This is a genomic window from Corallococcus sp. EGB (genome assembly GCF_019968905.1).
Taxonomy (GTDB): domain Bacteria; phylum Myxococcota; class Myxococcia; order Myxococcales; family Myxococcaceae; genus Corallococcus.
In genome coordinates this window covers 8,518,136-8,631,995 of sequence record NZ_CP079946.1, presented here as the reverse complement: position 1 = coordinate 8,631,995, position 113,860 = coordinate 8,518,136, and the positions used below count along the sequence as shown (strand labels likewise).

The window sequence follows — 113,860 nt, the reverse complement described above, 5'->3', positions numbered from 1 at the left end:
TCTCCAAGTACAAGAGCGAGTTCCTGGCCAACATGAGCCACGAGCTGCGCACGCCGCTCAACTCGCTGCTCATCCTCGCGAAGCTCCTGTCGGACAACAAGGACGGCAACCTCTCCTCCAAGCAGGTGGAGTACGCCAACACCATCTACGCGTCCGGCGGAGACCTGCTCAGCCTCATCAACGAGATCCTCGACCTGTCCAAGGTGGAGGCGGGCAAGATGCAGGTGGAGCCCCGGGACATCGTCCTCACGGAGCTCAACCAGTTCATCGATCGCAGCTTCCGCCCGGTGGCGGACCAGAAGGGCCTCACCTTCCAGGTGGAGGTGCTCCCGGGCACGCCGCGCCACGTGCGCACGGATCCGCAGCGGCTGCAGCAGGTGCTCAAGAACCTGCTCTCCAACGCCTTCAAGTTCACCGACGAGGGCGGCGTGAAGCTCACCGTACGCCTGGCGGACAAGGGCATCCGCTTCGACCACGAGGCGCTGCGCCGCTCGCGCCACGTGCTGGCCTTCGCGGTGAAGGACACCGGCATCGGCATCGCCAAGGACAAGCAGCGCATCATCTTCGAGGCGTTCCAGCAGGCGGACGGCTCCACCGCCCGCAAGTACGGCGGCACCGGCCTGGGCCTGTCCATCAGCCGGGAGATCGCCAAGCTGCTGGGCGGAGAGATCCGCCTGGAGAGCGAGCCGGGCAAGGGCAGCACCTTCACCCTCTACCTGCCGCCGGAGTATCAGGGCGCGGACGAGGACGTGTCGCAGGGGGGGGACACCGCCAGCCGCGCGCTGGGGGCCCTGCCGGAGACGCTCGCTCCCCTGTCCACCGCCAGCACCTCCACGCCGCCGCCCATCGCGCCGCCGCCTCCAGCCCCAGTGTCGGAGCCGCAGGCCCACGTGCTGGACGCCGCGCTGCCTCCCCAGGTGGAGGGGGCGCACACGCCCGTCGTGGTGGAGGACGACCGCGACCTCATCCGCGAGGGTGACCGCACCTTGCTCATCATCGAGGATGACCTGAAGTTCGCCCGCATCATGGTGCAGATGGCGCGCGAGAAGGGCTTCAAGGCCCTGGTCGCCACGCGCGGTGACAGCGGCCTGTCCATGGCGCACGAGTACCAGCCGGACGCCATCACCCTGGACATCCAGCTGCCCGTGGTGGACGGCTGGAGTGTGTTGGATCGCCTCAAGCGCAACCCGCGCACGCGCCACATCCCCGTCCACATCATCAGCGTGATGGACAAGCACCTGGGCAACACCCAGGGCGCGTTCGGCTACCTGACCAAGCCCGTGAGCAAGGAGGGCCTGGAGCGCGTCTTCGGTCAGCTGTCGCGCTTCCTGGAGCGCCGCGAGCGCCGCCTGCTCGTCATCGAGGACGACGACGTGCAGCGCAGCAGCCTCACCCAGCTGCTCAGCGACGGCGGCGACGTCATCGTCACCGCGGTGGCGTCCGGCCAGGAGGCCCTCGGGAAGCTGGAGGAGAACGAGTACGACTGCCTCGTCATCGACCTCCTGCTGCCCGACATGGACGGCATCAAGCTGGTAGAGGAGGTGAAGACGCAGCAGCGCTTCCGCGACCTGCCCATCGTCGTCTACACCGGCCGTGAATTGACGCCCAAGGACGAGGCCCGTCTGCGGCGCTACACCGGCAGCGTCATCCTGAAGAGCGGCGCGAAGAGCCCCGACCAGCTGCTCAGCGACACCGCGCTCTTCCTGCACCGCCTGGATGAGAATCTTCCGGCGCGGGCGCGCGCGGCCCTGGCGCAGCGCAACGACCAGGACGCGCCGCTGGCCGGCAAGAAGGTGCTCCTGGTGGATGACGACATGCGAAACATCTTCGCGCTCACCAGCGTGCTGGAAAATCACAGCATGCAGGTCGTCTTCGCGGAGAACGGGCGGGCCGCCATCGAGCTGCTCGGCCAGAACCCCGACGTGGACGTCGTGTTGATGGACGTGATGATGCCGGAGATGGACGGCTATGAAACCATGCGTGCCATCCGCAAGGACCCCAAGTACGCCAGCCTCCCCATCATCGCCGTCACCGCGAAGGCGCTGAAGGATGACCGTGAGAAGTGCATGGCTGCCGGTGCGAGTGACTACCTGCCCAAGCCCGTGGATACAGACAAGCTCTTGGATCTCGTGCGGCTGTGGGTGAGTGCTTGAAACTCAACGTCGGCGATCCACCTTCGTACCCCCTTGGCACTTCCGTCTGGAAGGGGGCAGCCCTAGCCTTGTTCGCCGTGTCTCGGGTCTCCTGACCTACGCGCTCCCCCACCGCGCACATGAACTCCACAGAGCACACTCCGGAACGTCCCCAGGAAGCCGCGCCGGTCCCGCGCGCGGCCATCCTGATGGTGGACGACCATCCGGCCAACCTGCTGGCGCTGGAAGCCATCCTCGAGCCGCTCGGCCAGGACCTGGTGAAGGCCACGAGCGGTGAGGAAGCGCTCAAGCAACTGCTGCAGCGCGACTTCGCGGTCATCCTGATGGATGTGCAGATGCCGGGCCTGGACGGCTTCCAGACGGCGGCGCTCATCAAGCAGCGCGAGCGCACGCGCACCATCCCCATCATCTTCCTCACCGCGCTCAGCCGTGACGCGGCGCATGTCTTCAAGGGTTACGCGCACGGCGCGGTCGACTACCTGCTCAAGCCCTTCGACCCGGAAATCCTCCGCTCGAAGGTCAGCGTCTTCGTGGACCTGTTCCTCAAGGAGCAGCAGCTCCAGCGCCAGGCCGCCCTCCTGCGCCAGCGCGACCGCGAGGCCCTGGAGCGGCAGAGCGCGCTGCGCTACCGCCGGCTCACGGAGTCCCTGCCGGAGCCCATGTGGGCCGCGCGGGCGGACGGGGCGCTGACGTACGCGAACCGGGCCTGGCGGGATTACACCGGCCACCAGGAGGGGCATGAGCTGTCGCTCGCGTCCTTCCTCGAGGACGTGCACCCGGCGGACCGCGAGCGGATGCGCAGGGTGTGGGGCGAGTCGCTGGATCAAGTGCGCAACAGCTCGGAGGAGTTCCGGCTGCGGCGCAAGGACGGCGTCTACCGCTGGCACCTGGCGCGCGCGGTGCCCGAGCACGACGAGCACGGGCAGTTGGTGGGGTGGCTGGCCATCGCCACGGACATCGACGACAAGCGGCGCGCGGAGGAGGCGCTGGGCCGCTTCAAGACGACGCTGGACGCGACGCTGGACTGCGTCCTGATGTTCACCCCGGACACGCTCACGCTGGCGTACGCGAACGCGGGCGCGGCCAAGCAGCTGGCCGCTTCGGTGGAAGAGCTGGTGGGGCTGTCGGTGCTGGAGGTGGAGAGCGCCTTCGACGAGAAGGGCTTCCGCAAGCTGCTGGCGCCGCTGATGTCCGGCACGCTGCCGTCGCAGACGTACTCCACCAACCACCGCCGCCGCGACGGCACGGAGGTGCCGGTGGAGGTGGTGCTCCAGTACGTGGCGGAGGGCGAGGGCCCCGGCCGCTTCATCTCCGTGGCGCGCGACATCACCGAGCGGCAGCGCGCGGAGACGGCGCTGCGGCTGGCGAGCGAGGCGAAGGACGCGTTCCTCGCCGCCGCGAGCCATGAGCTGCGTACGCCGCTGGCCGCGGCGAAGGGCCACGCGCACCTGGCGCTGCTGAAGCTGGGGGGACAGACGGAGGCCGGCCCCGGCAAGTCGTTGCAGATCATCAACCGGCAGATCGACCGCATGGCGAAGCTGGTGGAGGACCTGCTGGACATCAGCCGGCTGCAGGCGGGGCGGTTGTCATTGGAGCTGGAGCCGTTCGACTTCTCGCAGCTGGTGCTGGAGACGCGGGACCGCATGGCGGTGCTGTCGCAGACGCACGAGCTGAAGGTGGAGGTCCCCGAGCGCCTGGAGGGCACGTGGGACCGGGGGCGGTTGGACCAGGTGCTGACGAACCTGTTGTCCAACGCCATCCGCTATTCGCCGGAGGGAGGCCAGGTGCTGGTGCGCCTGGTGGCGGAGGGCGACACGGGCGTGCACCTGTCCGTGAAGGACGAGGGCGTGGGCATCCCCAGCGAGAAGCAGCGCCTCATCTTCGAGCGCTTCGGGCGCGCGCACGGCAGCAAGTACGGGGGCCTGGGGTTGGGGCTCACCATCAGCCAGGGCATCGTGGAGCAGCACGGCGGGCGCATCTGGGCGGAGTCCTCGGGGAAGGCGGGCCAGGGCTCCACCTTCAACGTCTGGCTGCCCCGGCGCACGGAGGCCCAGGCCGCGACGCCGACGGAGTCCTCGCGCACGCCGAGCTGATCCTCCGCGCGTCGGGTGGGGACGCGGCCTGCGTCCCATCCGGACGCGGCACAAAGGGCCCGTGTCTCTGGACGGGCCCCTGGTATGGCGCGTGCTGGGGGGCGGGGCATGTCCTCGTCCTCGCGACCCAACATCCTCATCCTGACGGTTGATCAGCTGCAGTTCCCCCGCTTCGCCTACGGGCCGGAGGGCGGCTTCCTGCCGTCGCTCAAGGACATCCTGGGCTTCGTGGACGAGGGCGCGGAGGACAACCCGTTCCGGAAGTTCTTCCCCGGCTTCGCGGCGCTGCGGAGGAACGCGGCGGTGTTCCGCAACCACACCATCGCGGCGTCGGCGTGCACTCCCAGCCGCGCGGTCATCTACACGGGGCAGTACGGCACGCGCACGGGCGTCACGCAGACGGATGGCCTGTTCAAGAGCGGTGACGCGGCGGCCTTCCCGTGGCTGTCGGCGGAGGGGATTCCGACGCTGGGGCACTGGTTCCAGAAGGCGGGCTACCACACGCACTACTTCGGCAAGTGGCACGTGAGCAATCCGCCGGAGCACTCGTTGAAGCGGTACGGCTTTGACGACTGGGAGCTGTCGTATCCGGAGCCGCACGGGGCCTCCCTCAACAACCTGGGGGCGTTCCGTGACGAGGGCTTCGCGGACCTGACGTGCGGCTTCCTGCGGCGGATGGCGCTGGGGGAGCCGTACAACCGGGCGCTGTCGGAGCAGTCGTACGCGGCGCCCAGGGCCGCCGCGCCGAGTGGTGAGGCCCAGCCGTGGCTGGCGGTGGCGTCGTTCACCAACCCGCACGACATCGCGACGTATCCCATCCTGCCGAGGCAGTTGGATCCCGGGGCGCCCAAGCTGGGGCCGCTGACGGTGCCGGCGGAGGGGGCGCGGTCGGTGACGCCCACGGCGGGGACGTTCACGGTGCCGCTGAACCCGTTGGGGTTCCCGCAGGAGAGCGCGAAGGTGCCGACGAACCTGCGCGACACGCTGAAGAACAAGCCGGACTGCCAGCGGGACTACGCGTACAAGATGGGGCTCGCGCTGTCGTCGAAGACGGGGCTGACGTTGCACCAGGCGAACGAGAACATCGACCCGGTGACGGTGACGTTGAACGCGGGCATCCCGTTCCAGCTGACGCACGACCCGGAGAAGGCGGCGGAGCGCTTCCAGCAGTACTACGCGTGGCTCATCCACCTGGTGGACGGGCACATCGAGCGGGTGTTGCGGACGCTGGACGAGACGGGGCTCCGGGAGAACACGGTGGTGGTGTTCCTCTCCGACCACGGAGAGTACGGCGCGGCGCACGGCTACCTGATGGAGAAGTGGCACGCGTCCTACCAGGAGGCGCTGCACGTGCCGCTGGTGGTGCAGTTCCCCAAGGCACAGCCGACGCGACACATCGACGCGCTGACGAGCCACGTGGACATCGTGCCCACGGTGCTGGGGCTGGCGGGGATTTCCCGGGAGGAGCAGGGGGAGATCCGCACGGACCTGCGGCTGCACCGTCCGGTGCCGCCGTTCGTGGGCGCGGACCTGAGCCCGCTGGCGAGGGGCGAGACGACCACGGTGCTGGAGCCCAACGGCACGCCGCGAGAGGGCGTCCTCTTCATCACGGACGACGAAATCACGGAGCCGCTGCCGCGCACGGGCGACCCGCACCAGCTGCACGACGACGCGCTGTTCTCCGTGTACACGCGAGCGGTGGAGCGGCTGCGGGAGCAGGGCAAGGTGCCCGGGTTGAGGCCCGGAGCGGTGTGCCAGCCCAACCACGTCCGCTGCGTGCGCACGCCCCGCTGGAAGCTGGCGAGGACGTGGGACCCGTCCGGGGAGCACGCGGACCAGTGGGAGCTGTACGACCTGGAGACGGACCCGCTGGAGCTGGAGAACCTGCTCGTCTACGACCAGCCGTTCCCGACGCTGGTGGCGTCACTGCCGCGAGGCTTGTCCCGCGTGGAGGTGGAGGAGGCGGCGCGCACGACGCATGCGCTGCTGGCGCGGTACGAGGCGGAGAAGCTGTCTGCGTGGCCGCAGGGTTAGAGGAACCGGCGGATCCACCGGTTCATGTCCTGCTGGTAGGGGAGGAGCGCTTCGCCTTCGTATTGGAAGAGGAAGGGCTCCATCCGCTGGGCCAGTGCGCGGTACTGCGGGGGGATGGGCTTCGTCCGTGTATCGATGGGGTCAGGCCATTCGTCCAGGGTGACGAGCACGCGGTCGCCATCCATGGGGAGCAGCGAGACCTCCGGGAAGGGGAGCGCGTCCCGGAGCGCGTCGATGCCGCCGAGTTGTCCCAGCAGGGGTTGGCCCAGGAAGGTGAGCCAGGCGGGGGCGAGGGCTCGGGTTCCCAGGTCGGAACTCAATCTCATGGCCCGAGGAGCATCCAGACCCGCGTACCGCGCGAGGAGTGCTTCGGTGATGTCCCAATCCGCTGAAGCCCAGGAGCCCTGTGTCGAGACAAGAGCAAAGCTGGCGTAACCGAAGTTGAGGGGCAGCTCACGAGCCAGCTCAAGTGCCAGGGAGCGAAGGCGGACCGCACCGTGCTCCACGAGGTACTCCGTGGGGAACGTGAACGACAGGGTGGTGGCAGGAGCATCATGGAAGGGGCTGTCGAGCCTTCGTCCGTAGTATTCGACCTGGTAGCTCCCTGCTTCGCTGGGGCTCTCCCTCAGCTCCACGGTCCGGCTCCCTCCACCGATACGCTCGATCACAACATGGCGATTGTGTTCCCAGCCTTCGTCATCCAGCGGGACCATGTCCCCATCCGCCGACGTGTACCAATTGAGTGAGCCGGGCGGGATGGCACGGAGGTAGGCCTGGATTGAGCGCCAGATCGCGGGCCCTACCTCCGAGTGATCACGATGGATGAAGAAGGCCATCACGATGCCATCTCGCCCAGCGAGCCAGTTGCCTTTGTCGCGAAGTCGAATGGCTGGAAAGATGGGTTTCATCACTTGGACTCCACGCCTGATTTGGGCGACACGAGCAGGGCCTGTCCACCCAGTGCCTTCTCGTAGATTTCCCCTTGGGACTCATAGGCATAGGGGCTGTTGCTTCCATACTCGGCCCACCGAGGTGGATTGCTGTCCGGACACGGGAACTTGAAGTCCAGGGTGAGCACGGACTTCAGCAGCAGGTTGCGGTTCTCGTGAAGCACGATGTCCGGCTTGATGGTCCCCCGGAGTTCGTCGGTGCAGCCATCGGCGATGAGGCGCGCTTCCTTCTCCTTGCTGATGCTCTCCACCATCCGGGCATTCGGGTAGTAGCGGTAGCGCTGTTCGATGCTGAAGGGAGCGGGCCACAGCTTCTTCAACACCTGCTCGGCGCACTGGAGCGCGAGCACGTGCTTCTGCTTTCCCAACTGCATGGCCCGGGTCACGGGATTGCCGCAGCGGTCCTTCTCGACGACCTCGGCGCACTCCTGCCGCGTCGGAGGCCGCCCCTCGAAGTAGCGCGTGTTCCCCAACTGCTCGGCTTGCAGCGCGCATGCGGCGAGCTGCCTCTCGAGCTCATCCGCATCGTGGTCCTGCTGCATCATCAGCGCGAGCATGGCTGGCGGAATGGCTCGAATCAGCGGGGAGGCGATGGCCTGGGTCGCGGCCCGCGCGGACGCCTGCTCCGCCAGATACGCCGCATACCGCGCCTTCGCGGCGGTGTCCGAATCCACGAACCCCAGCTCCCCATGCCGGGAATGATGCTGCCCTCCCGCACAGGCCGTGAGCACCGCGCAAAACATCCACAGACCCGTCACGGGACGCACGCACCCGACTCTATTGCCTCCTCCGACTTCGATGATGTCCATGATGGGGGGAGTCACTTGGATTCCAAGGACTCTGGGCCGCGTGCGGCCTGTCTTCAGCGGCTCGCGTGCGCTGGGCCCCCCTGGGTGTAGTAGACCCTTCACGGGACCCGCACCGATACATGGGGAGCACGAAAATTGGATGCTCGGCACCGTTGGATTTCCCCCGTGCTCCTGGAGCAGGCCTGCGCTCGGGGCTGGGCACTCCCAAGAGAGGTGCGTGTCCGGTTCGAGCGCGCCTTCGGAGCCGAGCTGAGCGCCGTACGCCTGCACGAGCATCCCCTCGTCGCGAGGCTGGGGGCCCAGGCCCTTTGCTGGGGCGAGCGGATCCTCTTCGCTCCGGGTGCACTCGAACTCGACGCTGCTCGCGGAGGCCGGATCCTCGCGCATGAGCTGGTGCATGTGCTGCAACAGCGCGCGGGGCGTGTCCCTCACGGGCGCGGCGGGACCCGGCTGCTCGTGGATGGGGCCCTGGAAGCAGAGGCCGAGGCCCTGGCGGCACAGGCCCTCTCGGGTGCGCCTGCGCACCTCGCGGCTTCCTGGCCGGGCGCGGGCCGGTGGACCTCGCCCACACCCGCGCTCCAGGCGTACCACGTCATCCAGAACGCCCAGCTCGGCGCCCAGGATGTCGATCTCCACAACGCCACCTTCGAGACGCAGCGGGACGGAGTGCGGCTCCACCCCTACCCGAAGACGAACGGGGACAGCTTCCTCGTCGACGCCGGGACGGTGAACGTCGTGGTGCGGCCGCACAACCAGGTCGCGCTCCGGTTCTCGGATGACAACGAGCTCGCCATCGAGGACACCGACCCTCGTCACGAGCAGGCCAAGCACTTCTTCGCCACGGACAGCGCCATCACCCGGTGCAACCGCGCGCTGAGGTCCGCGGGCTCCAGCTACCGGATCGCCAAGGTCCCCGGGCCGCGCTACCTCGAAATCGGCCCCGCCGCGCAGCCGGGCTGTCTGCCTTTCCTGCGCGGCCCGGGACCCAAGCGGCTGTTCCAGGTGGCGATGTCCGAGGATGGGCACCTCGAGCCGGCCGTGTCGCAGAACTGCAATGAGATCTCCGGCAAGGTCATGGGAGAGCAGCAGGACGCACAGCGCACCGTGAAGCTCTCGCAGTCCGGCAATCAGCTCTTCCTCAACCTGCCTCGCTGGCAGCTCGGGGGATGGGCCCCGGCCTTCCCGGCCCATGGAGACATCGCCTTCCGGCTGGCGGTCCTCATCACCACGTTCCTCTTCCATGGACAGGGAGAGGGCCCCAACGCCGCCGCGGCCCGGCAACGCGCGGTCAACGATTACCAGGTGGGCTTGCAGAACGCGCTGGCGGGCGCCAATACCCCCATTGCCCAGATGGCGGCCCTCGCGGGCTACTACGGCCCCATCGGCCGCAACTATGGCCGCCTGGTGAACCGGGTCCGTGCCCATGCCCCCATGACGCTCAACGGCGTCAACCTCAACGGGGCCACGCTCCGCACACGTTACGAGCAGCTCCTCTTCCGCCTGGGCCTCAATGCCTACGCGGATCCGCGCGTGGGCGATGCGTTCCAGACCTACTCCGTGGGCGCCATGGAGCGCTATCAGGACGCCCAGCACCGCAACTGGATGCGGATGCGGGACGAGGTGGCTCCCCGCCCGGCGGTGCCCGTTCCTCCGCCCGTCTACAGCGAGCCGGTGTGGGAGTACCACTGGGGCGGGGTCGTCGCGGAGAGCGGCGCGGACCGCATCACCTTCGAGAACTACGCCCGCAACTACGAGGATCGCCAGGGGCCCCAACTCCAGGGCGGCGAGTTCCGCGCGTTCTTCCAGATGACCCGCGTGCCCACCCAGGTCAATGATCCGCTCATCGCCCAGTCCTGGCACGAGAGCTGTTACGCCCACGGCTTCGCCAATGCCCTGACGATGTGCGTCTCCAAGCGCAGCCGCTGCGGACGCTAGCGGCTCCCGCTCACCGCTTCCCGCGGGCCAGCAGCATCACCGCGACCAGGATGGCGCTCATGGCCACCCAGGTCATGGCCCCCAGCGCCTCTCCCGCGAACACCACGCCCAGCAGCACCGCCACCGCCGGGTTCACGTACGCGTAGCTCGTCGCGAGCGACGGCCTCGCATGCCGCAGCAGATACCCATACGCGCTGAACGCCACCAGCGAACCGAACACCACCAGATACACGAACGACATCAGCGCGCGCGGTGGCACCCCGTCCGCCATCCGCTCCCCCAACGCGAAGCTCACCCCCAGCATCACCACGCCCGCGCTCAACATCTGCGTCGCCGGCGTCATCAACCCCGCGGGCATCGGCAACCGCCGGCTCCACACCGACCCGAAGGCCCACGCCATGGGCGCCACCACCACCGCCAGCGCCGCCACGCCGCCGCCCATGTCCCCGCCCAGGTTGAGCAGCGCCACCCCCGCGAACCCCAGCACCAGGCCCGCCAGTTCCGCGCGGCCCGGCCGCTGCCCGAAGGCTGCTCCGAAGATGGCCGCCCACAACGGCATGCTCCCCACCACCAGCGCCGCCACCCCGGAGGGCACCCCCAGGTTCTGCGCCAACGCGATGCCGCCGTTGCCCATCACCAGCAGCAGCACCCCCGTGACCGTGCTCGCCCCCCACTGACGCAAGCCCGGCCCCGGCTGCCCCTTCAACCGCAAACCGGCGAACAACACCCCGCCCGCGAGGAGGAAGCGCAGCCCCGCCATCCGGAACGGCGGAAAGCCCTCCAGCGCGAACCGCATCGCCAGGTAGGTCGACCCCCAGATGACGTACAGCGCGAAGAGGCTGAACAGCAGGCGGCCCCGGTGGGGCACCGGGTCTGCGGCTTCGGTGGGCGCGGTCGCGGTCGTCACGGCGGCGGCCTTGTAGTCCCCACCACCCTCCAGGGCGATGTGCGCTTTGCCGTACCCGTCCCCTCGGGCAGGAAGACCCATGCCCGCCTGCCTGCCCTCCCTCACGGCCCTCCCAATTGAATGCCCCGGGCGTCCCTTTTAGAATTCTACAGGAGGCACGGAGGTCCGGAGGACGGGCCCAGGGCCTTCCGGAGCGTGAGCGGGAATGCCCGACGAGTTGGGTGAGCGTGAGAAGGAAGTCCTCCGGGCCGTGGTGCAGGAGTACATCACCACGGGCGGCCCGGTCGGCAGTCAGCAGCTGACGCGGCGCGGAGAGTTCGACGTGTCCTCCGCGACCATGCGCAACGTGCTCGCCGACCTGGAGGCCCTGGGCTTCCTGGAGAAGCCCCACACCTCCGCCGGCCGCGTGCCCACCGACCGCGGCTACCGCTTCTACGTGGACACCCTGGTGAAGCTGCGCGACCCCGCTCCGCGCGACCGCGAGCTCATCCACGCCGGCCTCATCCATGAGTCCAGCCTGGACGAGGTGCTGTCGGAGGCCAGCCGCGTGCTGCACTCGCTCACGCGCCACGCGGGCGTCGTCCTCACGCCCCGCCCCGACGCCGCCGTGTTCCAGCGCATCGAGTTCCTGCGCCTGCGCGAGAACCGCGTGCTGGCCATCCTCGTGGGCCAGAACGGCCAGGTGCACAACAAGGCCCTCACCGTGGACTTCCCGGTGACGTCCGACGAGCTCCTCAAGGCGAGCAACTACCTCTCCGAGCTGCTCCACCAGGTGCCCCTGGAGGAGGCGCGCGAGCGCATCCGCGCGGAGATGGACCAGGAGCAGGCCCTCTACAACGCGCTGACCGCCAAGGCCCTGCGCCTGGGCGCCGCCGCCACCGACCTGCAGACGCCCGAGCGCGTGCTCATCGAAGGCACCGGCTCCTTCCTGGAGCAGCCGGAGTTCGCGGACGTGGAGCGCATCCGCGCGCTCTTCCGCGCCCTGGATGAGAAGCACAAGCTCCTGCACCTGCTGGACCGCGTGCAGCGCACCAAGGAGATGCACGTCTTCATCGGCGCGGAGAGCGAGTTCTCCGCCGCCGGTGACGTCACCGTCATCGCCAGCCCCTACGGCACGGCGGAGGCGGTCCTGGGCACCGTGGGCGTCATCGGGCCCACGCGCATGGACTACCGGCGCGTGATTCCCCTGGTGAACTTCACCGCCCAGGTGCTCTCCAGCGTGCTGGAGAAGGTGTAGCGCGGCTCCTACTGAGGCGCGGGCGCGTAGACGCGCAGCGCGGAGGGGGACAGCTCGAAGCGCATGGGCGTCATGCCCACGTTCTCCCCGTCCGCGTTCACCTCCATGGGCGGCTCTGTCTCCACCACGAGCCGGGAGGTGTGCAGGTGCACGACGGACTCGTGCTCCAGGTGCCCGCCGCTCCTCATGCCCAGCGCCACGCGCGCGAGCGTGGCCACGTCCTGCAGGTGGCCCAGCCCCGTGCGCTCGCCGCCGTCCGCCGCGGAGGGCGCGGTGATGGCGTAGACGTGGAAGCGGCGGTCGTCCAGCGTCGCGTCCGGCGCCACCATGTTGCCCGCCCCATGGTAGCGGCCGTTGCCCACCACCAGCTGGAGCGCATCCACCTCCAGCGTCTGCCCGTCCGCCTGGAGCCGGACGTGGAAGGGCTGCAGCGTGCGCATCTCCGCGGCGGCGGCCATGGGGTAGGCCAGCTTGCCGGCGCGCTGCTTCAATTCCTGCGTGAGCCGCTTCGCGATGGCGGTGGTGAGCCCCAGGCTGGCGGCGTTGAGGAAGGGCCGCCCGTTGGCGAGCCCCACGTCCACGCGCGCCGTGTAGCCCCCGGCGATGACGTCGCACGCGGCCTCCAGCGTGTCCGGGATGCCCAGGGAGCGCGCGAAGTCGTTGCCGGTGCCCAGCGGCACCACGCCCAGCGTCACGTCGTGCCCCATCAGCGCCTGCGCCGCGCAGCTGAGGGTGCCGTCGCCTCCTCCCACGAGGACGCGGCGGGCCCCCTGGGCGAGCGCCTCCTCCACGACCTTGCGCAGGCGCTTGGGCCGCGTCAGCGCATGCGCGGCCATGAGCGGGATGCCGTGGGCGGCGAGCCGCTCGCGGGCGTGCTCGAAGGCGTCGCGCCCCGAGCGCGAGCGCGTATTCACCACCAGGACCGCGGGCCCCTCGTCCAGGTGGCGAAGGCGCGGAGGCGCGTTGAGTGCGGGTTCCAGGGGAGACCTCTCTGCTTTCTGTGCGGCGCCCTCAAGCTGCGCACGAAGCCGCTCGGGCACCAGCGGGACCCGGGCGCGGAGGGCTGGGCACTGTCCATTCCCCATCCCCCGCGCGCGAAGAGGTTCCACGGGTGGACAGGGGTAGGGGGCTGACGGGTTCCCTCCCTGGGCAGGCGTGTTCACCTTCCAGGCAACGCGGACTCCATGCTCCGGACCCGCGCCGGGACATTCTCCAGGAGGGCACTGCATGGCACGTGGAAGCAAGAGCAAGTACTCGGCGAAACAGAAGCGCATGGCCGAGCACATCGAGAAGGGCTACGAGGACAAGGGCGTCAGCGAGAAGACCGCCGCGGCCCGCGCGTACGCCACCGTGAACAAGCTCACCGGGGGCGGGATGAAGGGCGGCTCCGGCAGCAAGGCGAAGGCGGCCCGCCGGCGTCCCGCGGCCCGCAAGAACGCGCGCAAGGCGGGGCGCGTGGGCGGGAAGCGCCGCGCCGCCACGGCGAAGCGGAGCTCCTCCTCCAGCCGCCGGAAGGCCGCGCCCACCCGGGCCCGGCGCACCACCCAGGGCCGCAAGTCCACCGCGCGCACCGGCACCGCCGGCAAGCGCTCCACGGCCCGCAAGAGCACCCCGGCGCGCCGCGGGACCGCTCGCAAGAGCACGGCCTCCCGTTCACGCACGAAGCGGGGCGGGGCGCGCAAGTAGCACCTGGAGGGCGATCGCCGGTGGCCACGTCTTCGTGGCCGCCGGGGCGCCTTCAGGCCGCCTTCAGCCCTTCATGGACTTCAGCGCGACTCCTCGTCCTTGGAGGTGCCCCGCGACGCCGCGTCCCACGGCCAGGCCTCCGGGTCTTCATTCAGGCGCTGCAGCAGCTCCGCGGGGTCCTTCACCAGCGTGCGGCAGCCGGCCGTGCGCAGGTCCTCCGCGCGGAAGCCGCCGCACAGCACGCCCACGGACGCCAGGTGCAGCTTGCCCGCGGCCAGCGCGTCGAAGGGCGTGTCGCCCACCACCACCACGGTGGCGGGGTCCGGCTTGTCCAGCTTCAGGAGCGCGGCCTCGAAGATGTCCGGGTGCGGCTTGCTCTTGTCGACCTCGTCCTTGTTCGTCTTCGTCTCGAACAGGCCGTCGATGCCGCACAGCTCCACGTAGCGCTTGAGCTCGTCGTCCTTGGCGCTGGAGGCCAGCGCCACCCTCCGCCCGCGCTTGCGCAGCTGCTGGAACAGCTCCTTCACGCGCGGGAAGGCGCGCACCTTGGGCAGGAACTCGCGCTTGAAGAGCGCGGCGCGGTACTCCTCCAGGTCCTTGCCGAAGCGCTCCAGCTCCTCGTCGTTGAAGAACACGGGCAGCAGCTGGTCCGCGCCCTTGCCAATCTGGCTGCGCACGTGGGCGAACGGGATGTCCCGCCCGAACTCGATGAACGACCTGCGCCAGGCCTCCGCGTGCTCGTCCACGGAGTCGATGAGCGTCCCATCCACATCGAAGATGACGTTTTCGACCATGCGCGGCAAACCTCCGCCGCCCAAGGTGGCGACGCGAGGCGGGCCGGTCAACCGCCGGAGGGAGGCTTCGGTCCACTCTCCTGCGCTTCGCTGTCCACGAGTGTCCGGGTCTGCACGCTGTATCCCTCCGGCGCGGCAGGGGTGAAGGCGTCGTTGGGCAGCGAGGTCTTCAAATCCACCTTCGACAGCACCGTCTCCCCCTGCTTCGCGTCACCCAGCCAGCGCGTGAGCCTCCTGGGCACGCACAGGCCCAGGGCCGGGTCGCAGTGCTCCTCCTCCATCCGCACCTCCCCCGACGTGCCGTCCGGCGCGCGCGTCCTCTTGGCCAGGAAGTCCAGCGAGGGCCAGCGCAGCACATAGGTCACCTCCAGACCGCCGGCCGCCTCGCCCTCCAGGGGCATGGACAGCTCCACGGCCTCCTTCGCCTGGGAAAGGCCGGTGACGCGCTTCGCCTTGGTGCTGCGCAGCAGCAGCGGCGCGCGGAAGCCCTCCGGCACGAAGGGCGTGAAGATTTCGGTGAGGAACGCGGACAGCTTCTCCGCGGAGACCTGGGACGTGAAGGTGGTGAACTGCTTCGTCGCCTCCACCTGCTCGTACAGGTGCTTGCCGTCCCACCACACCTGCCGGGCCTGGGGCGCGGACACGGTGCCGCGCATCTTCTGGGGCGCGCGGTACGCGAAGGTGAAGCCCGCGGTCACGGCGTCCCCTTCCGTCTGGGTGCCCTCCAGCTGGTAGGCCTGGAGCTTCGCGTCGCGCGCGGCCAGCTTCTCCCGCACCTGGGCCATCAGCTCCGCGTCGTTCGCGCCTCCGGACGAGGACGAACGGCAGGCGAGGACACACACGAGGGGCACGAGGAGGAGGGCGCGCATGGGAAATCCGGGGGCTGGAAATGGAAAAGGCCCCGCTGTTTCCAGGGGGCCTTCGGACTGCCTCGGTGAGGAGGCAGCTTGGGACTACTTCACCGCCACGCCGGTCGCGGAGGAGCTGGTGATGCCGATGATGGTGCCGAACAGGGCGTAGATGCCGTGACGGGGCGTGGTGCTCGCCGACTTCAGGTCCACCTTGGAGGCGCCCATGGCCTTCGCCTCGGTGATGAGGAGCTTGTTGACCACCGTGTCCAGGTCGCTCTGGACGATGTCGATGATGTGGAAGATCGCGGTCAGGCCCAGCGAGCTGCCCTGGATGACGGCCACGGCCTCACCGTTGGCGGCGATCTCGGAGCCGGAGACCACGGCGGACTCAACGCTGGTGCAGCCCACGAGGGAGGCGGCGGCGACGGCGGACAGGATGAACTTCTTCATGGTTATCTCCCCAACTGACGGTGGCTTGGACGGTGGCGGGGCGACCCCGAAGGGCGCTCCGCCGTTCGTTATGACCTCAAGCGGCGCGGTTCGTAGCAGAAGACATTTTCAAGTCAAGGACCCGGGTCGGGGTATTCCGAGTTGTGTTGGACAACTTATCCGCCGGGAGACGCGGAACAGGTCGCCCCTCTTGCGGACATGAGGCATCTTCGCGCATGCACCCGGTTTCCGTTCCGCGTCCCACCCCACCCCGCGTCTGGCTGCACCTGCTGCTGTTCGTGGTGACGCTGGGGACGACGTTCCTCGCGTACCTGCTGCTCTTCGGCCGCTCGTTCCCGTTCAGCGAAGGGGGGCTGCTGGACGAGGACCGGACGCAGGCGCTGTTCTTCAGCGCGTCGCTGCTGGCCATCCTGGGGTCGCACGAGATGGGGCACTACGTGCTCGCGCGGTGGCACCGGGTGGACACGTCCCTGCCGTACTTCATCCCGCTGCCGGTGCCGGGGAGCCTGGGCACGCTGGGCGCGGTCATCCGGCTGCGCGGGCGCATCCCCACGCGCGACGCGCTGGTGGACATTGGCGCCGCGGGGCCGCTGGCGGGCCTGGTGGTGGCGCTGCCGCTGCTCTACTGGGGGCTGCTCCACTCCACGGTGGTGGACTCGCCGCCGGTGCCGTCCTCGTTCCCTGGTGACTCGTCGCTGTGGGTGCTGGGGCAGAACCTGCTGCATTGGGTGATGGAGAAGGTGACGCAGGCGCCGCCCGCGATGGAGCCCGTCTACACGAGCCACCAGACGCTCTTCGGTGACAACCTCATCATGAAGGCGCTGACGTGGCTGGCGCTGGGGCCGGTGCCCGAGGGCAGGGACGTGGTGGTGCACCCGGTGGTGATGGCGGCGTGGTTCGGCCTGCTGGTGACGCTGCTCAACCTGCTGCCGGTGGGGCAATTGGACGGCGGGCACCTGACGTTCGCGGTGCTGGGACCCAGGGCCCGCTGGGTGGGCAAGGGCGTGGCGGGGGTGCTGCTCTTCCTCACCGTGTTCGTCACCGCGTCCTGGGGCCTGTGGCTGGTGGTGGCGAGCAAGGTCGTGGGTTTCGGCCACCCGGAGGTGGTGCGGCCGGAGGAGCCCCTGAGCCGCTCGCGCAAGGTCATCTGCGCGCTGTGCCTGCTGGCGCTGGTAGGGTGCGCGATGCCCATCCCCCTGCGCGAGGTGTGGTCATGAAGTACCAGTGCGAAAGCTGCGACCGGCTGGTGAAGGTGGAGACCTACGTCATCGAGGACGGCGTGCTGGCCGTGGTGTGCCCGGCGTGTGGGGACTGGACGCGGGCGGCGCCTTCGCTCTCCAGGCCGGCTCCCTCGGGGTCCGCTCCCGCGCGCGCGGAGGAGCCGGCTTCGCGTGGAGGCGACACCGCCGCGGTGGCGGTGCCCGCGGTGGGGCCCGCCGTGGTCCCTCCGCAGGCCGCGCGGCCCGGCGTCACCGCGCTGCGTGTGATCCGCTCCGATGCGCCCCTGGCGGCCCCGCCCGCGCTGGACGGCGACCCCTTCCAGGCGCCCGCGGGCCACTGCCCCAAGTGCGTGGCGCTCATGCGCGAAGACGCGGTGTCCTGTTCGGCGTGCGGGCTGGTCTTCGCCAACTTCATCCCGGAGGAGCATCAGCCCTCCGAGGCGCTGGCCCGGGAGTGGCATGCGCTGCTGGAGGCGTGGCACGACTGGGACGTGCACGACCGCCTGCTGTCGCAGGCGATGCTGCGGGGAGAGCTGGCCATGGTGGGCCGGCTGTACCGCATGCGGCTGGCCCGGGCCCCGAGCGACGCCCAGGCGCTGCGCGGGCGGGAGGAGGTGGTGCGCCGGGTGACGACCGCGTCGCCGCTCACCTCCGACGGGCCGTCGCCGACGACGGCGCGCAAGGTGAAGAACGTGGTGATGGGCTCGGTGCTGGTGGTGGCCCTGCTGCTCCTGCTGGTGCTCGTCCAGGTGCTGCGCGGCGCCCTCTAGGCGGGGGCTGGCTGGCCCGCTTCCCGGGCGGGCGGGGGACAGGGCCTTTCGCCTGCATCAGGGAACGCGCGGGGGACGCCGCGCGCTGTTATCCTGCGGGGCCGCCTTTTCCGTCCTCCTGCCCCCGAACCGAAGCATGTCCGCGCCCGCGCCCCGTCCTCCCTCTGTCGACAGCCTGCTGGGGCCTGGTGGCGCGCTCGAAGAGGCGCTGCCCGCGTACGAGCACCGCCCGGAGCAGCTCCAGATGGCGCGCGCCGTGGAGCGCGCCTTCTCCGAGGGCAGCTACCTGCTGGCGGAGGCCGGCACCGGCACGGGCAAGACGTTGGCCTACCTGGTGCCCGCGCTGCTGGCGGGGCGCAAGGTGGTGGTCTCCACGGCCACGAAGACGCTGCAGGACCAGGTGTTCTTCAAGGACCTGCCGCTGCTCAGCGAGAAGCTGGGGCTGCGCTTCGAGGCGGCCTACCTCAAGGGCCGCGGCAACTACCTGTGCCTGCACCGCTACGAGTCCTTCGAGAAGGACCCGCAGTTCGTCTCCAAGGAGGAGGCGAAGCAGTGGCCGCTGCTCAAGAAGTGGGTGACGCAGACGGAGACGGGGGACCGCGCGGAGCTGGACCTGCCGGAGTCGTTCGCGGCGTGGTCGCGGCTGTCCACCACGTCGGAGACGTGCCTGGGCTCGCGCTGCTCGCAGTATGAGACGTGCTTCGTCACGCGCATGCGCAAGCGCGCGGAGGCCGCGGACCTGCTGGTGGTGAACCACCACCTGTTCTTCGCGGACCTGGCGCTGCGCAGCTCCGGCAAGCGCACGGAAGGCGTGCTGCCCTTCTACGACGCGGTCATCTTCGACGAGGCGCACGCCCTGGAGGACGCGGCCAGCAGCCACTTCGGGTGCAGCGTGTCCAACTACCGGCTGGAGGAGCTGTCGCGCGACGCGGTGGCGGCCCTGCCGGCGAAGGACGAGCGGCACGCGACGCTCTCCGCGCTGGCCCAGCGGGTGCGCTCGCACTCGGACGCGCTGTTCCTCCAGGCGCCGCGCGCGCTGGGGCTGTCCAGCCAGGAGTCCACCGTGGCGCTGCGCCCGGAGACCATGGGCAAGCTGTCCGGCGCGCTGGAGCAGGTGCGCGAGGGCCTGGCCGCGCTGGCGTCCTTCGCGGGCAGCGAGCGCGAGCCGGAGCTGGCCGCCATCCACCGCCGCGCGGAGGAGATGGCGGAGCAGCTCACGTTCCTGGAGAAGTCCGAGTCCGCGGACCACGTCTACTGGGCGGAGGCGCGCGGCAAGGGGCTCTTCCTTCGCGCGAACCCCATCGACGTGGCGAAGGAGCTGCGCGACCGGCTCTACGGCGCGCTGGACACGGTGGTGTTCACCTCCGCGACGCTCGCGGCGGACGGCCGCTTCGACTTCTTCGCCAGGCGCATGGGCATGTACGACGACGAGGGCCAGCCGGTGACGCGCGTGCGCACGCTGGCGGTGCCCAGCCCGTTCGACTTCCCGCGCCAGTCCGCGCTGTACCTGCCCACGCACCTGCCGGACCCCAGCGCCCCGGGCTTCATCGAGGCGGCGGCGGAGGAGATCATCCAGCTGTGTGAGGTGACGGGCGGGCGCGCGTTCGTGCTCTTCACGTCCCTGCGCAACATGGTGCGCGCGTACGAGCTGACGGCGACGCGGCTGCCCTACCAGGCGCTCCTCCAGGGCGAGCGGCCCAAGCAGCAGCTGCTGGACGCCTTCCGCCAGACGCCCAGCGTGCTCTTCGCCGCGCACAGCTTCTGGGAGGGCGTGGACGTGCCCGGGGACGCGCTGAGCCTGGTCATCATCGACCGGCTCCCGTTCGCGTCGCCGGGCGACCCGCTGGTGGCCGCGCGCATCCGGCAGATTCAAGCGCGCGGGGAGGAGCCATTCGACCAGTACCAGCTGCCGCAGGCGGCGCTGGCGCTGCGCCAGGGCTTCGGGCGGCTCATCCGCACGCAGGCGGACCGGGGCATCGTCGCGATGCTGGACCGCCGCATCGTGACCAAGGGCTACGGCCGCGTGTTCCTCTCCAGCCTGCCGGCCGCGAAGCGGATGGAGGACACGACGGAGCTGAGCCGCTGGTTCAACGGCCCGGTGCGCCCGGTGCCGCCCGTGCGCTCGATTCGCTGAACACGTCGCGCAGGCGCAGGCCCACGCGCGCCTGGAAGGGCGGGGCCAGCGTGTCCACGCCCGCGCGGCCCGCGAGGTACCGGCGGTCGAAGAGGTTCTCCACGGCGCCGAAGGCGTCCACCTTCCAGAAGAGGTGGCGGCCCACGAACAGGTCCACCACCGCCGCGCCGCCCATGCCGCGCGTGTTGAGGTCGTCCTCGTACTGCGGGCCGAACACGCGCAGCTGCGCGGTGACGGAGACGACGGACGGGTCGTCGAAAGTCACCGCGAGCGAGCCGCGATGCCTGGGGTCCTGCGGCAGCTGGCGACCCACGAGGTCGGGCTGGCCGTGGGCGCGCGTGACGACGGGGTCCACGAAGGTGTACGCGGCGAGCGCGGTCCACCGCCGTGCCACGCGCCAGTCCGCGCCCAGCTCCACGCCGCGCACGCGGGCGCGGCCCAGGTTCTGGCGCTGGCGGGTGGAGCCGTCCGGCAGGGGCGTGGCGAGGGTGACGTTGGTGACGGGCGCGTCCAGCACGTTCCAGAAGCCGGTGACGCGGCCGGTGAGCCCGAGCGGGCCGGTGGCCTCCACTCCGGCCTCGGTGCCCCAGAGGCGTTCGGCGCCCAGGGCCGGGTTCGCGGCGGTGAGGACGGTGCCCACCTGGAAGGGGCGGTAGAGCTCGTTGAGGGTGGGGGCGCGGAAGGCGCGGTAGGCAGCGGCGCGCAGGGTGAGCCAGTCCAGCGGGCGCACGCGCGCGGCCAGGCGCGGGCTGAGCTGGCGGGCGGTGCGGGGCTCGAAGTCGGCGGCGGTGGAGGTGGCGTTCGCGAAGCTCTCCAACTGGTGGCCGTCGAAGTTGCGCCACGTGTCCCAGCGCAGCGTACCGGCGAGCTCCAGCGCGGGGGAGACGGTGTAGAGGTCCTGCACGAAGGCGCCGCCGGACACCTGCGTGCCCCGCGTGTTGCGCGCATAGACCGTCGTGTCGGTGTAGCTGAAGGGGAAGAGCAGCTCGTCGGCCTTGCCGTGCGAGCGGCGCACGTCCACGCCCGCGGCGAGCACGTGGGTCCCGCCCAGCGTCATTTCCGGGCTGGTCCACACGAGCGAGCCGCCCTGGTCGTTGGCGGGCACGTCCTGGAAGGCGGAGCGGACCTCGAAGTTCCGGTCCGGAGTGACGCGGGCGCGGTTCTGGGCGAAGTGCTGCGTGCGGCCGAAGAGGCCCAGCTCGAAGGCGCCGGCGGCGTCCGTGCGGAGGCGGGCGTTCGCGGCGAACCACGCGAGGTCCACGCTGGTGACGGTGTACCGGGTGCCACCGTTCTGCACCTCGCGGAACACGCCCGCGCGGGCGGAGAGGGAGAGGTGGTCGGTGGCGTCCGCCTCGACGCGGGCCTGGGCGCTGAAGTGGTTGGAGGGCGTGTCGCTGTCAACGCGGCCACGCTGGCTCTCCGGGACGATGCGATAGCCGTTGCTGGTGAGGCCCTCGACCTCCAGCGACGCGCCCACGCGGCCCCAGCGGTCCGCGATGCGAGCGGCGGCGAAGCCGGTGCCCAGGTTGCCCGCGGACAGGTCGACGTCGAGCACCGGGCCGGTGATGGGACGGGAGAAGAGCTGCACCACGCCGCCCAGCGCGGCGCTGCCATAGAGCGCGGAGCCGCCGGTGGGGACGACCTCGACGTGGTCCAGGCCCAGGCGGGGCAGGGCGCGCCAGAAGACCCAGCCGCCGTAGGGGTCGTTGAAGGGGAGTCCGTCCAACAGCACCAGCCCGCGAGCCACGCCCGAGGGCGCGAGCCCGCGCAGGTTGAGCCCCTGCGCGGTGGGGTCCGCGACGAGCGACGGCGTGCGGCGGAAGGTGGCCGCGGACGGCAGCGTCCGGATGAGCGCGTCCTGCGTGAGCGTGGGGCTGCGTTCGATCTCCGCGCGAGGAATCACCACCGTGGTGGCGGGCACGTCGCGCAGGGGACGCGGCAGGCGCGTCGCGGTGACGACCGTGCTCTTTCCGGTGTCGGGAGGCGCGTCGGAGCCGGGCGATTCCGCGGTGGCCCGGGCCGGTGTCTCATCCGGGGGCGCCGTCTGCGCGGTGGACACGCCGGGCAGCAGCAACGCCAATCCAAGACGGCAGGGGAACGACAGACGGAAAGCGGCGCGCGGTCCAGGCATCGCGCTCCGCTCTACTGGATGTCGGGCTTCCACGCGAGCACGGTGAACGGCGACTGTGCTGTCATCGCAGTGAATACAGATACGCCGCGATGTCCCGCGCGTCCCCGTCTTGGATGCCATGCACCGCGTGCACCGCTTCGTTCTCCAGTGCAGCCTCGAACCTCGCGGGCACGAGCCACACCCAGGGCGCCACGCCGCACGCGCCGCCGGCTCTACCCGAGCCACCGTGCCCCTGAAACACGAACGGCGGTGAAGCGCCCGGAAGGCCACTCCACCGCCGCCGTTCACGGCCCCCAAAGCCGTGCGGGACTACGCCGTGGCAGCGCTACCGCCAGCGGCGGACGGGCCCTGGTATTGCGCGTCACCGAAGGCCAGCATCGGACCAAAGATGATGCCGAGGAAGAAGAGCCCGATGCCGTAGGCCGTGTCCTTGCCGAAGGACTTGGCCAGGTCGATGCACAGGATGATGGTCGCGATGATGGCCGCGGGCGGACACAGCAGCAGCAGCGCCATCCACCAGATGGGCCGGCCCACGATGTTGAGCAGGATGTAGAGGTTGTAGAAGGGAACGATGGACGCCCAGCCGGGCTGGCCCGCCTTGACGAAGATCTTCCACATGCTGGCGATGCCGACGGCGAGGACGGCGAGATAGACCACCGACATCACCGCGAGGAACGCCCCGGAGGGCTGTGCCGACTGCTGCTCCTGCATCTGCCGAATCATCTCCAGCTGCTGCTCATCCATGACTTCCCCCTCGGAAGTGTGGGACCCACCCCACCGGGTGGGTCCAGGTTCACTTCCGAACAAAGGCGAAGTCGGGGGGAGAAAGCAAACCCCTTCCGGCCCCCGTGCGAGCCGCTCAGGCCTTCAGCGTCTCCGGCACGGCCCAGTCCGGCTTCAGCCGCTGGATGACCTTCACGAAATTCTCCTTGTCCTGGGCCTTCTCCAGGGCGGCGTCGGGGAGGATGACGTCGTCCTTCACCAGGCGCTCCAGGTGCATGTCCAGGGTCTGCATGCCCACGCCCTGACCGGCCTGCATCTTGGAGGCAATCTGGAACACCTTGCCCTCGCGGATCATCGCGGCGATGGCGGGGCTGCCCACCAGGATCTCGAGCGCGGCGACGCGGCCCTTGCCGTCCGCGGTCTTGATGAGCTGCTGGGCGACGATGCCCGCCAGCGACTCCGCGAGCATGCCGCGCACCTGGCCCTGCTCGTCCGCGGGGAAGGAGTTGATGATGCGGTCGATGGTGGCGGGGGCGCTGTTGGTGTGCACCGTGGCGAAGACGAGCACGCCGAAGCTGGCCAGCTGGAGCGCCAGCTTCATGGTCTCGTTGGTGCGCAGCTCACCGATGAGGATGACGTTCGGGTCCTCGCGGCCGGCGGAGCGGATGGCGGTGGCGAAGCTGGAGGCGTGCGGGCCCACCTCGCGGTGGGTGACCTGGGCCTTGAGCGATTCGTGCACGAACTCCACCGGGTCCTCGACGGTGAGCACGTGCGCCGCGCGCGTCTTGTTGATGTGGTTGATCATCCCCGCGAGCGTGGTGGACTTGCCCGAGCCCGTGGGGCCCGTCACCAGCACCAGCCCGCTGCGGCGGTCCGCCATCTTGCGCACCACCTCCGGCGTCTTCAGGTCCTCCAGCGACAGCACCTTGCTGGGGATGGTGCGGAACACGGCGCCAATGCCGGTCATCTTGTAGAAGTAGTTCGCGCGGAAGCGGGCCTTGGTGCCGTAGCCATAGGCGAAGTCCAGGTCCAGCTCCTCGACGATCTGACGCTTCTGCTCGGGCGAGCAGATCTCGAAGAGCACCGACTCCAGCTCGTCGCTGGTGAGGGGCTCGTCGCGCAGCGACACGAGCTCGCCGCGGATGCGGCCCATGGGCGGGTAGCCCACGCTCAGGTGCAGGTCGCTGCCCTTCCTGTCGAGCAGGATGTCGAACCAGGCCGCGATTCGGGGAGTGTCCGTCATGTCAGGCGCCCTTCTTGCCGAGCAGTGAGCCCACCTTGGACAGCATGCGCGCGCCCTCCTGGGGCGTGGCGGGCGGGGGCACGGTGGGAGCGGCGCCGGGCCGCTTGCCCGTCACCATGGCCTCGATTTCGTCCGGGTTCTCCGCGAAGCCCTTCACGGTCTCCAGCGTCGCCTTGCCGGAGCGCGCCAGGTCCGCGAGCGAGTCCTCGAAGCGGATGATGCCCAGCGACTTGCCGCGCTGCTGGAGGGACGGGATTTGATACGTCTTGTTGTCGCGGATGAGGTTGCCCAGGGCCACGGAGCCGGTGAGCACCTCCGCGGCGGCGACCATGGACTTGCCGTCCGCGCTGGGCATCAGCCGCTGGCTGACGATGAGGCGCAGGCCGCTGGAGAGCGACAGGCGCACCTGCTGCTGGTCTCCGGGCGGGAAGAGGTCGATGAGCCGGTCGATGGTCTTCGCCGCGCTGGGCGTGTTCATGGTGCTGATGAGCAGGTGGCCCGTCTCGCTGGCGGCGAGCGCCATGCGCACCGTCTCGGTGTCGCGCAGCTCGCCCACGACGATGACGTCCGGGTCCTCGCGGAGGCTGCCCTTGAGGGCGCTGGCGAAGGTGCGCGTGTTGGTGCCCACCTCGCGCTGGCTGATGAGGGCGCGCTTGCGCGGGTGCACGTACTCCACCGGGTCCTCCACGGTGAGCACATGGTGCGTCGTCTCCCGGTTGATGATGTCCACCAGCGCCGCGAGCGTGCTCGTCTTGCCGTGGCCGGACGGGCCGGTGAGCACGATGAGGCCCTGGTGGTGGTGCGTGGCCTTGGCGATGTCCGGGGGCAGGCCCAGCGACTCCAGCGTGGGGATCTCGCGGGCGATGACGCGGAAGGTGCCCTTGAGGCCCGTGCGCTGGCGGCCCACGTTGACGCGGAAGCGGCCGGTGTCCTCGGAGTCCAGCGCGAAGTCCACGCTGCCGTCCTTCTCCAGCACGTGGCGCAGCCGCTCCGGGATGATGGGCAGCAGCAGGCGCTCCACCGTCTCCGGGGACAGCGGCGTGTCCTGCGGCAGCAGCTCCCCGGCGATGCGCAGCAGCGGAGGCCGTCCGGCCACCAGGTGCAGGTCGCTGGCGTTCATGCTGCGCGCCTGCTCCAGCAGCACGGCCAGGTCGCGGCCCGGCGCGGAGGTCGCGCGCGAGATGGGGATGACCCGCGCGGGGGGATTCGCGCTGGCGCCCGCGTGGGCAGGAGCGCTCGTGTGCGTGCCCGCGCCCGACGGGGCCGCGCCCAGGGGGGACGACGCCCCCGGGGGGCTGGAAGCCCCGCGTGCGGCGGCGCCTCCACCGGGCTGCGAGACCCGCCCCACCGCCTCCGGCGCGCTCACCGCGGGCACTCCCGCGTAGGGCGTCCGCGTGGGCGCGGCGGGGGCCGCCGCTGCCGCCGGAGCCGGTGCCTGCGCCGCGCCTTCCGCGCCTCGCGTGAGGCGCACGTTCATCAGGTCGCCCCGGCGCACCGCCGCGATGTTGAGGTTGCCCAGGCCGGTGGCGTTCACCTGCCACTGCACCGGCGTCTCCGACACCGTGGACGCCCGCGCCGCGCCCACCATCGCATGGAGGGCCTTCACGAGATCATCGGTGGAGAGGGCGCCAGGGTCGACGGGCTCGTAGCCGTTGGCGCCGCGCACCATCGGAGGACGGCCGCTGGCCAGGGCCAGTTCGGTGATTCCAGGACGCGACAGATGACGCAGCAGTTCCGCGAGCGGTTTCATTCGGGGGAGGCCCCATCGCTGCCGTGCGTCAGGCCCGGCAGGGTGGGAACGCCCGCGAGGATAGTCGACCGCCACGCTCCAGGTCACCCGGGGGGCATGCCCGCAAACGCACAACGGGAGTGGCCGTGCGAGGGCCGCTCCCGTCGGGTCCAACCGGATTCACTGTGGGGCGTCGCGGACTACAGCTCGCGCGACATCAGGAGCCGCAGCTTGCCGGACTTCTTGGAGACCACCGTGGCCACCGTCGTGAAGCCCGCCTTGCGGTAGAAGCCGACCGCCGGCGCGTTCGCCGGATCCACGCGCAGCGCGATGGTCTTGCGGTACATGTCGCGCGCGACCTCCAGCGCCTTGTCGAGCAGCATCGCGCCCACGCCGTGGCGCCGCAGCTCCGGCTTCACCACGATGTTGCGCAGGTAGGCCGCGCCCGGCACCGGGCCGTCACGCTCCACCGTCACGTAGCCCACCACCTGGTTCTGCGTGCGCGCCACGTGGATGAAGGGCTTGAGCTGCGTGAGGGCCTTGAGGCTCTCCTCCTGCGTCTCGCCCCGGCTCTTCCACGGCTCGGAGTTGGCGCGCAGGGCCGACACCGTCGTGAGGTCCTCGTCGGTGGGAGGACCGAACTTGACCCCCGCCACCACATCGTTGGGGAGCGTCGCTCCTTCCAGCACCGGCGTGGGGGCCGCCACCTCGACGCCAGGGTCCACCTGCTTCATCGTCATCGCCTTGCTCCTCCGTCGCGTCCGCGATCCTAACCGGTCCCCCCGTACCCATGCACGCGATCATTCCGCGCGCATTGTCCTCTTTTCCGTGTGGGGAGACGTCCTCCTCCCAAAGCGGGGAGCAGGAACCTCTCGAAACGCGACCTGGAGAGGCGTCATTCCGGGGAGACATGCCCCGCTTCGCTGTCTGGACTGCGAGCGGCCTTCCGCGCGGGACGTCAGGCCATTATAAAACGTCTGTCCGGGTCCCCCTCGGTCCGAGTCCCGCCCCTTGCAACTCAACCACGCCCAGCGCGAGCTGACGCTCAAGATCGTCTATTACGGCCCCGGGCTCAGCGGGAAGACGACCAATCTGCGCAAGCTGCACGCGCGTGCGCGGCCGGACGTGCGAGGGCGCCTCCTGTCGGTGGATACCCACGACGACCGGACGCTCTTCTTCGACCTGCTGCCCGTCTTCTTCTCCACCTCCACGGGCTTCAAGGTGAAGGTGAAGCTCTTCACCGTGCCCGGGCAGGTCATCCACAACGCCACGCGGCGGGTGGTGCTGCAGGGCGCGGACGCGGTGGTCTTCATCGCGGACAGCCGGCGCGGCGCGGCCCAGGAGAACAACGCCTACTGGCGCAACCTGCAGGAGAACCTGCGGGAGATGGAGCTGGACCCCACGCAGGTGCCGGTGGTCATCCAGTTCAACAAGCGCGACCTGCCGGACAGCCTGACGGACGCGGAGCTGGCGGAGGTGCAGCGGCGGGGCAGCCAGCCGGTGGTGGGCTCCGTGGCCGTGCGAGGCGAGGGCGTGGTGGAGACCTTCCACGCCGTGGTGCAGACGGCCTGGCGCGCGCTGGAGGGCCGCGCGCAGCTGTCGCGCAACGTGGGCCTGAGCGAGGAAGAGTTCCTGGGGCAGATCTTCCGTCACATCGACCTGAGCGGCACGGCGTTGGAGGGGCGTTACGGCCCCGGCGCGCTGCCCGGCGGCAGGGAGAGCGGGAGGGCGCCATGAGCGGCGTGTCAGGCGGAGGACCGCGGAACAGCGCGAGCGTGCCCCGGCGCGAGTCCGCGCTCCAGCGGCGGCTGTCCCTGGGAGACCTGCTGGACCTGCCGTCCTTCACGGAGGTGGTGAAGGGCTTCAGCGACCTGTACCGCGTGGGCATCAAGGTGCTGGACACGCGCGGCAACAAGCTGGCGGACGTGAAGGTGGGCCACGGCGACTTCTGCGCCTACGTCTTCTCCTTCCCGGACGGCCGCCACGCGTGCACCGCCATGGTGGGCCGGGTGAAGGACGGCCCCGTGCTGCCGGAGGCCGGCGGGCGCGTGGCGGACGGCGACGTGTCCGAGGCGGCGGGCCTCATCGCGCTCACCTGCTTCACCGGCCTGCGCTACGTGGTGATGCCCGTGCGCTACGACGGCGACCTCCTGGGCCGCGTCATCCTGGGGCCCTTCACGCCGGAGGAGCTGACGGACTTCCCGCAGACGCTCACCGGCATCAACGGCCTGGACCTGGAGCGCGCGCAGGAACTGCTCGGCCGCGTGCGCCGCGTGCCGGAGCGCACCGCCGCGCAGGTGCTGGGCCACTTCGGCCAGGTGCTGGGCGCGCTCGTCGCCAGCGGCCAGAAGGCGTACCTGGCCACGCACCTGCATCTGGAGTCCACGCTGGAGGTGCACCGCGAGCTGGAGGCGCAGAACGCGCGGCTCATCCAGGCGAACGCGCGGCTCAAAGAACTGGACCGGCTGAAGTCCACCTTCCTGGGCACGGTGAGCCACGAGCTGCGCACGCCGCTCGCGTCCATCCTGGGCTACTCGGAGATGATGGCCGAGGGGCTGGCGGGGCCGCTCAACCCGGAGCAGCTCCAGTACGTGCGCACCATCGTGGAGAAGGGCGAGACGCTCCTCTCGATGATCTCCTCGCTGCTGGACCTGAGCCAGATTGAAGCCGGCCGGCTGCGCCTGTCCATGGCGCCGGTGGATCCGGGCTACGTCATCCAGACGGCGGTCTCCAGCGTGCTGCCGCAGGCGCAGCGCAAGGGGCTGGAGCTGGAGGTGCGGCTGCCGCACACGCCGCAGCCGAGGCTCGCGGGAGACCTGGACAAGCTGCGCCAGGTGGTGGTGAACCTGCTGGCCAACGCGGTGAAGTTCACGCCCGCGGGCGGCCGGGTGAAGGTGACGCTGTCGGACGCGGCGATGCAGCAGGAATTGGGCGTGCCCGGCTACCGCATCAGCGTGGAGGACACCGGCGTGGGCATCCGCGCCGAGGAGTTCGAGCGCATCTTCCAGAGCTTCTACCAGGTGGACGGCAGCTCCACGCGCGAGTTCGGCGGCGCGGGGCTGGGCCTGGCCATCGTGAAGAGCCTGGTGGAGGGCCACGGCGGCCGGGTGCGCGTGGAGAGCGAGTTCGGCCACGGCTCGCGCTTCATCGTGCAGCTGCCGCTGCACCCGCCCATCCACGACCGCGGGCTGACCGCCGCGGCGCCGGTGCCCGAGCCCGACCGCTTCTGACGGGCACCGGAGCCCGGCCGCTCAGGGCCCGTGGGGCTCGACGATTCTCGTGTCCGCCGGGCTGTTGGGAAGGAACGTGGGCAGCCGCGTCTGCACGAGCGCGCCCCCGAGCCCCAGCAGCATCACGACGCCCAGCGCTCGGCCCAGCCGCAGCGTGAGCGAGCGCTGCTCCGACACGCGCGCCACCAGGATGAAGTTGATGGCGGCGCTGGCGAGCGACGCGATGATGGCGCCCACGCCGGCCGTCGTCGGGGAGATGGTGCCGTTGGCGCACAGCGACGCGGCGGAGGCCACCGCGGACGCGCTGGACACCAGGCCGCCCACGGCGCTCACCGCGTAGAAGCCCCAGCGGCCCAGGAGCGTCTGGCCCACGGTGCCCACCACCTGGAGCACCAGGAAGATGAGGCCGAACTTCAGCGCGGACGGCAGGGAGAAGGGCGACTTCAGGGGCAGGGCGGGGGGCTCCGCGCCGGGCGCGGCCTCCGCGCGCGTGCGCACCAGCGCCAGGCCCGTGCTGGACAGGAGGATGAGCACCAGCGGAATGGCGGAGTCCACCAGCGCCCGGAAGGAGAGCAGTCCCAGCAGCACGGCGTTGCGCAGCGCCATGGCGGCGGTGGCCAGCATCACGCCCCGGTAGGCCACGTCGAGCAGGCGCCCGGAGGTCTCGCGCACGCGGTTGGCCAGCTCCGCCACGGTGACGGTGCTGTTGACGAGCCCGCCCAGGAACCCCGTCACCTCCACGCCGTGCGTGCCGAACACCTTCCACAGCAGGTAGTTCACGAAGCCGATGGCCGCGATGAGGATGACCGTCACCCACGCGGCGCGCGGCTCGATGAGGCCCCACGGGTCCACCGGCTGCGCGGGCAGCACCGGGTAGATGGCGAAGGCGAGGATGGCCAGCAGGATGGCGCTGCGCAGCTCCTCGGCGGTGATTTTGTGGCTGAAGGTGGCCAGCCGCTCCTTCCACGCGAGCAGGCCCGCCGTCGTCACGCCCACCGCCGCGGGCGTCACCGTGTGGCCCAGGCCGCACAGCACCCCGGTGAAGCCCGTGACGAGCAGCGCGGCGGACGTGGTCAGCTCCGCGCCGCCGTTGGCGCGCAGGGACTGCCAGTTGAGGAAGCACAGCAGCACGCCCAGCAGCGCGAGGCTGAGCAGCGCGAAGCTCGGGCCCAGCAGGCCGCCCATGCCGCCCAGCAGCGCCGCGAAGCCGAAGGTGCGCAGGCCGGCCTCCTTGCCGCGCCACTCGCGCTCCAGTCCGACGAACAGGCCCACCGCGAGCGCGAGCGTCAGCCGCATCAACGTCTGCAGCGGCGGCCAGGAGACGACGGGGGGAAGACCTTCCATCATGAGCGATTCCTCTCCCGTCCCTCATGCTCGCCTGTGACACGTTCGTCAACGTCGTACCCCGTCACGCACGAAGTCGTGGGGCCTCCACGTTTCGCGCCCTCGGGCGGGACGCCGTCCGCGGTCAGGTGAGGGCCCGGGGGCCTTCCGGAGCGGGGCCTCCGGGGACGACGTGCAGCCGCTCCCAGCCCTGCCGCGCCAGGAGCTGATGCACCCGGAGCCGCAGCGCCGCCTGCAACGCCTTCGCTCCGGCCTCGTCCTTCAATGACAGCGCGGACAGCGACCAGCGCTCCCTCACGCGCGCGTCCATGCCCGGCGCGTGGCCCGCGACGTCGATGAGGACGTAGTGGGCCGCGGGCACGTTCCGGTCGCGCAGCGGCGCGGCGCGCAGGTTCGCCTCCCGCATCACCGCCTCCACGGCCGGCGGCGGCCCGTCATCCAGCCCGGAGCCTGGCGGCGGTGACACCACCGCGCGCGCCCGGTCCGGGTGTGCCAGCGCGTTGAAGAGGGCGGCGGCCAGGTGCGCGGGGCCCGCTTCCGCGCACTCGAAGACGACGGTCTCCACGGCCGTGGACGCGGGCCGCGGCGCGCCGCCCAGCAGCCACCGGAAGAGGAACACCGCCAGGGCCGCGCCCAACAGCTGCGCCGCGACGAAGGACTCCACCTCCCACGGGCTCATCACGCCCGCGTGGGCGCTGGCCGCGCGCGCCAGCACCAGCGCGGGGTTCGCCAGCGAGCGCGAGTCCGTGAACCACACCGTCGCGGCCACATACCCCGCGATGGCCAGCGGCGTCGCCGACGGGCGCGTGCGCACGCAGCCGCGCACCACCACCAGCAGCCCGAACGTGGCCACCATCTCCGTGAGGAAGCGGGCCCCGTCCGCCGCGGGCATCCTCGCGGTGAGCAGCAGCGGCTCGTTGCACATGCGGTGCGCGACGAGCCGCCCCACCAGGCTGCCGGACAGCTGCGCCAGCGCGTACAGCGGCACCTCGCGCCACGGGGTGCGGTCTCCCAGCGCGTCCGCGAAGGTGAGCGCCGGATTCAGATGCGCGCCCGACAGCGGCCGCAGCACCCACAGGAGGCACGCCAGCACCGCGCCGCACGACAGGGACATGAAGAGGCGTCCCTCCGTGGCGCTCGCGCCCAGGTGCTCCGCGACGTGGTGCGACCCCTCCAGCGCCACCACCAGCAGCGCGCACCCCAGCGCTTCCGTCACCAGCCGGCGGCGCAGGTCCATGGGTGTGGAGGAGGAAGGCACTCCCTGTCCTATGCCTGGGCGGTCCGACACCGTCAACGCCGCGGGCCCGTCCGCCGCCTGGCCGTTCGCGGGTCGTCATTGCATCCCCGGGCGCGGGCGTGGTCTTCAGTGCCGTCCATGCCCGGCGAGTTCGACCTCATCCAACGCTTCCTCGCCTGCTTCCCGCGCGCGCGGGTGCCGGTGGGCCCCGGGGACGACTGCGCCGTGCTCGCACCCTCCAAGGGCGCGCTGTGCGTCACCACCGACGCCGTGGTGGAGGACGTGCACTTCACCCGCGCCACGTTCTCCGCGGCGGACATCGGCCACAAGGCGCTCGCGGTGAACCTGTCGGACCTGGCCGCCATGGGCGCCACGCCGCGCTGGTTCGTCTGCGCGCTCGCGCTGCCCCGGGACTTCCCCGCCCGCGAGCTGTCCGCGCTGGGCCGGGGCATGGCCGCGCTCGCGAAGGCCCACCGCATCATGCTGGTGGGCGGCAACTTCACCTCCGCGCGCGAAGTGTCCGTCACCCTCACCGTCACCGGGGCGCTGTCCCATCCGCCCCTCACCCGCGCGGGGGCCCGGCCCGGGGACGGGCTCTACGTCTCCGGCACGCTGGGCGACGCGCGCCTGGGGTTCCAGCAGCTCCAGGCCGGCGTCCGGCGGGGAAGGGCCGTGAAGCGCCAGCGCCGCCCGGAGCCCCGCATCGCCCTGGGGCGGCTGGCCGCGCGCTTCGCCTCCGCCGGGATGGACGTGTCGGATGGACTGGCCCAGGACCTGGGCCACCTGTGCGCCGCGTCCCGGGTGGGCGTGGAGCTGGAGCTGGACCGGCTGCCCCTGTCCCCCGCCGTGCGCGCGGCGCTGGGGCCGGAGGGGGCCCTGCGCGGCGGGGAGGACTACGAGCTGCTGCTCGCCGTCCCGCCCGCGCGCAGGCAGGCGTTCGAGCGGGCGTGCGCCCGCGCCGGGCAGGCGGTGACGCGCATCGGGGTGCTCACCCGGGAGCGGACGTTGCGGATTCGGGACGCAGGGGGGCGCCTGCTGACCCCTCCGGCGGGATTCGACCACTTCGCCCGGTCAGGCAGGCAGATCCGGCCGGATGATTGACCCGTACCGGACAGCAAGGCTAAACCCCTGGGCTGTTTTCCGCCCCTCCCGCTGAAAGCACTCCGTGCGCCGCCCCCTTCGCGACGACCCCTCCTCTGGCCTCACCCCCCGACGCGAGCCGGTGCAGCGACTGCTGCGCGCCGTCGAGGGTCCCAAGGTGGTCCGCGAGCAGTCCCTGCACCGGAAGATCACCACCGGCTACATCCTCCTGGGCCTGCTGCTGGGCACGTGGCTGCTGTGCACGGAGAGCCTCTTCGACGCGTCCTGGGGCCGCTGGAGCTTCATCATCCGGGTGGGGGTGGGGGTGCTCATCACCTTCGGCGGCGCCACGTTCCTGCCCTCGCTGCTGGCGCGCGTCACCCGCGTGAAGGTGCTCAGCCGCTCCGCCTTCGAAATCTCGCAGGGGGACTTGTCCAAGCCCGTGGCCGCGGAGGTGCACAGCACCCGCGACGAAATCGACGAGCTGACGGGCGCCATCTCCCGCATGCAGGAGAACCTGCGGGAGCTGGTGGGCAAGATCCAGGACACCGCCAAGAGCGTGGCGGACACGGCCATCGACCTGCAGCGCAGCGCGGAGAACGTCAACGGGTCCACGGAGGAGGTGGGCTCGTCGATGGAGAAGATCGCCGGCGGCGCGGAGACCCAGTCGCAGCTGGTGTCGCGGGCCTCCAAGGTCATCACGGAGATGGCCGGCAGCATCCAGCGCACGGCGGCCAGCGCCCTGGACGCGGCCCGCACGTCCGCGGAGACCAGCAGCAGCGCGGAGGACGGCTCCAAGGCGGCGCGGCTCGCGGGCGACAAGGTGAAGAAGGTCTTCAACCGCATCGAGTCCGCCAGCCAGCAGGTGTTCGCCTTCGGCGAGAAGACGCAGGAGATCTCCAAGATCGTCGACGCCATCACCCAGGTGGCGCAGCAGACGAACCTCCTGGCCCTCAACGCCACCATCGAGGCGGCGCGCGCGGGCGAGTACGGCCGCGGCTTCGCGGTGGTGGCGGATGAGGTGCGCAAGCTGGCGGAGAGCGCGGGCCGCTCCGCGGAGCAGATCTCCCGCCTGGCGCGCGACATCTCCGGCCAGTCCACCTCCGTCGTGAGCGCCATGAAGGAAGGCATCGCGGAGCTGGCGGAGGGCCGTGAGGACCTCACCGACATCATGCGCTCCATGGGGGCCATCACCGACACCGCGCGCAAGGGCGCGGAGAAGGTGACGCTCATCTCCGACAGCACCCGCGACCAGCTCAAGGGCAGCGAGGAGATGGTGAAGGCCATCGAGGAGATCAAGCTCGTGGCGAAGAACAACGCCAGCTCCACGGAGGCCATCCAGGCCGTCATCCAGGAGCAGACGGCCGCGGTGTCGCGGATGACGTCGCTCGCGAGCGAGCTGACCAACCTCTCCGTGGAGCTGCAGAGCGTGGTGCGCAGCTTCCGCCTGGGGCCCTGAGCGCCCTGTTCCCCCGCCTGTCGCCGCCTTCGCGGCACAAGGGCCTTCACCGTGCGGCACGTCATCTTCCGGGTCGAGAAGGAACGCTACGGGTTGCCCTTGTCGGCCGTCCGGGAGGTCGTCGTGCCCCCGGAGCGCTACACGCGGGTGCCTCGCGCCCCGGCGGCCATCACCGGGGTGATGAACCTCAGGGGCCGGGTGGTGACGGTGGTGGAGCTGCGGCAGCTCCTGCATCTGCCAGAAGGTCCCACGCCCCAGTGCCGGGTCGTGCTACTGGACCGGGGTCGCAGGGACTTGGGGCTCCTGGTCACCGACGTGGACGGCATCGAGGCGGTGGAGCGCGTGAGCGCGGCGCCGGGCAAGGCCATGCCCGCGGTGCGCGGCGTTGCCCGCCTGGGTGGCCTGGGAGTGACCGTGCTCGATCCGGAAGGACTTGATGCGGCGGTCGTTGCCTTGTTCACTCCCTCCAAGTGAGTAGCCCCCTGGAAACGGCCGGTGATAGGGTGCGCTCCCTCTAGGCCTGAAACGGAGGCGGAGTTCTTCACATGGCTAAGCGGGTGCTGGTCGTCGACGACGCCATCTTCATGCGCAACATGATCAAGGACATCTTTGCGTCTGGAGGGTTCGAGGTCGTCGGTGAGGCGGCCAACGGCCTGGAGGCCGTGGAGAAGTTCAAGGAGTTGAAGCCGGACCTCACGACGATGGACATCGTCATGCCGTTCAAGAGCGGCATCGAGGCGACGCGGGAAATCATCAAGGCCGACAGCAGCGCGGTCGTCATCATGTGCTCGGCGCTCGGGCAGGAGAGCCTGGTGATGGAGGCCATCGAGGCGGGTGCCTCGGACTTCATCGTCAAGCCGTTCCGGGCGGAGGACGTGCTGGCGGTGGTCAAGAAGGTGCTGGGCGAGGCCTGAATCGGCGCGCGAGGGGCCGCGCCCACCCGGGTCGCGGCCCTGTGCGCGTATGAAGGAGGTGCCGGGTCATGACGATGGACATGTCCCGGTACCTGGGCCTCTTCATCTCGGAGGCCACCGAGCACCTGGAGGCGCTCGGGCGGGACCTCGTGGAATTGGAGCGCGAGGCCACTGCCAGCACCGTGGACTCGATGTTCCGGCACGCCCACTCGGTGAAGGGCATGGCGTCGTCCATGGGCTTCGAGCCCATCGCGATGCTGGCGCACCGGGTGGAGGACCTGGTGGATGCGGTGCGGCAGGACCGCAAGCTCCTGGACCGGGACCTGGTGGACCTGCTGCTCAACGCCGCGGACACGCTCACCGCCCAGGTGCGCGCCGTGGCGTCCAACCGCGAGCCGGAGCAGGCCGAAGCGCTGCTCAAGCAGCTGGGCGCCCGGGTGCAGGCGCTCACCGGCCACGCCCCCGCCGCGACCCGCGTGGCCCAGGTCACCGCGCTCAAGCCGTCCTCCGGAGGGGAGGGAGAGGGCTCGGGAGGCGCGGGCTCCTCGGGGACGCCAGGCGGCTCCGCCGGTCCGGCCTCGGGTTCAGGGCCACCGGGGGGCGCCGCTGGCGCCTCGGGAGCCGGTGCGTCGGGCGCGGGGACTCCGGACAGCGCGGCCGACGGCTCGGCGTCGGGTCCGGGGGCCGGTGCGTCGGACGCCCCTGTCGTGGGGGTGGCGGGCTCGCAACCTTCGGCCGGTGCATCGGGCTTGGGAGCGGCCGGCGGTGACGCGCCCTCGAGTGCCCCGGGCACGAGCGCTTCCGGCGCGGCACCGCCCTCCACCCTGACGGTGATGCCGCCAGCGGCGCTGATGCCGCCGCGCGACCTGAGCGGTCCGGATGCCCTCTACGGCGCCCCGGTCGCCCGGTCCCTGGCGGTGGTGCCGGACAGCGACGCTTCCGCCTCCGTGGTGGCGCTGGCGTCGGGGCTCAAGGCCGTGGCCAGCGTCGTGGACGGCAAGGCCGGCGCTCCCCGCTGGTCCGTGCGCCTGCGCATCTCCCCCTCCTGCCAGGTCCCGGGTGTGCGCGCGTTCCTCGTGCACAAGCGGCTGTCCACGCTGGGCACGCTCGTGGACCTGCGCCCGCCCCTGGAGGAGCTCAAGGCCGGCCGCATCCCGGACGGCTACATCCAGGTGGACGTGGAGACCGGCGTGGGTGACGCCGGCATCCAGGCGGCCCTGCGCAACGTGGCCGAGGTGGAGGTCGTCTCCGTCGCGCCCGCCGTCCCGGAGCCGCCCGCGCTCCCCGTCGCCGCGCCCGCGTCCGACCCGGCGCGCGCCTCCGCCGACGCGGGCTCGCGCACGGTGCGCGTGCGCACGGAGCTGCTCGACTACTTCCTCGACACGGTGGGGGAGCTGATGCTCGCCACCGCGCGCCTGCGCGAGGTGGGCAAGGTGCTGCCGGAGAACACGCGCCCCGCGCTGGAGGAGGGCGTCTACCGGCTGCACACGCTGGTGAAGGACCTGCACGACAAGGTCATGAGCGCGCGCATGACGCCGCTGTCGCTCATCACCGACCGGCTGCCCCGCGCCGCGCGCGACCTCGCCCGCCGCAAGGAGCGCGAGGTGGAGCTGGTCATCACCGGCGCGGAAATCGAGCTCGACCGCGCCATCCTCGACGAGCTGGCGGATCCGCTGCTGCACCTCTTGCGCAACTGCATCGACCACGGCCTGGAGTCCCCGGACGAGCGGGCGGTCGCGAAGAAGCCCCCGCGCGGCCGGGTGACCGTCACCGTGCGCCGCGCGCGCGACCGCGTCATCATCGACATCGAGGACGACGGCCGGGGCATGGACCCCGCGAAGCTCAAGGCCGCGGCGCTCAAGCGCGGGCTCATCAGCGAGGACGCCGCCCAGCGCATGGCGGACCGCGACGCGTTCCTCCTGTCATGTCTGCCCGGCGTCTCCACCGCCAAGGACATCACCGACATCTCCGGCCGCGGCGTGGGCATGGACGCGGTGAAGCGCGTGGTGGAGAGCGTGGGCGGCACGCTCGAAATCGACAGCGAGCGCGGCCGGGGCACGGTCTTCACGCTGCGCCTGCCACTCACCGTCGCCGTGGTGCACCTGCTCCTGGTGGAGGTGGGCGAAGAGGTGTTCGGCCTGCCCATCGCCAAGGTGGTGGGCGCCACGGAGGCGGATCCCCAGTCCCTGAGCAAGAGCCGGGAGACGGCGCTGCTGCCCCACGGCAACGGGCTGTTGCCGGTGCACGCGCTGGAGTCGCTCCTGGGGGTGCCCGCGTCGCCCAGGCCCGGCTTCCGGCCCTTCGTGGTGATGGAGGGCGACGCGGGCACCGGCAAGGTGGCGCTGGCGGTGGATCGCCTCCTGGGGCAGGAGGAAGTCGTGCTCAAACCCTTGTCCCGACCCCTGGACTTGCTGCCGGGATTGTCCGGCGTGACCATCCTGGGCAGCGGCCGTCCCGTGTTCATCCTGGACGTCCCGAGGTTACTGACCGCGTGAGCCCCCCCCTGCCCAGTGACGCGCAGCTCGACGCCCTGCGCGAGGTGGCCAACATCGGCTGCGGACACGGCGCCAACGCGCTGGCCCGGCTCGTGGGTGGCCGCGTGGACCTGTCCGTCCCCGAGGTGCGCGTCACGGACGCCGCCCAGGGCCCCGCGCTCTTCGCGGACGAAGCGCCCGCTGTCGCCGTGAGCCTGGGCATGACCGGCGAGCTGCGCGGCGCGCTGGTCCTGGCGCTGCCGTCCGTGGACGCGGAGGCGCTGGAGTCCGCGCTCTTGAGTGGCCACCCCGCCTCCCCCGAGGAGCGCGAGAGCGCCCTGGCCGAGGCCGCGAACATCCTCGCCAGCGCGTGCCTGTCCGCCATCGGGCGGCTGACGGGCTGGCGGCTGTTGCCCTCCGTGCCGCGGCTCCAGCGCGGCCCCGTGCGCCCGGTGCTGGCCGGGGTGCTGGGCGACGTGGAGCCGGGGCCGGGCGTGGTGCTGGCTGCGCGCTTCTCCGCCGTGGGCCCCACGCCCCTGGGCGGCCAGATGCTGCTGGTGCTGGAGCGCGGGAGCGCCCAGGCGCTCCTGTCCCGGCTGGGCCTCTAGGTCCGCCTGGAGCACCGGGGGCGGGTGCGGTAGACCGCTCGCCCATGGACGAGAAGGCGCTCAGGGCCCTGCTGGGCCAGGTGAAGACGGGCAAGGTCAGCCTGGACGACGCGGTGGGCAAGCTGAAGGACCTGCCGTACGCGGAGCTGGGCTACGCGACGGTGGACACGCACCGCAACCTGCGGTTCGGCTTCCCGGAGGTCGTGCTGGGCGAGCCCAAGACGGTGGAGCAGATCCTGGGCATCGTCGGCGCGCTGGTGAAGCGCAAGCAGACGGTGCTGGTGACGCGGCTGCAGCCGGAGAAGGCGGAGGCCCTGGTGGCGCGCTTCCCCAAGGGCCAGTACCACCCGGTGGCGCGCATCTTCCACCTGCCCCAGCGCAAGGTGAAGGCGGGCCGCGTCGCGGTGGTGACGGGCGGCACCAGCGACCTCCCCGTGGCGGAAGAGGCGGCCATCACCGCGGAGGCCATGGGCGCGGAGGTGCGGCGCGTCTACGACGTGGGCGTGGCGGGCATCCACCGGCTCCTGCGCCGGCGTGAAGAGATCCAGGAGTGCCACGTCGCGGTGGCGGTGGCGGGAATGGAGGGAGCGCTCGCGAGCGCGCTCGGCGGCCTCGTGGGCATCCCGGTGGTGGCGGTGCCCACGTCGGTGGGCTACGGCGCGAACCTGAAGGGCGTCTCCGCGCTGCTCTCGATGCTGAACTCGTGCGCGTCCAACGTGGCCACGATGAACATCGACAACGGGTTTGGCGGCGGCTTCTACGCGGCGCTCATCTCCCGCACCAAGGGCCGGAGCTGAGGAAGCCATGCGACGCATCCTCTACCTGGAGCCGGTGGGCGGCATCGCCGGGGACATGTTCCTGGCGGCGGGCATCGACCTGGGCGTGTCGCCGGACGCGCTGACGCAGGCGCTGTCCGGCCTCGACGTGCCGGGCTGGAAGCTGGCGGTGTCGCGCGCGGTGCGCCACGCCATCAGCGGCACGCACCTGGACGTGGTGCTGGACGCGAAGGAGGCGCACCCGCACCGCGCCTACGCGGACATCCGCCAGCTGATTGAAGCGGCGCCCACGCTGCCGGAGCGCGCGAAGGCGCGGGCCCTGGCGGTGTTCCGCGCCATCGGCGAGGCCGAGGCCAAGGTGCACGGCGTCTCCATCGACGAAATCCACTTCCACGAAGTGGGCGCGGTGGACTCCATCGTGGACATCTGCGGCGCCGCCGTGGTGCTGGAGCTCTTGGGCGACCCGGAGGTGCACGCCGCGCCGCCGCCGCTGGGCAGCGGCACCATCCGCGTGGCGCACGGCCAGATGCCCATCCCCGTGCCCGCGACGCTGGAGCTCCTGCGCGACGTGCCGGTGCGCTTCGAGGGCGTGGGCGAGCTGACGACGCCCACGGGCGCGGCGCTGCTCAAGGTGCTGACGAAGATTGGCCACCCGCCGGACTTCATCGTGGAGAAGGTGGGCTACGGCGTGGGGACGAAGGACTTCCGCGACCGGCCCAACGTGCTGCGCGCGTCGCTGGGCCGCGTGGAGACGCAGGCCACCGAAGGGCTGTGGGTGGTGGAGGCGAACCTGGATGACGCCACGCCGCAGCTGCTGGCGCACCTGGTGGAGCGGCTCCTGGAGGTGGGCGCGAAGGACGCGTGGGTGTCCCCGGTGGTGATGAAGAAGGGCCGGCCCGCGCACCTGTTGGGCGCGCTGGTGGAGGGCGGCCTGCGCGAGGCGGTGGTGGACACGCTGTTGCAGGAGTCCACGTCGCTGGGCGTGCGCTACCACCGGGTGGAGCGCCACGCGCTGGAGCGCGACTTCGTGGAGGTGGAGACGCCGTGGGGCCAGGTCCGCGTGAAGCGCGGCCTGCGCGACGGCCGGGTGCTCAACGCGCACCCGGAGTTCGACGACTGCGTCCGGCTGGCCCGTGCGGCCGGTGTGCCGGTGAAGCAGGTGATGGCCGCCGCGATGGCGGCCCTCATGCCCTGAAGCTCGGCCGAAGCTCGGGACGACGACTACGCCGGCCGCGCCAGGGTGATGATGCCGAAGGTGGCGCCGCCCGGGTCGGCGACGATGGCGATGCGGCCGTAGGGAGAGTCGAACGGCTGCATGAGCACCTGGCCGCCCTTGGCGGTGACAGTGGCGGCGGCCTCGTCGGTGTTGGCCACGGAGAAGGTGGTCATCCAGTGGGGCGGCACGTTCGCGGGCGTCGAGGCATCCATCTGCATCACGCCCGCCGTCTCACGGCCGTCCTTCTTCACGACCCAGTACTGCATCCGGTCGTCCGGCATCTTGTCCGCCGTCATCCCGAAGAGGTCCTTGTAGAAGGCCACGGCCTTGGCGCCGTCGCGCGACTTGGCCTCATGCCAGGCCATGGCGCCGGGCTCGTTCACCAGCCCCGCGCCGGGGAACAGGTTCGGCTGCCAGAAGCCGAAGGCCGCGCCGGTGGTGTCCGTACAGAAGGCCATGCGTCCCGCCTCCATGACGTCCATGGGCTCCATCATCACCTGACCGCCCAGCTCCTTCACCCGGGCGACGGAGCGGTCCACGCTCTCCACGGCGAAGTAGGTGTTCCACGCCGGAGGGAACGGCGCGTCCTTGGGGCGCGGCATCATCGCCGCCACGTGCTGGCCGTTCTTGCGGGCCATCGTGTAGTAGCCGTTCTCCTTGGAGCTGGGGTCGAACGTCCAGCCGAACAGCGCCCCATAGAAGTCCTGGGCCTTCTCCAGGTCCCAGGCCGCCAGATCCACCCAGGACACCGTCCCCGCAGCGTGCTCCGTCATCGCAGGCATCGTCGCTCCCCTCGAAGTGCGCCCGGAGGAACCCGGGCTACCTGCAAGGTAACAGCGGATCCGGCGGGGACTGAAAGGATTTTCAGTGTCGCTTCGCGTCAGCGGAGGGGCTGACGCGCGAGCCCCTGCGCGAACGCATCCGTGTTGCCTCCCGCCACGCACACCGGCAGGCCCTCCACGACACCGCAGCGTGCGCCCGCGTCGAGGAAGGGGCGCACATGCTGCGGCAGCAGCACGTACGCGGTGCTCGCGTCCAGTCCGCCCGTGGGCAGCGATGCGTTGCACTCCGCGGCCAGCTCCGCAGGCGTGCGCGACGCGTAGCCGCTGTTGAACGTGAGCTTCAGCCGGTATGCCTGATACGCCAGCGCGTTCACCAGCGGTTCGTCATAGCGGCACACCCACTGCACCTGCGGTGGGAAGAGGGCCAGGTGTTGGTAGGGGCCTTTCAGCGCATCCCAGTCCGTGGAGGTCAGGCGGTGGAAGCGCACGGGCTTGAAGAGGGCGCTCTTCTCCTCGCGCACGTCGTACACCTGCAGCGCCAGCGCCACCGTGAGCGCGGCCACGGCCACCGCGGGCACGCCGCGCCACAGCCGCGCCACCACCAGCACGGCGCCGGCGAAGAGCAGGTAGTGCAGCGGCCAGACGAAGCGGCCGGACGCGCGGAACGCGTTCGTCGCCTTCACCAGCGGCGCGTACAGCCCGTCCAGGTCCGCCACCGGCTGGCCCAGCCACGTCACGCGCGACGACAGCGCGTAGACCGCCATGAGCAGCACCATCACCGCCGCGGGGAGCACCCGGCGCCAGTCCAGCGCGCGCGCCTCGCGCCCGCGGACGAACAGGCTCACCACGGCCACCACCCCGAGCAGCAGCGCCCCCGCGCCCAGGTAGCCGAAGCCCTCGCCCTGCCGGGGCGCGGCGGGCAGGTCCGGCAACAGGCGGCTCCAACCCATGGGGTTCACCAGCGTGGCCAGGTCCGCGGAGAACTCTCCGAAGCCCTCCGCGCCCAGCCCGCTGCCGCCGAAGTAGCCGAAGAGGGCGAACAGCCCCACGTCCAGCGCGGCGATGCCCGCGCACAGGGCCGCGACGCGCCCGGGGCCGAGTTTCCGGCTCCAGACGAGCCGCACCCCGAGCGTCAGCGTCAGCGGCATCAACATGGCCACCCAGTACGGATGCGTGCCCGACGCGATGGCGTTGAAGAGGGCGGCGAGTCCCAGGCTCCGCGTCGCGGCGCGCGCGTCCGGGAGGTCGCGCAGGTTGAGCCACAGCAGGGCCAGCAGCAGCCAGTGCGCGCACAGCGTGGGGTGGCCGAACCGCGCCACCATCACCGGCGACAGCGCCAGCAGCGCGCCGCCCAACGCCACGGGCACCGGGCGCGGGGACACCACCTCCACCAGCCTCGCGCCGAAGTAGCCCATCAGCGCGTAGCACAGGGCCAGCCACGGCCCGGTGTACTGGAAGTCCACGGGCAACAGCGGTGAGAGGGGCTTGAGCAGCAGCGCCACCCACGGGTTGCCGTCCGTGAGCGCCACCGACGAGCCGTAGGGATAGAAGTGGTTGGGCGCCGCGCCCAGGGGCAGCGCCCAGTCCGCGTTGCGGAAGAAGAGCCAGCCGAAGATGTGCGCGGCCCAGTCCTCGCGCATCATCCAGTCGATGCGCGTGGGCGGCAGCACCGGCCCACCGCCCAGCCACAGGAACCAGCCCAGCCCGCCGAGCACCGCCAGCGCTCGCGCCACGACGAGGGCCCGGTGGGAGGTGGAGGGGAGCGGGGGACTCGGGGAGGGGGCGGACTCGCTCAAGGCGCGGCGACTGTAGGCGCCCGCTTCCGTGCCCCGCAACCGCCCGCTGCCCGCGCGGGGCTCAACGCGGGCAGTGGCGCGCGTCGCGCGGGCCCCCCGGTTTGGAAATCCCATCCGTGCAGGGGGGGCGCAGCCCGCCAGCATGAAGGCGGCCACGGTGGCGCTCGGCAGCGCGGTGTGCGCGAGGAGGAAACGGGACACGCGGAGGACCGTCAACGTCTCAGGGAGATTTCCAGGCCGTACTGCGGATCCACGCCGGTCCGGCCATTGGCGGTGACGCGGTCCATGCCCACCTGGGCGGACAGCCGCAATCGCATGCCCGCGAGCCGCCCCGTCACGCCCGCGGCCACGTGTCCGGTGAGCATCGCGGGGTCCGCCTGCCGGAAGCCCGGCGCCGTCAGCCCCAGCAGGCCCCAGCCCAACCCGGCTTCCGCGAACAGCGGTGTGTTCGCGGGATGCTCCAACCCCACCAGCCCCTCCACCGTGAGGCGGTGCAGCCGGATGCCGTCCCGGGCCGCGAGCGGCGTCACGCCGTACGCCCCGCGCACGCCGTAGTAGAGCAGGTCCAGCGAGGACGGCGTGCGCCACGACAGGCTGGGCCCGGCGGCGAACCTCGCCAGCCCCAGCGGCGAGCGCCCCGCGCCCAGGCCCAGCTCCAGCCGGGACGTCCAGTGGGGCGGCGGAGCGGCGGCCAGCGCCGGGCGCGCCCCGCCGATGACGGGCGGCTGGAAGGGCGTGCTGAAGTCCACCGGAACCAGCCTCGCGGCGGCGACGTACTCGTCGTAGAAGGAGCGGTCCAGCGGCACGGCGAACAGGCCCCGGCGGAGCGCCTCCTCCGCGGGACCGCGCTCCTGCAGCTCACGCGGGCGCAGCTCGGGCATGCCCTTGGACAGCTGCGCCAACGTCACGCGCGCCTCCGCGTCCGGCGCGCGCACCCAGTACACGTCGCGCAGGGGCAGCAGGATCTGCGTCCACTGCTGCGGCGCCCGGCGCAGGTCCACCAGCCGCTGGCCGGCCGCGTCCTCCACGGAGAGTCGCGCGTACTCGAAGCCGGCGGGGAAGGTGAGCCGGGGCCCTTCCGGCGCGGGTCCCACCAGCGGGCGGCGAGGCGCGGCCGTGGGCGCGAAGGCGTTGACGGACAGGCGCGCGGGCAGGCCCTTCACGCCGTGCAGCGAGGCGGCCACGAACGCGGCCAGCTCGCTGTACTCCACCTGCCCGTCGCCGTTGATGTCCGCGCCACCCAGCAGGCCGGAGCGGGCCACGTGGCTGAAGACGCCCGCGCGGATGCGGGACCACTCGTGCGTCTCGCCGTCCTCGCTCTCCGCGAAGAGGGCGCCCACGTTCGGGCGCGACGCCAGCTGTTCGCGCGCCAGGACGCCGCGCAACTCCGCCAGCACCGCCGCGTCCGGCGTGCCGCCGCGGCTGCCCACCACCCCCGAGGCGCGGCACGCGTCCGCGATGACGTGCACGTAGTCCGCGCCCAGCGGATCCACGACCTCCGAATAGAGGCTGGTCCGGTCGAGGCGCGCGTCGGCGAGCGTGAAGTAGGCGCGGCCCGCGTCGTCCGTGTTGCCGTGGCCCACGTAGATGATCAGCACGTCCGTCTGGTGTCCCGCCGCGTGGTCCGCGAGGGCCGCCGCTTGCAGCCGCTTCACGGCCTGCTCCACGGCGGCGCGCGTGGGCGGCTGCGCGGACCGCAGCACGAGGCTGCCGGCCTTGCGCGTGGGCTCGTCCGGATCCACCAGCAGCGTCGTCTCCACGCCCAGCCGCTGGAGCGTCTCCGCCCACAGGACGCCGTCGTCGTCCGCGTAGCGAAGCGGCGGGAGCGCGGGAGCGTCACTGCCGTTGTGGGCAATGACGAGCGCGCGCCGGACCGTGTCCGCGAATGCCTCCGGCGCCGAGAAGAGCAGCGCCGCCCCCAGGAGGACTTCCAGCTTCTTCATGGAGCATCCTTTACCCGGACCTCCTGCCTGAGCACCACCACCCCCCCTGCCGCCTCGCCGCGCAAGGCCGCCAGGGTGGGGTCCGGGTGCTCGGAGAACGTGGCGGTGACCTCCGCCATATCGGCCCCCGCGGGCAGCGCGACCGTCAGCTCCAGGGGGTGCTCCTCGCCGGCCTTGCCGCTCAAGGGGAAGGGGCCGTTGATCTCCTCGTGGCCGCCGGCGCGCACGCGCACCGCGACGTGGGTGTAGGGAGGACGGGCCCCCGCCGCGAAGGCCAGCGTGGCGCCCGGCGGGCACGCCGTCCCGGGGCGCAGTTCGAACAGCGATTGGCCCGGCGCCGCGCAGAAGACGCGCAGGACGGGCTGGGCCAGCGGCGGGGCCGGGTCATGCACGGCCCCCCGCGGGCTCCACTCGGGTTCGGAGGGAGCGGTGGGGCCCACGGAGGTGGGCGTCACCCTCACGACCAGGAAGAGGGCCGCGAGCGTCGCGCCGAGCACCGCCAGCGTGGGCCACCGGGCCGGGGCGGCGTCCGGGGGCGCGGCGGCGTTGAGGGCGGCGTCCAGGCCCGCGGCGGTGAGCGTCTCCAGCTCCGTGGCGGTGGGGGTGTCCGTCTGGCCGGACTCGAGGACGCGGTGGGCGCGGGCCCACTTGTCGTAGCGGGCGCCGCAGCGGGCGCAGGCGTGGGCGTGGCGCAGGAGCCGCGAGGATTCGGGGGCGGACAGCTCTCCCAGCGACCAGCGCGTCAGTCCCGCGTCCACATGGCGTTCGTACCACTTCATGGGAGGCTCCCGAATGGGATGGCGCACAGCAGGGCCAGGGTGGCCAGCAGGGCGCCCAGCTGGAGGCGTCCCGGGACGGCATCACCGTCCAACCACCCCGAGTCCTTCAGGTGTTCGGTGAACTGCAACCGCAGGCGGCGTTCGCGCACCCGCAGCTCGCCGCGGGTGAGCTTCAGCTGGTTGGCGGCGGACTCCTGGGACAGGCCGTCCATGAAGCGCAGCTGCGCGAGCGCGCGCCCTTCGTCGGGCAGGCCCTCCAGGAAGCGGCGCACGAGGGTGCGGACCTCGGCGCCCAGCGCTTCTTCCTCCGGGCTCTTGCCCTCGGTGGAGGCGTGCGTGAGCTCCGGCGCGTCTTCCAGGGGGATGGCCTCCCGGGCCACGCGGCCGGAGGCGCGCATCAAATCAATGGCGGTGGACCGGGCGACGCTGAGCAGGAAGCCCAGGTAGGGGCGCACGCCGTCGTAGGCCTGGCGCATGTGGGGGCGGAAGGCCCGCACGAAGGTCTCCTGGTGCGCGGCGTCCAGGTCCAGGGGCGTGAGCGCGACGGAGCGCGTGCCGGTCTCCGAATGCACGGCGAAGCGCCGGGACAGGTAGCGCAGCACCTCGGGCGAATAGGTCCGGTAGACCTGGGTGAGCACGGCGGTGTCACCCCGGCGGAACGCCTCCAAGACGGACCGTTCTGTTCCTGGCAGCACGCGGAAGGCTCCGTGTCTCCTGGAGGCGCCCGGCCGGGCCCCTTCTGGAAATGAGATACGAAATGACCCCGAAAATCGGGTCGTTCGTCACACGCACGGCGCGCGTTTTCTTGAGCCCGGCTCAGGGGGGGCGAACCCGGGCGTTGGCCTCCGGAGCCCAAGGCCGAGGGTTCGAATCCTGCGCGGTGAAGGCCCGGCTGGACCTGCTTGCGTAGCGTCGCGGGCCGCACTCACGCTGGGCCGGCGGACCCGTCCATCGCTTCGCCCGTCCACCACCCGGGCGAGGTCTCCTTCCAACGGAGCGTGGCGGGGCGACCGAAGGGCTCCGCCAGCTTCTGTTCCATCCGGGCCCGGGCCTCCTCGAACGAAGTGGCGGGAAGGCTGCCGGGCAGCCTCCCGTCCAGGGTTCCGCCGGCCTGGGTGGAGACGGCGTAGCGCCAGCCCTCGGTGGGCCCGGGTTGGTAGAGCGCGACGGAGCGGAGCGCTTCGTGCGCCGGGAAGTGGCTCATGCCCCGGGGCTTACCGCAGGCGCATGGCGTCTACGGAAACGCGTCCACCACGGTGTAGCCCACGTTTCGAGGGAGGAGCGGAGCGCCGGGCTTGGAGCCCGGAGCTTTCGGCCACCGGCCGTCACTGTTCCCGAGGACGAAGCAAACCGGGTAGCTGCGGCCGTCAGGCGTCTCCACGCGTGTGTAGCGGCCCACGACCTCCTCTCCCCCCGTCCACAGCCGTCCGTAGACCAGGGTCCCTTGCGGAAGCCGGCCGTGTTGTTCCTCCAGGACGCTGACGACGTCTCCGTCGCCCACGGTGGTCAGCAGGGCATCCGGACGGAAGGGATAGCGGACGTCGAGCGTGATGGCCGCCTTTCCATCCCGCCGCAGCTTCAGCGCCTTCATCGCATCCAGGGCCTCCGTGGGGCAGCGTTGGGGCTTGGGCACCACCTGCGCACCCGCGCAAGCGAGGAGGGTCGAGGCCGCGCCGACGGCCAACGCGCAGTCGCGCGCCAGCGAGCGGCTGCGAACCGGGCGGTCCTGCTTCAAGGGAATGCTCATGGCTTCCTTCTCCAGCGGAAGCGGCGCAGGGAAGGAAGGGGCCGCTCCGGACGCGGCAGCTTGGTCGGGCCCGGGCACTCGCGCCACGGGAGGCGGCGCGGGGCTCGCTGGCGCATCGACGTCGGTGTTCGAGAAGACTCCCTGACTCCAGCCCAGCCACACCATGGCCAGCACGCACGCGACGACCATGGCGCCCCGGCGCCAGAGGGCCTTGCGCGCCTGTCGGTGGAGCCTCGTGCTCGCGGCGAGGATGGCCTGGGCTTCCTTCCGGGCGACGTGCGCGGGGACCCGGCGACGCAGTCCGCGCGCATCGCGGAAGCGCTGGACCCGGTCCAGGCGCTGGAGGCGTGCGTGCTGGAGTGGAACCTCCTGTCCCGGAGCCACCGGCCCCGCCATCCCGGGCACCTCCTGTGTCGTGCGTGTGGAAGAGGAGGGCGGTGTGGCCCAGTCGAACAGGGGCAGGTCCCAGGATGCATCCGCATGCGCCAGGGCCTGATGCAGTTCGGAGGCCAGCGCGGCTGCGCTCGGTGGCCGCGCGTCGGGCGAGAACGCGAGCAGACGCGTGACGAGCGATGCCAGCGCCTCCGGCACGCGCGGATTGAGCCATGCGTGTGCCGGCCTTTCTCCCGCCTGGGGGAGCGGTGGATAGGTATCCGTCAGCAAGCGATGGAAGGTGACGCCCACGGCGTACAGCTCATCCGTCACACCGTAGCGAGGCGATGCCTGGGCCTGTCGTGAAGGCGCTTCCATCCGCCAGGGGTGGAGTTGTGGACTGGCGTAGTGCGCCGTGCCGGGAGGGAGCTGGCCTGTTCCGGTCAGGGGAGCCGCATCGGGATGCCAGCCCGCCCCCCAATCCAGCAAGGTGAGGCGTCCAGCGGGCTGGACGAGGATGTTGTCTCCCTTGAAGTCGCGGTGCAGGACGCCGCGCTGGTGCGCGAAGGCCAGGATCTCCGCGGCCTGCATGAACAATGCGCCCGCCTCCCGAGCCGTGGGATTGCGGGCGCGAGCCCACGCATAAAGCGGCTCACCCTCCACGTGCTCCATGACCAGGAACGGGTGGTTCTCGGAGCCAGGCTGCCAATCGCCCGAGGCCACGATGCGAGGCACCCCCGGATGCCGCAAGCGGGACAGCACCTCCGCTTCACGTGAGAACCAGGGGCTGTCCGGTTGGCGCGCGAGCTTCAGCGCATACCGCCTGCCGCGAGGACGACCCTTCGCGTGCACGACGTAGACCGCACCGTATCCCCCTGCCGCCAATCGCTGGACGACGTGCCAGGAGCCAATGAGAGTGCCAGCTGGAAGCGCATCCACCACCATCAGCCGCATGGAGGAATGGGCCGGGCTGAAAGCCTTCTGGACGGGTTTCGTGGATGCGTGACGCGTGAGCTCCGCGTGCTCGCCGGGCGGTGTCTCATGGGGGCTCATGGCACCACCTGTTCCCAGCGGACGCCGCGCTCGCCCTTCGCGTCGAGCAGCTCCAGGGTGAAGTCCGTGCCCGCGGGCAGGTCCTGAAGCTCACGCCATTCCACCACCACGGCCGCTCGCTCTCCGGGGGCCAGCTGCTTCACCTGCATGAGCAGGGGAAGCTCTCGGACCGGGATGCCAGGGGCATTGGGCCCGCGTGGGGTCATCCGGGCGAAGCCAGGGACCCAGGGGGCTGAACCCTCGGGGTTGAGCAGCGAGGTCGACAGGGCCCGGGTGTTCGCCGCGCGGTAGAGCACGTGCGGGCCGATGGCGGCGATGCCCATGCTCACGGGAAGCGCCGGCAGATACTCCACGGAGACACCCTCCCGGGTGATCGCCCCCGTCAACACCGCGCCGCCCAGTCCACTGAGCGCGCACTGCGCACGCAGCGTCGCGAGCCCCGCCTCGGTGACGGCGCACCGGGCCCGCAGGTCCGCGAGCTCCTTTCCCAGGTCCTGCGCGGTGCGCCCCTGCCGCAGCACCTCCACCTGTGAATCCACCTCCGCCTCCACGGTCGTGAGCGCGAACCCCACCTGCACGGGAGCACCGGGCCCCGCGAAGCGCACGGTGAGCACGGGCTCCCTGCCCGCGGGGACATCCATGGACGCCTTGAGGACGAGCACGTCGTCGTGCACCACCACTCGGGAGAAGAAGGGGGCGAGCACGCGCCGGTCCACGGACTCCGGAGCGATGGGCGCGTCGAAGGTGATGGTGGTCACCTCATGGGCGGCGACATGCAGGGGATGCAGCACCGGCGGTTCCTCCGCGCTCAGCGTGAGCATCCGGGCCTTGCGCTCCCTGACCAAGGGAGTGCGGGACTGCGCCACCGCCGTGGTGCCCAGCAGGACTGCCAGCACCAGGGGAATGACCGAAGCGGACAGCGACATCACGGGTCACCTCCATCCTTCAAACCTAACAGATAGGGGTGACACACAAGAGAGTCCACGGGCCTGGCAAGCCTGGATGCAGCGGCTGGAGAGAGGAAAAACCAGCCTACCTCAAGAGTCCTTGAGAGGAATACCTACTCGACACTCGTTTTCCCGGCTGGAGGCGCTTCAGGAGGGGGGCGATGGCGTCCGCGCTTCGGTGTGCGGAGCAGGGCTGTCAGTGGGGACCTCTACCGCGTACAAAGGCCGGCAGCCGGTCCCATGAAGACGGCGACATCAAGTCCCTGTTCCGATGTCATGCAGACACCGCACCTCTCCTTGCCATGTCGGCTCGTGCCGGACGCATCCGCCAGCCGATGCGACAAGCCCCGAGCGCATGCGTGGCTTGCGCAGGGAGATGTTCACTTGCGCAAGTCCCTACGACCGCCGTCCCGTCTTCCGCGCGAAGAACGCGCGGTTGAACGTCGCGCTCCCCCACATGCGCGGGTCGTCCGGGAACCCCTCCTTCGCCAGGGATTCATCGCTCTGGTCCGCGAGCCAGCGGATGAGCTCCTCCCGTGACGCGAAGGTCTGCTTCGGCTTGGAGTCTCCCTGGATGTACCGGAAGCCGTACGCGTACGTGGCATCCCCGGACCGCCACAGCGCGCGGGACACGCCTTCGCGCGGATCCACGGTGATGGACAGGTCCGCCCCCGCGTCCAGCAGCTCCGCCACCCGCTGCGCCAGCGCCCGTCCGTAATGACGTGAATCGAAGTGGGCCTCCGCCCGGGCCTGCTCCTTCGCGTCCTGCTCCCGAGTGGCCGCGTCCGTCAGCTGCATGCGCGGCGGCGCGTGCGCGTCACAGACGATGGACAGCGCGATGTCCCCCAGCTCCGGCGCGGACGCGTGACGCCGCTGCATCAGCGCCTGCACCTGGACGCGCGGCGCCTCCGGCAGCGAACCGAACGTCAGCGCTCCGTCCGGCGCCGTGAAGATCAACGTGTCATCCAGGACCTGTCCCCGGTGCTTCAACGACGCGGACAGCTCAATGCGAGCCAGCCCACGGGCCTCGCGTTCGGCGTGCAGCCAGCGGATGACGTCGGACGCTTCGGTCAGCAGGGCGGAGGTCATGGTGGGGCCGCGACCTTCGCATGGCGCGCGCTGCCGGTGCCTGGGCAGGGAACCTGACATTCCTGTCGCGTTTGAGGGCCATTCACGCGCTCCAGTGCACTCGGAGTCCGGGGCGCCAGCGTCAGGGAGGTCCTGGCCGCGGGCTTGCAGAGCGTTGCGCCGCCAACACCCAACGCCGTCGGATGACGGCTCAACTCCCTGGACGACATGACTGCTCGACACATCATCGCATCGCTGGCGCTGACCTCCTTCCTGGGCGCCCTGCCGGCCGCGGCCCAGGAGCCCAAGAAGTCCGGGCTCGCGCTGGGCGTGCGCGGCGCCATTGGCATTCCCGTGGGCGACTCCTTCAGGGACACCTCGCTCCGCGACACCTTCGGCACCACCGTGGCGCCGCAGGTGGACGTCTCCTGGTTCTTCAGCCGGCAGCTCTCGCTGGGCGGCTACTTCCAGTACGGCATCGGGTCGGGCCCGCACGACTCATGCTCCGGCGAGAACAACCCGTCCTGCACGAGCACGGTCCTGCGCGTCGGCGTCGACCTGGACTACCACTTCCTCCCGGATGGCTTCATCGGGCCCTGGGTGGGCGTGGGCGTGGGCTACGAAATCGGGAAGCTGGAGGCGGGCAGGGGCGCCTCGAACACGTGGCTGAAGCTGGAGGGTTATGACCTGGCCCACGCCCACCTCGGCTTGGACCTCCACCTCACCCGCTCCATCGCGGTGGGGCCCTACATCTCCGCGTCCGTGGGGCAGTACAGCGAGGGCGCGGTCCGCCTGGGCGACGTTGAAACCAGCGACAACCTCACCAGCGACGAGAAGCGCATCCACGTCTGGGTCCAGCCGGGCGTGCGCGTGCAGTTCCGGCTGTAGTCACCGCCACGAAGCCCTCACGTCTCCGGCGAAGGAGGCGTGGGGGCAGTCTGCGGGAAGCCCGCTCAGAACGCGCTGCCGTCCGCCCGGCGGCCCGGGGTCGGGAAGTAGGTGTCCATATAGCCCGTGGCGCTCAGGTCCGGAGTACGGTTAAACGAGTAGCCCTGGTACACGTCCACGCCTGGTTCTTGGTACGAGTGGCTGTCTTGCACCGTGCCATCCGGCCGTACCAGGTACACGATGTCACCTGCGCCGTAGGAAGTACCGTTCCACTGGTTGCGGCCCCGGTCGAGGCGCAGCCCGTAGCCGTTGTTGTTGGCGAACGTCGCGTAGGGCATTCCCGCCGGCACCGCCGACGCTCCGGAATACACCACGTACCCCTTGCCCGCCGGCAGCACCGTGCCGGCCACGAACGTGTGCCGGGGCGTCCCGGCTTGGTACGACGACGCGTCGTGGATCTTCCAGCCACTCAGGTCCACCGCCGTCGAGCCGGAGTTGTAGATCTCCACGAACTGCTGGTCGTAGTCCGGCGTCGTCCCGCCCGAGGCCGGCGGGTTGGGCTGCGGCAGGTACTCGTTGATGAACACCTGCGGCACCGGCCGCGTCATCGTGAAGGCCCCGTCGCTCACGTCCGCCACGTCCGAGCGCGTGGAGTCCGCCACACGCACCCGCGCGGAGGTGGAGGACTCGCTGGGCACCGTCCACGCATAGCGGCCCGTGGACGCCGTCAGGCCTGACGCCACCGGGCGCCACACGGTCCCGTCCAGCGTGTACGTGAGGTCCACCTGCGTCACGTTGCTGGACGTCCAGGTGATGTTGAACGTCTTGCCCGCCTGCAGCGTCTCGCCGCCGTTGGGCGCGGTGAGCCTCACGCTGCGCGCCTCCGCGGCCGTGCCGAAGTTGAACTTGCTGAAGATGGGGTAGTGGTCCGACGTGCTGGTCTTGTAGTTGGCGATGGCCGGCTTGAGCACCTCCGTGGAGTTCGCCACGTGGTACGCCGCCAGCTCGTTCGTCACCAGCTGATGGTCGATGAACTGGCTGTTGCTCACCGTCGAGCGCGCCCCGGACTCCGACAGCGACTGGGTGAGGAACTTGTAGTGCGTGGGATCCTTCACGAAGGCTTCGTAGGGCGACGCGTACGGCGTGTAGATGGACGCGTCCACGTCGTCGTTCCAGTCGCCCAGCACCATCACGTTCTGCGTCGGCAGGTACGTGTCCAGGTAGTTCTTGAGGCACGCCGCCGCGCCCTGGCGCCGCGCGTACGAATCCGAGTCCGCGTACGCCTTCATGTGCAGCACCATCACCGTCAGGTCCACCGGCGCGGCGCTCCGCGTGACCTTCAGGTCCACGCGCAGGGGCGGGCGGTACGCGAAGTCCAGCGCGCACTCCGTCAACACGACGTTCGAGCTCACCACCTGCACCGCGTCCGTCTTGTAGAGCAGGCCCACCTTCTGGGTCGACGCGCCATAGTAGGAACCGCTGGCGAGCAGGCCGCTGTACCCGGACAGCCCGCTCTTCAGCGAGTTGAACGCGTCCACGCCGACGATCTCCGCCACCCCCAGCACGTCCGGCCCCGCGTCCGCGATGACCGCTGTCGCGTTGGCCAGCTGCAGCGCCTCGTCGGAGGGCCCGTTGCCCGGCGTCGGGTCCCCGAACCACTCGATGTTCCAGTTGCCCACCTTGAGGGTCGCCGTCCCGCCGTCCGTCGGGGTGCCACCGTCCGTCTTCGTCCCGCCGTCCGTCGGGGTGCCACCGTCCGTCTTCGTCCCACCGTCCGTCGTCCCGCCGTCCGTCACCGGGCCGCCGTCGGGCAGCTCCCCGGACGACGTCTGCACGGGCAGTTGGATGACCGCGTCCGCGAGGGCGCCGTTGGCATCCTTCACCCGCAGGATGAACTCATACAGCGCCGGACCCCGCGGCGTGCCGGACAGCACCCCGTCCTCCGACAGCGTCAGGCCATTCGCAATCGCCCCGCCCGCCTGCGACCAGGTCAGGGGCTGCGCGCCGCCCGTGGCGCTGAAGGTGAAGGTGTAGGCGCTGCCTTCCTTCACGGCCGGCAGCGGAGACGCCGTGGTGATGACCGGCGCCGACCACACCTTGAACGCATAGCCCCGCGTGTTCTGGGTGCCCTTCGCGTCGCGCACGGACACCTTCAGCGTCCATTCGCCGGCCGTCGTCGCGGGCCCCACCAGCCGCCCGCTGTCCCCATAGAAGGAGAAGCCCGGCGGCACCTGGTCCACCGAATACGTGAGCGGCGCCGTGCCGCCCGTCGCCGTCAGCACCTGCTCATACGCCACGCCCACCGTGGCCGCCGACAGCGTCACCTGGGGCAGCACCGGCCCCGCCGACATGGGGTCGTCGGAGCCACCACAGGCCGCCAACGTGACGAGGGAGGTGACGACGACGAGCGACGCGAACGCTCGGAGGGACTGGGACGACATAGAAAGAACGCTCCAGCACCGGGCCGCCCCAACGCGGCTTTCCCGGAAGAGGGCTGGCACCATAACGTGTCTTGCATCCGACTGTCGCGAGTCACCCCCTCTTGCACTGCGGCGGGGCGCCTGACGCACTGCCGCAGGGCAATCGTTGGCGCGCTCCGCCGTCCTACACGGACAGCGCGGAAGGCTTTGCGCGCGGTCCACACGTGCAGTTGGATGGTTCGAGCAGACGACGGAGGAGACGCGTCATGGCCGAGAAGTGGGACAGGCAGTTGATGGACTTCCTCAAGCGCACCGGCGAAGACCTCAAGCGCACCACGGACGACCTCCGCGGCGAGGCCGAGCGCCTCCTCAAGGAAGTGAAGGACCCGGAGAAGCAGGCCAAGGTGAAGGAGGGCCTCGTGCAGCTGCGCACCTGGGCCGCCGCCACCACCAAGACGGCCGCGGAGAAGATCGAGACCGCCGTGCGCCGCGTGGAGACCTCCGTCGAGGAGGCCTTCAAGCCCGGCTTCGGCTCCGACGCCGCCACCCCCCCGCCTTCCGCCGCCAGGGAGAAGGCCTCCCAGGCCGCCCCGGAGGCGGAGGCCGCCCCCAGCCGCCCGGCCCGCGCGAAGAGCGCCGGCACCTCCAAGTCCGCCAACAAGTCCATCGGGCGCAAGAAGACCGCCGGCGCCCCCGCCGCCGCCAAGGGCGCCCGGGCCACGAAGAAATCAGCTTCCAAGAAAACCTTGGGCCGCAAGAAACCCGCGCCCGGGACGTGAAGTTCCGTTGCCCATGAAGCCCGCGCCTGCCCGCATGCCGGGCACGCGCCGGGTCCCAGGTCCTGTTGGATCGCTCCGCGTCGCGTGAGATAGTGCGCGCCGTGTCGGGTACCAATGACAAGGGCAGCATCCAGACGGACATCGGGCAGGACGTGATCGACGAGGCGGTTCGCAGCGTCGAGCGTCGGATGGATGGAGACGCGGACGGCGCGCAGACGGAGGTGGAGCTGGACGTCTCCGCCCCGGCCGACGCGGACGCCGCCACCCCCGAGGTCGCCTCCCCCACTGAAGACATGGCCGCGCTCCGCCAGGAGGTGGAGTCCCTGCGCGCGCAGCTGGACTTCAGCCAGACCAAGGCCCGCGAGACGCTGGAGCGCCTCAAGGAAGCGCACGAGCGCGCCAAGGACTTCCAGGACCGGGCCATCCGCTCCGCCGCGGACCTGGAGAACTACCGGAAGCGCGCGCAGAAGGAGAAGGAGGACGTCCAGCGGTTCGGCGTGGAGAAGCTCCTCAAGGACCTGCTCCCCGTGGTGGACAACCTGGACCGCGCGCTCGATGCCGCCGGCAAGTCCCCGGACTTCGACAGCTTCCAGAAGGGCGTGGCCATGACGCGCAAGTCCTTCGAGGACGCGCTCGCCCGCCATGGCGTGAAGGGCTTCTCCGCCAAGGGGCAGCCCTTCGACCCGCGCCTGCACGAAGCCATCCAGCAGGTGGAGTCCGCGGACGTCCCGGCGGGCCACGTGCTCTACGAGGTGACGCGCGGCTTCCACCTCAACGACCGGCTGGCGCGCCCCGCCATGGTCGTCGTCGCCCGCGCGCCGGAGGCCGCTGCCCCGCCTCCGGAGCCCGCCGCGCCCGCGGCCAGCGCGGAAGCACCGAAGGCCTCTGAAGAAGGCAGCAGCGCCGCGACCCAGCCGTCCGCGTCGTCCGACAGTTCCTCCGGGGGGAGTCAGTAGCCATGGCGAAGGTGATTGGAATCGACCTGGGCACCACCAACTCCTGCGTCGCCGTGATGGAAGGCGGCGAGCCGGTGGTCATCCCCAACAGCGAAGGCAGCCGCACCACGCCGTCCATGGTGGGCTTCACCGACTCCGGCGAGCGCCTGGTGGGCCAGATTGCCAAGCGGCAGGCCATCACCAACCCGGAGAACACCGTCTTCGCGGCCAAGCGGCTCATCGGCCGCAAGTTCGACTCGCCGGAGGCGAAGAAGGCCATTGGCGTCTCCTCCTTCAAGGTCGCGCCCAGCCCCAACGGCGACGCCTGGGTGGAGATCCGCGGCAAGGGCTACAGCCCGCCGGAAGTCAGCGCCATCGTGCTGATGAAGATGAAGCAGACGGCGGAGGACTACCTGGGCGAGCCCGTCACCGAGGCGGTCATCACCGTCCCCGCGTACTTCAACGACAGCCAGCGCCAGGCCACCAAGGACGCGGGCCGCATCGCCGGCCTCAACGTGCTGCGCATCATCAACGAGCCCACCGCCGCCGCGCTCGCGTACGGCCTGGACAAGGTGAAGGACGCCACCACGGAGCGCATCGCCGTCTACGACCTGGGCGGCGGCACGTTCGATATCTCCATCCTGGAGCTCAACGCCGGCGTCTTCGAGGTGAAGAGCACCAACGGCGACACGTTCCTGGGCGGCGAGGACTTCGACCAGCGCCTCATCGACTACCTGGCCAAGCGCTTCGCGGAAGCCAACAACGGCCTGGACCTGCGCAAGGACCGCATGGCGCTCCAGCGCCTGAAGGAGGCCGCCGAGCGCGCCAAGCACGAGCTTTCCAGCGCCCCGGAGACGGAGGTCAACCTCCCGTTCATCACCGCGGACGCGTCCGGCCCCAAGCACCTCACGGAGACCGTGGACCGGTCCACCTTCGAGGCGCTGGTCGCGGACCTCATCGACCGCTCCATCGAGCCGTGCCGCATCGCGCTCAAGGACGCGGGCGTCACCGCGCAGGCCATCAACCAGGTCCTCCTGGTGGGCGGCATGACGCGCATGCCGCGCGTGCAGCAGAAGGTGAAGGAGTTCTTCGGCAAGGAGCCCCACAAGGGCATCAACCCGGATGAAGTCGTCGCCGTGGGCGCCGCCATCCAGGGCGGCGTGCTCAAGGGCGAGGTGAAGGACGTCCTCCTGCTGGACGTCACGCCGCTGTCCCTGGGCGTGGAGACCGCGGGCGGCGTCTTCACGAAGATCATCGACAAGAACACCACCATCCCCTGCAAGAAGGGCCAGGTGTTCTCCACCGCGGTGGACAACCAGCCGCTCGTGTCCGTGCACGTCCTGCAGGGCGAGCGCGAGATGGCGGCGGACAACAAGACGCTGGCGCGCTTCGAACTGGTGGGCATCCCGCCCGCGCCGCGCGGCGTGCCGCAGATCGAGGTGTCCTTCGACATCGACGCGAACGGCATCGTGCACGTGAGCGCGCGCGACCTGGGCACCGGCAAGCAGCAGCAGGTGCGCGTGGTGGGCAACTCCGGCCTGTCGGAAGCCGAAATCCAGGCGATGATCAACGACGCCCAGTCGCACTCCGCGGACGACAAGAAGAAGAAGGAGCTGGCGGAGCTGCGCAACAACGCGGACGGGCTCATCTACACCACGGAGAAGAGCCTGGAGGAGTACGCCAACCTCCTGTCGGAGAAGGACCGCGGCGAAATCCAGGCGGACCTGGAGCGCCTGCGCTCCGTGCTCAACACCTCCGACGCCGGCGCCCTCAAGGAGGCCTTCCAGCGGCTGGAGGGCAGCGCCTACCGCATCGCGGACGCCATCTACACGGACCAGGCCAAGTCCGGCTGATGCCTCCCCCCGGGGCGTGTGGGCCGGGCGGAGCAATCGCCCGGGCCCCCCGTTCGTAGGCCCGGGGGGGCCGCCTCTTTCCTCCCCGGAGCCTTCCTCATGCAACTCACAGAAGCCGTGATGATCATCATGGTCACCGGCATGACCGTCGGCATTCCCCTGCTCGGCCTCACGCTGCGCTTCGCCCTCAAGCCCGTGATTGAGACGTGGCTGCGGGTGCGCGAGGTCCAGGCCCGCGGGCAGGTGTCCGCCGGGGACCTGGAGGGGCTGCGCGCGCGCGTGGCGCACCTGGAGCACATGCTGGACCGCCACGGCCTGCTGGAGCACACCCTCACCCGTCCGGTGAGCCCGGAGCTGCCGGAGGGCCTGTCCCCGGTGGTGCGCGTGGAGCGCGAGCGCGTCTGACACCTCACCCGACGGGCGCTCCTTCCCCGCCGGATTTTCGGGTATTGATGGGCGCGTGGCGTTCCAATCCCCGGAAGAAGAGCTGGCCTTCCTGCGCGGCCTGACGGCCGTGAACCGGATGGCCGACGACATCCTCGAGGACTGCCTGGAGCGGGGGCTGGACCTCGACACCGGCCTGGACGTGTTCCTCACGCAGTGCGCCCGGATGGTGCACGCGAAGGCGGGCTTCGTGTCGCTGAGGGGTACGCGTGGCCCCGTGCTGACGCGCGTGCTGGGCGAGCTGGGCGTGGACGTCTTCGAGGCGGCGCGCTGGAGCGGCCCCCGGCGCCTGCGCGAAGGCCGGATGCTCTTCTGCCAGCAGCTCACCCTGGGGCGGCTGAACCTGGGCGGACTCGGCCTGCTGGTGGACGGGAACTTCGAGGACGGCGGCCAGCGGGTGATGGGGCTGGTGGAGGCGATTGGGGAGCAGCTGGACTCGGCGGTGCTGTCCTTCCTGGCGCTGACGGACGGGCGCGGGCCGCTGGAGCGGCTGGACGAGCTGGACGTGGATGGCACGCCCGTCAACCGCGGGCGCATTGGCCGCTATGAGGTCGTGCGGCCGCTGGGCACGGGCGGGATGGCGCAGGTGCTCATCGCGCGCACGCGCGGGCCGGAGGGGCTGGGGCGGCTGGTGGCGCTCAAGCGCATCCTGCCCCACCTGACGGCCCAGCCGGAGATGGTGCAGCAGTTCCTGGACGAGGCGCGCATCGGCCTGCGGCTGTCGCACCCCAACCTGGTGCACGTCTACGACTTCGGCGAGGCGCAGGGCGCCTACTACATCGCCATGGAGCTGGTGCACGGCGTGGACCTGGACCGGCTCCTGCGCGCCAACAAGGGGCCGCTGGAGCCGGCGGTGGTGTCCGCCATCGTGTCGCAGGCGCTGATGGGGCTGCACTCCGCGCACGCCCTCAAGGGCGAGGACGGCGCGCCGCTGGACCTGGTGCACCGCGACCTGTCTCCGCACAACCTGATGGTGGGCTTCGACGGCCAGGTGAAGGTGCTGGACTTCGGCGTGGCCAAGGTGCGCGCGCAGCGCACGGTGACGCTGCCGGGCATCGTGAAGGGCAAGCCGCTCTACATGTCTCCGGAGCAGGCGCTGGGCCAGCGGCTGGACGCGCGCAGCGACCTGTTCGCCATGGGGCTCGTGCTCTACCAGGCCCTCACGGGGCGGCGCGCCTTCGAGCACGACGACGAGCTGGTCACCATGAAGGCCATCTGCCAGGAGAAGCTGCCCCGGCCCCCGGAGGTGTCCACGCCCCTGTGGAACGTGCTGTCGGTGGCGCTGTCCAAGGACCCCCAGGCCCGCTTCGACAACGCCCACGCCATGGCGGACCGGCTGGTGGCCGCGTGTCCCCCCGCGCGGGACACGGCGCTGGCGGCGCTGGCGGGCCGGCTCTTCCCGGAGCGGCTGCGCGAATCGCAGCGGCTGGAGACCGCCGTGGACCGCGCGCGCGAGGCCCCCTCCCGCGCCCCGCCCATCCGTGCGCCTCGCTGACCCCGAAGCGCCGCGCCCCCGCATGCCGCGCGCGTGTAGGCGCGGCATGGGGGGTGAAGCACAAGGTCCGCGAGGCTTCCTGCCCTGACAGCGCCTACGAGCGCTTGAGCGGATCGATGTCCGCGTTCGCGTTGTAGCCGGTGCGGCGAGTCTCCTCGTCCACCACGGGCTCGGTGCGCACCACCTTCACGTCCTCCAGCTCCTCGTGGCGGACCCGGCCCTCCATGGTGCGGCGCTCCTCGATGGGGCGCTTGTGGATGGTGACCTCCTCGTCCGTGTACGAGCGCTTGGTGAGCTCCGCCTCCTCCGCGCTCAGGGGGATGCGGATGGTCTCCTCCTGGAAGGTCGCCACGTCGCCGGGGATGGTGTCCTTCACCGCCCGGCGTACCACCTCCACCTCCTCGTGGCGCAGCGGGACCTCCACCGTCTTCTTCTCCTCCACGACGACCTTGCGTACCTGCGCCTCGCCCGCGGAGCGCTGGCGCTTGGTGACGCCCAGCTCCTCATGGTGCGTGCGCAGCGTGACGTCCTCGTTCGCGATGCGCTCGTTGGCGTTCGCGATGCGCTCCCGGGCCTGCATGTCGGTGCGCAGCTCCCGGTCCTTCCTCAGCTCGCGGTCCTTGAGGTCCACCTTCTCCGCGCCGGTCCGGGCAACGTCTCCCATCCGCTGGGGGCCCGTCTTCAGCCCCGCGCCCATGCCGGTCGCGGTGCCCGTGGTCGCCGTCGTCGTCTCCGACGCGGGCGTGCCCACGCCCACCACCCCGCTGCCCCTGCCCGCGGCCAGGTCCGCCGTGTCCGCCAGCCCGCGCAGCGCCTCGCGGCCGTGGTTGAGGAAGATCTCCCCGTTGCGCAGGTCGCTCACCTCCGCGTAACGGACCAGGTAGTCCTTCGGGAAGAACATCCCCTTCTCGATATGGAATTCGCCCTCACCCACGGCGAACACCTTGCCCAGCTTCTCGCCGTCGCTGCTGCGGACCGTCATCCCTTCCTTGATGTCGTTTCGCTTGATCATTGACGTGACTCCTTGTGCCTTCACCTCGGGTCGGTGTGGCCGGAAGCGGAGCCCCAGGCCGTCCAGCACGCTGGAGAGGGGTTGCCTGGGAGGTAGTGGACGTTGAGGTGTCCGCCACGGCCACATTCGAAAAGTGGGTTCAATGACGCCCAAGAAAACCCCTGCTGCTGGATGATCCGGGGGCTCGGTACGCCGCCCGCCATTGGCAACAGGACGCCGGATGCCTCTCCGCTTCCTGTCGGGAGAGCAGGCGTGCAGGGGCGACATCCCCGGTTCCCTCGCTGGCGGTGCGCGTCGCCGCACCCCACTGTGTGGGCGCGGGCCTGGATGTCCCGGCCCGCGTGAAGAAAGAAGGAGCTTGCGATGCGAGCCACGAAGCCACACCGGGGACTCGGGTGGATGGCCGGCGCGGTGGGGCTGCTGGTGACGGGCCGGTTCCTGCGCCGCCGCGCTGGCGCGGCCCACACGGAATCCGCCCCGGAGGCGGTGTCCGCCCTGGAGCCCGTCGATTGGGCCCTCGCCGCGGCCGAGGCACCGTCCGCCCTGCCGCTGGAGGAGGCCGGGGCCTCCGCCAGGGAGGATCTGACGCACGAGGACATGGCGCCGTGGGAGGACGACGAACTGGAGGGGGCGGGGCCAGGAGGCCCTCCGAGGATCCGCCGGGGGCCGTCGGGGCGGGAGCACTACTGGCTGGAGCCCTGAGCCTCATGGGGGCGTACGCGCCGTGAGGCATGGGTTCGCGACAGCGATGTTCCTGGATGTTGGCGGGACTCCGGAGCCAAGCTGTGCGCTTGACCCATGGGGAGGGCTCCCCTAGAAAACCGGGGCTTTGACCGTCATCTCCCCCGGAGGAAGCCCCCGCATGCGACGACTTGCCCCGATGCTCCTCGCCGCGCTCGCCGTCCTGGCGGCCGCCTGCGAGAAGAAGCCGCAGCCCACGGGAGAGGCGGGAGGCGCGCCCGCGGCGCAGGCCCCGGCCACCGCGCAGGGCGGCGGTACGCCCCCGGCGGGTGATGACGTCATCGTGCTGGGTGAAGTGGGCGCGCTGACGGGCGGTCAGGCGACGTTCGGCATCTCCACCCGCAACGGCGTGGCGCTGGCGGTGAAGGAGGCCAACGCCGCCGGCGGCGTGAAGGGCAAGAAGCTGGTCGTGCGCGTGTACGACGACCAGAGCAAGCCCGAGGAGGCCGCGCAGGCGGTCACCCGCCTCATCACCCAGGACAAGGTGGTGCTCATCCTGGGCGAGGTGGCCTCGTCCAGCTCCCTGGCCATGGCGGAGAAGGCCCAGGCGGCCGGCGTGCCCATGATCACCCCGTCGTCCACCAATCCCACCGTGACGGAGAAGGGCGACAACATCTTCCGCGTCTGCTTCATCGACCCGTTCCAGGGCTTCGTGATGGCGAAGTTCGCGCGGGAGAACCTCAAGCTCAACAAGGTCGCGGTGCTCCAGGACAACAAGAGCGCCTACTCCATCGGCCTCACGGAGGTGTTCCGCCAGAAGTTCACGGAGATGGGCGGCAAGATCACCGCCACGGAGAGCTACAGCCAGGGCGACACGGACTACCGCGCGCAGCTGACCGCCATCAAGAAGACGCAGCCGGAGGGCATCTACGTGCCGGGCTACTACAGCGAGGTGGGCATCATCGCCCGCCAGGCGCGGGAGCTGGGCCTGAAGGTGCCGCTGATGGGCGGCGACGGCTGGGACTCGGAGAAGCTCTTCGAGCTGGGCGGCAGCGCCATTGAAGGCAGCTACTTCTCCAACCACTACTCGCCGGACAACCCGGACGAGCGCGTGAAGAAGTTCATCGCGGACTACAAGGCGGACAACAACGGCGCGGTGCCGGACGCGCTCGCGGCGCTGGGCTACGACGCCGCGCGCGTCGCCATCGAAGCGCTCAAGCGCGCCCCGGACACCAGCGGCCCGGCGGTGCGCGCGGCCATCGCGCAGACGAAGGACTTCCCCGGCGTGGCGGGCAACATCACGCTGGACGCCAAGCGCAACGCGGTGAAGTCCGCCGTGGTGCTGAAGGTCCAGGACGGCAAGTCCACGTACGTCACCACCATCTCGCCGTAACCCAGGGCCCAACCCGGCATGTCGCAGCTCCTCCAGCACCTCATCAACGGTCTGGCCGCCGGCACCATCTACGCCCTGGTCGCGCTGGGCTACACGATGGTGTACGGCGTCCTCAAGCTCATCAACTTCGCCCACGGCGACGTGATGATGGTCGGCGTCTACATGGGCTACGCGACCGCCTTCGCCCTCGGGCGCCAGGCGCAGCACTCCCTGTGGGGCGTGGTCCTCATCTTCGCGGTGGCCATGGTGGGGTGCGCGCTGCTCGGCTTCCTCATCGAGCGCTTCGCCTACCGCCCGCTGCGCGAGAAGCCGCGCCTCACCGCGCTCATCACCGCCATCGGCATCTCGTTCGCGCTGTCGTACGGCTTCCAGCTGGACATCGGCTTCCTGCCGGGCGCGTCCCCGCGCGCCTTCCCGGAGGTCATCACCCCCAGCGAGTGGTTCATCGTGGGCGACCGCGACGTGGTGGTGTGGAACTGGCAGGTCATCAGCTTCCTCATCGCCGTGGGGCTGATGGCCGGGCTCCAGTTCCTCGTGTACCGCACGCGCTTTGGCAAGGCGATGCGCGCGGTGTCCTTCGACCACCGCACCGCGGCGCTGATGGGCATCCCCACCGACCGCATCATCGCGCTGACGTTCATGCTCTCCAGCGCGCTGGCGGCGGGCGCGGGCCTGCTCTACGCCATCAAGGACACGTCCGTGAGCCCGCTCATGGGCTTGTACGTGGGCCTCAAGGCCTTCGTGGCGGCGGTCATCGGCGGCATCGGCAACGTGCCGGGCGCCGTGGTGGGCGCGCTGCTGCTGGGGCTGGTGGAGGAGTTCGTGGTGGGCTACGCGGCCAGCACCTGGCGTGACGCGGTGGCCTTCGGCTTCCTCATCCTGGTGCTGCTGGTGAAGCCGGGCGGTCTGTTCGGCCGCGTCGCGGCGGAGAAGGTCTGATGGCCGTCCCTGGCGCGACGACGTTGTCCGACGAAACGGTGGGCCGCGTGCCCCCGGCCCTGCGCGGCCTCTTGCCCGTGCTCATCGCGGCGCCGGTGCTGGCGCTGGCGGAGGTGCTGCTGGGCGCCTCGCCCTTCGCCACGTACCTGCTGTCCGTGGTGGGGGTGAACATCATCCTCGCGGTGAGCCTCAACATCGTGAACGGCATGACGGGCCAGTTCTCCATTGGCCACGCGGGCTTCATGGCCGTGGGCGCGTACATCGCGGGCGTCACGTCGCTGTCGCTCAAGGAGGTGGCGCTGTCCTTCCTGCCGGTGGCCGCCAGCGACCAGGTGCTCTTCACCGTGGCGCTGCTCACAGGGGGCGTGGCCGCCGCGCTGTGCGGCTTCCTGGTGGGCCTGCCGTCGTTGCGGCTTCGCGGGGACTACCTGGCCATCGTGACGCTGGGCTTCGGTGAGATCATCCGCGTGGTGGTGCAGAACACGGAGGCCTTCGGCCGCGCGCTGGGCCTGTCCGGCATCCCGCAGTACTCCAGCGTGGCCATGGTGTACTTCTGGGTCTTCCTGGTGGTGCTGGTGGCCCGGCGCATCGCGGGCTCCAGCCACGGCCGCAGCCTGTGGGCCATCCGCGAGGACGAGGTGGCCGCGGAGGCCATGGGCGTGGACACCACCGGCTACAAGGTCCGCGCGTTCGTCATCTCGTCGTTCTTCGCGGGCATCGCCGGCGGCCTGTTCGCGCACTTCGTGCCCATCATCAACCCGGGCTCGTTCACCTTCGTGAAGTCCATGGAGATCGTCGTCATGGTGGTGCTGGGCGGCCTGGGCTCCACCACGGGCGCCATCATCGCGGCCATCTTCCTCACGCTCCTGCCGGAGGGCCTGCGCTCGCTGTTCGGCGCGCTGGGCGCGGAGGGCAGCCTGGCGCAGAAGGTGGATCAGATCCGCATGCCCGTGTACGGCCTGCTGCTGGTGGTGCTGATGCTGGCGCGGCCGCAGGGCCTGTTCGGCACGAAGGAGCTCTGGGACGTGGTGCCCCGGTGGCTCCCCCGGAAGAAGAAGGGGATGTCATGAGCGCCGCCGTGACGCCCTCCTCCATCCCTTCGGGCTCTCCCTCGGGCCCTGGCGACGCGCTGCTGCAGGCGTCCGGCGTGAGCATCCGCTTCGGGGGCCTCAAGGCCCTCACGGACTTCAACCTCACCGTGCGCCAGGGCGACCTGCTGGGCCTGATTGGTCCCAACGGCGCGGGCAAGTCCACCGCGTTCAACGTGCTCACCGGCGTGTACCAGCCCACCGAGGGCGAGGTGCGCGTGGCCGGCCAGCGTGTGAATGGCTGGGTGCCGCATCAAATCAATCACCTGGGGCTCGCGCGCACGTTCCAGAACATCCGCCTGTTCCGCGCCCTCACGGCCCTGGACAACGTGAAGGTGGCCTGCCGCGCTCAAGGCGCGCTGCACCCGGTGCGCCTGGGCCCCGTCGCGAAGGCGGGCACGGCGCTGCGCAACTACCGCGACTGGTGGCGCGCGCTGCTGCTCACCCCCGGCTTCCAGGCCGAGGAGCGCGAGCTGACGCGCCAGGCGGAGCACCTGCTGGAGGTCATGGGCCTGTCGCACCGCCGCGACGAGGAGGCCAAGAACCTCCCCTACGGCGAGCAGCGCCGGCTGGAGATCGCCCGCGCGCTGGGCACCCGCCCGAAGGTGCTGCTGTTGGATGAGCCCGCGGCGGGCATGAACACGCGCGAGAAGGCGGACCTGATGGTGCTCATCCGCCGGCTGCGCGACGAGTTCTCGCTGGGGGTGCTGGTCATCGAGCACGACATGAAGCTGGTGATGGGCATCTGCGAGCGCATCACCGTGCTGGACCACGGCGAGACGATTGCCCGCGGCGCGCCGGCGGAGGTGCGCAGCGACCGCAAGGTCATCGAGGCGTACCTGGGCGACAGCTACCTGGAGTCCCACGGAGGCGCGGCGTGAGCGAGCCGGTGAAGGTGCTGGGCGAGCGGCGCGCGTTCGAGCCGCTCCTGTCGGTGGAGGGCATCCAGGTCCGCTACGGCGCCATCCAGGCGCTGCGGGGCGTGTCCCTGACGGTGGGCCGGGGCGAGATGGTGGCCCTCATCGGCGCCAACGGCGCGGGCAAGACGAGCACCCTGCGCGCGGTGAGCGGCATGCTCAAGCCCTCCGCGGGGCGCATCACGCTGGCGGGGCAGGACATCACCGGCCTGAAGGCGCACCAGCTGGTGCCGCGCGGCATGGCGCACGCGCCGGAGGGGCGGGGCATCTTCCCCAACCTCACCGTCTACGAGAACCTGGAGCTGGGCGCGTACCTGCGCAAGGACACCGTCCAGGTGCGCCAGGACATGGACAAGGGCTTCGGCCTGTTCCCGGTGCTGCGGGAGCGTCAGAAGCAGCTGGCGGGGACGTTGTCCGGCGGTGAGCAGCAGATGCTGGCCATTGCCCGTGCGCTCCTGAGCAAGCCGCAGCTCCTGCTCCTGGACGAGCCGTCCCTGGGCCTGGCGCCGCAGGTGACGGAGACCATCTTCCGCACGCTGCGCGAGGTGAACGCCACCGGCGTCAGCGTGCTGCTGGTGGAGCAGAACGCGCACCTGGCGCTCAACGCCGCCCACTACGGCTACGTGCTGGAGACGGGCGAGGTGGTGATGGCCGGCCCCGGCAAGGCGCTGCTGGAGAGCGCCGAGGTACGGCGCGCGTACCTGGGCGAATAGCCTTCCCGGGCCGAATTTCCGGCTCCGTTGCGCGTTGTCCGCCCCCGGACGCTTCCGGGGGGACCCCGGGGGCAAGTTGCTCGCGCCGCGTCGAAACTCGGGTAGTCAGCGGCGGAGGACTTCGTCTACCGTCCGAAAAGACAGTCTGTTCCCTTCCACTTCCCTTTCAGGAAGCGTGCCCATGCGCCCGTTGTCCCGCCTCCTCCTTGCCTCGCTTACCACGCTCGCGCTCATCGCCGGCGCGTGCGCCAATCAGCAGAAGACCGACGGCTCCTCGTCGTCGGGCGGCCCCCAGGCCACCTCCACCATCGAAGACGTGCCCAACGAGGGCGCTCCGGCCGAGCAGGGCGGCGGCGCGGCTCCGGCCACGGCCTTCAAGCCCTACGAGGCGACGGAAGGCTTCGTCATCGCCATGCCGACGGAGCCCCAGGTGGAGCGCAAGCAGGTCCCGCTGGGCGCCAACACGGTGAACACCGCGGCGTTCTCCTCGCGCACCGAGGACGGCACCATCTACTCCGTCAGCACCGCGGACTACCCGGAGCGCCTGGTGGCGAGCCGTCCTCCGGAGGCCCTGCTGAACGAGGGCAAGGACGGCCTGGTCAAGCAGGTCCAGGGCACCATCAAGGAAGAGGCGGACATCACCCTGGATGGCTACCCCGGCAAGTCCTACACGGTCAGCTCGCCGGTGGTGGGTGAGGTGAAGGCGCGCAACTTCCTGGTGGGCCCGCGCCTGTACACGCTGCTGGTCATCTACAACCCCAACCACCCCAACACCACGGCGGATGAGTTCCTCACCTCGCTGAAGCTGGTGAACCCGCCCCCGGCCGTCACCACGGCCACGCCGGACGCCGGCACCGCGGACGCGGGCACCGTCGAGGCCGCGGACGCGGGCACCGCCACCGACGCGGGCACCGCCGCCCCGGCGCGCCGCCGCAAGAAGTAGACGCAAGGCACGCTGACGCGACGCTCCCCAAGCCCGGGAGCGTCGCGCGGTGTGGATGTGTTCACCTGTCCGCGCGGAGAATGTCGGGCCCTTGGGGTTCGCCTCCGCCGGATTGCACCCGGGTCTGACGTCCCTACCTTTCGCGCGGGGATACGACGGGGGCGCAATCACATGATGTCCTGGGTGGGGGCCCTGCTGACCACGGTGGTGGCGGCGGGTGGGGTGCCCATGGTGCCGGTGGGCGGGGGCAATGCCCTGACGCTGCCGGCGCATCGGCACGCGGTGCGGGTTGAGACAGGCAATGGGCAGGCGCCCACGTGGCTCCTGGCCATCCAGCAGCAGGGAGCGGGAGGGGAGGGGCTGAACCTGTTCCGGTCCGAGGACGGGTTCAGGAGCTTCTCCAAGCTGGCGGAGATCCAGCCAGACGCGTCGCACCACGACCGGGCGGAGCTGGTCGCGGTGGGGCGGGATGTGGCCATGGTCTACGGATACGAGGACCCGTCGCTGGCGGCGTCGTCGCGGCACGACGTGTACTTCCAGTGGTGGCGCTACGACGCGGCCCGGGACACCTGGGCGCCGAAGCCGGCGGTGCGGGTGTTCGACGCGGACAGCTCGACGGCGTATTCGCGGGCGCTGCTGGCGCAGGACTCGAAGGGGCGGCTGTGGGTGCAGGCGTTCCGGCTGGAGTCGGACGGGGGCTCCACGGCGGTGGTGGCGGTGTCCTCGGACGGCGGCGCCACGTTCCAGCGGCAACCGGACCTGGGGCGGACGAAGCGCCGGGGCGGAGGGCGGCTGCTGAGCGTGGGGTCGAAGCTCATCTTCTTCTGGGCCATGCACGACGGCTACGAGCCCACGCGGATGCGGGTGCGTGACGCGGCGGATCCGCTGGACACGTGGGGGCCGCAGCGGGACGCGTTCTCCGACGGCATCTACCATGGCGCGGCGCTGAGCGCGGTGGAGGACGGGAAGGGCGGCATCCACCTGGTCTACAAGGACGAGACGGAGCGGCTGTATTACCGGCGCTTCGACGGCACGTCCTTCGGTTCGCGCGTCCTGGTGGAGGGGACCCCGGACTGGGCGTTGCAGCCCGCGGTGACCCGCATCGGGGACGCGCTGTATGTCTTCTACAATCACTTCCAGACGGCGACGGATTATGAAATCCGCGTGCGGGTGCTGCGCGGCGGCGTGTTCAGCGACCCGGTGACGCTGGACTCGCGCACGAGCTTCAAGGGCTACCTGAACGCGGTGGACGTGCTGCCCGGCAGCGTCACGGAGGTGCCGTGCTTCTACGGTGACGCGGTGGATGCGAACTCCAGCGGCCGGGTGATGCGCGTGGCGTTGGCGCGACAGCCGGACGGGGGCGGCGGTCCCGGGCAGGATGGCGGGACGCCGGATGGCGGGGGCGCTCCGGATGGCGGGGGCGCTCCGGATGGCGGCTCCGATGGAGGTTCCGGCACCCCGGACGCGGGCTCGGGCTCAGATGGCGGCGTGGATGCGGGGACGCCGCCGGTGGATGGCGGGGTGCAGGGGCCGGTGACGCTGGAGCCGGTGTTCACGAACGCGACGCATGAAGTGCTGGCGGTGGACGGCTCGGGCACGGTGTACGCGCTGGCGCTGGATGGGAGCCGCTCGAAGCTGTGGGCGAGCACGGACGGCGGGCGCACGTTCAGCGCGCGAGGGCAGGGCGTGGGCGGCGCGTCGTTCTGGGTGATGGCGGTGCTCCGGGACGGGACGCTGCTGGCGCAGATGAGCCGCGGTGGCAGCTACCACCTGGAGCGCTCGACGGACGGCGGGCGCACCTGGGCGGACGTGGTCTCGCTGGGGAACTACCGCGCCATGTCCCCCGCGAGCTTCGCGCAGCTGGGCAGCACGGTGTTCTTCCTGGAGTACCAGACGTTCAGTTCCGGGAACACGCCGCTGCGGCTGTGGGCGAGCGCGGACGGCGGCGCGACGTGGACGGTCCGGGCCACGCTCCAGGACCGCCGGAACGGCACGGCGCTGTACGCGGACGCGACGCGGAGCGTGCTGTGGGCCACGTTCGGGAGCAGCAGCACGCAGGCGGCGGTGATGCGCTCGACGGACGGGGGCCGCACCTGGACGACGGTGATGGGCGGCTACGCGGCCAACTCGGTGACGGGGAAGGTGTTGTCGGGCGGGGAGCTGCTGTTGGGGCAGTCCACGCTCTACGAGCCGGAGCACCCGAAGCTGCTGCGCGTGTACGCGAGCGGACGGGTGGACGCGCTGAAGACATTGCCGGGGCCGGCGTACTCGCTGGGCGCGCTGGCGGGAGGCGGCTTCGTGCTGGGAACGGCGAGGGCGGACGTGGGGGACGTGCAGCCCGCGTCGGACGTGTACGCGCGCCTCTTCACCAGCGCGGACGGCGTGACGTGGACGGAGGCCCGGAGGTTCGAGCGGGCCACGACGGGCGTCCTGGCCCGCGCGGAGGTCTGGGGCGTGCTGGCCAACGGAGACCTGGTGGTGCGGGCGGAGAACCTGAAGGGCTTTGGATCCGGAGGGAAGGGGTTCCAGGTCCTGCGGGTGAAGCGCTGAAACGCGGCATCACGGTGGGGCACGCTGCCCCACCGTGATGCGGGCTCATCACGGAGTTTGTGGCGGCGCGGACATCAGGTGCACGACGTTGCCGAAGTTGCCCACCGCCCAGATGTCGCCGGGGTTGTTGCCTGCAATGTCATACAAGCTGACGTTGATGTCCCTGGCCAGCCGCCAGGTGGTGCCGTTCCAGTGGAAGATTTTTCCCTGGTCGGTCGTGAGGTAGATGGAGCCTTCACCAAAGGCCAGCACGCTGGTGAACATCTCCTTGATATTAGGAGGGCCTGCCTCCTTCGTCCAGGTGCCATCTTTCCACTTGAGCAGCGTTCCATCGAAACCCACCGCATAGGCCAGACGTGGGGTGACGACGTAAACCCCGTTCAACAAAGGCGCGCCGGAAGGCGTGACATCATTCCAGGCGGTTGCTCCTGAGTTGCGCTGGAGGATGTATCCCTGACTGGTGGAGGAACCGCCCACCGCGAAAAGCTTGTCGGTCAGCGTGCCCGAAACGTCGTAGAGGGGCTTGCCGGACTGCGACGTGACGGCGACGGTCACACTGGCACCTCCATCCCAATCGAAGGTTCCGCCGTTGGCCCCGGTGTTCGCGACGCCGACGAGTTGGACGCCGCCACCCGTGACGGGGAAACCCACCAGGCCCGTAGTGGTGCCGGACCCCTTGGGAGGCTTGACCGGGGAACAACTGCTGGAATTGGGTGCCTGGATGGAGAGGATGTCGTTATCACCGCCAATGTATGCGGTCTCGGTGCGTGAGTCCGCCCACACGCTGTAGAGCACCCGTTCTCCGGCTCCCCCGGTGCACTTGCCCGGAAGAACCGTGAAGCTGGAGGCGTTGGGCTGCTTGACGGCTCGAGTCGAGTCATTACCCACGACCCATACGCCTCCATCGCCATAAAGCGCGATGCTGCGCAGCGCGGGGCCACCATTGTTGATGGACTGAGCGATCCAGGTGGGCTGGCCTCCGTCGGGACAGGCGTTATCCGCGGTGTCGTCCAGGTTGTTGCAGTTGTTGTCCTCCCCGTCACAGAGCTCGGTCGCCGAGGGATAGGTGAAGGGATTGCCGTCGTTGCAATCCCCTCCGGCGTTGGCGACATATGTCACGGTGTTGGTGCTGGGATTGGCGCACGACACCACACTGTCCGCGTCGCGACCGTGATTGTCTCCATCGCCATCCACGTACCAGGTGGGGATCGTGGCGAGGGGCGGAGGCTGGCAGAGTGTTCCGCCGTCAGCGGGATTGCACTGCACGGTGCTATTGGTGCACTTGTAGGCCTGATCCGTGCATGGGCTGCCGACGTTGAAGCCGTCATCCGGGCCGCCGACGCAGTTCTCGTCCTTGCCGTTGCAAACCTCCAAGGCCCCGGGATGCCGGGTCTTGTCATTGTCATCGCAGTCGTCCCGGTTCGTCGCAGTGGCCTGGACGTACCCTTCGGCGGGGACTGGCGCCGCCTCGGGGCAGAAGATGGAGGCCTCGACGTCCGGCGAGCCATGGCCGTCGCCATCCTGGTCCCGCCAGTAGCGGTAGGTGTCCGGCAGCACGCAGCTGACGGTGAGGTCCGAGTTGCAGGAGTTCGTCCCGCGGCAGCCCTTCTCGCCGGTGCAGCTCTGCCCGATCCGCAGTTCGGTCGCGCCTGGCGTCCCGTTGCAATTGTTGTCGACGTTGTTGCACAGCTCGGTGGCGCCGGGATTGATCTTCGCCGCATCCACACCATCGTCATTGCAGTCCGTGCCGCCCGCCTTCGTGTCGACGTAGCCGTCTCCGTCCGCGTCCTTCGCCGTCAGGTCCAGGGCGATCTCCTGCAGGTCCCCCTTGTCCGCGCTCCCCTTCTTGATGACGAGGCCCTGCGTGTGCGTGTCGACCAGCTTCCCGCTGCACGCGCCCCCGTCCGGCGAGCGCTCCAGGCCATTGGCAGTCACCTTCAGCTGCGGTCCCCAGCCGTCCGGCACCCGGATGCCCACCACCACATGGTCCTTGGAGGCCTTGTCGGTGCCGAGGACCGGGACGTCCGTGGAGCGCGTATCGCCGTTGTCCCCGTTCTGGACCTTCACCTGGATACAGGCGGGAACGAAGTTCGCGTAGGTGACCGTGACCTTCACCCCGTCCTGGGGGTCCTTACAGCCCGCGAGGGCCAGCAGCGGCAGCATCAGCAGGAGGCGTTTCATGGGCGCGCATTCTACCGGCCCTTCTCCCCGCGTGTGAGTCCTTGCCGCCCCTCTTGATTCCTCAGGAGATGACGCCGTCTCAGCGCACCGGTGCGAAATCCGAATACACCACCGCCAGCCGGTCATCCGCCGCCAGGCTCGCCGGCGTCACCAGCTCCAGGTCCAGCGGAACCGGCCCCCGGTAGCGCTCGGCGATCTCCTGTTTCAATCCCGCGACATCCAGGTCGCCCAGCCGCTCCATCCTTCCGTACGCCACACCCGCACCCGCCGCGTACGCCTTGCGCACCAGCTCCGAGCAATACATCGCCTCGTCGCCCCACCCGAAGAGCGCGTCATACGGCTTGCCCAGGTGCCGCTTCGCCTCCGCCACCGCCCGGGCCTTCGCCGCGTCATCCACCCCCCTCGGCCGCATCACCAGGAGCCGCCCCCTCACCCCGCGCGAGCGCCACTGCGCGAACGGCGTGCGCTTCACCGGCTGCACGGCCTCCACCACGAACACCCCCTCCGGTGTCACCTCCACCAGCCCCACGTGCGACAGCGGGCTGTGCGTGGCCACCTGGATGGCCTTCGACTGGCGTGATCCCGACGTCTGGAACACCACGTCCCCCGTCCGCACCCGCGCCGCCACGTCCTCCACCGCGCCCGGCGCCGCCTGCGTCCCGCGGCCCACCAGCCACGCCGCGCCCACCAGCACGAGGGCCATGAGCCACAGCCCCTTCAACATCCAGCGCATCCGCCAGTCCCTTCCAGGGGTTGCATCCATCCACCCACCCCTGGTGCAGCCCCGGTGCCACACTTTAGGGGCCGGTCGCTTCCGACCCCGGGTCGGAGCGTGGTAAAGCTGGGGAAACTACTTATTACAGCGATTCAAGAATAGTGTGGCATTGCCGTAAATTTCAGGGTAGTGAAGGAGTCCCCGCGCGCCAGCTGTCCGGGCGCCCGGAAGAGGGGGGATCCATCGGAGGAATTCGTCGTGACCGCACCGAGCTCGCCCATCCGTTGCTTGCTGTATCCGTCACTGGGCGAGGTGCGGGAGCACGTGCGCGTGGAGCTGTTCGCGCGGGCGCTGTCGGAGCGGATGGGCCGCCCGGTGGTGATGTCCATGGCGCCCACCTACGAGTACCTGGAGGCGGAGCTCGCGGCGGGCCGCGTGGAGATGGCCTGGGGCACCGCCGAGCAGTGCAACGCCTTCGAGCCGCAGGCGCGCGCGGTGCTGCGCGCGGTGCGCTCCGGGAGCTGGCACTACCACGCTGCCTTCATCTGCCGCGCGGACCATCCGCTGACGCTGGAGACGCTGCCGGGCAAGCGCGTGGCGTGGGTGGCGCCGCGCTCCACCGGCGGGCACCTGCTGCCGGTGCGCCACCTGGAGTCGCTGGGCCTGCGCCCCGACACGCTCTTCTCCGAGCAGCGCTTCCTGGGCACCTACCGCAAGGCGCTGGACGCCGTGCTGCACGGCGAGTCGGACCTGTGCGCGATGTTCTCCAACCACTCGGACGCGCACGCCATGCGCGCCACGCTGATGACGTACCTGGGCGCGGAAGCGGCGCGGCTCACGCCGTTCCTCTTCACCATCTCCACGCTCGCGGACGGCCTCATCCTCACGAAGCGGCTGCCGGAGGCGGACGCCCAGGCGCTCATCTCCGTCCTCACCCGGATGAACACCGACGGCGCGGGCCTGGAGATGCTCATGGGGCCCTTCCGGGTGGAGGGCTTCGTGCTCTCGCCCGGCCTGAGCGCGCCCGTGTCCAGCCCGCGCCCCTCGGGGGCCGCGGAGTACCTGGCCGGGGAGCTGGACTCCGAAGGGCGCTGCCTGCGGCTGTGGTCCCCGTCCGGCCGCGCCTTCGGCATGGACATGCGCGGCGCGGAGGGGCGCAAGCTGGAGGAGGTCCTGGGCACCGCCGCGAGCAAGCCCCTCATGTCCCTGGTCCAGGCCGTGCTCCGGGGCGGCTCCGACGGGCGGCTGGAGTACCGGCTCGAGGTGAACGGCGACGAGCGCGTCTACGCGGCGGAGATCACGCCCTGCGCGCCGTCGCCGGGGGACACGGGCGTGCGGCTGGGCCTGCTGGTGCGCGACGTCAGCGGCCTGCGCGCGCTGGAGGACCCGCTGTACCGGCTGGCGTCGTTCCCGCTCCTGCACCCGGAGCCGCTGCTGGAGCTGGCCATGGACGGGGAGCTGCGATACGCGAACCCCGCCACCCACGCGGCCTTCCAGGACCTGGTGGAGCGGGGCCCCGAGCACCCGCTGGTGCACGCGGCGGTCTCCTGGGCGTGGCGGGGCGCTCCCCCGGGCGAGCCCCCGCCCACGGTGCATCTGGACGGCCGCTACTGGGAGCTCACCGTCGCGCAGCTGTGGGACCCGCCGGGCCTGCGCGTGTTCGCGCGCGACGTGACGCTGCGCAAGCAGCTGGAGGCGCGGCTGTTCCAGGCGGACCGGCTGTCCGCGCTGGGCTCGCTCGCGGCGGCGGTGGGCCATGAGATGAACAACCCGCTGGCCTTCGTGCTGGCGAACCTGTCGTTCATCCGCGAGGAGATGGACCGCCTGAAGCAGCCACTGCTGGAGGGCACGCCCGTCCCCCGCGAGGACCTGACGGACATGCTGGATGCGCTGAGCGAGACGGTGGAGGGCGCCACCCGGCTCAAGCACATCGTGCAGGACCTGCGCACGCTGTCGCGCAAGCCGCCCGAGCACCGCGCCCGCGTGGCCGTGCAGCCGGTGCTGGAGAACGCGCTCAAGCTCTTGCGCGGCGAATTGCAGCACCGCGCGAGGCTGGAGCGGGACTTCCACGACATGCCCACCGTGGACGCGGACGAGGCGCGCCTCACCCAGCTCTTCCTCAACCTGCTGCTCAATGCCCTGCAGCAGATGGACGCCCAGGACGCCGCGAACAACGTGCTGCGCGTGGCGGCCTACACCAGCGAGGACGGCGAGGTGGTGGTGGAGGTGCAGGACTCCGGCAAGGGCCTGTCCCCGGACGCGCTCGCGCACATCTTCGAGCCGTTCGCCACCGCGCGCCCCAACAGCACCGGCCTGGGCCTGTCCGTGAGCCACACCATCGTCACCGGCCTGGGCGGCACGCTGCGCGCGGAGAGCCGCGAGGGCCGGGGCACGCTGCTCACCGTCACGCTGCCGGCGGCCGTGCCCGTGGCCGAGTCGCTGCGCGCCTGCTAGCCGCGCTCCAGCATCACCTCCAGCCGGGGCACGTAGTGGCCGTGCGTGCTCTCGAAGAGCACCAGCCGGTCCACGCGCCCCTCGCCCCAGGAGGCGGCCTGCAGCTCGCGCGCGCACGCCGCCAGCGCCGGGTCTCCGCGCATCGGCCGTGCCCGGGCCAGCGTCAGGTGCGCGGTGTACTCGGCATGCTCGGACACGAAGCCCAGGGGCCCCAGCGCGCGGGCCACGTCCGCCTGGAGCGCCTTCAGCGCGGCGGTGTCCCCGCGCACGTCCGCCCAGAGCACGCGCGGGTGTGACGGCGAGCCGAACGTCCCGCCGCCCCCCACCGACAGCACGAAGGGCGCGTGGTACAGCCCCACCGGCTCCAGCGCGTCGCGCAGCTGCGGCAGGCGGCTGTCATCCACGTCCCCCAGGAAGAGCAGCGTCAGGTGCACGCCCTCCGGCCGCACCCACTTCGCGCCTGGCGCCAGGGGGCGCAGGCGCTCGATGCCCCGCCCGGCCTCGGCGGTGAGGGCGTCTCCCAGCGTCACGGCGGTGAACAGGCGCATCGCGAGTGCCCTCCTTGGGGCGGCTCCTGCTTCAGGGAACCTGGACGCTGCCGGCCGCGCGCGCCTTCCGGGGCCGCGGCCACAGGGCGTAGACCCAGGCGGGCAGGAACACGAGGAACTCCACGCCGCTCACGTAGAGCCCCCGCGCGGACAGCATGCCCGCGCCAATGGGCGCCACCGGCAGCGGCCGCACCGGGGCGAAGATGCGCGCAGGGGAGAAGGGCCAGAAGAGGGCCGCGCCCAGCCCGCCGTCCGTGAGCGTGTCCAGGATGCCGTGGCTGGCCAGCGCCGCGAGCGCCAGGAAGCCCCAGCGCCGGGCGGACCCTCCCTTCCACCGGGCCAGCGCCGCCACCGCGAGCGCCACCGCCGCCGCGAAGACGAGCGAGTGCGACGCGCCCCGGTGTCCCCACGTCGCCGCATAGGGGATGCGCAGCGCGAACGCCACCACGTCCGCGTCCGGCAGGAGGGCGAGCAGCGACAGGAACGCCATCACCGCCACCCGCCGCCGCCAGGGCGCGCCCGCTCCCGTCTCGAAGCGCCCCAGCGCCATGCCCACCGCTACGTGCCCGATGCTCGCCATGAGCGGGGACCCTAACGCAGGGGGCCCGCCTGGAGGGCGTCCCGTGCGTGGGGTAGCCTCCATCGATACATGCGGTTCCTGTTCTCACGCGCCCGTGTCGAAGCCACCCTGCAACGTCGCCTGGAGGAGTGGCGGGCCGACGTCGGCTCCTGGCTCAACATGACGCGCGTCGGCGCCACCGCCGCGTGGCTCCTGCTGGCCCTGCTGGATGGCTGGAGCGTGTCGCGCGGCGTGCTGGCGGCCTACATCGCGCTCGCGGCGGTGTTGTGGGCGGCGGCGCGCCGGGTGCCGGACCTGCTGCGGCGGCCCGCGCTGGGCGTGGCGCTGCTGGACATGCCGCTCATCTACTTCCTCCAGGCGCGGGCCATCCCGGCCACCGCCAACGGCGTGCCCACCGCGCTGCTCACCATGGGCGTGTACCTGGTGCTGGTGGTCATCGTGTCCATGGTGACGCTGTCGCGGCTCATCGTCGCGGGGGCCACGGCGCTGGGCATCGTCGCGGTGGCCCTGCTCACCTTCCGCGCGGGCCTGGAGCCGTCCCAGTTCCTGCCCGGCATGGTGCTGGTGATGGTGCTCGCCTCCTCGGTGGCCTTCTTCATCAGCCGCACGGTGATGGGCCTGGTGACGGACGTGGTGCGCGAGGAGATGCAGCGTGAACGGCTGGGGCGCTTCTTCTCCCCGGAGGTCGCCCGGCGCATCTCCGAGCGCGGCACCGACGGCGAGGCCGGTGAGCACCGCGAGGTGACGCTGCTGTTCTCCGACATCCGCGGCTTCACCTCGCTGTCGGACCGGATGGAGAGCCCCCAGGTGGTGGCGCTGCTCAACGAGTACCTGACGCGCATGGTGGAGGTGGTGTTCCGCCACGGCGGCACCCTGGACAAGTTCATCGGCGACGGCATCCTCGCGTACTTCGGCGCGCCGCTGGAGCAGCCGGACCACCCGGAGGCCGCGGTGGCGTGCGGGCTGGCCATGCTGGAGGCGCTGGAGGCCCTCAACCAGGAGCGCAAGGCCCGGGGCGAGTTCACGCTCGACATCGGCGTGGGCATCCACACCGGCCGCGTGGTGGTGGGCGCCGTCGGCAGCGAGCAGCGCCGCGAGTATACCGTCATTGGCGACGCGGTGAACCTGGCCAGCCGCATCGAGGGGCTGACGAAGAAGGTCGGCGCCCCGGTGCTCGTCTCCCGCGCCACGCGCGAGCGCTGCCAGGGCACCTTCGACTTCGAGGCCGCCGCGCCGCTGCCCGTCGCGGGCAAGCCGGAGCCCGTGGCCACCTTCCTGCCCCGCAAGCGCGCCCTGCTCGCCGCGGGCGGCTGAAACACGACGGGGCCGGGAGTCGCCTCCCAGCCCCGCGGGTACGGCGGACACGCTGGCGGTTCAGTACGCCTTGGAGAACACGATGCGGCCCGGCGACGGGTTGCCCGTCAGCACGCACTTGCCCGGCTCCTGCTTGAGGCTGAACGGGCGGCAGCGCGTGGTGAGGCCCGTCTCCTCCTTGATGCGCGCCTCCGTCTTCGGGTCCAGGTCCCAGTGCGCCAGCAGGAAGCCGTCCTCCGCGCGCGCCTTCATCTCCTCGTAGGAGTTGACCTCGAAGGTGTGCGAGTCGCGGAAGTCCTTGGCCTTCTGGAACAGGTCCTTCTGCATCTGGTCCAGCATGGCCTGGGCCTTGGCGACGGCCTCGTCCAGCGACACGAACTCCTTCTGGCGCAGGTCGCGGCGCACCATCACGCACGAGCCCTTGGCCAGGTCCTTGGGGCCCAGCTCGATGCGCAGACACGTGCCGATGAGCTCGTGCTCGTTGTACTTGAAGCCCGGGCCCTTGGTCTCGTCGTCGTCCACCACCACGCCCAGGCCCGCCTTGCGCAGGTCCGCGGCCAGCGCGTGGGACTTCTCCATCACCTGCGTCTTCTCCGCGTCCGTCGCCTTGCCGGCGATGGGGATGATGACCACGTGCGTGGCCGCGATGCGCGGCGGCACCACGAGGCCCGCGTCATCCGAGTGCGTGAGGATGAGCCCGCCGATGAGGCGCGTGGAGGAGCCCCACGACGTCTGCCACACGTGGTGCATCTTGCCGTCGCGGCCCTGGAACGTGGTGTCGAAGGCCTTGGCGAAGTTCTGGCCCAGGTTGTGGCTGGTGCCCGCCTGGAGCGCCTTCTTGTCCTGCATCATGGCCTCGATGCTGTACGTGCGCAGCGCGCCGGCGAACTTCTCCGACTCCGACTTGCGCCCCGGCAGCACGGGCATGGCCATGTAGTCCTCCGCGAACGTGCGGTAGACCTCCAGCATCTGCAGCGTGCGCTCCTCCGCGTCGGCTTCCGTCTCATGGCAGGTGTGGCCCTCCTGCCAGAGGAACTCCGTGGTGCGCAGGAACAGGCGCGTGCGCATCTCCCAGCGCATCACGTTGGCCCACTGGTTCACCAGCAGGGGCAGGTCGCGGTAGCTCTGGATCCACTTGGAGAAGCTGCGGTTGATGATGGTCTCGGACGTGGGCCGGATGACGTACGGCTCCTCCAGCTTCTGGCCACCCGCGTGCGTGACGACGGCCAGCTGCGGGTTGAAGCCCTCCACGTGCTCGGCTTCCTTCTTGAGGAAGCTCTCCGGGATGAGCAGGGGGAAGTAGGCGTTCTTCACGCCCGTGTCCTTGAACATCCTGTCCATCGTCCGCTGGATGTTCTCCCACAGCGCGTAGCCGTTGGGGCGGATGACCATGCAGCCCTTCACGTCCGAGTAGTCAGCGAGCTTCGCCTTCTGGACCAGGTCGACGTACCACTCGGAAAAGCCCTTCTCGCGGGGCGTGAGCTTCTCGGCCATGTGCTGGGCACCTTGCTAGGAATGGAAAGTGGGAGGCTGCCTACGCTGGGATGTTCCGGAAATCAACGCCGGACCGAGGCCGGACTCCTCCCGTGGGTCCCGGCCGTGCTTGGAAGACGACCCGCCATGCCCACGCCCCCTGACGCCGCGCCCCGGCAGCTCGCTGAAGACGTGCACGTGTTCGACGCCCCCTTCTCCCTCTTCGGCGTGCCGGTGGGGGGCCGCATGACGGTCCTCCGCCTGCCGGACGGCGGGCTGTGGGTGCACTCGCCTGTCGCCTTCACGCCGGAGCGGCGCGCCGCCGTGGCGGCCCTGGGGCCCGTGCGCTTCCTCGTGGCCCCCAACCTCTTCCACCACCTGCACCTGCCGGACTGGGCCGCGGCCTTCCCCGACGCCCGCGTGGTGGCGCCGCGGGGCCTGCGCGCGAAGCAGCCGGCGCTCCGCATCGACCTGGAGCTGGAGGACCTCCCGGACCCCGCCTGGGCCCCCGTGATTGAGCAGATGAACGTGCGCGGCATGCCCCTGCTCAACGAGTTCCTCTTCTTCCACCGACCGTCCCGCACCGCCCTCGTCACCGACCTGGCCTTCCACTACGCGCACGCGGAAGGCCTGAAGCTGCGCGCGTACCTGTGGCTGGACGGCGTCCTGGGGCGCTTCGCCGCGCCGCGCTTCCTGCGCCTGCTGACCCAGGACAAGGAGGCCGCGCGGGCCTCCATCCAGCGTGCGATGAAGTGGGACGTGGAGCGGGTCATCGTCTGCCACGGCCAGGTGCTGGAGCGCGGCGGCCAGAAGGCGCTGCACGACGCCTTCTCCTGGCTGTAGGGCGCGGCTTGCCCCCAAGTCACAGGGGAGTGTCGGCTGCTGCACTCCTCGCCGCGCTGCGCTAGAAGGGGACCTCCTCGTTTTTCCTGATTCCCCCCAGGAGGTCGTTCCATGCGGTCCTTTCTTTCGTCGGTGGGCGCGGTCGCGGTGTGCCTTGTCGCGGGCTCGGCGTTCGCCAACTCCACGGGCATCAACGGGCGCAGCGGCAAGCAGGGCGTGTCCTGCACCGCGTCCGGCTGCCACGGTGGCGGTTCGAGCACCCCCACGGTGACGCTGGAGGGGCCCACGGCGCTGACCGCGGGCCAGACGGGCAACTACTCGTTGATCATCACCGGCGGCCCCGGCGTGAAGGCGGGCATGAACGTGGCCGTGGACGGCGCGACGCTGACCGCGGGCGCGGGCACGAAGCTGATGAGCGGTGAGCTCACGCACTCGCTGCCCAAGGCGTTCAGCAACGGCTCCGCGCGCTTTGACTTCTCCCTGGTGGCCCCGGCCACCAACGGCACCTACAAGGTGTACGCGGCGGGCAACTCCGTGAACGGCAACAACGAGTCCACGGGGGACTCGCACGCCAACGCCACGCTGGACATCGTGGTCACCGGCGGCACGGACCCCGTCAAGCCGGATCCGGACGACTCGAAGGACGGGGGCGGCTGCTCGGTGGCCACCACCGGCGCGCCCGCGGCGCTCATCGCCGTGTTCGTGGCGCTGGCCGCGCGCCGCCGCCGTCAGTCCGGCCAGGCCTGAGCCCGGGCCGCAGCCCGCCTGCCCTCCGGCCTGGCGCCGGGAGGCAGGACGACAGCGCGAGGGCGGGCGGCCTACCATCGCCCCCCTTGATGCGAACGCGCTCTCTCCTGACCGCCCTGTTCGTCGCGGGATCGCTGGCCTGTGCCTCCGCTCCCGCGGTGCGTCCCACCCTGTCCTCGGGCACCACGCCCGTGGCCGTGGCCCCGAAGCGTGAGCCGGGCGCCCTGCGGGTGATGACGTTCAACATCCAGTCCGGCCTGCGGGGGCTGGAGCAGGTGGCGGACGTCATCCGTCAGGAGGGCCCGGACGTCGTCGCGCTACAGGAGGTGGACGTGGGCTCCACGCGCGCGCACGGCGAGGATCAGGTGGAGCGGCTGTCCGCGCTCACCGGCCTGAAGTACCGCGCGCACTTCGGCACCACGCGGCTGTACGGCGGCGCGTATGGCATCGCGCTCTTGTCGCGCTACCCGCTGGAGTCGCTGGCGCAGTACCCGCTGCCCACGCCGAAGGGCGCGGAGCCGCGCACGCTGGCACACGCGGTGCTGGACGTGGACGGGCGCGAGGTGAGCGTCTACGCCACGCACCTCATCCGCCGGCCCTTCAACGGCGCGGCGCGCGTGCGCCAGAGCGCCTTCATCTCCCGGTTGCTCGAGAAGGACTCGCGGCCGCTGCTCCTGATGGGGGACCTGAACGATGATCCGGACTCGCGCCCGGTGCGGCTCTTGCGCCGCCAGCTCCAGGACGTGGCGCGCGTCACCCGCTCGGACCGGACGGGCACCTACCCGATGCCGCTGTTCCTGAAGTCGCTGCGCATCGACTACGTGATGGCGTGCGGCGCCTTCACCCCGGTGTCCACGCGCGTGCTGCGCGTGGGCGCGTCCGACCACTACCCGGTGGTGGCGGACCTGCGGCTGCGGCCGGAGCCCACTCCCGTGGCGGCTCCGGCCGGCGCTGCTCCCGCCCGTACGGCCACGGCGGCCGCGCTGCCCTGAGGCTTCAGCCCGGGGTGGGCAGGGTGAAGCGGTAGAGGACCTCCAGGTCCCCTTTGCTGAAGCCCTTCACCACCTCGTGGTGGATGTCCTTGCGGCCGCTCAGGTACGCGAGCCCGCCGGCGGCGAAGCCCATCACCGCGAGCTCGAAGTAGATGTGCGGGCGGGGCACGCCGGTGATGCGCAGCTCCACGGTGTCGCCCTGCAACTGCGCGGTGAGCTCGCCTTCGGTGAAGTAGCCCTTCCAGATGCCGGGGGTGAAGAGGGCGAAGCGGCGGAAGTCGTCCTTGCCGAACATCGTCTTGAGCTGGCCCTGGCCCAGCGCGTACTCGGCGGATTTGACGCCGTATTGCCAGTAGGCCTTGGTGTCACCGGCGTAGAAGCGCTGGGTGAAGGCCTCGTTGAGGCGCAGGAAGGCGTCCGCCGGGATGCGCGAGACGGGCATGATGAGCTGCCCGAAGACGGGGTCCCGCTTCGCCTGCTCCGAGAGGAAGGCCTTCCACGCCGGTTCGCCGAAGGCCTGCACCGCCATGGTCTGCCGTGCGAGGAATGCGACGCCTTTGACATCCATCCGTATGCCTCCCACCGGCCGCTCCGTGTTCGTCGCGGACCCCAGCCGGATCATCTTCCGCATTGTGTCTTGAGACATCCTCCCCGGGCGATACGCACCGTGGCAACTCGCTGGGTTGTTCGTCCTCCGCGCACGGTGAAACCTGTCATCGCGGACACAGTGCCGCACTGAAGGTGTATCCGGGGCGGCGGGTGGGTGCTGAGGGGCTCAGGTTCCGGACGCGGGGGGGTCCGGCGTGGCGGCGTCCAGCTTGAGGAGCACCTTCTCCAGGACGCGGAAGAGGGCCTGGCGGTCATCCGGGTCGAGCATGCCCATCACCACGCCCATCGCGCGGTGCATGGAGCGGTCGAGCTTGGAGAAGGTCTGCTTGCCCTTGTCGGTGAGCCGGCAGCGCACGATGCGCCGGTCGTTCTCACCGCGCTCGCGGACGATGTGACCTTCGCGCTCCAGGCGGTCCATGACGCCGGTGACGGTCTTTTCGGTGACGCCCAGTCGCCGGGCCAGCTCCCCCATGGTGAGCGAGCCGTCCAGGCCCAGCCACAGCAGGGCGTGCACCTGGGGCGGCGTGAACTGGAACTGCTCGCAGGTGCTGGCGATGGGGTCACGGAGGGAACGGCGACGGCCCAGCGAGAACATCAACTCGTGCATCCGGTCGATGTCCTTCGTGAGCGCTTCATCCTCTTTGTGGATATTCCGTGACACAGAGTATTCATTAGCGGCGGGGTGCGGGCCGGTCAACTTGTAGGCTCCAAAGAGCCTCGGGGGGCACCGGGGGCGCGGGAGGAACGGGTGATGCGACACGCATGGTGGGGACTGTTGCTGGCGTGGGTGGCGGTGTCGTCGGCGCGAGCGGAGGAGGTGCTGGTGTTCGCGGCGGCGAGCACGACGGACGCGCTCCAGGCGCTCGCACCGGCGTTCCAGCAGGCGTCGGGGCACCGGGTGCGGTTCGCCTTCGGGGCGTCGAGCGACCTGGCACGCCAGGTGGTGGCGGGGGCGCCGGCGGATGCGTTCCTCTCCGCGGACGAGGCGAAGATGGACTCGGTCGACCGGGCAGGGCTCGTGCAGGCGGGCTCGCGGGTGGACCTGCTGTCCAACCGGCTGGTGGTGGTGGTGCCGGCGGGGTCGACGCTGAAGGTCTCGGGGCCGGCGGGCCTGAAGGGGCTCAAGCGGGTGGTGCTGGCGGAGCCGGCGGCGGTGCCGGCGGGGGTGTACGCGAAGGCCTGGCTGACGAAGGCGGGCGTATGGGCGGACGTGGCGCCGCGCGTGGTGCCGGCGGTGGATGTGCGGGCCGCGCTGGCGGCGGTGGAGGCGGGGCGGGCGGACGCGGGCGTGGTGTACGCGACGGACGCGGCGGGCTCCAGGAAGGTGCGGGGGGTGTTCACGGTGCCGGAGGGAGACGCGCCGCGCATCGTGTATCCGGCGGCGGCGCTGACGCAGGGCCGGTCGCCGAAGGGAGGGCTCGCGTTCGTGCGCTTCCTCCAGACGGAGGACGCGCGGAAGGAGTTCCGACGGCTGGGCTTCCTGGATGCGAGCGCGGCGAAGGCGGCGCCGGACGCCGGCGTGACGGGCACGGCGTCTGGCGCTTCGGGCGGCGCGGCGGCGTTGGACGCAGGCGTGCTCGAGGGCGCACCGGCCGGGACTCGCGGCGGGGCTCCGGACGCGGGCAAGGGGCGCCCCGCGCCGTGATGGACGAAGGGCTGATGGGGCTGGTGCTGTTCACGGTGGCGGTGGCGGCCCTCTCCACGGCGCTCATCCTGGTCCCGGGCGTGGCGGCGGCGTACGCGCTCGCTCGCTGGAAGGGGCCGGGGCGCGGAGTGGTGGAGACATTGCTGGCCCTGCCGCTGGTGCTGCCTCCGACGGCGGTGGGCCTGGTGCTGCTGGAGCTGCTGGCGAGGGACTCGGTGCTGGGGCGACTGCTGGATGCGCTGGGCGTGGAGGTGGTGTTCACGCCGAAGGCCGTGGTGCTGGCGAGCGCGGTGATGGCGTTCCCGCTGCTGGTGCGCTCCGCGCGAGCGGGCTTCGAGGAGGTGGATCCACGGCTGGTGGCGGTGGCGCGCACGCTGGGGGACACGCGGACGCGGGCCTTCTTCCGGGTGACGCTGCCACTGGCGTGGCGCGGAGTGCTCACGGGCGCGCTGCTCGCGTTCTCACGGGCGCTGGGCGAGTTCGGCGCGACGGTGCTGGTGGCGGGCAACATCCCCGGGAGCACGCAGACGCTGTCCCTGGCCATCTTCCAGCGCACGCAGGTGGGGCAGGACGCGGAGGCGCTGAAGCTCGCGGGCGTCTCCGTGGTGCTCGCGTTCGGGGCCATGTACGTGACGGAAGTGGTGACGCGCCGGCGCGGGGCCCGGGGGCTCGCTTGAGTCAGCTGGAGCTGTCCCTGCGGCTGCCCCTGGCTCGCTTCGCGCTGGAGGTCGAGGCGCGCTTCACGTCCGCGTCGGTGGCGGTGTTGGGGCGCTCGGGCTCCGGGAAGACGTCGCTGCTGGAGGTGCTCGCGGGGCTGCGGCGCGGCGCCACGGGGCGTGTCGTGGTGGAGGGGCGCGTGCTCCTCGACACGGCCGCTCGTGTCGACGTGCCGCCCGAAGCGCGCCGCATGGGCTACGTGCCGCAGGACGCGTTGCTCTTCCCGCACCTCACCGCCGGACAGAACGTGCGCTTCGGCGTGCGCGCCGGACGTCCGTCGCGCGTGGACGAAGCGGTGCACCTGCTGGAGCTGGAGCCGCTGTTGCATCGCTACCCGGTGACGCTGTCCGGGGGGGAGAAGCAGCGGGTCGCGCTGGCACGGGCGCTCGCCACGGATCCGGCACTGCTGCTGCTGGATGAGCCGCTGGCCGCATTGGACGTCGCATTGAAGGAGCGCGTGCTGCCGTACCTCCTGCGCGTGCGCGATGAAGCCCGGGTGCCCCTGCTCTACGTCACCCACCAGCTCGGTGAGGCCCGGGCCCTGGCCCGCGAGGCCCTGCTCCTGGACGGCGGCGCGGTGAAGGCCGTGGGCCCGGCGGACACGGTGCTGGGCACGGTGGCGCGAGGACTGCTCACGGGGGAGCCCGAGGAGAACATCCTGGAAGGGACGCTGGAGCATCCCGCGTCCGGGGGGACACAGCTGCGTGTCACGGAAGGTCTGTCGCTCTGGGTGCCGGATGCGCCGGAGCTGCCCCCAGGCACCCGCGCCGCATACGCGGTGCCCGCCGAGGACATCCTGCTGTCCACCGGTCCGCTGACCGGCGTCTCCGCGCGCAACGTGCTCGAGGGCGCGGTGACGAAGCTGGAGGAAGCGGGGGCAGGGGAGTCCGCCGCCCACGTGGACGTGGCGGGCGTGCACTGGGTGGTCCGCCTCACGCGCTCCGCCGTGCGCGAGCTGGGCGTCGCGCCGGGGCTGCGCGTGTACCTCGCGGTGAAGTCCTCCTCCTGCCGCCGCCTGCTCCAGGATGTCCGGAGGCCGAGCACGGCCTCACCCGCGATGCCCGGCCGAGCCGCGACCTGACGTCTCACGGCGTGCCCTCCATTACCGCTTCGCTCCCGGCTTCTTCGCCCCTCCGCGTCCCGTCTTCGCGTGGTAGCCCTCCACGAGCATCCCCAGCTCATGGACCACGGACATCGCCGTGTCCTGCGGGATGCGCGTGTCCTTCAGCCGGTTCTGTGCGGGGATGAGCACCAGGCCCGTGGCCCCGGAGAAGTCCGTCCGGGTGAGCGTGCAGCCCCGGAAGTTGCTCCCGGTGAGGTCCGCGCCGGTGAAGTCCGCGTCCGTCAGGTCCATGTCGAAGAAGTTCGCCTCGCGCGCCACGCAGCGCACGAAGGACGTCTGGCGCAGGCTCAGCCCCACGAACGAGCTGTAGGGCATGCCGCACTCCTCGAAGCCCACCTCCGGGTTCGGCGCCACGCCCGTCCAGTCGATGCCCATCAGCTTCGAGCCCTCGAAGCGCACGCCCCGCAGCCGGATGGCGTTGAAGTTCGCGCGCGTCAGGTTGCAGCCCTGGAACACGCACGCCTCCAGGAGCGCGTCCTTCCACCGGCCCTCCTGCAACTCACAGTTCAGGAACGTGCACCGGTAGAACTCCTTGTCGCCCAGGTCCACGTTCTGGAGGTCCAACCCCTCGAACGTCTCGTTCTCGAACGCGTCCTCCTGCTGGAGCCGCTTCACCACCGCGCTGTCGTCCTGGGCCATGCCGGCCTTATACCGGCCCGCCGTCACGCCCGCTCCAAACGCGAAGGGCCCGGCCGCCAGGACGGCGCGCCGGGCCCTCCACGGCCTCCTCGCTACTTGGCCACCAGCACCAGCAGACCGCGGCCGCACACGCCGTAGTTCGCGGCCTCGCCGCCAATCAGCTGCGCGCTGCCCGGATTGAGCACCACCTGGTTCGGGCCCTCGGCCCACGAGCAGGTGTCCGTCACGCGGTACCACTGCTTGCCATTGCCCGGCCACGGCAGCAGGAAGTTCACGGAGTCGGACCAGCCGTTGTACGCGACGTAGATGGCGTTCACCGTCGTCTCACCGAACTCCGTCGCGTCGATGCGGTAGGCCAGCGCGTGCTTGCTCGGGTCGTTGAAGTACGGCGCGTCCGGCATGAAGCCATCCGGCTTGAACCAGCGGTGCTGCTCCATCACGTTCCCGTTGCCGTCCGTCGTGGCGTAGAACGCCGCCGGACGCAGCGCCGGGTGCGCCTTGCGGAACGCGATGAGGTTCTGCGTGAACGCGCGGAAGTTGGTCTGGTCCGTGTTCCACGTGTAGTTCAGCCAGTTCTTGTCCGAGTCCAGGTTGTACGCGTTGTTGTTGCAGTACTGCGTGCGCAGGAACTCGTCGCCGCCCGTGATCATGGGCACGCCCGCGCTCAGCATCAGGAACGCGATGCCGTTGCGCGCCGCCTGCCGCTGGAGCAGCGCGTTGCCTCCCTGGTCCCAGCTGTGGTTGCTGTCCTCGCCGCCGTCGGACGGGCCGTAGGGCCACGCCTGGCCGTTGTTCTTGCTGTTGCACGAGTACAGGTCCTTCAGGGTGAAGCCGTCGTGGGCCACCATGAAGTTCACGGACGCGGCCGGCTTGCGGCCGTCATTCGTATCCCCATACAGGTCCGACGAGCCCGCGAAGCGCGTGGCCAGGTCCGACGGCAGCACGGGCTCCACGCCCAGCTGGTTCTGGTCCTTGCGGAAGACGTCGCGGAACGCGCCGTTCCACTCCCGCCACTTCGCCGGGAAGTTGCCCACCTGGTAGGAGTTGCCGCCAATGGCCCACGGCTCCGCGATGAAGTCCGTGCCCGCGCCGCCCGCTTCCGGACGTGGATCCAACTGCGTGGTGATTTGATTGAGCGCCGTGTTCGGGTTGTCGCGGTTGTACTCGTAGCCGCTGTGCGTGGCCGTCTCGTGCTCGTAGATGTTGCCCAGCACCGACGCCAGGTCGAACCGGAAGCCGTCCACGCCCAGCGTGTCCTTCCAGTACGACAGCGAATGCAGGATGACGTTCCGGGCCACGGGGTTGAACGTGTTGAAGTTGCCGCCCACGCCCGTGTTGTCCCAGTTGAACTGCATGTCCTTCGTCAGGCTGTAGTACGTGGGGTTGTCCAGGCCCCGGTACGACATGACGTTGTACGTGCTCGGGTCGCCGTTGATCCACCCGCCGCCCTCGCCAGTGTGGTTGTAGACCACGTCCACCAGCACCTTGATGCCGGCGTCGTGGAACGCCTTCACCATGGTCTTGAACTCGCGCGTGGGGCCGCCCGGCGTCTGGTCGCACGCGTAGCGGCGGTCCGGCGCGAAGTAGCTGAGGCTCATGTAGCCCCAGTAGTTGTCGCCCGTGGTGCTCGCGACCTTGTCGTTGTTGCCGTTGTCCGTCTCATGCAGCGGCAGGAACTCCACCGCCGTCACGCCCAGCGCCGCCAGCTGCGCCGCCTTCTGACCCGCCGTCTTGTAGGTGCCCAGACAGGCGGCATCCAACCCGGAGCCGGTGTCCTGCTTCGTCAGGCCGCGCAGGTGCACCTCATAGACGATGTCGTCCTTGAAGGCGCGCGTGGGCTTGGTGCCGGTGGCCGTGGTGTCCGGCGCCAGCACGATGCCCTTGGGCGCGTACGGGCCGCTGTCCTTGTAGCGGTGCAGCGGGCCGGACGCGAACACCGTGGCGTCCGCGTTGTTCGGGTTCACCGGATCGTGGGACAGCTCCAGCGCGTACGGGTCCCACAAGAGCTTGTTCGGGTTGAAGCGGTTGCCCGCGGCGTCCACGTCCGCGACGAAGCCCACCGTGTTGTTCGTCTTGCTCCAGGTGGAGCTGTAGGTCCAGTTGGGACCCCACGCGCGGTAGCCGTAATAGACGGTGCCGGTAATGCCATAGGTGTTCTTCAGCGTGGCGACGGAGACGGACTTGGACCAGACATTGGTCGTCGCGTTCTTCGTCATCACATAGCTCACGGACTCCTGAGCGCCCTGGGCCGTCTTGTAGATCCACACCTCGATGCGCGTGGCGCGCGACGAGTAGACGTTGAAGTCGATGTTGGCCTGCGTGGCGTCGTACTTCGCGCCCAGCGTCCAGGTGAGCTCCTGCTCGCGCTGCGCGATGTCCTCCACGGCGGGGGCCGCGGGGGCGGGGGCTTCGTCAGGCGTTGCCGGGGAAGCGCAGGAGACCAGCGCGGAGGCGAAGCCCACGGCGACGAGGGGATGCCACCGCGTGAGCCAGGGGCTCCGGCGGTGACGACGGGGAGGGGTCAGCATGTTGTGGCTCCAGACGCGGCAAGCGGGGTTCACGACCGCTGCAAGCCCACCGGGCCCGCGACTGCCCGGGGCCACCGGTTCACCACCCCCACGACAGTGAAGTCAACCGCACGTCCCCCCACCCATGCACGCAGGCCCGCTCGCGTGCAACGCAAGACATGGCCCGGTGCGTCAACGCGTGGGACCTCCCTGTTCCACGAGGGAGGCCCCCGCATGGGAGCGGCGCTCAGGGCGCGGGGACGCAGGTCTTGCTGGCCCCACACACCAGGTCGTGTTGGCAGTCCTCGTCCGCCACGCACGCCTTGCCCTCGGTGCAGTCGTAGCCGGCGCCGCCGTTCATCCCGTTCACCTTGAAGTCGACGTTGGAGATCTTCTCGGTCATCGCCTGGTTGCCGATGGTGCCCTTCAGGTTGTGGGTCAGGTTCACGATGGTGCTGTTGGTGCCGACCGTCGCCGTGATTTCGAAGGGATCCGTCACCGCGTTGATGGCGTCCCGGATGATGAGCGCGACCTGCGTCGCGGGCGTGGTGCCCGTGTTGGACAGGGCGACCCGCTGATTGGCGGGGTTCTTGAGCTTGTTGTCGCGGTCCACCTCGAAGGTGACGGGGGTGTTGAGGCCGTCGCTGATGGTGAACGTCTCCCCGTCATTCATGTTCGTGCTGGCGGAGGCCGTGATGGTGCCCGTCGCCGCCCGGAGCGTCTTCAGCTGGCAGTCCGCGCTGCACGAGCCGCAGGTGGGGTTGCCGTCGTCGCAGGTCTCGCGGGTCGAGTCCACGACGCCGTCGCCGCAGACGTTGCCCTGGAGGTTGAGGACCGTCTGGCAGTCGCTGCTGCACCGCTTGCAGCTGGCCTGGCCGTAGGGGCAGGCGGTCTCCGTGATGAGGTTGCCGTCGTCACAGGTCTCATGGGCCGAGTCCAGGACGCCGTCGCCGCAGACGTTGCCCGTGGCGGGGATGAGCTCCTTGCAGTCACCGCGGCACACCTTGCAGCTCGCCTGACCGTAGGGGCACGAGGACTCCGTGACGGTGTTGCCGTCGTCGCAGACCTCGTTGGCGGAGCTGACGTCCTGCACGCCGTCGCCGCAGACGTTGCCCTGGAGGTTGAGGATCGTCTGGCAGTCGCTGCTGCACCGCTTGCAACTGGCCTGGCCGTAGGGGCAGGCGGTCTCCGTGATGAGGTTGCCGTCGTCGCAGGTCTCGTGGGCCAGGTCCGCCACGCCGTCGCCGCAGACGTTGCCCTTCACCGTCAGGATCTCCTTGCAGTCGCCGCGGCACACCTGGCAGGTGGCGGTGCCGTAGGGGCAGGCGGTCTCCGTCTTGGTGTTGCCGTCGTCGCAGACCTCGTTGGCGGGGTTCGGGTCCTTGGCGCCGTCGCCGCAGACGTTGCCGTGGAGCGTGAGGGTCTCCTGGCAGTCATTGCGGCAGGCCTGGCAGTCGGCCTGGCCGTAGGGGCAGGCGGTCTCCGTCTTGGTGTTGCCGTCGTCGCAGACCTCGTGGTCCGCGTCCTTGACGTTGTCGCCGCAGACGTTGCCCGTGCGCGACAGGACCTCCTTGCAGTCGAAGCGGCACACCTTGCAGGTGGCGGTGCCGTAGGGGCAGGCGTCCTCGGTCTCGGTGTTGCCGTCGTCACAGGCCTCGTGGGTGGCGTCCTTGACGTTGTCGCCGCAGACGTTGCCCTTCAGCTCCAGCCGCGTCTTGCAGTCGCTGCTGCACGCCTCGCAGGTGGCGGTGCCGTAGTCGCACGCGGTCTCCGTCCGGGTGTTGCCGTCGTCGCAGGACTCCGGGCGGTCCGGCCCGTTGACGTTGACCACGCCGTCGCCGCAGATGTTCGGCTTGCAGGTGCTCAGGCAGTCGTCGTCGTCGCGCGTGTTGCCGTCGTCGCACTGCTCCTTCGCCGCCGTGTTGGTGACGCCGTCGCCGCAGGCCACGGGCGTGCAGTCCACGTCGCAGATGGGGGAGTTGGGCCCGTCGTCGCACTGCTCGCCCGCCGCGGTGTTGAGGAACCGGTCGCCGCAGGCCGCGGGCGTGCAGTCCGCGTTGCAGGTGCGGGAGTTGCCAGCCGTGTCGCACAGCTCGCCGCGCGTGGCGTTGGTGAAGCCGTCGCCGCAGAAGGCGATGGTGCAGTCCGCGTCGCAGGTGGGGCTGTTGACGGGGCCGGGGTTGTCGCACTGCTCGCCGGCCGACGTGTTCACCACGCCGTCGCCGCAGGCGCGCAGCGTGCAGTTGGCGTTGCAGTAGGCGGACTCGCCCTTGTCGTCACACTGCTCGCCCGCGGTCCGGTTGACGATGCCGTCGCCGCAGACGCGCACGGTGCAGTTGATGTTGCAGGTGGCGGACTCGCCCTTGTCGTCGCACTGCTCCTCGCCGTCGCGCACGCCGTTGCCGCAGCCCTCCGCGGAGCGGCAGTCCGCGCTGCACCCGTCCTCGCTGACGTTGTTGCCGTCGTCGCAGATTTCACCCTTGATGGTGTCGAGGACGCCGTTGCCGCAGGTCTCGTTGGACTTGCAGTCGGAGCTGCACCCGTCGCCGTTGATGTTGTTGCCGTCGTCGCACTTCTCACCCTTGGCCACGTCCACGTAGCCGTTGCCGCAGCTCTCCTGGGAGAGGCAGTCCGCGCTGCACCCGTCGCCGCTGACGGTGTTGCCGTCGTCGCACTTCTCCCCCTTCGAGGGGTCGGTGTAGCCGTTGCCGCACGTCTCGTTGGACAGACAGTCCGCGCTGCAGCCGTCGCCGCTGGTGTTGTTGCCGTCGTCGCACTTCTCGCCCACGGCCGTGTCCGTGACGCCGTTGCCGCACAGCTCGTTGGACTTGCAGTCCGCGCTGCACCCGTCGCCGTCCTCCGTGTTGCCGTCGTCGCACTTCTCGTTGGTGACCCGGTCCACGACGCCGTTGCCACACGTCTCGGTGGACTGGCAGTCGTGGCTACAGCCGTCGCCGTCCACGACGTTGCCGTCGTCACATTGTTCGTGGTCCTGGATGACGCCGTCGCCGCAGTCCGTGGAGATGCACGTGGCCTGGTTGGCGGCGCACTTCATGCCGTCCGGACACACCAGCCCCGCGGGGCAGTCCACGGTGGTGGCCTGATAGCAGGAGGAGAGCAGCAGGAGCGGCGCGGCCACGAGCAGCAGGGCGCGCACCAGGAGGGAGCCGCCCGGGGGCGGGGAGGTGGGGACGCGTGTCATGTGGGAGAGCCTCTAGAAACGGAACGTGGCGACGGCACCGCCTGAACCCGCGCCGAGGAGCGGGGTGACCTGCACGGTCGCCGCCTCCTGGCCCGGGTCGATGCGGTACGGCTTGGGTTGATTGAGGACCGCGAGGACCGCGCCGGTGACGATGACCGCGCCGCCCACGGCGTACCCGGCGATGGCGCCGGACTGCATCAGGTTGCCCTGGGAGCGCTCGTTGGCGACGGCGGTGGGCGGCACGCAGCCTCCGCACTCGGCGATGCCGGACTCGAAGGCGCGGAAGTGGTCGCGGGACTGGCTGTGGAGGAAGGCGCTGCCGCCCGCCACGGCCACGCCCGCGCCCATCACCAGCCAGGGCATCGCGGCGGACCAGCGGCGCTTGTAACGAATCAGGTCGTCGGAGGTGAAGAGCCTCAGGTCCAGCGTCGTCGTCTCACCGGGCAGGAGCGTGCGGCTCTGGTCGCTGGGCACGAAGCCCGCCATCGTCGCGACGATGCTGTGCGCGCCGGGGCGCACCAGCCCCTCGTAGCGGCCGGGGGCCACGAACAGCGTCTGGCCGTCCATCGTCACCGTGGCGCCGGGCGTGGCGCAGGTGATGTCCACCCGCGCCAGCTGCCGCTCCACCAGCGTCTTGTAGTTGCGGGCGTACTCGAACTTCTCCTTCTCCAGCGGCGCCGGCCCGAAGCGCAGGGCCGCCACCAGGTGCTCGTGCACCTCCACGGGCTGGTCCAGGTTCATCAGCGCCAGCGCGAGGTTGTAGTGGATGGCCGGGTGGTCCCATCGCGCCAGCGCCAGGCGGTACTTCTCCACGGCCCGCACGAAGATGGACTCCTTCAGGAGCACGTTGCCCTCGGCGAACAGCGCGAGCGCCGCGTCCTGGTCCGCCTTGGGGATGCCCTTCGCCCAGGGGCGCTCCTCCGAGCCCTCGGGCGCACCCGCCGTCGAGCCCTCCAGCGCGCTGCTGGCCTGCTCCCTCGAAGCCTCCTCGGCTCCGGGCGGGGAGGGGGGCGCGGCCTGGGAGAGGGGCGCGTCCGCGGGCGCCTGCGCGGCCTCCTCTGGGGGGCCCTTGCGCCGCCGCTTCGCGCCGGTGCCGGACAGCTTCGTCCTGCCCGTCGTCTTCGCGGCGGTGGACTTCTTCGCGGTCCCCGCCGTCCTGGACGTGACCGTCTTCTTCGTGCCCTGGGATGTCCTGGTGGTGCTCGTCCGCGGCGCCGGCTCCTGCGCCCACGCGGGCACCGTCTCCAGCGCCAGCAGCACCGACAGCACGAACGCGGACCTGCTCATCACCCTGTTCAAGATGCTTCTCACTTCAGGACCTCGATGACCGGACTGCCGAGCTGGGATTGCAGGCGGGAGACGCGCTCCTTCTCCCGCTTGAGCAACGTGGAGAGTTCTTCCGCCGCGCGGAGGGCGTCCTCGCGGGCGTCGCGCGCGGACGCGGCGCTCTCCTCGGCGCGCTTCTTCGCGCTCCGGGCGCGCAGCTGCGCCTCTTGGGCCCGCTTCAGCGCGGACACCAGCTCATCGTTCTTGCTGAGCAGCTCCTGGTTGGCCAGCGCCACCTGTTCGTTGGCCGCCTCCGCCGCCTGCTGCGCCTTCTGGCGCTCCAATTCCTTGGCCTGCACCTCGGCCAGACGCTGCTTGGCCTCGGCCTCCGCGCCGCGGGCGTTGGACTCGGCGGCGCGCGCGATGATCTCCGCCGCCTGCGCCGCCTGGGCCTGCTTCTCGGCCTCCTGCTGCGCGTTGCGGATGACGACGAGCGCCACCACCGCCGCCACCACCAGGAGCCCCAGGAACGTGGTGCTGCCGATGAGCAGCGCCTGCTTCAGCCGGCGGCCCTTCTTCGCCTGCGCGAACACCGCCGTGAGGAAGTCCTGCTGCACCTGGGGCAGCTCCCCCCGGTAGCGCCGCTGGAAGCGCTGGGCCTCCTCCACCAGTTCGCCGCGCCACAGGAGGTGCGGGTCGAAGTGCTTGCCCTGCCACTGCCGGGCCGCGTTGCGCAGCTGCTCCAGGAACGCGGAGTCCTCCTGGCCCTCGTCCAGCCAGCGCCGCAGCGTGGGCCAGCTGTGCAGGAGCGACTCGTGGACGATCTCCACCGTGGCGCCCGTGGCGCCGCCGCCGGTCTGCACCACCAGGAGGCGCGCCTGCACCAGGTGGTCGATGAGGCGCTGCATCTCCCCGGTGTCCTTCGTCAGCTCGCGCAGCTCGTCCAGGGACACGATGGCGCGCGTGCGCTCCGGGGTGACGAGCCGCAGGAAGAGCGCGCGCACCAGCGTGCGCTCCTGCGTGGACAGGCTCTCCAGCACGCTGTCCGCGTGGCTGGCCAGCGCGCCCGCGATGCCGCCCATGGCCTGGTAGGCGCTCTCCGTGAGCAGGCGGTTCGTGACGTCGCGCGCCTCCCACAGCTGGGTGGCGGCGAACTGCAGCAGCGGCAGCGCGCCCTGCGTCGCGTCCAGGTGCTCCAGCATGCTGGACACCATGGCGGGGCTCTCGAACTGGTAGCCCGCGCGCTCCGCCGGCTGCACCAGCGCGTCCTTCAGCCCCTCGCGCGACGGCGCGGTGAGGAAGTAGAGCCCCTGGCTGAGCTCCGACATGAAGCGCTCGTCCTCCGGCACGCGGTCCAGGAAGTCCGAGCGGATGGAGAGGATGACGCGGATGGGCGTGGTCGCGTCGTCCGCGATGCCGGACAGGCACGCGGTGAAGGCCAGCCGCTCCTGCGCGTCCGGCACCAGCGTGTAGAGCTCCTCGAACTGGTCGATGAAGAGCAGGATGCGCCGCTTCTCGCGCCGCGCGCGGCTGCGCAGCACGTTGCCCACGTAGCCGGGCTCCGCGCGCAGCCGCTCCACCACCCGCTGCTGCTCCTGCAGGTCGTCCTCGATGGTGGTGGACGAGCTCATCAGCGGCGCGACGATGCTGGCCAGCGCCGACAGCGGGCTGCGTCCGGGCCGGATGACCAGGGCCTCCCAGGGCGTGCCGGAGCGCTTGAGCACGGGCACCAGGCCCGCGCGCACGAACGACGACTTGCCCGTGCCGGAGGGGCCCACCACGGCCAGCAGCGGCCGGTCATTGATGCGGTTCACCAGCGCGGCGATTTCACGGGTGCGCCCGAAGAAGCGGTCCGCGTCCGCCTCCTGGAAGGAGCTGAGGCCCGCGTAGGGGCTCTCGTCCACGCGCAGCTCGCGGCTCATGCGGCCGGGGAGGAAGGGCTCCAGCGCGCGCAGGAGCGAGGCCGCGTCCGGATAGCGCTCGTCCTTGCGCTTGAGCAGGCAGCGGTCCACGACGGCCGCCAGCTCCTGCGGCACGTCCGGCGCCATGCTCTTGAGCAGCGGCATGGGCTCGTCCAGCATGCCCGTGACCATCAGCTGCGGGCCGCGCAGCGGATCCAACGGGTGCTTGCCGGCGAGCATGCGGAACAGCATCAACCCCACGGCCCAGATGTCCGTGCGGTTGTCCACGGCCACCCCGATGCCCCACTGCTCCGGGGACATGAAGGCCATGGTGCCCATGATGGCGCCCTTGCGGGTGAGGTTGGACACGTCCTCGCCCAGGCCCTCCACCGAGTGCAGGCGCGGCTGGACCTGCGGGCCGCCCGCGGGCGCCTCCGCGGGCTCGTCGCCCTGGAGCACCTTGGCGATGCCGAAGTCGAGCACCTTGATGGCGCCCGAGTCCGTCACCACGATGTTCTCCGGCTTGAGGTCGCGGTGGACGATGCCCTGCTCGTGGGCGCACGCGAGCGCCTTCACCACCGGCACCATCAGCTCCACCGCGCGCGCGGGCGGCAGGCGCTGGTTGCCCAGCACCTTCGTCAGCGGCTTGCCCTGCAGGTACTCCAGCACCATGAAGGGGCCGCCAGCGAACTCGCCCACCTCGTAGATGATGACGATGTTCTCGTGGCTGCACCGCGCGGTGGCGCGCGCCTCCAGGATGAAGCGCCGGGTGATGTCGGCGTCCTCGCTGTGCAGGAACTTGATGGCCACCCGGCGTCCCAGCCGCACGTCGCGTGCGAGGAACACCGTGCCCATGCCGCCGGAGCCCAGCTCGCGGATGAGCTCGTAGTGCTGCAGGCGCATGCCCGGGCGCAGCGCGTGGCCCTGGATGGAGGGGTGGGTGTTGTTGCCGGTGTCACCGGTGCCGCCCGTGCCCGGACGCGACGGCCCGTCCCAGGTGGACGAGGAGCCCGTGTTCGACGAGCCCGTGTTCGACGAGCCCGTGTTCGAGCGTGCCGGCGGCTCCACCGGCGCCGGAGCCTCTGCGAAGAGGGACTCCACGTCCGCGGCCTGGGTCCGGTCCGCGAGATCCGAGGGCACACCTGTCACGCCTGCCGCGGGGGGACTGCGCCGCGCGGCACCTGCTTCGTTCTTCATCATGTCCAGCCACTTTTCCCGTGACGCATTCACAGCCATGGCGCGACCCGGGCGCCTCCGCCCGATGCATCCATGCGCTGGCTACAGCCCCCCGGCCCTGCCACCCCGAGCCGAAATCATACACGGACACTGAATCGCGAACAGTTCACCGCCCCCTGAAACAGGCGTGTCTGTTTTGACCTTGTGGGAGCGGGAGGGCAGACAGCCAGACGGTGCAACGCCATGTGACATCCGCCCGCACGCGCATGCGAAGCGAGCCATTGGAACGCCGTGACACAAGTGTGTCACGCCGCCCTCACGTTCCATATCGAGTGGACTGTTATTGTAACGCGCTCCGTCATGTTGAGCCGCCGCTAGAGTGAAATAAGGCGCTCTCTAGTAAAAATCCAATCAATCTGTTTTTCTTGATTGAAAAAGGGAATTCATGGTTACTGGGGGTCCCATGGTTCCTTCCACTCCGCCGCGGACGTCTCCCCCTGGTCCTTCGCGAGGCCGGGCGTTTCCCTGGGCATTGGGGGGTGCGGGCCTGGCGGCCGTGGTGGCGGCCGTGGGGTTGCTGTGGCGTGGCGGTGATGGCGCACCGGCTCCGTCCGCTGTGGCGGCTCGTGTCAAAGCCACACACTCCGTGGGGGCGCATGGCGGCGGTGGAGGTGGGGGCGCGGCCGCGTCCGGCGTGGAGGAGGCGGAGGCCGCGGAGCGCCGCTTCTCGGAGCAGACGTGCTTCCCGGAGCTGGCGCGCTTCAACGACGGCGTGACGCTGGAGACGTTCCGTGATTGGGCCGCGCCACTGCTCGCGTCGAAGGATGCGCTCGTCCGCGACTACCTGAAGTCGAAGCTCGCGGAGCTCATTGGCGACGACGCGGGGAGGGCGGGGCAGGTGGTGGACTGGGCCCGGGACGCGCAGGGCGCGGAGTTCAAGGTGCTGCTGTCGGGCCTGCGGGAGTCGGACGCGGTGCAGAAGCCCCAGGTCGCCGCGCGCCTCTTGGAGGCGGGGATGGACCCGAAGCTGCCCATCGAGCGGCGAGCGGGCCTGCTCTCCGCGCTCGACACGCAGAAGCACCTGACGCCGGACGCGATGGACCGGATGGCGGACTTCGCGCGAGACCCGGCGTCCACCGAGGCGGGCTGGGCCGCCACGCGCACGCTCGGCCGCGTGATGGCGCGCGAGTCGGAGAACCTGGGCGACGCTTCGCCCTACCTCGACCGGCTCCTCACCATCGCCACGGACGCGCCGGACGAGCAGATCCGCCACCTGGCGCAGACGGCGCCGCTGCACAACTCGCCGGTGCTGGACGCGAAGACCACGGACCGCTTCGCGCGCATCCTCCAGAGCGAGGGCAACGAGGACGGCCGGGACGCGGCGGCGCAGGTGCTGGCCATGTCCGACGACAAGGAGCGCGTGCTGAAGCTGTTCGCGGACTCCTTCCCGCGTGAGCAGTCCGTGTGCGTGCGCTGGGCGCTGTTCCGCTTCTCCGCGCGCGTCGCGGGCCGGGAGGCCCTGCCGGTGATGGCGAACATGGCGGCGGTGGATCCGCGCTTCCAGCCGCTCTACGCAATCTTCGAGACGCTCTACGCCCAGGGCAACGTCGACTTCATCCGCGTCTGGAACGAGCTGCCGGACCAGAACCCCTTCGGCTGCATGGACCGCCACCAGTAGGAGCCCGCCGCATGCCCCGCTTCCTCCAAGGTCTTCGCGCGTTCGGGGGCCTGGCGCTGATGCTCGCGTCCCCGCCTGTCATGGCCCAATCCGCGCCCTCCGCCGCGAAGCCCGCGCTGAGGGGCGAGAGCTGTTCGGTGCAGGGGCTGATGGATCAGCTCCGCGAGGGACTGCAATCCAACTCCAAGGCCTACCGCGACTATCTCAACGCCGTGCTGCGCGAGGCCGCCGTGTCGCTGCCCTCCGGCGAGCTGCACGCGGCGTTCGACCGGGAGACGGACCCGGCGATGGTGGAGCAGCTGGCCGCGGCGCTGGTGGCGCGCAGCGAGCGCGAGGCGGAGAAGGACGCCATCCAGGCCGTGGCGCGCCGAGCGCTGGAGGACCGCGACCCGTCCGTCCGCGCCGCCACCGTCCGCGCCATGCGCCGCACGGGCGCGCTGGAGAAGACGGGGGACATGTACGAGCGGCTCATGCGGGACGACTCGCCGGAGGTCCGCAGGGAGGCGGCTCGGAACCTCATCGAGGACAACCAGTATGTCTATTCGGGCCACCACGGCCCGGCCACGGACCTGGCGGTGAACGCGGCGATGGCGTCCAGCGACCCCCAGGTGACGGCGAAGATCCTGGAGTCGCTGGACACGCGCAAGCTGGGGCCGGAGGCGGGGCAGAAGCTGCTCGGGATGCTGGGCCACGAGAGCGCGGACGTCCGGCGTGCGGCGGCGCTCGCGATGGGTGGGGTTCCGGCGGCGCAGATGGGGCCCGCGCGTGAGGCCTTGGTGGGCATGTACCAGGGAGAACGGGACGCGGGGGTGCGCAAGGCGCTGGTGCAGGGCATCGCGGAGCTGGGCTTCGCGGGCGCCGTGCCGGAGCTGCGCAGGTTGCGGAGCGTGGACCCGGCGATGGCGCCGGAGATCGACGCGTGGATCCGCGCACTGGAATCAGGCGTTCAGGAGTGGGACCTGCTCCTGAGAGAGAAGCAGCGGCTGCAACAGGTCCATTGAGCGGCACCCTCATGGGCTGGACCCACCGGCCCGAAAGGAACACCCCCGATGCGTCACATGAAGAAGAAGGCCTTCGCGGCCATCCTGGCCCTCGCGGTTCCCTCGGTCGCGGCCGCGTACTCGTACACGGTGAAGTCGCCCTTTCCGGGCACGGTGACGGCGACGACGTACTACTCCAGCGGCACGTTCCACGGCGCGGTGGACATCTCCAGCGGCCGTTGCAACTACTGGGGCGTGGAGACGGGCGTGATGGCGTCGCTGTCCTGGGACGTGACCATCCGCACGTCGGGCGTCTATTGCAACGGCACGGGCAGCGGCACGCAGAACGAGGCGAAGCACGCGTTCGCCAATGGCAAGACGTTCCGCCTGTGGCACTTCATCAAGACGTCGGATTCATATGACCGCACGTGCAACCGCTGCCAGGTGGGCAACGAGGGCGGTACGGGCAACGCCACGGGTGCCCACGTCCATATGCAGTATGACAAGGCGGGCAGCAACCTGACCGGCTGGTACTCCGGCTACACCACCAAGGGTGAGGCGGTGGACCGCTCGGAGACCGTTGGCGTGCTGGAGTAGTTCTCGAGGTGACCGCCGGAGGCGGAGCGCCGTGAGGGCGCTCCGCCTCCGGTGGAGTTGGGGAATCAGAAGCAGGAGCTGTTGCAGTACGGCGCGCCGTTGCGCTGGGTGCAGCAGATATTGCCGTTGGAACACGCGCCGTTGACGCACGCGGGGCGGCAGAGCCCTTCGTTGCCAGAGGTATAGGCACAGACGGTGTCGCCCGGGCATGCGCCGGTCTCCGACTCGCACGCGAGCCCCTGCTCCTGGGCTCCGAGGAGTTCGTCGGCGGAGGTGCTACCGCCGCAAGCCGTGAGACCGACAACACAGAGCGCCGCGACACACAGGGAACGCCACATGGATGCCTCCAGGGTTCAGGTGGGACGGCTGGAGGATACATGCGCTGGAGCAGGAGCGTTCGAGGTGTGAGCGGATGCCGCGATGCAGAACTGTGCGGCCCAGCACAGCAGCAATCCCTTGCATCAACGACACGGGCCGAGGCTCGAGAGCGTGCGCTCCTTGCCTTCAGGAGTCGCGGATAGGTCAAGAAAGACTCGATTGCGTCAGGAATGTTTCCAGTGACTCCGGGTCCGCGACTCAGGCCGGGGGCGGCGCGTCGAGGGCCACCGCGCTCCGTCCCCGGCGCTGCTCGCGGACCCAGTGCTTGGAGGCGTGGAGCTTGCGCAGCACGCCCTGCAGCGACGGCTGCTGGCTGGCCATGAGCAACAGGTAGCTCCACACGGGGCTGCCCCGGCGGCTCAGCAGGGAATGGGCGAAGGACATCGCGTCCTGGTTCACGTGGTCGGGGACGTTCTCGAACCACTCGGCGCTGCTGCGCGCGGCCAGCTGGATGCCCATCAGGGCTTCGCGCCGCTCCTTGTCGTAGGCCTCCAGCGCGGCGGGCAGGTTCACCGGGTGGGCCCGCAGCTGCCGCGCCAGCCCGATGGCGTCCTGCATGGCCAGCTTCGTCCCGGAGCCGATGGAGAAGTGCGTGGTGTGCGCGGCGTCGCCCATGAGCACGACGTTGTCGTGGTGCCAGCGCGCGTTGGTGACGCGCTTGAAGTTGAGCCAGGACGCACGGCCCATGCCCTTCGACTGATTGAGCAGGGATTTGCCCTGGAGCCGGCTGTGGAAGATGCCCTCCAGCTTCCGGATGGTGGCGTCCGGTCCCAGCGTGTCGAAGCCCAGCTTCTTCCAGGTCGCCTCCTGGCACTCCACGATGCAGGTGCTGGTCGCGTTGTTGAAGCGGTAGCCGTGGAACCAGATCCAACCCGCGGGCGTCTCCTCGAAGGCGAAGGTGAAGGCGTCGAACACCTTGTCGGTGCCCAGCCAGAGGTACTTGTTGCGTCCCTCCTCCACGTGCGTCTGGAAGTGCTGCGCGTGGCGCTGGCGGAGCCGGCTGTTGACGCCGTCACAGGCGACGACCAGGTCCGCGTCCATGTGCGCGGAGAGGTCCGTGCCGTCCTGCTCGAAGCGGACGTCCACCCCCAGCCCCGTCGCGCGCCGGACGAGGATGTCCAGCAGCCGGTCGCGCCCCAGCGCGAAGCCATAGCCACCGATGTGCGTCGCGTGCCGGCCGCGCAGGTATATCTCCTGGGTGTCCCAGCGCGCCGCGGCCTCCGCGATGCGCCGCGCGCTCACCGGGTCGTTCCGGTAGAGGTCGTCCAGCAGGTCATCCCAGAAGACCACGCCCCACCCGTACGTCACGCCCGGAGGGTTGCGCTCGACGACGGTGATGTCGTGCTTCGGGTTGGACAGCTTCGCCAGGATCGAGAAATAGAGCCCGGCAGGGCCCCCGCCAACACAGACCATCTTCATTACGTCCCCCCAAGCGCACGAACGGCCGGATGCTAGCGGCCTGTCTGGGAAAGCGACGCTGGTCGGGAGCGCTGTCTGTCGTTGCTGGCAGGACAGAAAGGGATTGCAAGGCTTTCAGCGGCTCCGGCCCGCGCGCCGCCGGCCCGGAGCGGCGGGCCCGGAGGACGGGGGCAGGTGTTCAGTCAGGAACGCGAGGAAGGCCGCGAGCCGGCGGCCCGGTTCGCGGCCGGCGGTGTGGACCGCGTGCAGGTCGATGTCCGGCAGCATGAAGCGGTCCAGCGCGGACACCAGGTGGCCGGAGGCGAGCAGGGACTCCACATCCCAGGTGGACTTGAGGATGACGCCCGCGCCCGCCAGGGCCCAGTCCTTCAGCACGCCGCCGTCGTTGGCGGTGCGGTCCCCGGACACGCGCACGTGGAAGACGCGGCCGTCCTCGTCGCGGAACGCCCAGCTCGTCTGCGGCGCGCCCGGCCGCGCGAGCACCAGGCAGTTGTGGCGCGGGAGGTCCGCGGGCCTGCGCGGCGGCGGGTGGCGGGCCCAGTACGCGGGCGCCGCGCACACCACGCGCCGGCCGGAGACGATGCGCCGCGCCGTCAGCCGCGAGTCCGCCAGCGGCCCGAAGCGCAGCGCCACGTCGATGCCCTCCTCGATGAGGTCCAGCACCCCGTCGCTCAGCACCAGCTCCACGCGCACCCCCGGGTGGAGCCGGAGGAACGCGTCCACCAGCGGCGCCACCCGCGCGCGGCCGAAGTCATTGGTGGCGGTGACGCGCAGGAGGCCGGTGAGGGGGCCCTCGCGCCCGCCCGCGGTCGCCTCGCTCTCCGCCAGGTCGGCCAGGATGCGCACGCAGTCCGCGCGGTAGCCCTCGCCCTCGGGCGTCAGCGACAGCCGGCGCGTGGAGCGGGCGAGCAGCCGCACCCCCAGCCGGGCCTCCAGCCGCTGGAGCCCCAGCGTCACCGTGGAGGGCGCCACGCCCCGGGCTCGCGCGACGGCGGACAGGCTGCCGCGCCGGGCGATGTCGAGGAACAGCTCCATCTCGTCGAAGCGATCCATTGTTCGAAAATATCGAATGCTGGTTTGCGCGGCGTGGCCATTGTTTCGGAGGCTCGCGGACCGCATACCCTCGGGCCAGCGCCGTTCTCCTCATTTCCCCGGGACACCCCATGCGCATCGAACTCACTGGAAGGATTGCCCTCGTCACCGGCTCCACGGCCGGCATCGGTCTGGCCGCGGCGAAGGGGCTGGCGGCGGCGGGCGCCGCGGTCATCGTCAACGGCCGCACGCAGCAGGCGGTGGACCGCGCCATCGCGGCGGTGCGTGAGGCGGCCCCGGGCGCGACGGTGAAGGGCTTCGCCGGCGACCTGGGCACGGCGGAGGCCTGCAAGGCGCTCGTCGCGGCGCACCCCCACTGCGACATCCTCATCAACAACCTGGGCATCTTCCAGCCGAAGGACTTCTTCGACGTGCCCGACGAGGACTGGAGCCGCTTCTTCGAGGCGAACGTCCTGTCCGGCGTGCGGCTGTCGCGCGCGTACCTGCCGGGGATGCAGAAGCAGGGCTGGGGCCGCGTGGTGTTCGTCTCCTCCGAGTCCGCGCTGAACATCCCGACGGAGATGATCCACTACGGCGTCACCAAGACGGCGCAGCTGTCCGTCGCGCGCGGCCTGGCCAAGCGCATGGCGGGCACGGGCGTCACGGTCAACTCGGTGCTGCCGGGGCCCACCGTGTCCGACGGCTTCCGCCAGATGGTCCGCGAGGAGCACGAGAAGACGGGCCGCTCCTATGAGGACATCGCCGCGGACTTCATCCGGGCGAACCGGCCCAGCTCCATCCTCCGCCGCGCCTCCAGCGTGGAGGAGGTGGCGAACATGATTGTCTACGTCGCGTCGCCCCAGGCCTCCGCCACCACCGGCGCCGCGCTGCGCGTCGATGGCGGCGTGGTGGACACCATCGCCTGAGCGTTACGGGAGGACGTCCACCGTCGCGGTGACGGTGGTCGGGTCCCACCAGTACGCGGCCACGACCGTGATGGTCAGCCGCTCGGTGCGCGTCGCGGTGAACTCCGTCGAGGTCGGCGAGTCCTTCAGGCCCACCTGCTGGTCCCAGACGTAGGGCGCGGCCACGTCCGCCCCGAAGACGGAGGCGAAGGTGAGCACCTCGTTCGACGAGGGCGCTCCTCGCGCGGAGGACTCCGTGGTGAACCGGTAGTGCGTCCCGGCCACGGCGTCGAACTGGAGCACCCGCACGGCGCCCGCGGAGAGTTCGGTGGACAGTGGGGTCCCCGGGAGGAGCGTGCCCTGGGCCGCGAGGCTCTGCTCGCTCACCTTCAGGGTGTAGGGCGCGCGCGTCAGGCCGTAGAGGTCGAGCAGGTCCACCTGGAAGTTCAGCCGCTCCGCGCGCCGGGACAGGAACAGCAGCGGGTGTCCGCTCATCATGATGGCGCGGGGCTGCTCCACATAGAGCTCCTGCCGGGACGCGTCCATCACGCGCAGCTCGATGTCGCCCGAGTGCTCCACGCGGTAGGCGGGCGCGGTCGCGTCCAGGAAGAAGCCGTGGGGCGTGCTCCGGTACACGTGCGCGGACACCGGCTGTCCCAGCGACAGCGCCGCGGGCGGCACGTAGGCCTGGGGCGTGAAGGACGCGATGTTGCTGCCACCCAGCCGCCCCAGGTCGTTCATCACGAAGACCCGGTAGAAGTACTTCATTCCAGGCGCCTCGGGGCTCTCGAAGCGCGTGTCCTCGCGGTCGGTGGTGACGTGGATGAGCGTCCCCGTGGACTCGTCCAGGCCGGACGTGGTGTGGCGGTACACCTTGTACTCCCGGAAGCCGCGCGCGAAGGCCCGGCTCCACTGGAGCACCACCTTCGTATCCTCCACCGTCCGCGCCCCCTCCTGGGCCGTGAGCTCCACGGGCACCGGCAGCGTGAGGGTTTCGAGCTGCACGTCCCCGGAGACATTGACGTCGCGTTGGTCCTCCACGGCGGCGCCGTCCTCTTCGAAGCGGAGGTGGAGCGTGTGCGCGCCGGGCTTCACCCTGCTCAGGGTGAAGCGGCCCGTCTCATCCGTCCGCGTCAGGATGCCTGCGCCGAGCGTCACCACGGCGGCGGGGACGGGCCCCCGCGCCGACAGCACCTGGCCCGAGACCTCGAACCCCTCCTCTTGTGCGCAGCCCGATGCGAGGACGGCGCACAGCACGGCGGTGCCCCAGCCCACGAAAAAGCGAGTCATGTGGATTCCCCTGCACGGCCCGGCCGCCGCCGCGCGACCGTAGCCGAGTCGTGACGGGAGCCGCCAGGAACGTGCGCGGCGCATCCGCGGCCCTGCAACCCGGGCGTCTGTGAGGCCGGCCTGCCATGCACGTCCGTCAGCCCGGATGCCTCCATCCCCCAGGAGTGTCAGCCGGACGGCGTGCGGTGCCACGCCAAGGGCCAGGGGGGTGACCCCGGCCCGGTCTACACCGGCTCCTGCGACCTGTGCATCGAGCCCGCCCCGCTCGTCGGGCGGGTTCTGCTTCGACGTGGAGTCCCCCTGGGCCCGGCGCCGCGGCTTCCCCACCGCCGGCGGGGGCCATCCCTGGTGGCTCTACCCCTGCGTCGAAGGGCGCTGCGACAACGTGACAGGGCGCTGCCGGTAGCCCCGCGCGGGGCGTCGCGTGTGCAACAGTGTGGGGCTCCGGTGGGGTTCAGGGGGATGCAGCCCGGTCGATAGGCCATCGCATCCCGCCCTGCCGCTGATTAAGCCTGGGGACTCGAATCCCCGCGTGGGACCCTCCAGGACTTCATGCCCAGCACGACCCGTCACGACGCCGCGCCATCCCCATCCCTGAGCGCGGTGGGGCGTGCGCTCCCGCCGCACTACGCCAGCCAGGAAGAGCTCATCGCGGCGCTTCGCGGCCTGTGGGCCACGAAGCACTTCAACCTGGAGCGGCTGGAGGACCTGCACCGCAACGTGCAGGTGGGCGGCCGGCACCTGGCACTGCCCCTGGAGGCGTACCCGGCGCTCGCCACGTTCCAGCAGCGCAACGACGCGTGGATCCGCGTGGCCACGGAGCTGTCGGAGCAGGTGGCGAGGGAGGCGCTGTCGCGCGCGGGGCTCGGCCCGAAGGACGTGGACCACGTCTTCTTCGTCACGGTGACGGGCATCGCCACGCCCAGCGTGGACGCGCGGCTGGTCAACCGGATGGGCTTGCGTGACGACGTGAAGCGCACGCCCATCTTCGGCCTGGGCTGCGTGGCGGGCGCGGCGGGCCTGGCGCGCGCGTCGGACTACCTGCGCGCGTTCCCGAGGCAGACGGCGCTGCTCATCGCCACGGAGCTGTGCTCGCTCACCCTCCAGCGCGAGGACCTGTCCATTCCCAACATCATCGCCTCCGGCCTCTTCGGGGACGGCGCGGCGTGCGTGGTGCTGCGGGGCGCGGAGGCCCCGGGCTCCGGAGCCGCGCGGGGCCCGCGCGTCGTGGGCTCGCGGTCGGTGTTCTATCCGGACACCGAACGGGTGATGGGCTGGGACGTGGTGGACACGGGCTTCAAGGTCGTGCTGTCCGCCAAGGTGCCGCAGCTGGTGAAGGAGCACATCCGCGGCAACGTGGACGGCTTCCTCAAGGAGCACGGGCTGACCCGCGAGGACGTGCGGCACTGGGTGGCGCACACCGGCGGCCCCAAGGTGCTGGAGGGCTTCGAGTCCGCGCTGGAATTGGAGGCGGGCGCGCTGGAGCGCTCGTGGAGGTCGCTCAAGCAGGTGGGCAACCTGTCCAGCGCGTCCGTGCTCTTCGTGCTGGGCGAGACGCTGGAGGAGGCGGACGCGCAACCGGGCGACTGGGGCGTGGTGATGGCCATGGGTCCGGGCTTCTGCGCGGAGATGGTGCTGGTGCGATGGTGACCGGCACGCAGACGCTGTTCGCGGGCTTCATGGCGCTGCTCGTCGCGGAGCGGCTGCTGGAGCTGGTGCTCTCCAAGCGCAACGCGGCGCGGGCCTTCGCGCGGGGCGGGGTGGAGACCGGGCAGGGGCACTACCGGTTCATGGTCGTGTTCCACACGCTGTTCCTCGTCGCGTGCGTCGCGGAGGTGTTCGGCCTCCAGCGGCCCTTCTGGGGCGCGTGGAGCGTGGCGGCGCTGGCGGGCGCGGTGGTGGCGCAGGGCTTGAGGTACTGGGCCATCGGGACGCTGGGAGACCGGTGGAACTCGCGCATCATCGTGGTGCCGGGGCTGGCGCCGGTGACGGGCGGGCCGTACCGGTTCCTGCGGCATCCGAACTACGTGGCGGTGGTGCTGGAGCTGTTGTGCGTGCCGCTCATCCACGGGGCGTGGGTGACGGCGGTGGTCTTCACGGTGGGCAACGCGGCGCTGCTCTGCGTGCGCATCCGCGCGGAGGAGGCGGCGCTCGGGGCGATGTACTCCGAGGCCTTCGCCCACCGCCCCCGCTTCATTCCGGAGGTTCGCCGTGGCTGACGTCGAGAGGGAGGCGATGGCGGAGATCCGCCGCATCGTCCGGGAGGAGTTGGAGTTCGAGGGCGAGGTGGTGCCCACGCATGACCTCCTGCGCGACCTGCACCTGGACAGCCTGGGGCTGACGGTGCTGGCGGTGGGACTGGAGAACCGCTTCCGGGTGCTCTTGTCGGAGGAGGACGCGCAGGGCGTGCGCACGGTGGAGGACCTGGCGCGGCTGGTGGCGGCGCGGGTCGGGGCCGCGAAGCCGGACGTGGGGGCGCACCCGTGAAGGGGCCGCCGCTGCCGGCGCTGAAGCACGCCACGGTGAACGCGATGTTGAAGGCGACGTCGCACACGTCGCTGGGGCTGGTGTTCGTGGACGCCTCCGAGCACGAGACGTCCCTGCCGTGGTCCCAGGTCTACCGCCGGGCGAAGCGCGCGGCGGGAGGGCTGGCGCGGCTGGGCGTGCGTCCGGGGGACCGGGTGGCGCTGCTGTTACCCACGTCGCCCGCGTTCATGGACGCGTACTTCGGCGCGCTCCTGGCGGGCGCGGTGCCGGTGCCGCTGTATCCGCCGGTGCGGCTGGGGCGGTTGGACGAATACCACCGCTCGACGGGGCGGATGCTCCAGCTGACGGGCGCGGCGGTGGTGCTGACGGACACGCGCGTGCGGCTGCTGCTGGGCCCGAGCATGGCGTTGGCGCGGCCCAGGTTGGGCTGCCACACCGTGGACGCGGTGATGCACGGCGACGAGGACCTGGAGGTGGAGGTGGGGCCCGACGCGCTGGGGCTCATCCAGTTCTCCTCGGGCTCCACGGTGGAGCCGAAGCCGGTGGCGCTGACGCACGGGGCGCTGGTGGCGCAGGTGGCGGCGCTGGAGGCGGCGATGCCGGTGACCCCAGGCGTGACGCCGGTGGGTGTGAGCTGGCTGCCGCTGTACCACGACATGGGGCTCATCGGCTGTGTGCTCGCGGCGCTGTACTACCCGGGCAGCCTGGTGCTGATTGCGCCGGAGACGTTCCTGGTGAAGCCCGCGCTGTGGCTGCGCGCGCTGTCGCGGCACCGGGGCTTCGTGTCTCCCGCGCCGAACTTCGCGTATGGGTTGTGCCTGAAGCGGGTGAAGGACGCGGACCTCCAGGGCGTGGACTTGTCCGGGTGGCTGCACGCGCTCAACGGCGCGGAGCCGGTGTCCGCGGAGACGCTGCGCCGCTTCGCGGAGCGCTTCGAGAAGTGGGGCTTCTCCGCGAGGGCGCTGCGGCCGGTGTACGGCCTGTCGGAGGCGTCGCTGGCGGTGACGTTCCCTCCTGGCGGCCGTGGCCCGCGCGAGCTGGGCGTGGATCCGGATGCGCTGGCGCGTGAGGGGCAGGCGCGCGACGGGAAGCGGACGCTGGTGAGCGTGGGCGCGCCGGTGGCGGGCTTCGAGGTGCAGGTGCGCGGCGAGGACGGCGCGGAGCTGCCGGAGCGCCAGGTGGGCCGCGTGTTCGCGAGGGGGCCGTCGGTGATGCGCGGCTACTTCGAGGACGCGGAGGCCACGGCGCGGGCGCTGGTGGGGGAGGGGTGGCTGGACACGGGCGACCTGGGCTTCAGCGCGGACGGAGAGCTGTACCTGACGGGCCGCGCGAAGGACCTGGTCATCATCCGTGGGGCGAACCACGCGCCGCAGTCCTTCGAGGATCCGCTGCTCAAGGTGGACGGCGTGCGCACGGGCTGCGCGGTGGCGCTGGGCTTCACGCCCGAAGGCAGCGAGGACGAAGCGCTGCTCATCCTGGCCGAGCGCGCGGAGCGAGGCGCGGACGTGGCCTCGGTGGAGGCGGACATCCGCGCGGCGGTGGTGGATGCCACGGGCGTGCAGCCGCACACGGTGAAGCTGTTGGAGCCGGGGACGCTGCCGCGCACGTCCAGCGGCAAGCTGCGACGGAGCGAGGCGTTGAAGCGCTATCTGGCTGGAGAGCTGACCGCGCCGAAGAAGGTGGGCGCGGTGGGGCTCGCGGTGGAGATGGCGAAGAGCGCGCTGGCGATGGTGCGCTCGGAGCATGACTCGTGATGTGGCAGGACTCGTGAAGCCACACGACGTGGTCGTGGTGGGAGGAGGCCCGGCGGGGCTCGCGGTGGCCATCACGGCGGCGCGGCGCGGGCTGGACACGGTGGTGGTGGAGCGCGCGTCCACACCCGTGGACAAGGCGTGCGGTGAAGGTCTGATGCCCTCGGGCCTCGCGGCGCTGGAGCGGCTGGGCGCGCTCACGCACCTGGACCGGAGCGACAGCTCGCCCTTCGTGGGCATCCGCTATGTGCAGGAGGACGGCAGCACGGCGGAAGGGAAGCTGCCCGCGCCCGGTGGGCTCGGCGTCCGCAGGCTCGCCCTGTCCCATGCGCTGGCGACCCGAGCGCGCGAGGTGGGCGTGGACCTGCGCGAGCACACGCATGTCGTCTCGCACGTGCGCACGCCGGATGGGGTGACGCTGGAGACGCCCGTGGGCCGCGTGTCCGCGCGCTTCCTGGTCGCGGCGGACGGCTTGAACTCCCCGCTGCGCCGGGCCGAAGGTCTGGAGGTGGAGCGGGACGCGCCCGGGCGATACGGGCTGCGCCGGCACTTCCGGCGAGTGCCCTGGACGCCCTACGTCGAGGTGCACTTCGCCTCCGGCGTCGAGGCCTACGTGACGCCGGCGGGAGCACAGCGCGTGGGCATCGCGTTCCTCTGGGAGGACGGCACCGTGTCGGGCCGCGTGAGCTTCGACGCGATGTTGGAACGCTTCCCTCGGCTGGCGGAGAAGCTCAATGGCGCGGAGCCGGACTCGCATCCGCGAGGCGCCGGTCCCCTGGCACGCGTGGCCCGCACACGCATCGCGGATCGCTTCGCCCTGGTGGGCGACGCCGCGGGCTACGTGGACGCGCTGACAGGTGAAGGGCTCACGCTCGCCTTCGCCTGCGCGGAGTCCCTGGGCGCGCTGCTCCCCGATGCCCTGACGAAGGGCGCGGGCCACGACACGCTGCTGCCCTACGAGCGCACCTTCCAGCAGGTGTTCCGCAAGTACGCGTGGACCACGCAAGGCCTGCTGATGCTCGCGCGCCGCCCGCGACTGCGCAGGCCCGTGGTGCGCCTCCTGGGCCGCGCCCCCTGGCTCTTCGAGCGCATCCTCGCCGCCGTGGTGACGTGAGCCCCCTCCGCGTGACCACGTCCGCGCGGCGGCCATCGTCCACGGAGTCGCGCATGCACGGGGTCGTCCAGCTGGACCCCCGGCGCCTTCCTCGATGATCAGTTCGACTTCCGCGTCTGGCGGAAGCACCTGGGCGCGCACCTGCTGAACGCCGACGCCACGGTGCACCGCTTCGCGGACGTGCCGCAGCAGCCGGGGGTGGCCTCGTCCCAGGTGGAGCCGGAGGTCCAGCCCCTCGTGCAGCGCATGGCGGAGACGTGGGGCCTGGACCGCGCGTGCGCACTGGACGTCTTCATGCACGAGGACGGGCTGTACGACGGGGAGATCAACAACCTGGACTCGGCCGGCTTCTACGCCTGCGACGTCGGCAGGATGGTGGCCGCCCTGGATGCCATGCGGTTCTGCACCCACGGCCCTTGTTCCATCGCCGTGTGCCGGGGACACTCGGCCCATGGCATCTGGCCCCGTGGCTTCGCGTCCCTGGTTCGCATTCTCCCTCGACCTGGCTCCGGCCGCGGCGAGCCGGCACCTGCATGGCCTGCCCCCCGTGCCCGATTTCCCCGAGGGTGAGCTCGCCGAGGCCCTGGACGTGGACGTCGTCTATGACGTCCACGTGCCCAACTGGGGCGGCCGGGTCGCACGCCTGGTGGAGGCTCCCGGACACCGGCTGTCCGGGCGCCTGCGCTCCATCGCCACCGAGTCCTGGCCCGTCCTCGCCCGCCTGGAGACCGCGCTCGCCTTCGCCGCCGAGGAGCGCCCGGTGAAGGTGCGCACCGCCAATGGCACCGTGGTGGACGCCCACGCCTTCACCCCCGCCGCGCGCAACACCTCCACGCAGGGACCCGTCAGCGAGGCCTTCCTGATCACCCTCGCCGTCGCCGCCGAGCGCGCCCGCCTGCCTGCCGCCGTCGTCGAAAAACTCCAGGCCGAAGCCCGCATCGTCCACGCCGTCCAGCACGCCCGGCCCGACGGACACCGCCCTCCGCCCCCCTCGAAATCCGGCATTAAGTGACAGCCGGGTCCCACCGGACCGAAAAACGCCCTGACCGTTGAGAAAAATGGGCGGCGCGACGCAACCGGGCACGGCGTCACTTCGACGATGAAGGGGAGGGGCCTCTCCCCGATCATCACACCCCGCCGGCCCCGAGGACGTTCACCGCATGTCGCCGAGAATCCCGACGCGAGTCTCCACCCCGCGCCCCACGCTCGCGAATGCCGCTGTCCCCACCGCCGCGCCCGCGAACACCGCGGTGCCCGCCGGAGCGGATGCTCCCGTCAGCGCGCCCGCCACGAACGTCGTGGCGCCCACGGGGGGAAGCTGGAAGCGCTCCGCCACCAAGGAAGTGGCCATCTCCGACCTCCAGCAGAAGTTCGGCTGGACGGATGAAAGCTGGCAGGGGCGCCTGCTGCACGCGGCGGACGAGGGCGCTGACGGAAGCCGGGCCGCGAACGGCCAGGTGTCCGCGGCGGAGCTGGAGGCGTACCTCTCCGCGCCCACGGACGCGCAGTTCCTCACCTCCACGGCCATCCAGCAGCAGCGCGCGGCGCTCGATGCGAAGCTTCAGGGCGGCGCGCAGTCCGTCAAGGTGGACAGCTTCGACAGCCCCTGGCAGCAGTCCGTGGCGAAGCGCGCGGACCTCCTGGGCGGCAACGGCGACGGAGAGCTCTCCGCGGACGAGCTGACGGCCTACATCAACGCGTCCAAGGCGAACCAGGCCCAGGGCACGGGCACGGCCGCCAACACGCAGTGGGTGCCGGACCAGCAGATGGCCGCCTTCCAGAGCCGCGTGGCGGAGGTGGCTGGCGAGCTGGATCCGCTCCAGGGCGTGGGGGGAAGCGGCGCGACGCCCGGGCTGAACCTGGTGAAGGAGTACTCGCGCACGCTGATGGACACGGACAAGAACGTGCCCACGTTCGTGAGCTACATGCTGTCCGCCGCGGACGTGAAGGAGACCCCCGCGGACGTCAGCCGGCTCAACAGCACCTTCGTGCGGGATCCGGAGCTGAAGGGCGGCGTGGTGGACGCCGACTACAACGGCACCGGCTTCGACCGGGGACACATGAAGCCGGCCGAGGACTCGCCCACGCAGGCGGCGATGAACGAGAGCCACTACATGAGCAACATCGCGCCCCAGCACGGCAACCACAACCAGCAGGTGTGGCGCACGCTGGAGCGCGGCGTGTCGGAGATGGTGAAGGAGACCGGCGGCAAGGCCTACATCGTCACGGGCAACCTGTTCCTCGACGACAAGGGCAAGCCGCTGCCGCCCGAGTCCCTCCAGACGACGGGCTCGAAGGACGGCCGGCGCATCGCGGTCCCCACGCACAACTTCAAGACGGTGCTGCTGGAGCTGCCCAACGGCAACCTGTCCATGTTCGCGTACATGGTGCCGAACATGAAGGACGGCCCGTCCAAGAAGGAGGACATCCTCCCGCTGCTCCAGCAGTCGCGCGTCCCGGTGGATCAGATTGAAGGGCTGCTGGGCCAGGACCTCTACGCGCAGCTGCCCAAGCGCGTGCAGGACAGGCTGGAGAAGGACACGTCCGCCGCGGGCGTCTTCCAGAAGCAGAGCCTCTACGAGTCCGCGACCCTGCTGCGCTCCCCGCCGTCCGCCTGAGGCCCGGTCCGCCAGGCCGCCCCGGACGGGCTCAGCGCCGCACGCGGTACCGGAGCCACACGATGCCGGAGTCCCGGCGCTCCACGTGGGTGAGCTCCAGCGCGGCGCCCAGCCCGGTGGAGCCCTGGGGCCGATCGAAGAGGGTCGGCGTGCCGGGCAGGCCGTCCGCGGCGGGGTACACGAGGAGGCTCACCTCGTCGATGAGGCCCGCCGCGAGGAACGAGCCGTTGATGCCGCCTCCGCCCTCCAGCAGCACGGTCTTGATGCCGAAGCGGTCCCCGAGCTTCTCCAGCACGCGGGCGAAGTCGATGTCCTGCTTGCCGCCGAAGACATAAGACACGCCGCGCTCGCGCAGGTGGGCGAGGTGCGCGTCGGGGACGGACTCGGTGAGCACGACGACGAGGTGATCATCGTCGATGGCGCCGGAGTCCCAGCTCAGCTTGCCGTGGGCATCCAGCGCGATGGCGTGGGACTCCGCGTCCTTGCGCGCGACGAAGTCCGTGCGGGGCAGGGGAGAGGCAGGAGCAGGCTTGGCCACGTCCCCTTCCGCGGCGAAGTCCTCCATGGTGATGCGGCCGCACATCCAGGCGTCCGCGTCGAAGGTGGCGGCGGTGCGCTCGTATTCGCCGCGCATCGACGCCGGGTCGGGCCAATGCTTGACGACGATGCGCCCGTCGATGGACGAGACCATGTGGCAGATGACATGGGGCTTCATCGGGAGGCTCCGGAGCGCGGCCCGCCTTCAGGTGGCGGGCGGCGGAGCGCGGATGCTTCCCGAGGCGCCACGGCCTGTCGAACCGATTCCGCGCCGGTCCGTTCACAATCCCGCGAGACGCTACTGCGTCGCGCCAGGAGCGTCGGTCGCCTCCTTCGCCGGAGCGGGCGCATCCGTCTGTTCGGTCTCGGGCGCGGCCAGCGTGCTGTCGGACTTGCCCACGCGGATGCTCACGGGCCCGACAGGCTCAGCGGGCTGTGTCCCGAGCCGGCTCCTCGGGGTCACGCCGATGCCCACGTAGGAGCAGCCGAAGAGGGCGAGCAGCGGAACGGCGGCGAGCAGACGGCGCATGGAACGAACCCCCGGGACAGGGTGGACTGCGCGCGCATTCAACCGGAGGTGCCGGTGAGCGGTCCAGTGACGGAGGTGGGAGTCCTCAGACGGTGTCCGTCACGCGGGTGAACTCCATCACCCAGTTGGTCTCCCACGTCTCTCCGTCGAGCGAGAAGGCCTGCTCCCACCGCGCCCGGTCATGGCCCA

The 113,860-nt window shown here is 70.8% G+C and carries 97 protein-coding genes (2 of these 97 cut by a window edge); 52 read left to right on the top strand and 45 right to left on the bottom strand.

Annotated elements, in window-relative coordinates; all coding sequences use genetic code 11:
- The 3 genes from KYK13_RS35180 to KYK13_RS35170 form a co-directional block, all read left to right on the top strand.
- On the top strand, window positions 1-2,153 hold the final stretch of the coding sequence (locus KYK13_RS35180) for a HAMP domain-containing protein (protein WP_223638889.1). 5,281 nt of this gene lie to the left of the window's left edge; only the last 2,153 of its 7,434 coding nucleotides appear in the window; the start codon falls outside the window, past its left edge; its stop codon occupies window positions 2,151-2,153.
- 119 nt (window positions 2,154-2,272) lie between these two features.
- Window positions 2,273-4,246 (top strand): PAS domain S-box protein, encoded by a 1,974-nt coding sequence (locus KYK13_RS35175; protein WP_223638886.1) that lies wholly within the window; start codon window positions 2,273-2,275, stop codon window positions 4,244-4,246.
- A gap of 108 nt (window positions 4,247-4,354) precedes the next feature.
- On the top strand, window positions 4,355-6,280 hold the full coding sequence (locus KYK13_RS35170; RefSeq protein WP_223638883.1) for a sulfatase-like hydrolase/transferase: 1,926 nt from the start codon (window positions 4,355-4,357) through the stop codon (window positions 6,278-6,280).
- Here KYK13_RS35170 and KYK13_RS35165 read toward each other — a convergent pair.
- On the bottom strand, window positions 6,277-7,188 hold the full coding sequence (locus KYK13_RS35165; RefSeq protein ID WP_223638881.1) for a DUF3396 domain-containing protein: 912 nt from the start codon (window positions 7,186-7,188) through the stop codon (window positions 6,277-6,279). The genes KYK13_RS35170 and KYK13_RS35165 overlap by 4 nt on opposite strands.
- The gene (locus KYK13_RS35160; protein WP_223638879.1) at window positions 7,188-7,904 is read right to left on the bottom strand and encodes a hypothetical protein; all 717 of its coding nucleotides are present in this window, start codon (window positions 7,902-7,904) and stop codon (window positions 7,188-7,190) included. The genes KYK13_RS35165 and KYK13_RS35160 overlap by 1 nt, the downstream gene beginning before the upstream one ends.
- A 300-nt stretch (window positions 7,905-8,204) precedes the next feature.
- On the opposite strand from KYK13_RS35160, the gene KYK13_RS35155 reads away from it, so the two are divergent.
- Window positions 8,205-9,974: a DUF4157 domain-containing protein gene (locus KYK13_RS35155; RefSeq protein WP_223638877.1), complete on the top strand. Its 1,770-nt coding sequence runs from the start codon at window positions 8,205-8,207 to the stop codon at window positions 9,972-9,974.
- A gap of 10 nt (window positions 9,975-9,984) precedes the next feature.
- On the opposite strand, the gene yedA is transcribed toward KYK13_RS35155, so the two are convergent.
- The gene (yedA, locus tag KYK13_RS35150; RefSeq protein ID WP_223638875.1) at window positions 9,985-10,962 is read right to left on the bottom strand and encodes a drug/metabolite exporter YedA; all 978 of its coding nucleotides are present in this window, start codon (window positions 10,960-10,962) and stop codon (window positions 9,985-9,987) included.
- Between the two features lie 124 nt (window positions 10,963-11,086).
- On the opposite strand from yedA, the gene hrcA reads away from it, so the two are divergent.
- Window positions 11,087-12,118, top strand: a complete 1,032-nt coding sequence (gene hrcA, locus KYK13_RS35145; RefSeq protein ID WP_223638873.1) for a heat-inducible transcriptional repressor HrcA — start codon at window positions 11,087-11,089, stop codon at window positions 12,116-12,118.
- 8 nt (window positions 12,119-12,126) lie between these two features.
- Here hrcA and KYK13_RS35140 read toward each other — a convergent pair whose 3' ends face one another.
- Complete coding sequence (locus KYK13_RS35140) at window positions 12,127-13,035, bottom strand: lipid kinase (RefSeq protein ID WP_370645220.1); 909 nt, start codon at window positions 13,033-13,035, stop codon at window positions 12,127-12,129.
- 310 nt (window positions 13,036-13,345) lie between these two features.
- Here KYK13_RS35140 and KYK13_RS35135 point away from each other — a divergent pair, with 310 nt between their 5' ends.
- Window positions 13,346-13,804 (top strand): transcriptional regulator, encoded by a 459-nt coding sequence (locus tag KYK13_RS35135; protein ID WP_223638871.1) that lies wholly within the window; start codon window positions 13,346-13,348, stop codon window positions 13,802-13,804.
- A gap of 80 nt (window positions 13,805-13,884) precedes the next feature.
- On the opposite strand, the gene KYK13_RS35130 is transcribed toward KYK13_RS35135, so the two are convergent.
- The 3 genes from KYK13_RS35130 to KYK13_RS35120 form a co-directional block, all read right to left on the bottom strand.
- Window positions 13,885-14,598, bottom strand: a complete 714-nt coding sequence (locus KYK13_RS35130; RefSeq protein ID WP_223638868.1) for an HAD family hydrolase — start codon at window positions 14,596-14,598, stop codon at window positions 13,885-13,887.
- A 47-nt stretch (window positions 14,599-14,645) separates the two neighbouring features.
- Complete coding sequence (locus tag KYK13_RS35125) at window positions 14,646-15,467, bottom strand: hypothetical protein (protein WP_223638864.1); 822 nt, start codon at window positions 15,465-15,467, stop codon at window positions 14,646-14,648.
- Window positions 15,468-15,551: 84 nt separating this feature from the next.
- Window positions 15,552-15,899, bottom strand: coding sequence for a hypothetical protein (locus tag KYK13_RS35120; RefSeq protein WP_223638860.1), 348 nt, complete (start codon window positions 15,897-15,899; stop codon window positions 15,552-15,554).
- 215 nt (window positions 15,900-16,114) lie between these two features.
- On the opposite strand from KYK13_RS35120, the gene KYK13_RS35115 reads away from it, so the two are divergent.
- The 3 genes from KYK13_RS35115 to KYK13_RS35105 all read left to right on the top strand — a co-directional run bounded on the left by KYK13_RS35115 (window position 16,115) and on the right by KYK13_RS35105 (window position 20,023).
- Window positions 16,115-17,116 (top strand): site-2 protease family protein, encoded by a 1,002-nt coding sequence (locus KYK13_RS35115; protein WP_223638857.1) that lies wholly within the window; start codon window positions 16,115-16,117, stop codon window positions 17,114-17,116.
- Window positions 17,113-17,889: a hypothetical protein gene (locus KYK13_RS35110; protein ID WP_223638854.1), complete on the top strand. Its 777-nt coding sequence runs from the start codon at window positions 17,113-17,115 to the stop codon at window positions 17,887-17,889. Before KYK13_RS35115 ends, KYK13_RS35110 begins: the two co-directional genes overlap by 4 nt.
- Before the next feature lie 136 nt (window positions 17,890-18,025).
- A complete protein-coding gene (locus tag KYK13_RS35105) occupies window positions 18,026-20,023 on the top strand; it encodes an ATP-dependent DNA helicase (protein WP_223638851.1) in 1,998 nt (665 codons plus the stop codon).
- On the opposite strand, the gene KYK13_RS35100 is transcribed toward KYK13_RS35105, so the two are convergent.
- From KYK13_RS35100 to KYK13_RS35080, 6 genes are all read right to left on the bottom strand, one after another.
- Window positions 19,977-22,154 (bottom strand): TonB-dependent receptor, encoded by a 2,178-nt coding sequence (locus KYK13_RS35100; RefSeq protein ID WP_223638847.1) that lies wholly within the window; start codon window positions 22,152-22,154, stop codon window positions 19,977-19,979. The two genes, KYK13_RS35105 and KYK13_RS35100, sit on opposite strands and share 47 nt — an antisense overlap.
- Before the next feature lie 61 nt (window positions 22,155-22,215).
- A complete protein-coding gene (locus tag KYK13_RS38965) occupies window positions 22,216-22,347 on the bottom strand; it encodes a hypothetical protein (protein WP_255654099.1) in 132 nt (43 codons plus the stop codon).
- Window positions 22,348-22,463: 116 nt separating this feature from the next.
- Window positions 22,464-22,898: a DUF5684 domain-containing protein gene (locus KYK13_RS35095; RefSeq protein ID WP_223638844.1), complete on the bottom strand. Its 435-nt coding sequence runs from the start codon at window positions 22,896-22,898 to the stop codon at window positions 22,464-22,466.
- 115 nt (window positions 22,899-23,013) lie between these two features.
- Window positions 23,014-24,120: a type IV pilus twitching motility protein PilT gene (locus KYK13_RS35090; protein ID WP_223638841.1), complete on the bottom strand. Its 1,107-nt coding sequence runs from the start codon at window positions 24,118-24,120 to the stop codon at window positions 23,014-23,016.
- Between the two features lies 1 nt (window position 24,121).
- Complete coding sequence (locus tag KYK13_RS35085) at window positions 24,122-25,870, bottom strand: type IV pilus twitching motility protein PilT (RefSeq protein WP_223638838.1); 1,749 nt, start codon at window positions 25,868-25,870, stop codon at window positions 24,122-24,124.
- A 179-nt stretch (window positions 25,871-26,049) separates the two neighbouring features.
- A complete protein-coding gene (locus KYK13_RS35080; protein ID WP_223638836.1) occupies window positions 26,050-26,589 on the bottom strand; it encodes an N-acetyltransferase in 540 nt (179 codons plus the stop codon).
- Between the two features lie 271 nt (window positions 26,590-26,860).
- Between KYK13_RS35080 and KYK13_RS35075 the strand changes: the two genes are divergently transcribed.
- Together KYK13_RS35075 and KYK13_RS35070 are read left to right on the top strand one after the other, a co-directional pair.
- On the top strand, window positions 26,861-27,586 hold the full coding sequence (locus tag KYK13_RS35075) for an ATP/GTP-binding protein (protein ID WP_223638833.1): 726 nt from the start codon (window positions 26,861-26,863) through the stop codon (window positions 27,584-27,586).
- Window positions 27,583-29,079: an ATP-binding protein gene (locus tag KYK13_RS35070; RefSeq protein ID WP_223638830.1), complete on the top strand. Its 1,497-nt coding sequence runs from the start codon at window positions 27,583-27,585 to the stop codon at window positions 29,077-29,079. Before KYK13_RS35075 ends, KYK13_RS35070 begins: the two co-directional genes overlap by 4 nt.
- 21 nt (window positions 29,080-29,100) lie before the next feature.
- On the opposite strand, the gene KYK13_RS35065 is transcribed toward KYK13_RS35070, so the two are convergent.
- Window positions 29,101-30,426 (bottom strand): MgtC/SapB family protein, encoded by a 1,326-nt coding sequence (locus KYK13_RS35065; RefSeq protein WP_223638827.1) that lies wholly within the window; start codon window positions 30,424-30,426, stop codon window positions 29,101-29,103.
- Between the two features lie 121 nt (window positions 30,427-30,547).
- Window positions 30,548-31,681, bottom strand: coding sequence for an aquaporin (locus KYK13_RS35060; protein WP_370645219.1), 1,134 nt, complete (start codon window positions 31,679-31,681; stop codon window positions 30,548-30,550).
- Between the two features lie 117 nt (window positions 31,682-31,798).
- Between KYK13_RS35060 and thiL the strand changes: the two genes are divergently transcribed.
- The 8 genes from thiL to larC all read left to right on the top strand — a co-directional run bounded on the left by thiL (window position 31,799) and on the right by larC (window position 40,166).
- A complete protein-coding gene (thiL, locus tag KYK13_RS35055) occupies window positions 31,799-32,761 on the top strand; it encodes a thiamine-phosphate kinase (protein ID WP_223638825.1) in 963 nt (320 codons plus the stop codon).
- A 64-nt stretch (window positions 32,762-32,825) separates the two neighbouring features.
- A complete protein-coding gene (locus tag KYK13_RS35050) occupies window positions 32,826-34,199 on the top strand; it encodes a methyl-accepting chemotaxis protein (protein WP_223638822.1) in 1,374 nt (457 codons plus the stop codon).
- 51 nt (window positions 34,200-34,250) lie between these two features.
- Entirely contained in the window at window positions 34,251-34,673 is a 423-nt protein-coding gene (locus KYK13_RS35045) for a chemotaxis protein CheW (RefSeq protein ID WP_223638819.1), read from the top strand.
- A gap of 71 nt (window positions 34,674-34,744) precedes the next feature.
- Complete coding sequence (locus KYK13_RS35040) at window positions 34,745-35,113, top strand: response regulator (protein WP_014400067.1); 369 nt, start codon at window positions 34,745-34,747, stop codon at window positions 35,111-35,113.
- A gap of 68 nt (window positions 35,114-35,181) precedes the next feature.
- Window positions 35,182-37,608 carry a chemotaxis protein CheA gene (locus tag KYK13_RS35035; RefSeq protein WP_223638816.1) on the top strand — a complete coding sequence of 809 codons (2,427 nt, stop codon included), beginning with the start codon at window positions 35,182-35,184 and terminating at the stop codon, window positions 37,606-37,608.
- On the top strand, window positions 37,605-38,195 hold the full coding sequence (locus KYK13_RS35030; protein WP_223638812.1) for a chemotaxis protein CheC: 591 nt from the start codon (window positions 37,605-37,607) through the stop codon (window positions 38,193-38,195). The genes KYK13_RS35035 and KYK13_RS35030 overlap by 4 nt, the downstream gene beginning before the upstream one ends.
- Before the next feature lie 44 nt (window positions 38,196-38,239).
- Window positions 38,240-38,992, top strand: coding sequence for a nickel pincer cofactor biosynthesis protein LarB (gene larB, locus KYK13_RS35025; RefSeq protein ID WP_223638810.1), 753 nt, complete (start codon window positions 38,240-38,242; stop codon window positions 38,990-38,992).
- 7 nt (window positions 38,993-38,999) lie between these two features.
- Entirely contained in the window at window positions 39,000-40,166 is a 1,167-nt protein-coding gene (larC, locus tag KYK13_RS35020; RefSeq protein WP_223638808.1) for a nickel pincer cofactor biosynthesis protein LarC, read from the top strand.
- Window positions 40,167-40,192: 26 nt separating this feature from the next.
- Here larC and KYK13_RS35015 read toward each other — a convergent pair whose 3' ends face one another.
- The 9 genes from KYK13_RS35015 to KYK13_RS34975 all read right to left on the bottom strand — a co-directional run bounded on the left by KYK13_RS35015 (window position 40,193) and on the right by KYK13_RS34975 (window position 50,695).
- On the bottom strand, window positions 40,193-40,960 hold the full coding sequence (locus tag KYK13_RS35015) for a VOC family protein (RefSeq protein ID WP_223638806.1): 768 nt from the start codon (window positions 40,958-40,960) through the stop codon (window positions 40,193-40,195).
- Window positions 40,961-41,067: 107 nt separating this feature from the next.
- Entirely contained in the window at window positions 41,068-42,966 is a 1,899-nt protein-coding gene (locus KYK13_RS35010; protein WP_223638804.1) for a DUF6311 domain-containing protein, read from the bottom strand.
- Between the two features lie 11 nt (window positions 42,967-42,977).
- Window positions 42,978-44,708, bottom strand: a complete 1,731-nt coding sequence (locus tag KYK13_RS35005; RefSeq protein WP_223638802.1) for a caspase family protein — start codon at window positions 44,706-44,708, stop codon at window positions 42,978-42,980.
- On the bottom strand, window positions 44,705-45,487 hold the full coding sequence (locus KYK13_RS35000) for a hypothetical protein (RefSeq protein WP_223638801.1): 783 nt from the start codon (window positions 45,485-45,487) through the stop codon (window positions 44,705-44,707). The genes KYK13_RS35005 and KYK13_RS35000 overlap by 4 nt, the downstream gene beginning before the upstream one ends.
- Window positions 45,484-46,155 (bottom strand): RNA polymerase sigma factor, encoded by a 672-nt coding sequence (locus tag KYK13_RS34995; RefSeq protein ID WP_255654098.1) that lies wholly within the window; start codon window positions 46,153-46,155, stop codon window positions 45,484-45,486. The genes KYK13_RS35000 and KYK13_RS34995 overlap by 4 nt, the downstream gene beginning before the upstream one ends.
- 257 nt (window positions 46,156-46,412) lie before the next feature.
- A complete protein-coding gene (locus KYK13_RS34990) occupies window positions 46,413-46,691 on the bottom strand; it encodes a hypothetical protein (protein ID WP_223638797.1) in 279 nt (92 codons plus the stop codon).
- 30 nt (window positions 46,692-46,721) lie between these two features.
- A complete protein-coding gene (locus tag KYK13_RS34985) occupies window positions 46,722-48,659 on the bottom strand; it encodes a serine/threonine-protein kinase (RefSeq protein ID WP_223638795.1) in 1,938 nt (645 codons plus the stop codon).
- Window positions 48,656-49,585: a DUF2381 family protein gene (locus KYK13_RS34980; RefSeq protein ID WP_223638793.1), complete on the bottom strand. Its 930-nt coding sequence runs from the start codon at window positions 49,583-49,585 to the stop codon at window positions 48,656-48,658. Before KYK13_RS34980 ends, KYK13_RS34985 begins: the two co-directional genes overlap by 4 nt.
- A gap of 417 nt (window positions 49,586-50,002) precedes the next feature.
- Window positions 50,003-50,695, bottom strand: a complete 693-nt coding sequence (locus KYK13_RS34975) for a hypothetical protein (RefSeq protein WP_223638791.1) — start codon at window positions 50,693-50,695, stop codon at window positions 50,003-50,005.
- A 207-nt stretch (window positions 50,696-50,902) separates the two neighbouring features.
- On the opposite strand from KYK13_RS34975, the gene KYK13_RS34970 reads away from it, so the two are divergent.
- The gene (locus tag KYK13_RS34970) at window positions 50,903-51,562 is read left to right on the top strand and encodes a porin family protein (protein ID WP_223638789.1); all 660 of its coding nucleotides are present in this window, start codon (window positions 50,903-50,905) and stop codon (window positions 51,560-51,562) included.
- A gap of 65 nt (window positions 51,563-51,627) precedes the next feature.
- On the opposite strand, the gene KYK13_RS34965 is transcribed toward KYK13_RS34970, so the two are convergent.
- On the bottom strand, window positions 51,628-54,003 hold the full coding sequence (locus KYK13_RS34965; RefSeq protein WP_223638787.1) for a lamin tail domain-containing protein: 2,376 nt from the start codon (window positions 54,001-54,003) through the stop codon (window positions 51,628-51,630).
- 245 nt (window positions 54,004-54,248) lie between these two features.
- Between KYK13_RS34965 and KYK13_RS34960 the strand changes: the two genes are divergently transcribed.
- The 5 genes from KYK13_RS34960 (at window position 54,249) to KYK13_RS34940 (ending at window position 59,488) form a co-directional block, all read left to right on the top strand.
- The gene (locus KYK13_RS34960) at window positions 54,249-54,761 is read left to right on the top strand and encodes a transcriptional regulator (protein WP_223638785.1); all 513 of its coding nucleotides are present in this window, start codon (window positions 54,249-54,251) and stop codon (window positions 54,759-54,761) included.
- Window positions 54,762-54,853: 92 nt separating this feature from the next.
- The gene (gene grpE / locus KYK13_RS34955) at window positions 54,854-55,717 is read left to right on the top strand and encodes a nucleotide exchange factor GrpE (protein ID WP_370645217.1); all 864 of its coding nucleotides are present in this window, start codon (window positions 54,854-54,856) and stop codon (window positions 55,715-55,717) included.
- Window positions 55,718-55,719: 2 nt separating this feature from the next.
- Entirely contained in the window at window positions 55,720-57,549 is a 1,830-nt protein-coding gene (gene dnaK / locus KYK13_RS34950; RefSeq protein ID WP_223638781.1) for a molecular chaperone DnaK, read from the top strand.
- Window positions 57,550-57,648: 99 nt separating this feature from the next.
- The gene (locus tag KYK13_RS34945; RefSeq protein WP_223638778.1) at window positions 57,649-57,954 is read left to right on the top strand and encodes a hypothetical protein; all 306 of its coding nucleotides are present in this window, start codon (window positions 57,649-57,651) and stop codon (window positions 57,952-57,954) included.
- Between the two features lie 55 nt (window positions 57,955-58,009).
- Window positions 58,010-59,488 (top strand): serine/threonine-protein kinase, encoded by a 1,479-nt coding sequence (locus KYK13_RS34940; protein WP_223638776.1) that lies wholly within the window; start codon window positions 58,010-58,012, stop codon window positions 59,486-59,488.
- A 94-nt stretch (window positions 59,489-59,582) separates the two neighbouring features.
- Here KYK13_RS34940 and KYK13_RS34935 read toward each other — a convergent pair whose 3' ends face one another.
- Window positions 59,583-60,500, bottom strand: coding sequence for a YsnF/AvaK domain-containing protein (locus KYK13_RS34935; protein ID WP_223638774.1), 918 nt, complete (start codon window positions 60,498-60,500; stop codon window positions 59,583-59,585).
- A gap of 363 nt (window positions 60,501-60,863) precedes the next feature.
- Between KYK13_RS34935 and KYK13_RS34930 the strand changes: the two genes are divergently transcribed.
- The 8 genes from KYK13_RS34930 to KYK13_RS34895 all read left to right on the top strand — a co-directional run bounded on the left by KYK13_RS34930 (window position 60,864) and on the right by KYK13_RS34895 (window position 69,724).
- Window positions 60,864-61,202: a hypothetical protein gene (locus tag KYK13_RS34930; RefSeq protein ID WP_223638773.1), complete on the top strand. Its 339-nt coding sequence runs from the start codon at window positions 60,864-60,866 to the stop codon at window positions 61,200-61,202.
- 160 nt (window positions 61,203-61,362) lie between these two features.
- The gene (locus tag KYK13_RS34925; RefSeq protein WP_223638772.1) at window positions 61,363-62,574 is read left to right on the top strand and encodes an ABC transporter substrate-binding protein; all 1,212 of its coding nucleotides are present in this window, start codon (window positions 61,363-61,365) and stop codon (window positions 62,572-62,574) included.
- An 18-nt stretch (window positions 62,575-62,592) separates the two neighbouring features.
- Complete coding sequence (locus KYK13_RS34920; RefSeq protein WP_223638771.1) at window positions 62,593-63,513, top strand: branched-chain amino acid ABC transporter permease; 921 nt, start codon at window positions 62,593-62,595, stop codon at window positions 63,511-63,513.
- Complete coding sequence (locus KYK13_RS34915) at window positions 63,513-64,583, top strand: branched-chain amino acid ABC transporter permease (protein WP_223638770.1); 1,071 nt, start codon at window positions 63,513-63,515, stop codon at window positions 64,581-64,583. Before KYK13_RS34920 ends, KYK13_RS34915 begins: the two co-directional genes overlap by 1 nt.
- Window positions 64,580-65,482: an ABC transporter ATP-binding protein gene (locus KYK13_RS34910; RefSeq protein ID WP_223638768.1), complete on the top strand. Its 903-nt coding sequence runs from the start codon at window positions 64,580-64,582 to the stop codon at window positions 65,480-65,482. The genes KYK13_RS34915 and KYK13_RS34910 overlap by 4 nt, the downstream gene beginning before the upstream one ends.
- Window positions 65,479-66,231 carry an ABC transporter ATP-binding protein gene (locus tag KYK13_RS34905; protein ID WP_223638766.1) on the top strand — a complete coding sequence of 251 codons (753 nt, stop codon included), beginning with the start codon at window positions 65,479-65,481 and terminating at the stop codon, window positions 66,229-66,231. The genes KYK13_RS34910 and KYK13_RS34905 overlap by 4 nt, the downstream gene beginning before the upstream one ends.
- A gap of 181 nt (window positions 66,232-66,412) precedes the next feature.
- Window positions 66,413-67,174 (top strand): hypothetical protein, encoded by a 762-nt coding sequence (locus KYK13_RS34900; RefSeq protein ID WP_223638764.1) that lies wholly within the window; start codon window positions 66,413-66,415, stop codon window positions 67,172-67,174.
- 171 nt (window positions 67,175-67,345) lie between these two features.
- On the top strand, window positions 67,346-69,724 hold the full coding sequence (locus KYK13_RS34895; RefSeq protein ID WP_223638762.1) for an exo-alpha-sialidase: 2,379 nt from the start codon (window positions 67,346-67,348) through the stop codon (window positions 69,722-69,724).
- 48 nt (window positions 69,725-69,772) lie between these two features.
- On the opposite strand, the gene KYK13_RS34890 is transcribed toward KYK13_RS34895, so the two are convergent.
- Together KYK13_RS34890 and KYK13_RS34885 are read right to left on the bottom strand one after the other, a co-directional pair.
- A complete protein-coding gene (locus tag KYK13_RS34890; protein WP_223638760.1) occupies window positions 69,773-71,905 on the bottom strand; it encodes a MopE-related protein in 2,133 nt (710 codons plus the stop codon).
- A gap of 79 nt (window positions 71,906-71,984) precedes the next feature.
- Window positions 71,985-72,668: a YiiX/YebB-like N1pC/P60 family cysteine hydrolase gene (locus tag KYK13_RS34885; protein ID WP_304504075.1), complete on the bottom strand. Its 684-nt coding sequence runs from the start codon at window positions 72,666-72,668 to the stop codon at window positions 71,985-71,987.
- A gap of 210 nt (window positions 72,669-72,878) precedes the next feature.
- On the opposite strand from KYK13_RS34885, the gene KYK13_RS34880 reads away from it, so the two are divergent.
- A complete protein-coding gene (locus KYK13_RS34880; RefSeq protein WP_223638758.1) occupies window positions 72,879-75,074 on the top strand; it encodes a PhnD/SsuA/transferrin family substrate-binding protein in 2,196 nt (731 codons plus the stop codon).
- Here the strand turns inward: KYK13_RS34880 and thpR are convergent.
- Window positions 75,071-75,622 carry an RNA 2',3'-cyclic phosphodiesterase gene (thpR, locus tag KYK13_RS34875; RefSeq protein ID WP_223638756.1) on the bottom strand — a complete coding sequence of 184 codons (552 nt, stop codon included), beginning with the start codon at window positions 75,620-75,622 and terminating at the stop codon, window positions 75,071-75,073. The two genes, KYK13_RS34880 and thpR, sit on opposite strands and share 4 nt — an antisense overlap.
- A gap of 31 nt (window positions 75,623-75,653) precedes the next feature.
- Entirely contained in the window at window positions 75,654-76,202 is a 549-nt protein-coding gene (locus KYK13_RS34870; RefSeq protein ID WP_223638754.1) for a metal-dependent hydrolase, read from the bottom strand.
- 69 nt (window positions 76,203-76,271) lie between these two features.
- Between KYK13_RS34870 and KYK13_RS34865 the strand changes: the two genes are divergently transcribed.
- Window positions 76,272-77,516, top strand: a complete 1,245-nt coding sequence (locus KYK13_RS34865; RefSeq protein WP_223638752.1) for an adenylate/guanylate cyclase domain-containing protein — start codon at window positions 76,272-76,274, stop codon at window positions 77,514-77,516.
- Window positions 77,517-77,576: 60 nt separating this feature from the next.
- Here the strand turns inward: KYK13_RS34865 and proS are convergent, their stop codons facing one another.
- Window positions 77,577-79,010: a proline--tRNA ligase gene (proS, locus tag KYK13_RS34860; RefSeq protein ID WP_223638749.1), complete on the bottom strand. Its 1,434-nt coding sequence runs from the start codon at window positions 79,008-79,010 to the stop codon at window positions 77,577-77,579.
- Between the two features lie 126 nt (window positions 79,011-79,136).
- Between proS and KYK13_RS34855 the strand changes: the two genes are divergently transcribed.
- From KYK13_RS34855 to KYK13_RS34845, 3 genes are all read left to right on the top strand, one after another.
- A complete protein-coding gene (locus KYK13_RS34855; protein WP_223638746.1) occupies window positions 79,137-79,832 on the top strand; it encodes a DUF4336 domain-containing protein in 696 nt (231 codons plus the stop codon).
- Window positions 79,833-79,943: 111 nt separating this feature from the next.
- Window positions 79,944-80,579: an MXAN_6652 family MXYO-CTERM-anchored protein gene (locus tag KYK13_RS34850; protein ID WP_223638744.1), complete on the top strand. Its 636-nt coding sequence runs from the start codon at window positions 79,944-79,946 to the stop codon at window positions 80,577-80,579.
- Window positions 80,580-80,668: 89 nt separating this feature from the next.
- Complete coding sequence (locus tag KYK13_RS34845; protein WP_223638741.1) at window positions 80,669-81,571, top strand: endonuclease/exonuclease/phosphatase family protein; 903 nt, start codon at window positions 80,669-80,671, stop codon at window positions 81,569-81,571.
- A 4-nt stretch (window positions 81,572-81,575) separates the two neighbouring features.
- On the opposite strand, the gene KYK13_RS34840 is transcribed toward KYK13_RS34845, so the two are convergent.
- Window positions 81,576-82,139, bottom strand: a complete 564-nt coding sequence (locus tag KYK13_RS34840) for a hypothetical protein (RefSeq protein ID WP_223638737.1) — start codon at window positions 82,137-82,139, stop codon at window positions 81,576-81,578.
- Between the two features lie 207 nt (window positions 82,140-82,346).
- Window positions 82,347-82,787, bottom strand: a complete 441-nt coding sequence (locus tag KYK13_RS34835) for a MarR family winged helix-turn-helix transcriptional regulator (RefSeq protein WP_223646917.1) — start codon at window positions 82,785-82,787, stop codon at window positions 82,347-82,349.
- Window positions 82,788-82,931: 144 nt separating this feature from the next.
- Here KYK13_RS34835 and modA point away from each other — a divergent pair, with 144 nt between their 5' ends.
- Genes modA through modC form a run of 3 tightly spaced genes read left to right on the top strand, consistent with a single transcriptional unit; the run spans window position 82,932 to window position 85,623 of the window.
- Window positions 82,932-83,825: a molybdate ABC transporter substrate-binding protein gene (gene modA / locus KYK13_RS34830; RefSeq protein ID WP_223638734.1), complete on the top strand. Its 894-nt coding sequence runs from the start codon at window positions 82,932-82,934 to the stop codon at window positions 83,823-83,825.
- Window positions 83,825-84,502, top strand: a complete 678-nt coding sequence (gene modB, locus KYK13_RS34825) for a molybdate ABC transporter permease subunit (RefSeq protein WP_223646914.1) — start codon at window positions 83,825-83,827, stop codon at window positions 84,500-84,502. Before modA ends, modB begins: the two co-directional genes overlap by 1 nt.
- A complete protein-coding gene (gene modC / locus KYK13_RS34820) occupies window positions 84,499-85,623 on the top strand; it encodes a molybdenum ABC transporter ATP-binding protein (RefSeq protein WP_223638731.1) in 1,125 nt (374 codons plus the stop codon). Before modB ends, modC begins: the two co-directional genes overlap by 4 nt.
- A gap of 21 nt (window positions 85,624-85,644) precedes the next feature.
- Here the strand turns inward: modC and KYK13_RS34815 are convergent, their stop codons facing one another.
- From KYK13_RS34815 to KYK13_RS34795, 5 genes are all read right to left on the bottom strand, one after another.
- Complete coding sequence (locus KYK13_RS34815; RefSeq protein ID WP_223638727.1) at window positions 85,645-86,304, bottom strand: pentapeptide repeat-containing protein; 660 nt, start codon at window positions 86,302-86,304, stop codon at window positions 85,645-85,647.
- Window positions 86,305-86,396: 92 nt separating this feature from the next.
- Entirely contained in the window at window positions 86,397-88,832 is a 2,436-nt protein-coding gene (locus KYK13_RS34810) for an isoamylase (RefSeq protein ID WP_223638724.1), read from the bottom strand.
- A gap of 226 nt (window positions 88,833-89,058) precedes the next feature.
- On the bottom strand, window positions 89,059-92,013 hold the full coding sequence (locus tag KYK13_RS34805; protein ID WP_223638721.1) for a DUF4215 domain-containing protein: 2,955 nt from the start codon (window positions 92,011-92,013) through the stop codon (window positions 89,059-89,061).
- A 12-nt stretch (window positions 92,014-92,025) separates the two neighbouring features.
- Window positions 92,026-93,300: a hypothetical protein gene (locus tag KYK13_RS34800; RefSeq protein WP_223638718.1), complete on the bottom strand. Its 1,275-nt coding sequence runs from the start codon at window positions 93,298-93,300 to the stop codon at window positions 92,026-92,028.
- Window positions 93,301-93,320: 20 nt separating this feature from the next.
- A complete protein-coding gene (locus KYK13_RS34795) occupies window positions 93,321-96,380 on the bottom strand; it encodes a serine/threonine-protein kinase (protein ID WP_223638715.1) in 3,060 nt (1,019 codons plus the stop codon).
- 622 nt (window positions 96,381-97,002) lie between these two features.
- Here KYK13_RS34795 and KYK13_RS34790 point away from each other — a divergent pair.
- The 3 genes from KYK13_RS34790 to KYK13_RS34780 are packed head-to-tail and all read left to right on the top strand — an operon-like array spanning window position 97,003 to window position 99,611.
- Window positions 97,003-98,034: a hypothetical protein gene (locus KYK13_RS34790; protein ID WP_223638712.1), complete on the top strand. Its 1,032-nt coding sequence runs from the start codon at window positions 97,003-97,005 to the stop codon at window positions 98,032-98,034.
- Window positions 98,035-98,045: 11 nt separating this feature from the next.
- A complete protein-coding gene (locus tag KYK13_RS34785) occupies window positions 98,046-99,035 on the top strand; it encodes a HEAT repeat domain-containing protein (protein ID WP_223638710.1) in 990 nt (329 codons plus the stop codon).
- A 48-nt stretch (window positions 99,036-99,083) separates the two neighbouring features.
- The gene (locus tag KYK13_RS34780) at window positions 99,084-99,611 is read left to right on the top strand and encodes a hypothetical protein (RefSeq protein ID WP_223638709.1); all 528 of its coding nucleotides are present in this window, start codon (window positions 99,084-99,086) and stop codon (window positions 99,609-99,611) included.
- 65 nt (window positions 99,612-99,676) lie between these two features.
- On the opposite strand, the gene KYK13_RS34775 is transcribed toward KYK13_RS34780, so the two are convergent.
- The 3 genes from KYK13_RS34775 to KYK13_RS34765 all read right to left on the bottom strand — a co-directional run bounded on the left by KYK13_RS34775 (window position 99,677) and on the right by KYK13_RS34765 (window position 102,461).
- Window positions 99,677-99,949 carry a hypothetical protein gene (locus KYK13_RS34775; protein ID WP_223638707.1) on the bottom strand — a complete coding sequence of 91 codons (273 nt, stop codon included), beginning with the start codon at window positions 99,947-99,949 and terminating at the stop codon, window positions 99,677-99,679.
- Between the two features lie 238 nt (window positions 99,950-100,187).
- Complete coding sequence (locus KYK13_RS34770; RefSeq protein WP_223638705.1) at window positions 100,188-101,408, bottom strand: FAD-dependent monooxygenase; 1,221 nt, start codon at window positions 101,406-101,408, stop codon at window positions 100,188-100,190.
- A gap of 114 nt (window positions 101,409-101,522) precedes the next feature.
- Window positions 101,523-102,461 (bottom strand): LysR family transcriptional regulator, encoded by a 939-nt coding sequence (locus KYK13_RS34765; protein WP_223638703.1) that lies wholly within the window; start codon window positions 102,459-102,461, stop codon window positions 101,523-101,525.
- 110 nt (window positions 102,462-102,571) lie between these two features.
- On the opposite strand from KYK13_RS34765, the gene KYK13_RS34760 reads away from it, so the two are divergent.
- Window positions 102,572-103,366, top strand: a complete 795-nt coding sequence (locus KYK13_RS34760) for an SDR family NAD(P)-dependent oxidoreductase (protein ID WP_223638701.1) — start codon at window positions 102,572-102,574, stop codon at window positions 103,364-103,366.
- A gap of 3 nt (window positions 103,367-103,369) precedes the next feature.
- On the opposite strand, the gene KYK13_RS34755 is transcribed toward KYK13_RS34760, so the two are convergent.
- Window positions 103,370-104,635, bottom strand: a complete 1,266-nt coding sequence (locus KYK13_RS34755) for a carboxypeptidase-like regulatory domain-containing protein (RefSeq protein WP_223638699.1) — start codon at window positions 104,633-104,635, stop codon at window positions 103,370-103,372.
- Between the two features lie 552 nt (window positions 104,636-105,187).
- On the opposite strand from KYK13_RS34755, the gene KYK13_RS34750 reads away from it, so the two are divergent.
- The 7 genes from KYK13_RS34750 (at window position 105,188) to KYK13_RS34720 (ending at window position 112,605) form a co-directional block, all read left to right on the top strand.
- Complete coding sequence (locus tag KYK13_RS34750) at window positions 105,188-106,285, top strand: type III polyketide synthase (RefSeq protein WP_223638697.1); 1,098 nt, start codon at window positions 105,188-105,190, stop codon at window positions 106,283-106,285.
- Window positions 106,279-106,854, top strand: a complete 576-nt coding sequence (locus tag KYK13_RS34745; protein ID WP_223638695.1) for an isoprenylcysteine carboxyl methyltransferase family protein — start codon at window positions 106,279-106,281, stop codon at window positions 106,852-106,854. The genes KYK13_RS34750 and KYK13_RS34745 overlap by 7 nt, the downstream gene beginning before the upstream one ends.
- Window positions 106,847-107,122 carry an acyl carrier protein gene (locus KYK13_RS34740; RefSeq protein WP_223638694.1) on the top strand — a complete coding sequence of 92 codons (276 nt, stop codon included), beginning with the start codon at window positions 106,847-106,849 and terminating at the stop codon, window positions 107,120-107,122. Before KYK13_RS34745 ends, KYK13_RS34740 begins: the two co-directional genes overlap by 8 nt.
- Before the next feature lie 44 nt (window positions 107,123-107,166).
- Window positions 107,167-108,876: a fatty acyl-AMP ligase gene (locus tag KYK13_RS34735; protein WP_223646910.1), complete on the top strand. Its 1,710-nt coding sequence runs from the start codon at window positions 107,167-107,169 to the stop codon at window positions 108,874-108,876.
- 13 nt (window positions 108,877-108,889) lie between these two features.
- Entirely contained in the window at window positions 108,890-109,987 is a 1,098-nt protein-coding gene (locus KYK13_RS34730; protein WP_223638693.1) for an NAD(P)/FAD-dependent oxidoreductase, read from the top strand.
- Between the two features lie 451 nt (window positions 109,988-110,438).
- On the top strand, window positions 110,439-110,999 hold the full coding sequence (locus KYK13_RS34725; RefSeq protein ID WP_223638692.1) for a gamma-glutamylcyclotransferase: 561 nt from the start codon (window positions 110,439-110,441) through the stop codon (window positions 110,997-110,999).
- A 148-nt stretch (window positions 111,000-111,147) separates the two neighbouring features.
- Window positions 111,148-112,605, top strand: a complete 1,458-nt coding sequence (locus KYK13_RS34720; protein ID WP_223638691.1) for a DNA/RNA non-specific endonuclease — start codon at window positions 111,148-111,150, stop codon at window positions 112,603-112,605.
- A 31-nt stretch (window positions 112,606-112,636) separates the two neighbouring features.
- On the opposite strand, the gene KYK13_RS34715 is transcribed toward KYK13_RS34720, so the two are convergent.
- The 3 genes from KYK13_RS34715 to KYK13_RS34705 all read right to left on the bottom strand — a co-directional run.
- On the bottom strand, window positions 112,637-113,320 hold the full coding sequence (locus KYK13_RS34715) for a RibD family protein (protein ID WP_223638690.1): 684 nt from the start codon (window positions 113,318-113,320) through the stop codon (window positions 112,637-112,639).
- A gap of 120 nt (window positions 113,321-113,440) precedes the next feature.
- Complete coding sequence (locus KYK13_RS34710; RefSeq protein ID WP_223638689.1) at window positions 113,441-113,671, bottom strand: hypothetical protein; 231 nt, start codon at window positions 113,669-113,671, stop codon at window positions 113,441-113,443.
- An 85-nt stretch (window positions 113,672-113,756) separates the two neighbouring features.
- Window positions 113,757-113,860: the 3' portion of a hypothetical protein gene (locus KYK13_RS34705; RefSeq protein WP_223638688.1), read on the bottom strand. 385 nt of this gene lie beyond the right edge of the window; the window shows 104 of its 489 coding nt (coding positions 386-489); the start codon falls outside the window, past its right edge; it ends in the stop codon at window positions 113,757-113,759.

Coding starts and splice junctions, on each gene's coding strand:
- KYK13_RS35175 (WP_223638886.1), top strand. CDS start 2,273: ATGAACTCCACAGAGCACACTCCGGAACGTCCCCAGGAAGCCGCGCCG.
- KYK13_RS35170 (WP_223638883.1), top strand. CDS start 4,355: ATGTCCTCGTCCTCGCGACCCAACATCCTCATCCTGACGGTTGATCAG.
- KYK13_RS35165 (WP_223638881.1), bottom strand. CDS start 7,188: ATGAAACCCATCTTTCCAGCCATTCGACTTCGCGACAAAGGCAACTGG.
- yedA (WP_223638875.1), bottom strand. CDS start 10,962: ATGGGTCTTCCTGCCCGAGGGGACGGGTACGGCAAAGCGCACATCGCC.
- hrcA (WP_223638873.1), top strand. CDS start 11,087: ATGCCCGACGAGTTGGGTGAGCGTGAGAAGGAAGTCCTCCGGGCCGTG.
- KYK13_RS35135 (WP_223638871.1), top strand. CDS start 13,346: ATGGCACGTGGAAGCAAGAGCAAGTACTCGGCGAAACAGAAGCGCATG.
- KYK13_RS35130 (WP_223638868.1), bottom strand. CDS start 14,598: ATGGTCGAAAACGTCATCTTCGATGTGGATGGGACGCTCATCGACTCC.
- KYK13_RS35125 (WP_223638864.1), bottom strand. CDS start 15,467: ATGCGCGCCCTCCTCCTCGTGCCCCTCGTGTGTGTCCTCGCCTGCCGT.
- KYK13_RS35120 (WP_223638860.1), bottom strand. CDS start 15,899: ATGAAGAAGTTCATCCTGTCCGCCGTCGCCGCCGCCTCCCTCGTGGGC.
- KYK13_RS35115 (WP_223638857.1), top strand. CDS start 16,115: ATGCACCCGGTTTCCGTTCCGCGTCCCACCCCACCCCGCGTCTGGCTG.
- KYK13_RS35110 (WP_223638854.1), top strand. CDS start 17,113: ATGAAGTACCAGTGCGAAAGCTGCGACCGGCTGGTGAAGGTGGAGACC.
- KYK13_RS35105 (WP_223638851.1), top strand. CDS start 18,026: ATGTCCGCGCCCGCGCCCCGTCCTCCCTCTGTCGACAGCCTGCTGGGG.
- KYK13_RS35100 (WP_223638847.1), bottom strand. CDS start 22,154: ATGCCTGGACCGCGCGCCGCTTTCCGTCTGTCGTTCCCCTGCCGTCTT.
- KYK13_RS35095 (WP_223638844.1), bottom strand. CDS start 22,898: ATGGATGAGCAGCAGCTGGAGATGATTCGGCAGATGCAGGAGCAGCAG.
- KYK13_RS35090 (WP_223638841.1), bottom strand. CDS start 24,120: ATGACGGACACTCCCCGAATCGCGGCCTGGTTCGACATCCTGCTCGAC.
- KYK13_RS35085 (WP_223638838.1), bottom strand. CDS start 25,870: ATGAAACCGCTCGCGGAACTGCTGCGTCATCTGTCGCGTCCTGGAATC.
- KYK13_RS35080 (WP_223638836.1), bottom strand. CDS start 26,589: ATGACGATGAAGCAGGTGGACCCTGGCGTCGAGGTGGCGGCCCCCACG.
- KYK13_RS35070 (WP_223638830.1), top strand. CDS start 27,583: ATGAGCGGCGTGTCAGGCGGAGGACCGCGGAACAGCGCGAGCGTGCCC.
- KYK13_RS35065 (WP_223638827.1), bottom strand. CDS start 30,426: ATGATGGAAGGTCTTCCCCCCGTCGTCTCCTGGCCGCCGCTGCAGACG.
- thiL (WP_223638825.1), top strand. CDS start 31,799: ATGCCCGGCGAGTTCGACCTCATCCAACGCTTCCTCGCCTGCTTCCCG.
- KYK13_RS35040 (WP_014400067.1), top strand. CDS start 34,745: ATGGCTAAGCGGGTGCTGGTCGTCGACGACGCCATCTTCATGCGCAAC.
- KYK13_RS35035 (WP_223638816.1), top strand. CDS start 35,182: ATGACGATGGACATGTCCCGGTACCTGGGCCTCTTCATCTCGGAGGCC.
- larB (WP_223638810.1), top strand. CDS start 38,240: ATGGACGAGAAGGCGCTCAGGGCCCTGCTGGGCCAGGTGAAGACGGGC.
- larC (WP_223638808.1), top strand. CDS start 39,000: ATGCGACGCATCCTCTACCTGGAGCCGGTGGGCGGCATCGCCGGGGAC.
- KYK13_RS35015 (WP_223638806.1), bottom strand. CDS start 40,960: ATGACGGAGCACGCTGCGGGGACGGTGTCCTGGGTGGATCTGGCGGCC.
- KYK13_RS35005 (WP_223638802.1), bottom strand. CDS start 44,708: ATGAAGAAGCTGGAAGTCCTCCTGGGGGCGGCGCTGCTCTTCTCGGCG.
- KYK13_RS35000 (WP_223638801.1), bottom strand. CDS start 45,487: ATGAAGTGGTACGAACGCCATGTGGACGCGGGACTGACGCGCTGGTCG.
- KYK13_RS34990 (WP_223638797.1), bottom strand. CDS start 46,691: ATGAGCCACTTCCCGGCGCACGAAGCGCTCCGCTCCGTCGCGCTCTAC.
- KYK13_RS34985 (WP_223638795.1), bottom strand. CDS start 48,659: ATGAGCCCCCATGAGACACCGCCCGGCGAGCACGCGGAGCTCACGCGT.
- KYK13_RS34980 (WP_223638793.1), bottom strand. CDS start 49,585: ATGTCGCTGTCCGCTTCGGTCATTCCCCTGGTGCTGGCAGTCCTGCTG.
- KYK13_RS34975 (WP_223638791.1), bottom strand. CDS start 50,695: ATGACCTCCGCCCTGCTGACCGAAGCGTCCGACGTCATCCGCTGGCTG.
- KYK13_RS34970 (WP_223638789.1), top strand. CDS start 50,903: ATGACTGCTCGACACATCATCGCATCGCTGGCGCTGACCTCCTTCCTG.
- KYK13_RS34965 (WP_223638787.1), bottom strand. CDS start 54,003: ATGTCGTCCCAGTCCCTCCGAGCGTTCGCGTCGCTCGTCGTCGTCACC.
- KYK13_RS34960 (WP_223638785.1), top strand. CDS start 54,249: ATGGCCGAGAAGTGGGACAGGCAGTTGATGGACTTCCTCAAGCGCACC.
- dnaK (WP_223638781.1), top strand. CDS start 55,720: ATGGCGAAGGTGATTGGAATCGACCTGGGCACCACCAACTCCTGCGTC.
- KYK13_RS34945 (WP_223638778.1), top strand. CDS start 57,649: ATGCAACTCACAGAAGCCGTGATGATCATCATGGTCACCGGCATGACC.
- KYK13_RS34935 (WP_223638774.1), bottom strand. CDS start 60,500: ATGATCAAGCGAAACGACATCAAGGAAGGGATGACGGTCCGCAGCAGC.
- KYK13_RS34930 (WP_223638773.1), top strand. CDS start 60,864: ATGCGAGCCACGAAGCCACACCGGGGACTCGGGTGGATGGCCGGCGCG.
- KYK13_RS34925 (WP_223638772.1), top strand. CDS start 61,363: ATGCGACGACTTGCCCCGATGCTCCTCGCCGCGCTCGCCGTCCTGGCG.
- KYK13_RS34920 (WP_223638771.1), top strand. CDS start 62,593: ATGTCGCAGCTCCTCCAGCACCTCATCAACGGTCTGGCCGCCGGCACC.
- KYK13_RS34915 (WP_223638770.1), top strand. CDS start 63,513: ATGGCCGTCCCTGGCGCGACGACGTTGTCCGACGAAACGGTGGGCCGC.
- KYK13_RS34910 (WP_223638768.1), top strand. CDS start 64,580: ATGAGCGCCGCCGTGACGCCCTCCTCCATCCCTTCGGGCTCTCCCTCG.
- KYK13_RS34900 (WP_223638764.1), top strand. CDS start 66,413: ATGCGCCCGTTGTCCCGCCTCCTCCTTGCCTCGCTTACCACGCTCGCG.
- KYK13_RS34895 (WP_223638762.1), top strand. CDS start 67,346: ATGATGTCCTGGGTGGGGGCCCTGCTGACCACGGTGGTGGCGGCGGGT.
- KYK13_RS34890 (WP_223638760.1), bottom strand. CDS start 71,905: ATGAAACGCCTCCTGCTGATGCTGCCGCTGCTGGCCCTCGCGGGCTGT.
- KYK13_RS34885 (WP_304504075.1), bottom strand. CDS start 72,668: ATGGATGCAACCCCTGGAAGGGACTGGCGGATGCGCTGGATGTTGAAG.
- thpR (WP_223638756.1), bottom strand. CDS start 75,622: ATGCGCCTGTTCACCGCCGTGACGCTGGGAGACGCCCTCACCGCCGAG.
- KYK13_RS34870 (WP_223638754.1), bottom strand. CDS start 76,202: ATGGCGAGCATCGGGCACGTAGCGGTGGGCATGGCGCTGGGGCGCTTC.
- KYK13_RS34865 (WP_223638752.1), top strand. CDS start 76,272: ATGCGGTTCCTGTTCTCACGCGCCCGTGTCGAAGCCACCCTGCAACGT.
- proS (WP_223638749.1), bottom strand. CDS start 79,010: ATGGCCGAGAAGCTCACGCCCCGCGAGAAGGGCTTTTCCGAGTGGTAC.
- KYK13_RS34855 (WP_223638746.1), top strand. CDS start 79,137: ATGCCCACGCCCCCTGACGCCGCGCCCCGGCAGCTCGCTGAAGACGTG.
- KYK13_RS34850 (WP_223638744.1), top strand. CDS start 79,944: ATGCGGTCCTTTCTTTCGTCGGTGGGCGCGGTCGCGGTGTGCCTTGTC.
- KYK13_RS34845 (WP_223638741.1), top strand. CDS start 80,669: ATGCGAACGCGCTCTCTCCTGACCGCCCTGTTCGTCGCGGGATCGCTG.
- KYK13_RS34840 (WP_223638737.1), bottom strand. CDS start 82,139: ATGGATGTCAAAGGCGTCGCATTCCTCGCACGGCAGACCATGGCGGTG.
- KYK13_RS34835 (WP_223646917.1), bottom strand. CDS start 82,787: ATGCACGAGTTGATGTTCTCGCTGGGCCGTCGCCGTTCCCTCCGTGAC.
- modA (WP_223638734.1), top strand. CDS start 82,932: ATGCGACACGCATGGTGGGGACTGTTGCTGGCGTGGGTGGCGGTGTCG.
- modB (WP_223646914.1), top strand. CDS start 83,825: ATGGACGAAGGGCTGATGGGGCTGGTGCTGTTCACGGTGGCGGTGGCG.
- KYK13_RS34815 (WP_223638727.1), bottom strand. CDS start 86,304: ATGGCCCAGGACGACAGCGCGGTGGTGAAGCGGCTCCAGCAGGAGGAC.
- KYK13_RS34810 (WP_223638724.1), bottom strand. CDS start 88,832: ATGCTGACCCCTCCCCGTCGTCACCGCCGGAGCCCCTGGCTCACGCGG.
- KYK13_RS34805 (WP_223638721.1), bottom strand. CDS start 92,013: ATGACACGCGTCCCCACCTCCCCGCCCCCGGGCGGCTCCCTCCTGGTG.
- KYK13_RS34800 (WP_223638718.1), bottom strand. CDS start 93,300: ATGAGCAGGTCCGCGTTCGTGCTGTCGGTGCTGCTGGCGCTGGAGACG.
- KYK13_RS34795 (WP_223638715.1), bottom strand. CDS start 96,380: ATGATGAAGAACGAAGCAGGTGCCGCGCGGCGCAGTCCCCCCGCGGCA.
- KYK13_RS34785 (WP_223638710.1), top strand. CDS start 98,046: ATGCCCCGCTTCCTCCAAGGTCTTCGCGCGTTCGGGGGCCTGGCGCTG.
- KYK13_RS34780 (WP_223638709.1), top strand. CDS start 99,084: ATGCGTCACATGAAGAAGAAGGCCTTCGCGGCCATCCTGGCCCTCGCG.
- KYK13_RS34775 (WP_223638707.1), bottom strand. CDS start 99,949: ATGTGGCGTTCCCTGTGTGTCGCGGCGCTCTGTGTTGTCGGTCTCACG.
- KYK13_RS34770 (WP_223638705.1), bottom strand. CDS start 101,408: ATGAAGATGGTCTGTGTTGGCGGGGGCCCTGCCGGGCTCTATTTCTCG.
- KYK13_RS34765 (WP_223638703.1), bottom strand. CDS start 102,461: ATGGATCGCTTCGACGAGATGGAGCTGTTCCTCGACATCGCCCGGCGC.
- KYK13_RS34760 (WP_223638701.1), top strand. CDS start 102,572: ATGCGCATCGAACTCACTGGAAGGATTGCCCTCGTCACCGGCTCCACG.
- KYK13_RS34755 (WP_223638699.1), bottom strand. CDS start 104,635: ATGACTCGCTTTTTCGTGGGCTGGGGCACCGCCGTGCTGTGCGCCGTC.
- KYK13_RS34750 (WP_223638697.1), top strand. CDS start 105,188: ATGCCCAGCACGACCCGTCACGACGCCGCGCCATCCCCATCCCTGAGC.
- KYK13_RS34745 (WP_223638695.1), top strand. CDS start 106,279: ATGGTGACCGGCACGCAGACGCTGTTCGCGGGCTTCATGGCGCTGCTC.
- KYK13_RS34735 (WP_223646910.1), top strand. CDS start 107,167: ATGTTGAAGGCGACGTCGCACACGTCGCTGGGGCTGGTGTTCGTGGAC.
- KYK13_RS34725 (WP_223638692.1), top strand. CDS start 110,439: ATGGCATCTGGCCCCGTGGCTTCGCGTCCCTGGTTCGCATTCTCCCTC.
- KYK13_RS34720 (WP_223638691.1), top strand. CDS start 111,148: ATGTCGCCGAGAATCCCGACGCGAGTCTCCACCCCGCGCCCCACGCTC.
- KYK13_RS34715 (WP_223638690.1), bottom strand. CDS start 113,320: ATGAAGCCCCATGTCATCTGCCACATGGTCTCGTCCATCGACGGGCGC.
- KYK13_RS34710 (WP_223638689.1), bottom strand. CDS start 113,671: ATGCGCCGTCTGCTCGCCGCCGTTCCGCTGCTCGCCCTCTTCGGCTGC.